Consider the following 87,585-nt stretch of genomic DNA (forward strand, 5'->3'; position numbering starts at 1 on the left):
ACGCTTTCGCATCTGAGCGTCAGTCTTTGTCCAGGGGGCCGCCTTCGCCACCGGTATTCCTTCAGATCTCTACGCATTTCACCGCTACACCTGAAATTCTACCCCCCTCTACAAGACTCTAGCCTGCCAGTTCAAAATGCGGTTCCCAGGTTGAGCCCGGGGCTTTCACATCTTGCTTAACAAACCGCCTGCATGCGCTTTACGCCCAGTAATTCCGATTAACGCTCGCACCCTCCGTATTACCGCGGCTGCTGGCACGGAGTTAGCCGGTGCTTCTTCTGCAGCTAACGTCAAACGAAYACGCTATTAACGTAYCCGCCTTCCTCACTGCTGAAAGTGCTTTACAACCCGAAGGCCTTCTTCACACACGCGGCATGGCTGCATCAGGCTTGCGCCCATTGTGCAATATTCCCCACTGCTGCCTCCCGTAGGAGTCTGGACCGTGTCTCAGTTCCAGTGTGGCTGATCATCCTCTCAAACCAGCTAGGGATCGTCGCCTTGGTGAGCCATTACCTCACCAACTAGCTAATCCCAACTGGGCCCATCCCGACGCGAGAGGTCCGAAGATCCCCCTCTTTGGTCCGTAGACATCATGCGGTATTAGCAGTCGTTTCCAACTGTTATCCCCCACGTCAGGGCAGGTTCCCAGCCATTACTCACCCGTCCGCCGCTCGTCATCTTCAAAAGCAAGCTTTTGAAATGTTACCGCTCGACTTGCATGTGTTAGGCCTGCCGCCAGCGTTCAATCTGAGCCATGATCAAACTCTTCAATTAGAATTTTGTTGTCACYCGAAAGTGACGCTCAATGAATACTGAATTACTTTTTTGCCCGTAGGCAAAACTGCATTGACTGTGTTGATAGCATTACTCCGAAGAGYTCAACCATCTTGGGTCACTCAGTTCATTGATAAATCTTATGTCTATCAAGTACGAGTGCCCACACAGATTGTATAGGTCAAATTGTTAAAGAGCTTGCTCAGACTCGCTGAGCGGAGAGAGATTTAAACTCAACTCCATTTTTGAGTCAAGCACTTTTGCTTTCCTCGTGTTAGACGCGAACTTTGTCGTGCCAACAGGGAGCGCATTATAGGGAGCAAATTGATATTGGCAATACCTTTTTAGTGAAAAAAACGCTTTTTCTCTAAAAAAACGCTCAAGCGTTCAAAAACCAACCATTGCGGTGAAAAAACAGCCCATCCTGGGCTGCATGTGGACAAGAAATTGATTGAAAGAAAAATAAAACTCGCTATTACAGCGCTTTCAAATAGCCAGGAACATCGGCGATGCTATCCAAAACAACACTTGCTAGTGTTTCAGCGTCTTCAGTCACCTGTTTTCCGGTACGAACAAGGATCTTAGTCTTCACACCTGCATCACCTGCAGCTCTCATATCATCAGCTTTATCGCCAATCATTACGGATTGAGTCATATCTATATTCAGATATTCTCTTGCTGACAAAAACATACCAGGCTTAGGCTTTCTGCATTCACAATCAATTTTGTACTTTTCGTCACCATGCTCAGGGTGATGAGGGCAATAATAGATGCCGTCAAACTCAACACCTTTGTCTGCAAAGTTCCAATCCATCCACTCGGTAAGAGATAAAAAGTCATCTTCGCTATAATAGCCACGAGCAATTCCTGACTGATTTGTTACCAACACAAGTAAGTAGCCCATATCTTTGAACGCACGGCACGCATCAAAAACGCCGTCGATATATTCAAAGTCATCGACTTTGCTGATGTAACCATGATCGACGTTAATAACGCCGTCTCTATCAATAAATACCGCTGGTTTGGCCAATGCTCTGCCCTCTATATATGCTTAGTCCGCGATTATGACATGCAATCCCCTCATCATCTATTGTCTAACTGCAGTCTTAATCAACTATGTTAAAATCCGCTCAACAAGAATCACAAGGCAACGCCATGAAATACTCACTAACGCCTGTGGGTCGAATTCAGTCTCCTTTTAAAGAAAAATTCGCTGTACCTCGTCAACCGGGTCTAGCACCTAGCGCAACGGCATCGATACTTCTCTGCGGAGAAGCGAATCAAGAGGATGCCATTAGAGGGATTGAGCAATTTTCACATATATGGGTACTTTTCCTTTTCGACCAAAATCTAGAACAAGGTTGGACGCCAACCGTTAGACCTCCACGTTTAGGTGGCAATGAACGTATAGGGGTTTTTGCTAGCCGCGCGACATTCAGACCCAACGGTATAGGTATGTCAGTGGTTTCTGTTCGAGGAGTAAGAAAGGTGGGCAACCAAGTTATTGTCGATATTGGTAGTTGTGATTTAGTAGATGGCACGCCAGTTATCGATATCAAGCCCTACATTCCCTACTCAGATTCGATTGAAAGTGCAGAAGGTGGCTACGCAGGCGAAGCGCCAAAGACACTCGACGTTATCTTTAGTGCTAACGCGGCACACCAAATCAATCGTCAGAAAGACTGCGAACACAAAGAGCAGGTGATTCGTGAAGTATTGGCTCAAGATCCCCGCCCTGCTTACAAAAAGGGGAAAGTGGACACAAAAGAATATGCCGTCCATCTTTTCGACTTAAATGTAAAATTTATTGTCGATGAACCCTTAATCACGGTGACAGCCATAGAAGCCTTTTGCGATTAGAGTTGTCACTGGTACTATGACTCACTTATTACCTTCCATAATGTAACTTGATAAACGGATAGCATAGATGCGTACCAGTAAATACCTTCTTAGTACTCTGAAGGAAACTCCAAACGACGCAGAAATCATTAGCCACCAGCTAATGTTGCGTGCTGGCATGATCCGCAAACTGGCCTCAGGCCTATACACTTGGATGCCAAGTGGTTTGCGTGTTCTTCAAAAGGTTGAAAAAATCGTTCGCGAAGAAATCAATAACGCTGGCGCTATTGAAATTCTAATGCCCGTGGTTCAGCCCTTTGAACTGTGGGAAGAAACGGGTCGCTCTGAAAAGATGGGTCCTGAGCTTTTGCGCTTTACTGACCGTCACATGCGTCCGTTTGTTCTAAGCCCAACCGCTGAAGAAGTGGTTACCAGCTTGGTTCGCAATGAAATCAACTCATACAAGCAACTTCCTTTGAATTTGTACCAAATTCAAACGAAATTCCGTGACGAAAGACGCCCTCGTTTTGGCGTTATGCGTGCGCGTGAATTCTCAATGATGGATGCGTACAGTTTCGATCTAGACAAAGAAGGCCTTCAAGCATCATACGAAGCAATGCACGTCGCATACTGCGCGGCATTCGATCGCATGGGTCTTGATTACCGTCCAGTGCTTGCTGACACCGGTGCAATTGGTGGTTCTGCTTCTCATGAATTCCACGTTCTTGCTAACAGTGGCGAAGACGTTATCGCGTTCTCAACAGAATCTGATTACGCTGCAAACGTTGAGATGGCTGAAGCGCTCGCCCCTGCAGGCGAACGCGAAGCGGCTACACAAGAAATGACGATGGTTGATACACCAAACGCAAAAACCATCGCTGAGCTTGTTGAGCAATTCAACCTTCCAATTGAAAAGACTGTCAAAACGCTGTTTGTTAAAGCATCAGAAGAGTTTGATGGTGAGTTGGTTGCATTGCTTGTTCGTGGTGACCACGAACTTAACGAAATCAAAGCCGAGAAACTTCCACAAGTTGCTGTTCCTTTTGAATTCGCAACTGAAGAAGAAATTCGCGCTGCTGTCGGTGCAGGTCCAGGTTCTCTTGGTCCGGTAAACCTTTCGCTGACGTTCATTGCGGACCGCAGCGTTGCAGCAATGAGTGATTTCGGTGCCGGTGCAAACATCGACGACAAACACTACTTCGGCATTAACTGGGGTCGTGACGTTGAGCTGGGTGAAGTGGCAGATATCCGTACTGTTATTGACGGCGATCCAAGTCCTTGTGGTAAGGGAACACTTCAACTTAAACGTGGTATCGAAGTTGGCCATATTTTCCAGCTGGGCACTAACTACTCAGAGAAAATGAATGCGAGTGTTCTCGGTCCTGATGGCAAGAACACGATCCTAGAAATGGGTTGTTACGGTATCGGTGTATCGCGTGTTGTTGCAGCTGCCATCGAGCAAAACTACGACGACAACGGTATTATCTGGCCAGAAGCGCTCGCACCTTTCACCGTGGCTATCGTTCCAATGAACATGCACAAATCTGAGCGCGTGAAAGAAGCCGCAGAGAAACTGTATGCTGACCTTACTGCTGCTGGTATTGAAGTGCTATTCGACGACCGTAAAGAACGTCCAGGCGTCATGTTCTCTGATATGGAATTGATGGGCGTTCCGCATACCATCATCATTGGTGATCGCAGCATGGACAACGGTGTATTTGAATACAAACATCGTCGTGATGGTGGTGACAAATTACCAGTTGAAATTGAAAACATGGTTGAGTTCATTAAAGCTAAGCTAGCTTAATCACTTACCATGAAAAACGCCTCCTAACTTGGAGGCGTTTTATTATCTGCTTTAAACAAGATTGTCTGAAAACGTCACACAGTTCCTGCCTAGCTCCTTTGAGCGATAGAGCGCTTCATCGGCTCTTTTGAAATATGACTCAACTCTCGCGATCTGCTCCCCTGCTTCAATAAACGTCGCACCGAAGCTCATAGTGGCGGTAATATGCGTATCTTCATACACAAAATCATGCTTCTCTATCGCTAGTTTAATTCGGTCTAGCACTTTCACTGCACTATCAATTGTCGTTACAGAAAAAAGAAGCAAAAACTCCTCTCCGCCAATTCGTCCTAACCGATCATAAGGACGTAACTGCTGAGTCAACAAATCACCCAACTGACGCAATACAGCATCTCCAGCAGGATGCCCGTATTTATCGTTAATACGTTTAAACCAATCGATATCGCACACAACAAAACAAAGGTTGTCCTTCGCTCTGTGCGCGCGAGAGAAATCTTCATGTATCCGTTCAAACAACGCCCGACGATTTAGTAAGCCCGTCAATTCATCAAAACTTGCCAAATGATCAAGACGAACCATCGCATCAACCAAACGGGATTGTAGCTCAAGGGTACGCATCCCAACCTCAACCCTTGCTTTCAATACTTGGGTATTAAACGGCTTCGACACATAGTCATTCGCACCTTGATTTAAGCCATGAACAATGTACTCAGTCGCATCGCGAGCTGTGCAAATAATAATGTACGGAGGGTTTGTCGTATCAATTTGGCGGATTTTTTCGCACAGTTCTATACCACTGTAACCAGGCATCTCCCAATCAAAAAGCAAAAGAGAAGGTGGCGTTGGCTGCATCATCACTTCTAGCGCTTCCAATCCATCATGTGCGACAACAGTTTGAATGCCCCACTTATTCAGGAGTACCTCAACCAACTTTGCCGTTGCCTTGTCGTCATCGGCAACTAACGCCGTTATAGCAGGAACCATGAAATCGCCAAACTGGGAGAAATGTGAACAAGAATATATCATTTGCCGTTCTACTTCCTTATTGCCTTTGAACGGCCATACCCCAGCTTTTAGCGTTTGATCACAATCAATTTATAAAGTTAATCAAAAACACCATCGAGAAATGGCGCATGACTCAAACACCAATATTCTGAGTCATACTCAATATTGACCAGAAAAACCGAGTGCTTACGCAATGGCATCAAAAAAACAAACCAATCCACAACCCAAAAAGATAGCACTACTCTTGAGTGGGGGAGGTGCTCGTGCGGCATATCAAGTAGGAGTGATGAAAGCGATATCTGAATGGTATCCTCGAGTTCATGCAAGCCCATTCAACATATATTGTGGTACATCTGCAGGTGCGTTAAACGCGACCTCACTTGCCTGCCATACGTCATGTTTCCGACTCGGCGTCAAAAAATTGTCATGGCTATGGTCAAATCTTCACACCAAGCATGTCTTCGAAAGCTCATATCAGGGCATGATTCATCATCTAGGGAAACAAGCCTTTGCTCGCGCACAGGCTCGTTATCATTGTGCGCCACCTTTTGGTCTGCTCGATAATCGTCCGCTTCGTAACCTTCTCAATAAAGTGCTCAATTTCAGTAAAATAGAACACCAAATCATGACAGGAAACTTACATGGCCTCGCAGTCACGGCGTCAAATTACCAAACCAGTAAGTCCGTCACCTTCTATCAAGGGCATAAGGATATCCCGACCTGGACTCGCTCTCGCGCCATTGGTATAAAAAGCCAAATTACCACCGAGCACTTACTGGCATCATCAGCGATCCCAATTGTTTTTCCGGCTTCAAAAATTGGTCATGGCTTCTATGGTGATGGTTCCGTCCACCAAATTGCACCTCTTCGCCCCGCACTAAAAATGGGGGCTGAAAAGGTACTTATCATCGACTTAGCGCCAAAATCTCACCCGACACCAAACCACATCGCCCCCGCCCCAGGCCTTGCGATGCTCGGCGGACACCTCATGGATGCCATCTTTGCCGATACATTATCCGCCGATCTGGAGCATCTCGACAGAATGAATAATCTCGTATCAACCGTCGACAAAACCAAAGCGGATAATTTGGCCCTGCGGCAAGTTGATGCCTTCCACCTCTCACCATCATCACCCTTTGAACCTTTAGTTGAGCGATATTACTGCCATATGCCAATTGCCGTTCGTAGTCTGATGCGATTCCTTGGAATTAGCCCCTCGGAAGATGCAGCTATCACCAGTTATCTGTTATTCGAACCGAAATATATCAACCACTTAATTGACATGGGCTACCAAGATGCCCAAAATCGTCGATCCGATTTACAAAACTTTCTCTCTGACAGAGAGTAAAAAAATCGAGGAGAGCAGTTGCGCACCAATGATCTGGAACGCTTTTTGCTTATATTCATGAAAGCACGACAGTCATAGTTATTGGTTTCTGAGGCAATTTCGATGAGTACGCAACTGGAACAACTAAAAAAAGCGGCGATTCAATCTCGCCGAGTTCCTCTTGGTGCGGATCAGCGTCTAATGGTGCTGCAGAAGCTTCAAGGTCGACTTGAAATCGATCAGTTGTTTGAAGTTTTCACCAGAGAGTTGGAAAAACAAATCGACATCAATCGTCTGATATGGGAGCACAATGATATCTCCCATATCGTTAGACGTGGTGGCACTCCAGGTTTTCGACAAACATTCTCATTAAAATATGCCCAGTCTCCGCTTGGTATGTTGCAATACAGCACACCTTACCAACTCGATGATGATGAAATAAGCCTTATTCATACCTACCATCGCCTTCTTGCTGGCCCTTTAAGCAATGCCATTGAATACAACCGTGTTCGTAACCTTGCCATGTTGGACGGCCTGACTGGCCTAAATAATCGTATCAGCTTCGAACAAGACCTGCGCCAATCTGTCGCGCTCACTGAGCGAAAAAATCATGGCTTGATCTTAATGATTTTCGACATGGACAACTTCAAACAGGTCAATGACACTTATGGCCACCTTGATGGCGACAAAGTGCTACGTCGGTTCTCATTGTTACTCAATGAAGCTATTCGTGCTTCCGATCGCTGCTACCGTTTAGGGGGAGATGAGTTTGCGGTACTGCTAACCCCAGCGACCAAAGAATCAGCACAATTGGTTAATGACCGACTAAAAACACTTCTTTCCCAAGATTCACTCTTAACCGCACACAATATTTCCAGCTCAGTGGGTTGTTCAGCATACCGACAAGGCGATAACATCACTTCTATGTTTGAACGTGCTGACCGCAGCATGTACCGCAACAAAGCTAACCACCGCCGATAACCCCCATAAACATCACATGATAAAACCTCCTTAATAAGGCTATTTTGAGGTATATTTCTCTCAAATTATATCCAAGGAGTAGCAATGAAAGTCTACGGTTGTTGTGATCTGATCCGTCAACGCTATGCGGAAATTGGTAGTGGAGAGCAAGGCTATATTCCCAATGCGATAGCCTGTGCAGTTCAAGCGTTGAATGCCATAGCATCAGATGAATCTCTGCCAAAAGAGAAAAGAGAACAAGCTGCATTTGCCGCAGCCAACTTGCTGATCAGTGATCATGAGGATGCTTAATGGATCTGAAACGATTTGAATCCATGGACACTGTGATGCTATTGAGCATAGTGAACATGAAACTACGCGACGAGTTCCCGTCACTGAGTGAACTCGTAAAGTATTTTGAAATCGATGAATCAGCGCTAATATCAAAACTTGCTAGTGGTGGCTTTGAATACCAAAAAGAGCAAAATCAGTTTCGATAATCACTATTGAGAAACAAACAAAAAACGGAAGCCAAGGCTTCCGTTTTTTAATTCGTTCATTGCTTGCGAAATTGCCTTATTAAGCCATTAAGCCAATGACATCCAAATCACCGTAATGACCAGTGCAGGACAAACAAACTTCACATATACCGGCCAGATCTTCCAGAACAAGCCATCCTCAATCTTGTCATACCCCTGACGAAGCTCTTTTAGTTTCTCACTTCGCGACCAAACCCACCCGCCATAAAGGCTGAAAAGCAGTGCCGCAATTGGCTGAACATATTGCGTGGCAATTGTCGCTACTTGACCAAACATGCTGCCAAAGTTAAACACTATCACAGCACTGAATAGTGCAATAAGACCACCCAGTAACCAACTCGCAATCGGACGCTTCGTGCCTAAGCGCTCACTCATTAAAGACACCGGGCACTCCAACATTGAGATGGAAGAGGTGAGTGCAGCAATCGTCATTAAACCAAAGAAAATGAGTGCGATAAACGGACCAACCACTCCTAACCCGACAAACAACATCGGCAATACATCAAACACCAATGTTGATGAGCTCAACAATGCACCATTCTCATCGTAAATTTCTACGCCTTGTTGCATCGCCGCAAACATGGCAGGCAGAATCACAAGTCCCGCAATAACAGCGACAGCCGTATCGACCAAGGTGACGTTCAACGCCATTTTTGGCAGATTCTCTTTGCGACTTAGGTAAGAGCCATAAATCAACATCGAACAACCGCCGATAGTTAGAGAGAAAAAGCCTTGCCCCATGGCAGCCAAGATCAAGTCGCGATCCATAACTTTAGAAAAATCAGGAATAAGGTAGTGAGCCAATCCTTGCGTAGCGCCAGGTAGGGTCATGACATATACAAACAATACGCCGAACAGAACAAACAAAGCAGGCATTAATCGGGTTGACCACTTTTCAATCCCCTCTTTAACACCAGCCTGAACAATCAAAATGGTAAGAAGGTAAAAAACCGCCGCACCAAACAAATTTCGCTCAACGGAGAATCCTTTTAGCCAGTTAGATACATCGGTCAAACCGACAATGTCAGCCGCTGCAGCCAACATAAACGACACTAACCATCCACCAACAATGCTATAAAACGCTAGCACAAGACAGGGAACGAGTAGGCCAATCAAACCAACGCTACCCCCAAGTCGCTTAGATACAGGAGAGCGTCCAAGCTTTCGCATACTATCAATAGGGTTGGCCTGCCCATGACGACCAATTGCCATTTCTACCACCAGCATTGGGTAAGCCACCACTAGGATCATCAAAAGATATACCAGCAGAAATGCGCCGCCGCCATTGCTCGCAGCTTGCGTAGGAAAACCCCAAATATTACCCAGACCTACAGCTGCACCAGCAGCGGCAAGTACAAATCCAATTCTAGAGCTAAAGTGCTCGCGTCCATCTGCCATTGTATCTACCTCAAACGGCGTATCAGTGAGCTAGTACGTTAGTAAATTCTAGAATTAATAGCAATAGCAGTGAATTTGAATGACCAAAAAACGAGCAGGCGAAATATAAATCTGCGAGTTAGTCCCAAAGCAATAAAAAAGCCACAACAGACGTTGTGGCTTTTAATCAGCTGAACCTGCTGAGCAATTACTTCATTTGTGCATAATAAGCCGCGAGGTTTTCCATGTCTGCATCGCTTAGCATCGTAGCTTGAGGCTTCATGATTGCCGCTTGCGCGCTAGTGCGCTCTCCATTTTTATAGGCTTTCAGCGCAGAAACAATGTACTGCGAATTTTGACCAGCTAGGTTTGGGTACCCCGGAATCACAGCGATACCATTTGCACCATGGCATGCAGCACAGATTGCTGCTTTCGCTTTTCCAGCTTCCGCATCTCCAGCGGCAAATGAGGGAGCGGCCGCCATCATGGCAACCAGCCCCAAAGAGATAATATATTTCATTGCTTCCTCACTTATAGTTATGTCATACCAATCAATTTTTACACGTGAATAACACTTGCGCACTTATTCAATGAATTTTGTGCCAGACAAGTTCACACTCCTGCCCTTCAAATCCTACACACACAAATAAATCGGCAACACCCGCGAGCTGATCATCAAAATAGATCAATGGTGTTCTTCTTCGCATCCAGCTTGGTACACCATATTCCTGAAACAACTTCTTAAGCTTGCGTTTTCCTTGCCGACCCAAAGGATGAGCGTACACGCCTTCAGGATTAAATTTCACCGTTACCCTTTCTTCGCCACGAGGGGATCGAAGGCTGAGACCGTGCACAGTCCGACTTTCTGTCATCAACAAGGTGCCAAGGTTATCAGGTAAATCAGTCACACAATTTAGTGCTAGATCTCGCTGCTCATCCGTCACATCATTCATCTTAATCAAACAATAGAGCGTGCTTTGAAACCGTCTCAACATCCATTCACCAAGCCTCATTTCCGGATTGGCATCGCACGCCGCATCAACAACTGAATGCATTATTTCCTTAAGCTGAACCTTTGAGACGCTTTGTCCCATCACCTTTTTCAACCAACGACGAAGTAGAGCAACCTGCATGCGTGACGAATAAGTTTGTAGCACTGCTATTGATAGGCCACCATCAGGCAGTTGAATACGAGCATCGTGCTCTTCCAACAACTCATCTATCAATGTCTCCTGTTCCGCACACAGCAACGATGTGCGATTAACGGCTTTCACAAACCCAGGCCATCGCTCTCTAACTTTAGGCAACCATTGTTGCCTGATAAAGTTACGATCAAAACGGCAATCCAGATTACTTTCATCTTCTACCCAAGCTAAGCCCTGTTCATTGGCATAAGTTTCGATTTCCTGTCGCGATACCGCTAACAATGGACGTAGCAACTGTGCTTGACCAAGCGCTCTAATTTGGGGCATCGCCGCCAGCCCTGCAGGTCCACTGCCACGCTTTAGTGCCAAAAGGAACGTTTCAGCTTGATCGTCTGAATGTTGTGCCGTCAACACCAATGCATCAGGCTCAACATTCGATGAAATAGCACGATAGCGAGCCTCTCTGGCTTGCTTTTCAATGCTTTCACCCTGCTTCTCAAACTTAACTTTTACACCTTTGAAGTCAAACCCTGCATCTGTAGACCACTCACGGCAACGTTCCATCCACGCGTCAGCATGGCGGCTTAACCCATGATGTACATGAATAATGAGATAACGATGCTGAGGATGGATGTCTCGATAGGTTGATAGTAAATCCAGCATCACGCGAGAATCCACGCCACCACTGAATGCTAAAACAATTTGACGAGGAGTGACTGCGTAAGAACTCAGGACATTTTCAAACACGGAGAACAGCATAAGTGCCTCATAGATAGTGCATTGCCGATATGATAGCACCACAATCAAAAAAAGGGCCACAAGGCCCTTTTAACATCAGTATCAATTCTTAGCTGAGAAACGTAGCAAACGATTTAGCAATAACCGTAACTCAACAGGCGTTGATAACGTCTCTCTCGAAGCGCCTCTTCATCAAGTTGTTCTAGCTCTTCAAGTTGCGCCAGTAACAATGCCTTGATATTGGAAGCAGTAAACACAAAGTTTCTATGCGCACCACCCATAGGCTCTTCAATAATGTTATCGATAAGACCGAGCTCTTTCAAACGCGGAGCAGTCATGCCCATGGCTTCTGCGGCTTGCGGGGCTTTATTCGAATCACGCCACAAAATCGACGCACAGCCTTCAGGTGAGATAACTGAGTAAGTCGAATACTGAAGCATGTTAACGAAATCACCAACACCGATAGCCAAAGCACCACCAGAACCACCTTCACCAACAACATTACAGATAACTGGCACAGTCAAACCTGCCATTTCTTTTAAGTTGCGAGCAATGGCCTCAGATTGACCACGTTCTTCTGCGCCTACACCAGGGTATGCACCGGCGGTGTCAATGAACGTGATAATTGGCATTTTAAAGCGTTCTGCCATTTTCATCAGTCGCAAAGCCTTTCGGTACCCCTCTGGCTTTGGCATACCAAAGTTGCGAATCACTTTTTCACGTGTTTCACGTCCTTTCTGATGGCCAATGATCATCACTGGACGACCATCAATACGCGCCATACCACCGACAATCGCTTTGTCATCTGCGTATGCTCTGTCACCTGCCAGTTCTTCAAACTCGGTGAAAATCAGATCTGCGTAATCCAAGGTATAAGGGCGGCGAGGGTGACGCGCCAGTTGCGCCACTTGCCATGCACCTAAGTCACTGAAGATTTTCTTCGTCAATTCAGCGCTTTTTGTCTCCAATTGCTCGATTTCTTTATCAAGATTGACAGCCTCTGGATCGTCACCGCGTTTGGACACTACACGCAGGGCTTCAATTTTTGCTTCCAATTCAGCAATCGGCTGTTCAAATTCAAGGAAATTAAGACTCATAGAGAAAGAATCCTGTTCAGGTAATTAAGTTGCCCTGTTTTTAAAACAGGGCAAACGTATCAGTCAAATTCCAACTCGACCTGTTTGTCGCCGAGCAACGTTTTTAAATCATCGATGAGCTTATCATCGGGCGTAATACGCCATTCTGTACCTAAGACCAACTTCGCACGAGCGTCGTCACGCTGGTAATAAAGATTAACAGGAACGGTCCCTGCACGATAAGGCTCTAGGATTTCGCTAAATCGTTCAAAAAATTTGTTATCAATTTGCCTGTCAGTCACGGATATAGCAAGACTACGCAGGTACTTTTCACGCGCTTGAGAGAGATCAAGCACTTCTCGTGCCGACATTTTAAGGCCACCATTGAAGTCATCAAAGCTGACCTGTCCGGAAACGACTAAAATTCGGTCTTTTTCAATGAGATCTAGGTACTTTTCTAATGCATCTGAGAACAGCATCACTTCCATACGACCCGATCTGTCATCAAGTGTCAGAATCCCAATGCGCGTTCCACGCTTGGTTGTCATGACACGAGCAGCGATCACTAGGCCTGCGACCGTCGAAACCACATCGCGTTTTGTTGCATGTGCATCTTCCAATCGCCACGTGATGTAGTGCTTGAGCTCTTTCACATAACTATTTATTGGGTGACCCGTTAAGTACAGGCCAAGCGTTTCGCGCTCGCCTTCTAGCCACACTTTTTCCGGCCAATGCGGAACATTAGCATATTTATGCTCAACTTCTTCAGGTGCATCCGTCAACACGCCAAACATATCCGCTTGACCAAACGCTTCAGCTTGGCGATGTTGGCTGGCCGCTTTTATTGCATCGTCCAACGATGCCATCATTGCCGCACGGTGAGGGCCTAAACGATCGAGTGCCCCCGCCTGAATCAATTTTTCAATGACGCGCTTGTTCACTTTTTTAGTATCGACACGCGCACAGAAATCGAAAAGGTCGCGGAAGTAACCGCCTTTTTCTCGCGCCTCGATAATATTCTCAATTGGCGTTTCACCCGCGCCCTTTATCGCACCAATGCCGTAGACAATTTCGCCTTTGTCATTCACGTTAAAGCGATATAGGCCTGCATTCACATCAGGCGGTAGCATCGTCAATTTCATGCGACGACACTCTTCGACAAGGCCAACGATTTTGTCGGTGTTATCCATATCGGCGGTCATTACCGCGGCCATGAATTCGGCTGGATAGTGCGTTTTCAGCCAAAGCGTTTGGTATGACACCAATGCATAAGCGGCAGAGTGGGATTTGTTAAAGCCGTAACCCGCGAACTTTTCAACCAAGTCGAAGATCTTCATCGCCAACTCGCCGTCGACGCCGTTATTCACCGCGCCGCTTTCGAACGTGGCACGCTGCTTAGCCATTTCTTCGGGCTTTTTCTTACCCATTGCACGACGTAGCATGTCTGCACCACCTAGGGTGTAACCAGACAGTACCTGCGCGATCTGCATGACCTGTTCTTGATAGAGAATGATGCCATACGTGGGTTCAAGGATTTCTTTTAGCGAATCGTGCTGCCACTTTTCGTCTGGGTATGACACCACTTCGCGGCCGCGTTTACGGTCAATAAAGTTGTCAACCATGCCTGATTGCAATGGACCTGGGCGGAATAATGCAACCAATGCGATCATATCTTCAAAGCAGTCTGGTTGAAGACGCTTGATAAGATCTTTCATACCGCGTGATTCCAGCTGGAATACGGCGGTGGTTTCTGAATTTTGCAGAAGCTTGAATGAAGCAATGTCATCCATAGGTATAGCTTCAATGCGTATCGCTTCCTGGCCCTCAGCTTGAAGACGAGGGTTAATCATCTTAAGCGCCCAATCAATGATGGTTAACGTACGCAAACCGAGGAAGTCGAACTTAACTAGGCCTGCGGTTTCAACGTCATTCTTATCAAACTGGGTGACGGGAAAATGCCCTTCACTGTCACAATAAAGCGGGGCGAAGTCTGTGATAGTGGTCGGTGAGATAACCACGCCACCCGCGTGTTTACCCGCATTTCGCGTACAGCCTTCGAGGATTCGGCAAGTATCTATCAGCTCACGAACTTCTTCATCCGCTTCATAGACTTCACCTAACTGAGGCTCTGCATCAAAGGCTTTCGCCAATGTCATCCCCGGATCGGGCGGCACCATCTTAGAAATTCTATCGACAAAACCATAAGGGTGACCCAACACTCGGCCGACGTCTCGAATAACCGCCTTCGCAGCCATGGTACCAAACGTTATGATCTGAGATACCGCATCACGACCATACATTTCCGCCACGTGATCAATCACCTTATCGCGTTTATCCATACAGAAGTCGACGTCGAAGTCGGGCATGGAAACACGTTCTGGGTTAAGAAAACGTTCGAACAGGAGATCAAACTCCAAGGGATCGAGATCCGTAATCTTCAATGCATAGGCAACAAGTGAACCCGCACCAGACCCTCGCCCGGGACCAACTGGGATATCGTTATCTTTCGACCACTGGATAAACTCCATCACGATGAGGAAGTAACCTGGGAAGCCCATTTGGTTAATAACTTGCAGCTCAATATCTAGGCGTTCGTCATACTCAGGACGACGATTTGCGCGATCTACAGGATCGGGGAATAAGAATTCAAGGCGCTCTTCGAGACCTTCCTGAGATTTCTTAACTAAGAACTCTCCGATCTCTAAGCCTTCCGTAGGAAAATTCGGTAAGAAGTATTCATTCAAACGCACAGTGACGTTACAGCGCTTTGCAATCTCTACTGAGTTAGCGAGTGCTTCAGGAATATCTTCGAATAGCTCACACATTTCCTCAGCGGTGCGAAGATATTGTTGTGGGCTATAGTTTTTCGGACGACGCGGATCTTCAAGCGTAAATCCATCGTGAATGGCGACGCGAATTTCGTGAGCATCAAACAGATCAGACGACAAGAAACACACTTCATTAGTCGCCACCACGGGCAAATCGTTGTCCGCGGCAAAATCTAGCGCAAAGTGCAGATACGCATCTTCATCAGGACGCCCAGTACGGATCAATTCAATGTAATACGCATCAGGAAAGTGGGTCTGGTAAAACGCCGCACATTGCTTGGCGAGTGTCATATTGCCCTTCAGCAGCGCTTTACCGAGATCACCTCGTCGCCCGCCTGACAGTATGATCAGCCCTTCATTCAGTTCGCCAAGCCACTCGAGGTCAATAACCGGTTGGTGTTGAACATGACCACGAAGATAGGCTTTCGATATCAGCAGCGTCAGGTTCTTATATCCAGCATTATTTGCTGCAAGCACGGTCAGTTGACATAGGTCATCACCAAACGCTTGTGATTGAACTTTAAAATCAGCACCGATGATCGGCTTAACGCCACACGTTTGTGCCGTGTTGTAAAACTTCACCAAACCACACAAGTTGGTAAAATCGGTCAGCGCCATTGCAGGCATGCCAAGTTCGCCAACTTTTTTGACTAAAGGCGGCACTTTACCAAGGCCATCGACCATGGAGTAGTCACTGTGGACACGAAGATGAATAAAGCGTGGGTCTGACATAGTACTCGTACGTTACTGATTCATGATTAGATTTAGATAAAGAAAAAAGGGGAGCTAAACTCCCCTTTCTGCATTATGCAATGCCTAGCGCTTTCTTTACAGGTTTAAAGCTCTTGCGATGCTGCGAGATTGCACCATGGGCCTCAAGCGCTTCAAAATGCGCCTTGGTTGGATAACCTTTGTGCTTTGCAAAGCCATACTGAGGGAACTCAGCATCCAGCACTTCCATTTCTCGGTCACGAACAACTTTAGCGAGAATAGACGCTGCGCTGATCTCCGCCACACGTAAATCGCCTTTCACCACTGCAGCACCAGGCATGGGTAACCCAGCAGGAACGCGATTTCCATCAATGAGCACAAAGTCAGGTTGAATCGATAAGCCTGCCACGGCGCGCTCCATCGCTAACATCGTTGCGGCCAGTATATTAATGTCATCTATTTCTTCGGGCTCTGCACGCCCAAGTGACCACGCCAATGCTTTTTCTTTGATGACTTCAAAGAGCGCTTCGCGTTTTTTTTCAGTCAGTTTTTTTGAATCCGTCAGTCCTTCAATAGGGTTATTGGGATCCAGAATGACAGCAGCAGTGACAACAGCACCGACTAGTGGACCACGGCCTACTTCATCAACACCAGCAATACGCTGAGCGTTTGGATAAACAAAAGGTTCAAAATCCATGGTTCATCGCCCTATTAAATTGAGAACAGCTTTCGCAGATGCTTTGTCGGCGCCACAACGAATAACATCATGCAAGCGCGTGAATTCAGCCATTAAGTCAGCATTATCACTATCAAGAAAACGCGAAACTTCTATCACCAATTTTTCTGGTGTGCATTCTTCTTGTATTCTCTCTGGCACTAGCTCTCTTCCAGCAAGAATATTTGGTAAAGAGACGAACTCTGTTTTCACTAGGCGACGAGCAATCCAAGCCGTAATAGCATTGACCTTGTAACCAACCACCATCGGCCGCTTAACTAACATACACTCAAGTGCGACTGTACCTGACGCTAGAAGTACCATATCTGATGCTGCAATCACGTTACGAGCAGTATCATCCACCAACGTAAATTCCAGCTCAGGTGCGATTTCTTTCCACGCGGCCTCAAATTGTTCTCGGCGCTTTTCGTTTACGACAGCAACGGCAAAAGCAAGGTCAGGATAACGCGCTTTCAGCAACTTACAGGTTTCGATAAATATTGGAGCGAGGATTTTCATCTCACCTCCACGACTGCCCGGAAGCACTGCGAGATAACGCGTGTTTTGCGCTAAACCTAACAATTCACGAGCAGCAGATTTATCGCTTTCTAGCGGAATATCATCAGCCATGGTATGGCCAACAAAGTCACAGGGCACATTAAACTTATCGTAAAACGCTTTTTCAAAAGGCAAGAGCGCCAGAACTAAATCTGTAGCAGCGGCAATTTTGAAGATACGTTTTTGACGCCACGCCCATACACTAGGGCTGACATAATGAACCGTCTTGATACCCGCATCTTTTAGCGACTTTTCCAGCCGTAGATTGAAATCAGGCGCGTCAATGCCAACAAACACATCAGGCGGATTTGCGACAAAGTAATCAACGAGTTCACGCTTAACCGTTAAAAGACGGGACAAGCGACCAAGCACTTCCACTAAGCCCATCACGGAAAGCTCTTCCATGTCGAACAAGGTTTCACACCCTAACGCCTTCATTTTTGGGCCAGCAATCCCAACAAACTCTGCATCGGGGTACTGCGCTTTTATCGCTTTAATAAAGCCCGCACCTAAAATATCGCCGGAGATTTCTCCGGCGACTATTCCAATTCGAAGCGGCTTTGCAACAACAGCCATTATCGAATGATACCTCGACTCGATTTCTCGAAGAATTCAACAAAAAGCTGAAGTGCTTCTTCGTCTTTCGCCATTTCAGCAACAGACTTTTTCGCTTCTTCAAGCGTTTTGCCTGAACGGTATACTTCTTTATAAACCGCACGGATCGCTTTAATGGCGCTCTTTTCGAAGCCTCGACGCTTAAGGCCTTCCACATTGATACCAAACGGTTCGCAGTGGTTGCCTTGTGCCATCACGTATGGCGGCACGTCTTTTACAACGATTGAACCACCACCGAGCATACAATGGCTACCAATCGTACAGAACTGATGGATTGCCGTCATACCGCCAACAATCGCGAAGTCGCCTACCGTCACGTGACCAGCAAGGGTTGCGTTGTTGGCAAAAATACAGCGGTTGCCGATCATGCAGTCATGAGCAACGTGCGCGTTAATCATGAACAGGTTATCGCTGCCAACTTGAGTATGACCACCATCTTGAACCGTGCCACGATGCATGGTGACACTTTCACGAATGGTATTGCGATCGCCAATTTCCAGCGTGGTCGGTTCACCTGCATACTTCAGGTCTTGGCATTCTTCGCCAATTGAAGCAAATTGGAAGATCTTGTTATCTCGTCCAATTTTTGTAGGGCCCTTGATCACGACGTGTGTTTTTACTTCGGTGCCTTCACCGATCTCCACCCCTGTACCGACAAAGCTGAATGCACCAATCTTAACGTTAGCGCCGAGGGTTACCCCCTCTTCAACCACTGCGGTTGGGTGAATTTGGGCAGATTCATGGATCACGATTAAAACTCTCTTCTGGCACACTTCAGGTCGGCAGAACACACAACCTTACCATCAACTTTTGCAATACCTGTGAAGGCTGCAATGCCACGTCTTTCTTTAAGGAACTCTACTTCCAGCACCATTTGATCGCCCGGCGTCACAGGCGCACGGAACTTGGCGTTGTCGATACTCGCAAAGTAGTAAAGCTCATTTTCTTTTGGACTACCAAAAGTTTTGAATGCCAATAAGCCAGTAGCTTGTGCCATGGCTTCAAGGATCAATACACCTGGGAAAATAGGAAGCTGCGGGAAATGCCCCGTAAACTGCGGCTCATTCACCGAAACGTTCTTAATTGCATGAAGATATTTACCTTCTTCAAAATCAATAACGCGGTCGATAAGCAGAAACGGATAACGATGTGGCAGCAATTCTCTAATTTCGTTAATGGTCAATACGTTGTTTTCGCGACTCAAAGTAATATTCCCGTATGAAAGCTTATTATTCGTCGTTGATAACGCAAAATGGCCTACTCTGAAGAAATCGGTTAATTAAGACGTATCTCAATGTTCCGGCATCTACAAGCGCAGGCCATCCAAAGACAGCAGTTATTCGCTGTCTTCTAGCTGTTTTTCAACGGCTTTTAATCGTTTATGCATGTCTTCGATCTTCATAACACGTGCAGCAGTTTTCCGCCATTCGCGATTCGCTTGAAGTGGAATACCCGAAGAATACATACCAGGCTCAGTGATAGGTCTCATCACCATACCCATACCAGTGATCGTGGTGCCATCAGCAATTTCAATGTGCCCATTGACTACACAGGCACCACCAAACACGCAGTGTTTGCCAATCTTAGTACTACCCGCAATCACCGTTGCTCCAGCAATGGCGGTATTTTCGCCGATCTCGACATTATGCGCGATCTGACAAAGATTGTCGATGATCACACCATCACTAATCACAGTGTCATCAAGGGCACCACGGTCAATCGTCGTACACGCGCCAATCTCAACACGATCTCCGATCAGTACGGTTCCCACTTGAGGGATCTTAATCCAACGACCTTTGTCATTCGCATAACCAAACCCATCAGAACCGATTACAGTGCCTGACTGCACTAAGCAAGACGCACCAATTTGAACACCATGATAGACACTCACGTTTGCCCAAAGCTTGGTATTCGCGCCCAGTTTTGCGTTTTTCCCGACAAAACAACCAGCACCTATCTGAACGTTGGCGCCGAGCTCCGCCCCATCTTCAATCACAGCATTGTGACCAATCGACACTCCCTCTCCGAGAGTTGCCAAGGGCGAAACATAAGCACTTGGTGCAATATCTGTCGCGCAACGTGGCGTCGAGTCCAACAGTTGAGCGGTCAGTGCGTAACCTAAATACGGGTCTTTAACCACAAGCGCATTGCCACTGCAGTATGCGAGGTCGGCTTCCTTGACCATCACCGCGCTGGCTTGACATTGTGCAAGGTGCTTACGGTACTTGCTGCTGGACAAAAATGTAATCTGCCCATCAGCGGCCTTATCCATACCCGCTATTGAAGAGATGGCAACAGTTCCGTCACCATGCAATTCAGCACCCAGTTTTTCCGCTAATTCAGCGAGCGTAATTGAAGCCATTTTTTACCTTACTTATTTGACTGCTTTCAGTACTTTCTCTGACAGGTCATCTTTCGGGCTTGCATACAAAACGGCTTGGCGATCTAGCACCATGTCATAGCCTTCTTTTTCCGCAAGACGTGCGATGGCCTTTTGCAGTTTTTCTACCAATTTGCGTTGTTCTTCAGCGCTACGTTTACGCTCATCTTCTTTAAGATTGCCGACTTTAAGTTTGTAGTCTGCATCATAAGATTGTAGTTGGCGTTGAAGCTTAGTGCGTTCGCTATCACTCATCAGCTCGCCATTACGCTTCAGTTTTTCAACACCTTTTTGCAATTTGCTTTCCAAACGCTCCACTTCAGCGATGCGATCTTTAAATTCTTTGCGCAGATTCTCGCTCACGTTACTTTGCTTTGCCATTTGCGCCAGCACAGGACCTGTCGCAACGTAGCCAACTTTTTGAGCCGCCTCAGCTGCAGACGCAAACACGGAAGCACTGAACATGGCTAGGCACAGGCCTGCCGCTTTGATAGTAGGTTTCAATCTATTCTCCTAATATTGAAAATCAGAACGTTTGGCCAATTGTAAAGGTAAAGAACTCCTCATCGTCACCCTCATAGCTCTTGATAGGCTTTGACAATGAGAATACCAATGGCCCCATTGGAGAGCGCCATTGAATCGCTGCGCCATAAGACGCACGATAGTTGCTTGGATCGCTATAATCGTAAATGTATTCTTGCCCACTGATAACACGAGCGTTATCTAAGTCATACTCGGTATCCCATACCGATGCTGCATCAACAAACACACTCGTTCGAATCGAGTTTTTCATTTCAATGGATACAAACGGCGTTGGCACAATTAACTCGACACTTGCCAATGCAATGGCATTACCACCCACAGAGTCGTTACTACCAACCAACGCTGGATTATTGCCAGCACCTTGGTCGTATACCGCTTTAGGACCAGCAGTGTTCGAACGGAAACCACGCAGTGTTGAGTAACCACCTGCATAAAAGTTTTCATAAAACGGTAGCAAGTACTCGTTCTCATCGTTCTTACCATAGCCATTACCGTAACCCAGGCGGCCACGCATGAGCAGCGAGAAGCTGTGTGACTCTGTCAAAGGCACATACTGTCTTACATCGTATTGTGCTTTGAAGTACTGGGCATCAGACCCCGGTACCGTCATGCGGAAAGATGCTCTTTGATAATTACCGGCAGTTGGGAAGAAACCTCGGTTGAGGTTATTGCGACTCCAGCTAACAGACCAATCAAAGTCATCGACTTCGAGTCCGCTGTCATCAGTCACATTATCTCCCATCGAGTCGAGGAATTTCTGGATTTGATAATAACCACCCAGATTTTCAATTTGGCGATGGGTGTAGCCAATCGAGAAGTCGAAGTAGTTCAGCTCATCAAATGGGAAACCCCACGTGAGGCTAGTTCCGTAACTTTTGTCGGTATAATCGACAATGTTTGCGTCTGATGCTTCAAACTCGTTATAGAAGATCTTACCGCCCAAACTGATCCCATCAAGTGTCCAATAAGGGTCGCGATAATCCAGTGTCAGGTTTTTTTGATAATCGTTAATCATGGCATTGATACCAAAACGATTACCGGAACCTGCGAAGTTATCTTGCTGTAAACCCGCTTGGAAGCTAATGCCTGATTCAGTACCGTAACCAATACCAAAGTTAACACTGCCCGAGTTGGTCTCTTTGACGAAATACTCTACATCGACCTGATCATCCGTACCAGGAACACGGGTTGTGCGAACATCAACGGTTTCGAAAAAACCTAGACGGTTAAGACGCTCTTTACTGGTTTCAACCGACTTCGCATTTAGCCACGAGCCTTCCATCTGACGCATTTCTCGGCGTAGCACCTCATCACGAGTGATCTGATTACCAGAAAACTTGATGTTGCGAACATAAACACGCTTGCCCGGATCGACATTCACGTTTAATGCAACGGTATTAGCATCGTCATTAAATTCAGGAATGGTGGCGACTTGAGGGTAGGCATAACCTTGCTCGCCTAGTGCACGCTTAATCTCATCTTCCAAACGCGTCACTTTTTCACCGCTGTAGACTTCTCCGTCTTCAAACGGGACGAGTGATGCAAATGCTGAGCTGTCCTTCCCACCACGGACATTGACGTCAGACACTGTGTAAGGCTGACCTTCGTCGATGTTAAGAGTGATATACACGCCCTTTTTATCAGGCGAAATAGAGACGTTTGTCGCATCAACGCGGAATTTCAAATAGCCACGGTTGAGGTAAAACGAGCGTAGGCTTTCTAAATCTCCAGCTAACACTTGTTTTTGATACTGTTCATTGGCGAGAAAGTTCCACCAAGGCACGTCCGCACGCAACTTAAAATTATTTTTAAGCTCTTCGTCGCTAAACACTGTGTTGCCAATGAAGTTTATCTGCTGAATAGTGGCAGACACCCCTTCAGTGAAGACAAACTTGACGTCAGCACGATTACGCGGAAGTGGAGTGATAACAGCGTTGACCAACGCGTTATACTTACCCACGCTGTAGTAGAAGTCTTCAAGTCCCTTTTCAATATTTGAAAGCGTGGTGCGATCAAGCGCCTCACCAACCCGTAAGCCTGATGCGGAGAGATTCTCCGAAAGCTGTTCATCTTCGATCGCTGAGTTTCCTGAAAACGAAATACTCGCGACAGTTGGTCGCTCAATCACCTTCACTAAAAGGTCATCGCCATCCCTGAAGACTCGAACGTTTTCAAAGTTCCCTGACGAAAATAAGGATTTTATGATCCCTGATACATCGCCTTCATCGATATTGTCGCCAACTCGCACGGGCATCGAAAGCAACGCCGCACCGAGACTGACTCGCTGGAGCCCCTCAAATCGAATGTCTTCTACTACGAACTCATCGGCCGTAACAGAACTAGAAAGAAGAAGAGAGGCCAGTAAAAGTTTTTTCATCGCCATTGCTGCTCTGAGTGTCCTTGCTAAACGCTGATTTATAGTCGGGCAAAATCGTTAAATAACGCCACGGCCATCAGTACTACGATAATGGCTGAACCAACCCGATATCCCATATCCTGCACACGTTCAGAAACGGGGCGGCGTGTTATGGCTTCGACACCAAAAAACAACAGGTGTCCGCCATCAAGAACCGGTAACGGTAACAGATTTATAATGCCTAAATTCACGCTAATCAGCGCGAGAAAACCGAGAAAATATACCAGACCGAAGTCTGCGGTCATCCCTGCACCTTTGGCGATTGAAATAGGGCCACTCAAGTTTTTCACTGCCACATCGCCCGTGAATAACTTTTTGATCATTTGTGCAGTCAGCACCACCACCTGCCACGTTTTATCCATGGCGGCAGGAATGGCTTCCAATGGGCCATACTGCAATGTAAGACGGTACGTTTCAGGCCACTCTCCAACTTGTGGGGCGAAACCTGCGTAACCAACTTGCTTATCCCCTTGCTCGCGACTATTCGGAGTAAGTGAAAGCATCATATCGCGTCCATCTCGGTTAATCGCAATAGGCAGTACTAAATCTGGATGAGCTCGGACAACATTGACGACCACATTCCAATCATCAACAGGCTCACCATCAACAGAGACGAGTTTGTCACCAACTTGTAACCCCGCATGCTCTGCAGCACTTCCTTCTACAACCTGTGCGATCACGTTGGTGATCTCTGGTGAATAAGGCGTTAATCCTAATGTACGCAACGCTGATTGAGACTCTGGGTCATAAGACCAAGTCGCCAAATCCAGCGATTTATCGACAGTGTAACCTGCGCTCGCATTTGGCATCACCGACAACGTCATTTCGTCATCACCAATGTGCGAAATGAGCTGTAAGTTAACAGACTCCCAATCAGGCGTTTGGATACCAGATACGGCAGTAAGTTCCATGCCGCTCTCTAATCCGGCCTGCGCAGCAATAGATTGGGGAGCTACCTCACCAATCACAGGCTTTATTGCAGGTACGCCCATGACCATGACCAGCCAATAGGCCACGATGGCAAATATGAAATTAGCAAAAGGCCCCGCAGCCACGATAGCACTGCGTTGCCACAATGGGCGATTATTAAATGCCATGTCTTTTTGTTCGGGTGGCACATCGTCAACACGCTCATCGAGCATTTTGACATAACCGCCAAGCGGTATCATTGCTATGGTGTATTCAGTGCCATCTTTGCCGACTCGTTGCCAAATCGCCTTACCAAAGCCGATAGAGAAACGTTCCACTTTCACGCCACATCGGCGAGCGACCCAAAAGTGCCCGTACTCATGCACAGCAACCAAGATACCGAGCGCAACGATGAAAAAGAGTAAATTCCAAAGAATACCGCTCATCGAGTGAACCCCGTCATACAGTCTTGTGCCATTTCACGCGCCTTAGTATCAATTTCAAGTAAACATTCCATGCTTGATGGCTCCACCAGCTCAGCACGTTGTAGCACAGCATCATTAATCTCGGCAATCTGCATAAATCCAATCTTGCCACCTAGAAATGCTTCGACTGCTACTTCGTTCGCCGCATTTAGTGAGGTGGTGGCGGCTTGGCCAACGTAACACGCCTCAATGGCAAGTTTCAGGCAAGGGTAACGATCAAAATCGGGTTTCAAAAAGGTAAACTCCCCGACTTCACTAAAGTCGAGCGGCTTCACACCTGCATCAATTCGATTAGGGTAGGCCATAGCATACGCTATCGGCGTACACATATCTGGATGACCCATCTGTGCCAATACAGAACCATCGCGATACTGGACCATAGAATGAATCACCGACTGCGGATGAATAATCACATCAAGCTGTTCTCGTTTAGCATTAAACAGCCAACGCGCTTCAATATACTCCAGCCCTTTATTCATCATAGTGGCGGAATCTACTGAGATTTTGGGTCCCATCGACCAATTAGGATGAGCAATTGCTTGTGCTGGGGTAACCGACGCCAAAACATCAATATCGGTGTAACGGAATGGGCCACCTGAGCCTGTCAGCAAAATCTTACTGACACCTTCAGACGCCAAATCGCAAATACCTGGTTTCGCTTGAATGGAAGAAGGAAGACACTGAAAAATCGCATTGTGTTCACTGTCGACTGGCAGTAGTTCCGCACCATACTGATGCACTGCGTCAATGAAAAACTGACCTGACATGACCAAGGCTTCTTTGTTCGCAAGTAAAATACGCTTACCCGCTTTAACGGCCGCCATGGTAGGCATCAAGCCTGCTGCGCCAACAACGGCAGCCATCACGGTATCGACCTCGTCATGCGCAGCAATCGCACATAAACCTTCGATGCCGCTTAATACTTCTGTTTTCGACCCTTGATTCACTAACGCCAAGCGCAAAGACTTTGCTGCGCTCTCATCTGCCATTGCCGCAAACTTAGGGCTCCACTTCAAACATAGTAGAAGCATTTCGTTGACATTGGCATTCGCGGAAAGCGCAAACACACGGTACGCAGAAGGATTTTTTTCAACTACGGCGAGCGTGCTCGTTCCAATTGAACCAGTTGCACCAAGAATCGTTAAATTACGCATAGAAAACTCTAATCATTGTTTCGTCTGGTAGAAAGGCGATTCACCGGCTGAGAGCCGGTGAATGATTTAAGCCAACCAGAAATACAATACAGTGAAAACAGGAAAGGCAGCGGTTAGGCTGTCGATTCTATCCAGTATTCCACCGTGACCGGGGAGAATACTGCCACTGTCTTTCACGCCAGCCACTCGTTTAAACATGCTTTCAGCAAGATCACCTAGTACGGAGGCAAATGATGTCACCAAGGCGACGACGCCAAGCATAGGAAGTGAAGAAAATGGAATCGAAAAGTAGTTCGCCGCAACAAGAGTGACGGCAACCGAGGCTATCAAACCACCAATAAGACCCTCAACGGTTTTATTCGGGCTAACAGAGGGTGCCATTTTACGTTTTCCAAAGCGCTTACCTGAAAAATATGCCCCCGTATCCGCCGCCCAAACGAGCAGACAAACGGTCAATACCAATTTGGCACCGAGAAAAGGGTCAAGCTCATAGTGATAAGCACGAAGTAACAGTACACTCCACAGAAAGGGGATCAGCGTTAATACGCCAAAAACCTGTTGTAACGGTACACTGTTAGCCCACCACCCTGTTGCTTTGGGGTACTTCAAAACCATACCGGTTGCCACTAACCACCACAGTGCACCGATTAACGCAATCGCGCCTGCATTGAAGGTGGATAAATTCATTCCTAATTCTGACAGTGGCAATAAAAACGCCGAGCTAAGAAGCACCGCTGCGGGCACGAAAAAAGCCCCCAGACGAGAAGACGTTGCGACAAATTTAGTCCATTCCCATTGACCAAGCAGGGTAACACCAGCCACGGCAATGATAAAAAGTTGGAACGGCAAAAAGAAGATACCTGCGATAACTAATGGCGCTAACACAGAAGCCGTTAAGACACGTTGTTTCAGCAAACGAAACCCTCTATTTTTCTACTTGTAACATGGCCTTAATTTGTTCACCGGTGCAGCCAAAACGGCGCTCACGGTTGATAAACCAAGCGATGGCTTCGGTAAGACTAGTCTCATCGAAGTCGGGCCAAAACTGTTCAGTAAAATACAGCTCTGCATAAGCTGCCTGCCACAACATAAAGTTACTGATGCGGCACTCTCCACTGGTTCGAATCATCAAATCAACATCAGGCATAAACGCTGTTGTTAGATGTGCTTGAATATCGGCTTCGGTCAACTGTTGCGGTGGAATCTCTCCCCGCTCAACTTGACCCGCCAATTTTTGAACTGCTTGTAATATATCCCATTGTCCGCCGTAGTTAGCGGCCACGTTCAAAGTGAGTCCGCGGTTGTTCGCAGTCATCGCTTCTGCCGATGCAATCTTATCTTGTAACGACTGACTAAATCGCGACTTATCGCCGATTACCTTGAGCCGTACACCATTTTTGTGAAGGCGTTTTACTTCACGTCCTAAAACCGTGACAAAAAGCTCCATCAATAGGCTGACTTCTTCTTCAGGACGACGCCAGTTTTCACTGCTGAACGCAAACAGGGTTAGTACTTGTATACCTAGGCGATTGGCAGTAGAAACCGTTTTTCGAACTGCATCAACACCGGCCTTATGCCCAAACATTCGGGCTTTACCGCGCGCTTTTGCCCAACGGCCATTTCCGTCCATAATGACGGCAATGTGTTTTGGAAGCAGGCTAGGATCTATCTCTAGACAGGAGGATTGGGAGCTCATCATTATCCTTCGCAAATAAAAAGCGCTGTACTGCTAGCACAGCGCTTTGGCAATGGAATCAGAGTGTAGCCGGAATTAGACTTCCATCAACTCTTTTTCTTTCGCTTCAAGAATCGCGTCAATATCTTTTACTGCTGCGTCTGTCAGCTTTTGAATGTCGTCTTGACCACGACGCTCATCATCTTCAGAAATGTCTTTCTCTTTTAGAAGACCTTTCAAATCACTGTTCGCATCACGACGAATATTACGTACTGCAACGCGACCGCCTTCAGCTTCACCACGAACGATCTTAACGAGGTCGCGACGACGCTCTTCAGTTAATGGTGGTAGTGGAACGCGAATGACTGCACCTGCAGACATTGGGTTCAAGCCCAAACTTGAGCTCATGATTGCTTTTTCAACAGCTTGCGATATTGAACGATCGAAAACAGTGATAGCAAGTGTGCGTGAGTCTTCAGCAACGATAGAAGCTAGTTGCTTCAGAGGGGTCGGTGCACCGTAGTATTCGACAGACAGACCATCGAGAAGTGCAGGGTGTGCACGACCTGTACGGATTTTAGACAGAGTATTCTTCAGCGCTTCAACGCTTTTCTGCATGCGTTCTTTCGCATCTGCGTTAATTTCATTGATCACGAGAGTATCCTTGAAAATTCTTTTTCTAATTCACGGATTATGCCATTAAATTAGATTAACCGTTATTAATTAGTGTGCCTTCTTGCTCACCCATCACAACTCGGCGCAAAGCACCTGGCTTATTCATGTTAAATACACGCATCGGCATCTTGTGATCACGTGCCAAAGTAAAGGCAGCTAAGTCCATCACTTTCAGTTCTTTTTCCAGCACGTCTTGGTAAGTCAGGTGGCTGTAAAGCTCCGCATCAGGGTTTTTCGCTGGGTCATCAGTGAACACACCATCAACCTTTGTAGCTTTAATCACGATGTCTGACTCGATTTCAATACCGCGTAGACACGCAGCTGAGTCAGTGGTGAAGAATGGGTTACCGGTACCTGCAGAGAAAATCACCACGCGACCATTGCGAAGCTGGCTAATGGCTTCAGCCCAGTTGTAGCTGTCACACACGCCCTGCAAAGGGATTGCAGACATTACCCTCGCGTTCACATAGGCACGGTGCAACGCATCACGCATTGCCAGACCGTTCATCACGGTTGCTAGCATACCCATGTGGTCGCCCACAACCCTGTTCATACCCGCTTCTGCAAGACCTGCACCACGGAATAGGTTACCACCGCCGATAACCAAGCCAACTTGTACGCCAAGCTCAACAAGTTCTTTAATTTCTTGCGCCATGCGGTCCAGAACGGCTGGGTCAATACCGAAGCCTTCTTTTCCTTGCAGCGCTTCGCCGCTCAATTTAAGCAAAATTCGTTGATAAGCTGGTTTTGGGTTTGTAGTCATGCTCACGACCTTTAGGCACTTACTTATACGGATGGGATTGTAAAAAGACCGCAGGATTCTGCGGTCTTTTGGGTTCTCTAGAAAGGATTAACCTTTCTGAGCAGCAGCAACTTCTTCAGCGAAGCTCATGCCAGAAGCTTTTTCGATACCTTCACCTACTTCTAGGCGAACAAAGCTAGAAACTGACGCGCCTTTCTCTTTCAAGAATTCGCCAACAGATTTCTTAGGTTCCATGATGAATGGTTGACCAGTTAGAGAAACTTCGCCGGTGAATTTCTTCATGCGGCCAACAACCATTTTCTCAGCGATTTCTTGAGGCTTGCCTTCGTTCATCGCGATTTCAACTTGGATTTGTTGCTCTTTAGCAACAACGTCAGCTGGTACGTCTTCTGGAGTAACGAATTCTGGCTTAGAAGCAGCAACGTGCATAGCTACGTGCTTAAGAACTTCTGCGTCGCCTTCACCAGCAACAACAACACCAATGCGCTCGCCGTGACGGTAAGAAGCAATAGATGCGCCTTGAACGTATTGAACACGACGGATAGAGATGTTCTCACCGATCTTAGTCACTAGAGCGATACGTGCTTCTTCGAATTGCGCTTGCAGTTCTTCAACAGTCGCTTTAGACGCTAGGGCTGCTTCAGCAACTTCGTTAGCGAATGCAGAGAAGTTACCATCTTTAGCAACGAAGTCAGTTTGGCAGTTAACTTCAACCAATACTGCAACACCATCAGCATCTTTGATGATGATAGCGCCTTCGGCTGCGATGTTACCTGCTTTCTTAGCAGCTTTCGCAGCGCCACTTTTGCGCATGTTTTCGATTGCTAGTTCGATGTCAGCGTTTGCTTCTACAAGCGCCTTTTTACATTCCATCATACCTGCGCCAGTACGCTCACGCAGTTCTTTAACCAGGGCAGCGGTAACAGTTGCCATTGTTCATTCCTCGATTCGAAACTTTTGGGTAAAAATCAGGGGCCTAATATGGGCCCCTGCTAACCTACTTAGCTTACAGTGCCGTTCATGACAGCCTGATGGCTAAGAACGCTCACAAGGAGCAATTGTATTACTCAGCGACTTCAACTAGCTCGTCTTCAGCTTGAGCTACGATGTCCTGGCTACGGCCTTCAGTGTAAGACTGTGCAGCAGCGTTCAGGTACAGTTGAACTGCGCGGATTGCATCGTCGTTACCTGGGATAACGAAATCAACGCCATCTGGGTCAGAGTTGGTATCAACTACCGCGTACACTGGAATACCCAGGTTGTTTGCTTCTTTAATAGCAATGTGCTCGTGATCAGCATCGATTACGAACAGAGCGTCTGGAAGACCAGCCATGTTCTTGATACCGCCCAGAGATTTTTCAAGTTTTTCCATCTCACGGGTGCGCATCAGAGCTTCTTTCTTAGTCAGCTTCTCGAAAGTACCATCAGTAGATTGTACTTCTAGCTCTTTAAGACGTTTGATTGACTGGCGAACAGTTTTCCAGTTAGTCAGCATACCGCCCAACCAACGGTTGTTCACGTAGTACTGATCACAGCTTTCAGCTGCTGCTTTAACAGATTCGCTAGCGGCACGCTTAGTACCAACGAAAAGTACTTTACCTTTACGCTCACCAACTTTAGTCAGTTCGCCAAGTACTTTGTTGAACATTGGTACAGTTTTTTCTAGGTTAATGATATGAACCTTGTTACGTGCACCAAAGATGAATGGCTTCATCTTAGGGTTCCAGTAACGGGTTTGGTGACCAAAGTGAACACCAGCTTTAAGCATGTCGCGCATTGAAACAGTAGCCATTATAATTCCTCTCGGGGTTAGGCCTCCACATATCCCATACATCCGACCCGTAAAGGGCACCCCGGAGCATGTGTCGATATGTGTGTGAGTTAGTTAAATTGTATTTAGTGAAACCACCAGCATAGAACCTGAAATTCAGATTAACCAAGATGGCGTATTTCGGCGCGCTTTATACCATGAAAAGCACCCTATAATCCAGCATAAAAAAGCACCTCTGCTTGAGAGTAAGGTTTCCACAAGGCGATGCGATTGATAATATGTAGCGATAGCATTCCATTCCTCCCTCGTGTTTTAGAAGGGAGCCAACTGAGAGAAAGCAATGAGCGCCACGATAAAATCAGCTGAAGAAATCGAAAAAATGCGCGAGGCTGGTCGCCTTGCTGCTGACGTGCTAGAGATGATCGAGCCGCATGTACAAGTCGGCGTTTCAACGAAAGAGTTGGATGACATTTGCCACAAATACATCACTGAAACGCAAAGCGCGATCCCTGCGCCGCTCAATTATCACGGCTTTCCTAAGTCAATTTGTACGTCAATCAATCACGTTGTTTGTCACGGCATTCCAAGCGAAGGCGATGTACTGAAAGATGGCGACATCATCAATATTGATATCACAGTGATCAAAGATGGTTACCATGGTGACACGTCAAAAATGTTCCTTGTTGGTGACGTTTCTGCCGAAGACAAAGCACTTTGTCATGTCGCTCAGGAAAGCCTTTACCAAGCGCTTAAAAAAGTAAAACCAGGTGCTCGTATTGGTGATCTGGGTACAGAGATCCAAAAATTCATCAAAAATCGCCCGAAGCGATACTCAATCGTGAAAGATTACTGTGGCCATGGCATTGGCGCAGAGTTTCATGAAGAGCCGCAAGTGGTGCACTACAAAAACAGTGACCGCACACAAATCAAAGCAGGTATGTGTTTCACCATCGAGCCTATGATTAACGCCGGAAAATTCAACACTGAATTGGACGACAATGATGGCTGGACGGTTTACACCGCTGATAAGAAAAAATCGGCACAATGGGAGCACACCATTTTAGTGACAGAGACTGGATGTGAAATCTTGACTCTGCGCAGCGATGAAAAGCTGCCTCGAATACTAAATAATGCGTAAATTTTAAAAAAGTCGGCCTTCGTGCCGACTTTTTATTTTGGCAAGATTCAAGGAAGAAAATGAACGACGTTTTGTGCGCCCCAACCGAGCTTACTGATGAGCAACTCAACCTAGTTGAACTTAAAAACCAGCTGGTGCTTTTTGGTGAAAGCCAAAAAACCGCGTTTTTGAACAACGTATCGGTGAATGATCTGGTCTATCAACGCTCAGATTATTTTGACGACCTCCTCGCTCGGCTGTGGCAACACTTCAACTTTCATCGACATCCTAACCTTGCGCTTGTCGCCGTAGGTGGATACGGTCGCAGAGAACTGCACCCGCTATCAGACATTGATTTATTGATACTCAGTGAAGGGGGTATTGATAAAGATTATCAGAGGCGCATCAGTGAATTTGTCACTTTACTTTGGGATCTCAAGCTCGAAGTGGGGCATGCTGTGCGAACACTGAAAGAATGCATCGACGTAGGTTTAGACGACCTGACAGTTGCCACTAACTTACAAGAAGCGCGACTGTTGTGCGGTGGCGAACGTATTTATCATGAGCTAAAAACGCAAATACATTCTGAGCAATTTTGGCCAAGCGCCAAGTTTTTTGATGCAAAAGTTAAAGAGCAGAAAGAGCGTCACGCTCGTTATCACGATACCGCTTACAACTTAGAACCCGATATTAAATCAAGTCCTGGTGGACTTCGCGACATCCATACACTCAGTTGGATAGCTCGCCGTCACTTTGGCGCGACAAGCCTGCGCGAGATGAGCAAATATGGTTTCTTAACGGACGCTGAATTTCGCGAACTGGATGAATGCCAAACCATGCTGTGGCGCATTCGATTTGCCCTGCACCTTGAGCTTCGCCGTTACGACAATCGCCTAACGTTTTCACACCAACCCTCTGTTGCGGAAACCCTCAGTTATAAAGGTGATGGTAATCGTGGCATTGAGCTAATGATGAAAGATTTCTACCGAACGCTGGGGCGCGTCTCGGAACTAAACAAAATGCTCATCCGTTTGTTCGAAATCGCCATACAGGATGAACCTAACAGCAAAAAAATAGAAGTACTCAGTGATGACTTTCAGCGACGAGGCAGACAGATTGAAGCGCGTAAGCCAGCCCTCTTCCAAGCAAGGCCTGAAACCATCATTGATATGTTTTTGCACATTGCCAACGACAAATCGATAGAGTCCATCTCAGCCCCCACGCTTCGTCAATTACGTACAGCGCGTCGTCGCCTTAATCGCTTTTTGTGTGATGTTCCCGAAGCCAAAGAAAAGTTCATTGACCTGACGCGCCACCCCAATGCACTGCACAAAGCCTTTTCGCTCATGCACAAGCACGGTGTGTTATCAGCCTATTTGCCGCAATGGAGTCAAATTGTTGGTCAAATGCAGTTTGATCTTTTCCACGCATATACGGTTGATGAGCACACCATACGCCTCTTAAAACACATCAACAGCTACTCTCAAGAAGAGAATCGCGATAAGCACCCGATTTGTTGTGATGTTTACCCTCGCCTCGCCAAGCCAGAACTCCTTCTGCTCGCCGCAATGTTCCACGATATTGGTAAGGGACGCGGTGGTGATCATTCTGTCATTGGGGCCGAAGAGGCCTACGCATTTTGTATTGAGCATGATTTTTCGCGTCCAGAGGCCAACTTGGTCAGCTGGTTAGTCGGCAATCACCTGCTTATGTCAGTCACCGCACAACGTCGCGACATCTACGATCCAGAAGTTATTACTGAATTTGCACAGAAGGTACGAGACGAAGAGCGACTCGATTACCTCATCTGCTTAACCGTCGCCGACATCAACGCCACCAACCCAGAATTGTGGAACAGTTGGAAACGCACACTGCTTGCAGAGCTATACTACTCAACGCAAAAAGCGCTTCGTCGTGGACTTGAAAACCCACCGGACATGCGTGAACGTATCCGCCACAATCAACACCTTGCTTCAGCGTTGCTACGTAAACATGGTCATACTCCACGTGATATTGAACTGCTTTGGCAGCGATTCAAAGCGGATTATTTCTTGCGCCACACACACAAACAAATCGCATGGCATAGCGAGCACATATTGAATCACGGTACCGATGAACCTTTAGTACTAGTTAGCAAGAATGCGACCCGTGGTGGAACAGAAATATTTGTCTACAGCCAAGACAAGGCAAGCCTGTTTGCCCGCGTTGTTGCTTCCTTGGACAAGAAAAACCTCAGTGTTCAAGACGCACAAATCATGACCAGTAAAGATGGTTTTGCGCTAGATACCTTTATGGTACTTGATGCCAACAACGATGCAATTTCCTTGGATCGGCATGAAAAAATCCGTGAGGGCGTCACAAACGCATTAATGCAAGACGGTGCCATTACGATCCCAGTGCGTCGCGCACCACGAAAGCTCATGGCTTTCAATGTAAAAACCCAAGTCACGTTTTTACCAACGCGAACTGGCAGGCGCACCTTACTAGAACTCGTTGCCCTTGATACACCGGGGCTTCTGGCGCGTGTTGGCGCTGTACTTGCTCGTCAAAACGTCTCGTTACAGGCGGCAAAAATCACAACCATTGGTGAACGAGCAGAAGACTTTTTTATTGTCACAGATGGTGAGAGACAATCACTGACTGAAGACGCGCAGCAAGCATTGCGAGAAGCATTGTTTGATGCGATTAATGACGCGAGTTAGCGGTGAAAGAAACTGGATTTACTCTCACATTCAGCATTTTAGGCGATCTCAACCACAAGTCTCAGACATTGATCAGTCGTGCTATTGGGTGTGCTTTAAAGGTGCTGCTAAAGTGAACCTAGTGAAAAGATAAACTCATATTCAGTGTGTATGCAAAGAGGCAGTTATGTATCAGAATCTACAGAATATCGGTATTGAACATCCAGAAAACATAGAGCGCTATACCCTTCGTCAAGAGGCAAACTCTGACACACTGAAGATTTACTTTCACAAAGCAAAAGGCGAACTGTTCGCCAAAAGTGTGAAATTCAAATACCCACGTCAACGTAAAAACGTCGTGGTCGACAGTGGAAGTGGCCGCTTCCGCGAAGTCACAGAAATTAACCGTAGCCTTTCTCTCGTTGTTGATGAACTCGATAAGATCGTAAGAAAAGAGCAAGGCGAACAGGATACCAAGAAAAAAATCCTGCGAGATCTTCGTCACTTAGAGAAAGTCGTTGCCAGCAAGATCGCTGAGATCGAATCAGATCTAGAAAAGTTATAAAAATAAAGGACCTAGGATCCTAGGTCCTGCTTTATGCCCTTAGAGCTCTCTGTCCCAACCCAGCCCTTCCAATACTCGTCGCCAAACCGCATCGACCTGTGCTTCTATCAAGATCGCCTCTCCCGTGACAGGATGAGAAAACTGCGTGCGTGATGCATGAAGAAGGAGTTGATGACACTCAAATTCGTCGCGAAATAATCGGTTATGTCTACCATCACCATGATTCACATCCCCAACAATATGGTGGCTCAGATGGTGCATATGCCGACGTAATTGGTGCTTTCTACCCGTATGCGGTTTCATCTCCACCAACGTGTATCGACAACTTTGATAACGTCCCATCGGGATCGGTAGCTCCGCATACGCGAGCGGTTCATATTCCGTAATGGCTTCTTTGGCTTCTGGCTCTTTGGTGGCTTTCTTGTCAGCAATTTTATCCAGTTCTTCCTTTAAGGGATAATCGAGCGTCGCACCTTCCTTGATCCACCCTCTTACAATCGCATGATAGGTTTTGTGAATGTCTCGCCCTGCAAATTTAGGCATCATTTGTGATGCCATCTCAGAAGACAAAGCAAACAGCAAAACACCGGACGTTGGACGATCCAAACGATGCAATGGATACACATGCTGCCCAATTTGGTCACGCAGCGTTTGCATCACAAAACGGGTTTCTCCCTTGTCTAACCAAGAGCGATGTACCAGCATGCCAGACGGCTTATTAACGGCAATCAGCCATTCATCGCGATATAGTATTTCTAATTCGGTTTGCATCTTACTTAGGTATCACTGAGAAGGAGTTTGAAAAAGGGTATCAATGTCTTGAGATACTCGCGTAATGTCAGCGTGCCCTTTAACACCTTGAAGCGCCTCTTCCACATAAGGCGAAATGGAAAACGAAACCGGAAGCGGGTGCATATGCGCCGTTAGGAACCACATTTTTGGGATGAAGATCCATTGCAACCATTCCGTACATGTCAGGGTATCAATAGCAAAAGGTTCTTTGCTCCCTAAAGCTTCAGGTGAAGGCGACGTTTCTTGCCAATGCCCATGGTGCTCAAGCGCTTGCTGCAACTGTGCGAGTAGCTCCCCAACTTCTTGGTGTTTGCTCATAGAATTGTTCTCTTCTTTAGCTGCATGGGTTGAAATTTCAATATGGCGCTAGCATATCATTATTCATAACACGCAGTGAAAATGCCTGTTACCTTTCCAGCCCCGTTTCATTGGGATGGTTGGTATACTGTTCGCCTTTCGCTCTCCGCCAACGACGGCAAGCAAATTTAGAAGTTATCATGGAAAATACGCTTTCTCTCCACACCATTTTTACTCAGGCGAATTGTGAATTTGTCGCTTTCGATCTAAGCCGACGTGTCGCTGAAATTAGCAAAAAGGATTTTATCGCCATCGAAGAAAACCGAGTGGCTTATCCCTACCCCGCCCAACAACACGCGCAAATGGGCATCGCCTTCTGGCAACCTAATCAAGCCCCTTGGGTTTGGTTTTTGAAGATGCCACTCGATGAGCGAGGGCTGCTTAAGCAAGCGGCACTTGGTGATTTCATCCAATACGTTGCTTCAGCGATGGGATCGCGTCTCGACAAAAATCCTACAGAAGAAGAGCAAGAAAAACTGGCGGCTAATCCATACACGTTTAAGCCACAAGATGACAAAAAAGCCATGTTCCATGCATTTCTGACTGATCGGTTGCAACAACCTGCCAGTCAATATTACGACCATGCGCAGCATTACACGTCCGGCGAGCTAGGTTGGGATAAATGGCAAGGTGTTGGCCTACAAGGTCTAGCCGATCTTTGTGCAAGAATGGATCGCCATAACAATGCAACGAGAATTCGCAAAGCCATTAGCAGCATGCCGACCACGCCCAAATACGCATTGCTGGGGTGTTTAGAACACTGTGAGATCCCGAACGCACTAGCGTCGCGAATCGAAGAGTGCATCAATGAAATGTTGGGCGCAGAAGAAGCCGATCTGTTTTTACTGGCGGCTCACGTTCGAGCCTTAGCTGGCGCACCCGCTGAAACAAGAAGTGCACTGCTTGAGAAGTTATTAGCGATTCCGGCTCTTAGACACCGCGAAATGTTGATTGCGATAGCGGGTCGCTGCTGGCAATCACTCACTGATGAACTTCTTTTAGACGTTTTTCTTATCGCCGTTGCCGAGCAAGACGACCACGCTTTCTTCCAACAAATGGTCGCTGATCTGGTGATGATCCCAACGCTTCGTCCGCACGTGTTGTCTTTGCTTCATGGCAGCGCATCAGAGGCACTAATGAGCGCAGTTCAGCAGTTACAGCAACGTGTTAAGGCTTCTTCATGATCGCAGATTTAATCTGGATAATTGTGATTGCTATTGCTGCCAGTTTATTCTGGCAGCAGCGCCGTCAAAGTGAGTTGGCAAAACAATTTATTCAGCGTCGGTGCCAGCAAATAGAGGTGCAGCTGATCTCCATTGCCCGAGGAAGCCATCGTTTTGGCTGGCCAAAGGGCCCGCTTAACATACAAACTCGCTATTATTTTGAGTTTTCTGTGAATGGCATCGATTGCTATCAGGGCTATGCCACAATGCGGGGAATGCGCTTACAAGACGTGTACATGCCAGCATATCCCATTCAAGAAGAGTAAGCGCTTACTGGAAGTGCCTGTTAGTGACACAAGATGTTGTCTCTCACTAACCCCCTTGTTTTTTGGGACTATTTTTTAAACACAAAAAAGTAAATGCAAAAATCTATTTGGCGCGGAAAAAAGAACGGGCGCGACTTTCGTCGCGCCCTGAGGTCTTACTTGCAGCTATCCTGCTACGAATGTGCTCCCTGCATCATTCCATGATCAGTGGCTGAATCCTTCAGCTGTATCCTTATCTCTCCGTCCTGGAGGTGTCCTTTGGTCTTACCTTGACCCGTCGAGTCATCTTGTCTCGATTCTCGTCCTCGTCCTGAGGGTGTCCTTTACTTCATCCTGAAGTGATTCCTTAAGCCCCCATCCTGGGTTGTCCTAAGTGTCATCCTGACCAGCAAATATCCTATTTACTGCTACGTTCCATCCTTGTCCCTAATGCCGCATTCCTTGCTAGTAACACAATCCGTGCGCTACCTGCTCATCCTGAGCTAACCAAGTCCGTGGTGTTAGTTCCTGTTCCGTATGTCAGTATCCTTCCGACACCGCAAAGATTACGCGAACCAAGTTTCAAAACAACCAACCTCAAAGTGATTGAACTCACACTTTGAGATCGACATTAAACAAAAATTCATAACCAATTGTTTTTAAATGTTTTTATATTTTTTAATTTCCAGTATTCCACACTGAAAACAGTAGAATCCCACACCCGTGTAAGAGATATCTCACAAGCCAGTGAGCGTTTGCCACAAACATTACATTCTGTATTTTCAAGTCTCTATCACCATATGCAGTGCTTTACGCTAAAACGTTGCTCTTATGTAGCCATATTTCAGGTTTTTTAACATATATATTAGAGATATACCGTTGAGGTTATCGTATGCGTATTCAAGAAGAGAAGAAAAGAAAAGAAAAGAAAAGAAAAGAAAAGAAAAGAAAAGAAAAAGACTGGCTTGAATGGCAAAACCGAGGAAATAAAAAACGCAGAAAAAAGAACGGGCACGACTTTCGTCGTGCCCTTGAGGTCTTACTTGCAGCTATCCTGCTACGAATGTGCTCCCTGCATCATTCCATGATCAGTGGCTGAATCCTTCAGCTCTATCCTTATCTCTCCGTCCTGGAGGTGTCCTTCAGTCTTACCTTGACCCGTCGAGTCATCCTGTCTCGATTCTCATCCTCTTCCTGAGGGTGTCCTTTACTTCATCCTGAAGTGATTCCTTAAGCCCCCATCCTGGGTTGTCCTAAGTGTCTTCCTGACCAGTAAATATCCTATTTACTGCTACGTTCCATCCTTGTCCCTAATGCCGCATTCCTTGCTAGTAACACAATCCTTGCGCTACCTGCTCATCCTGAGCTAACCAAGTCCGTGGTGTTAGTTCCTGTTCCGTATGTCAGTATCCTTCCGACACCGCAAAGATTACGCGAACCACATTTATGCACAAGCCATGAATGAATGATCGATCTCTCACTTTAAATCAAACACTCAAGGCAATTGCTTAACTGCATGAAAAATAATGATTAAAAATAAACACCAGAGAGAATTACTTGGAATAAAACAGGATAATCCTACTCGCTTGTAAGAGATCTCTCACAAGAGGTAAGGACAGCTTGCTCATCCAGCTTCTATACTTTCTAAAAACATCAGAAAGAGCATTGCCAATGGAAGTATTCGAACACGATTTAGAACACCTATTTCAGCAATTAGGTCTGTCATCAGACGCTGCTGATATTCGCAAATTTATCGAAGAGCACGGTTTGTCAGACGATGACAATTTGCTAACGGCAACATTTTGGACAACGAGCCAACGCCAATTCTTAGACGAAGCCAAGTCACAAGATGCAGATTGGGCCGAGCAAATCGATATACTCGATACCCTGTTGCGCAAGGGATAAACTTCCTGTATTCATCTGTACCGTGTAGCGAAGAACATTTTGACAAGCCACAACGGTATGATGAAAAGGGATAGCACCATGAGCACTGACTTCACTCCAATTTTAGAGCAAGCCATTCAATCACTTCTGCGTGAAGGCAAAAATCCCAGCGTTGCACTCGTCAAAAGTCGACTCACTCAGCCCGTTCCTATGCCATTGATCATTAGTGCGCTTCAGCATTGGAAGAAAAATGGAAAAGTACCAAAGGTTGAATTGGTCGAGAGTAAAAAAAGCTCCGATGAGAGAATCGAAGCTTTAGAAGAGCAAGTAAAGGCGCTGACTACAAAGCTTGAAGCCCTAGAGCAACACCTTATGGCGAACAGCTAGTTACTGAAAGTCCCACGACAGGTTAGACACGATACGACAACTATCGCACTTGAAGTGGAATACATCATGAAGTGGGGCTTCTAATAACCAATCCCCCCCACATTTGGGGCACTTTCTGGCCAGTTCAGATTCTGCATCCTTACCCCCGACTCGATATTGATAATAATACGTCGGAACCTTAGTGATGTACTCAATGCGACCACGAATATCCCAGCCTTTTCGGAACAAAAGGCTGTCAGCATCCTGAATTTCAGCCAATGCCGCATGCTCTGCTTTGAACGAGCCAGCCATTTGGATCTCGTCACACGCCTGCCACTCTGTTTGCCACTTAATTTCCGCCTTATGATCCCCATTAAAGGTGGCGGGAAAGCGATACAGCGGAATTGGCAATAGTGTTTCGCCGCAGCGAAGAGGTGAGCATGTGTGCACATAAGTGGTATACATCACCTGCCATGAACGATCTTCTACTTGAGCACTTTCTTCCGAGTTAATGTCACGCCCAAGCACTTTTAACTTCGGCGATAATAAACACGCCTCTGACAACTGACGTATTTTCAACGCGACCTGAGGGCTATGATATTTAGGGTTTAGGCTATCTTTCTCTGGGCACACTGCGCGCACGTGAAACACTCCATCGCCCATTACCATTGGAAACTCACGCCCTAACACTTGTCCGTTATAGCGCAAAGCATCCATCAACCCATTTACAGAGCGATCCACAGCAGAGATCGTTGTGTCATCAAAACACTCAAAGGTCAGTTCAACCACGTACATATCTACTATGCCTCCGGCTTCAACATACCGAGAAACGTCTCTACGTTTGGCGCCAATACATTGCGCTCTTTCGTCCCGATACGTTCTTTAATCACTTCGCCTGTCACACTGCAAATAGACACAACATCAAATTCGTCATCGGTTGACGCAATGAAAACTGTCGGGTTTTGCTTTAATCGCTTTTGCATGAGTAAATGGCCAAGCATATTTTCTTGTAGGCGCGGTAAGTCCTCATCGCTCCATACTTGAATAAGCTCTAGAGGGTGACCATTAAACGATGCTGTCATATCACCGCAGTAGAGGCCGGCATAAAAAGCCTTAATGTCTTCATGCAAACTAATGCCTATACCGTCTTCAACATTACTGAAATCCGCAGGTTCATTTCTCATTACTGGCTGCCAAATCACCGTGTCATCCGTTTCTTGCAACACGCATGGAGAGGCAAGACCCAAATAGGCATCGCTCTGTGGTTTTGAACCATGTTGTATATTCCAAGCATCGACAAAACGCTCGCTGAACGACCAAAGCGCATGAGTAACAGAGTGATTCATTAGCAAGATTCCTCAAGATTCAGTAAACTTTGCGCATTCTAATCGATCCGTGGCAAAACCGTATGAGCAAATATCAAGATGCAAAAGAACTTGCTGGCCTGTCGCTAGGTCAGAAAACGGACTATCAAGAGCTATACGCTCCTGAGCTGCTGCAACCTGTACCGCGTAGTCTTAATCGTGATGACCTAGACCTTGGGGATTCACTGCCTTTTACCGGTTACGACATTTGGACACTCTACGAACTGTCATGGCTCAATGGCAAAGGGTTACCGCAAGTCGCGATTGGTGAAGTGCGTCTGCCAGCAACCAGTCCAAACTTGATCGAATCTAAATCGTTCAAACTGTACCTCAACAGCTTCAACCAGACGCGTTTTGATAGCTGGCAGGAAGTGGTCGATACCTTGGCGAAAGACCTGTCAGCCTGTGCTGGCGAAGATGTCGATGTCACTATCTTGCCCCTTGAAGAATTCAGCAACACACCCGTGATTGCATTTGGTGGCGAAAATATTGACGACCAAGACATCGAAATCACCGACTATGCCTTTGATCCAAGCCTCTTAGAAGGAGCGGCAGAAGGCCCAGTGGTTAGTGAAACACTGAACAGTGACCTCTTGAAGTCCAACTGTCTTATCACTAACCAACCTGATTGGGGTTCAGTACGTATCGCGTACAAAGGTCCGAAAATCAATCGTGAAAAGCTACTGCGTTATGTCGTGTCGTTCCGCCGTCACAATGAATTCCACGAACAATGTGTTGAGCGAATTTTTACGGATCTGATGAAGTACTGTCAGCCTGAGTTGTTAACGGTTTACGCGCGCTACACTCGCCGCGGTGGTTTGGATATCAACCCATATCGTACTAACATGGGTAAAACACCAAGCGAAAATAACCGACTCGCTCGTCAATAATTTCGAAACAGGCTCAGAGTTCTGAGCCTTTTTTCTTCACAATCATAGACTCTGCTAATCATGCGATTTTTGACAACCGCACTGCTTTTTCTTTCTTTGCTGATAAGCAATCATGTCAGCGCAACAATTAATTCAACACCTGTGCTCACAGAGGCTGAAGCCTTGTTACACACAGATCCAAGGCAAGCATTGCAGGTCACTGAGCGCTATCTCATGCAGCGTCGACTCGCTGAAACAAGTAACCGACCTCATAGTAATAACGAAGCGGATCGCTCTATTCGCACTCCCCTCAATACTGTGCATGCCTATTTAATTTCCGCCAAAGCGCATGGTATTTTGCTTCATCGAGAAAAAGCATGGAAGTTTTTGGCCTTAGCCAAAGAGATTGCAACCACCCATCATCTCAAACGAGCACTTTTGGAAGTCACTCTGGCGGAAACGTCGCTATTGCTGACACTGAACAATGACCCAACAGCAGCAGAAAAGCTGCTTCAGACGCTGATTGCAGAGATCCCAAAACTCACTGATATGCATTCAAGCCGCGTTCAACGCCTAACGTTTGAAACAACGCTACTGAACGCTATCATTGTCACTGAACAGGAAAATGAACAAGAAACCCTTGCCCAATTCGATATCGCGAAAAATGCGCTCGGGACAGATGCGAATTTAAAACTCAAGGTGCGATACCAAATTGCGCTAGGCAATTATTTCCTCCGCATTAACGCTCATGAACGCGCCCTATCCGAGTTACTCAGTGCTTACTGGCAAGCAAGCGAAAATGATTTATCACCACAGATTGCCCAAGCCAACATTGCATTGACCAAGCTTTATCAGCAAAAAGGGGCATTTAATAAAGCGCTTCAACACGCGAATCAAGCGGCTGAATTCTATGAACAGTATGATTTGAAGTGCGGCCTCTCCGAAACACAAACACTACTTGCAGGCTTGTACCACCAGCAAGGGCGCTACAATTTCGCACTCGTTCACTATTTTAACGCCTTAGAACTAGAAAAAACTCTGGCTCGCGACGTTCAAATCGCCGACATCAATGTTGCGATTGCAAACACTTACCTCAAATTGCTCCGATACCCGCAAGCGAAGGAATATGTCAACGACGCTATTAAGCTTGCTAAGAATGCTAACGCCATGGAGGTGCTCGCCCAAGCATTGATTGTCAAAGGGGAACAGGCGTTATTGACTCAACAAACGGATGTCGCCATTGATGCATTAAAGCAAGCCTTAAGCCATGCAACCGCTATCAACAACTATAAACTCAAACGTGACAGCCTCGCTCAGCTGTCACAGGCTTATGAACAAAAACCTGATTTCCCAAGCGCCTTGTATTTTCAGCGTCGCTATGACGAAATCAGTCAACGTGATGAGACACAACGTCGAAATCAGGAAACTGAGTCATTTAAACAAAGCCAACGCGTCATAGAGCGACAGCTTCAATTCGACGACATGCAAAAGCAGCATGCAGAGAACACTCAAACCATTGTTGAACAGAAGAAAATAAACCTATTTCTATTAGGAAGCCTAAGCGTTCTGTTGCTGGTATTGGTGCTGAGAAATCGTGCAGCATCGATGCGACTCAATCAATTGCAAGATCTTCAAAAAGAGCTGTATACCCACCCTCGAAGTGGTCTGCGCAACTTGCGAATGCTCAATGATAGATTGTCGAATTCACTCGCGAAAACCAGTGCGAATTTTGAACAGTGGTATTTGGGTGAAATGATCCATGAGCCCCTCAGTGACAAACTGAGCTTTGCCATGTTTGAAGTGCCATTTTTGAAGGTTGTCTATCTTCAGCATGGCTACCATCAAGGATTAGAATTAGAACGTCAGATGGGTGATTTCTTAAAATCACACATCATCAAGCCCGCACGTCTTTACCATTTCTCCGATGCCATGTTCATTTACATTGAGCCCAATGCTGAAACCCTGAATGCACCAGAACGTCTGGCATCGAAAATCCAGCAATTGGTTGACGATTTTGTCCAAGAAACTGGACTTGAAGATGTAGATAACCGACTTCGTATAGGCATGGCAGACTACCCTTTCCTGCCTCGCGCATTTACCTCTATCAACGACAAAGAGCTTATCGACATCCTGCTGATGGCAACCAGTGCCGCCCGCCAGGCCTGTAAAAATGAGCTATCCAGCCAATGGGTCCAAATCAGTGCCATAGACTCCACCCCAGCAGCTTGTTTCGCCGATAACAATGTCCGTCAAGCGTGCCTTGATGGCATAAGTACTGGATTGCTTAAGGTCAAAACTTCGGCAAACGGTGAGATTAACTGGCAGACGGTTCACGAATCTGATAAAAACTGACTTCAATTTATTGATAAGACAAGCAATAAACCGTTATAGCTAGTGGTCGCGCGCATGCGTTTTTCATTTATCAGCCCCAAAGTCGATGCAAAAGCGCATGTGGCGGGGGTTTGGAGATATAGTCGTAGTTTATGTCCAACTTCTCGTCAGATGAAGACGTCATTACACTGAAAGAAAAGTTGCAGCACTCACAGCTGGTATTCCGTGATTTAGCTCTTAAATCGCGGCGTGAAGCGACGATCTTAAAAAGGCTAATTTCACGCCTTATTGCAGCATCTCAAGCGCATGAAGACCCACTGCTCAATGAGCGGTTGTCACAGATACGACGAGAGCTAGACAGTCAAGACGATGTCAGCAGATTGATCCCTCAACTGGCATTGGTAGAGCGCATGGTCAACAGACATAATCAAGCAATGGAGAAAGCCAAAGGCACCTTGGAATGTCAGTACGAACAAAGTGCTGAAACACTAAAGTGCTTACCTGGGCTTCCTGCGCAACTCAAACGAGATCTGCGAAATCTGCTGATAAGTCCAAATGCCCATGAACAAGGCAATAACAATAAAATCGTCGCGCTACTTCAGCTTTATGAACGCGCGCTCAAGCTATTGGCATTGCCCTCGAATGGATTAACGGCAAAAGAATTACTCAATATCGATCGTATTAATCAACTGTGTAGCGAACTGCAACACTTGATCACAGAGCTCGATTTTGATGGTGAAGCTGGCGATCGTTTATTAAGCATTCGAAGTAAACTACTGCTAGCGCCAGAAGCGCAAACTCTGCTGGAACTCACCTTAGAGTCCGTTCAGCTCATCCTGGATGGTACGCGCAATGAGCGAAAAGCCTCACAGGCTTTTTTGTCACAGCTCAATGAAGATCTCTCCATTGTTCAGCGCCATAACGGGCGATCCATTGACAACTCTCAATCCATATCAACGCAACGAAGCACAATCAACGATGAACTTGAGCATTCTGTTGAAACGATTCAAACTCAACTCCGAGATGCAGAATCACTGGATGCCTTGCGACCTAAACTTTCTCAAGTTTCCGTAAATCTTGCCTCGTTAGTGGCTCGTAACAAAGAGCTTGAAGAGCGCGAGCAACAGCTTCTAGAACAGCTACAGCACAATGAACAAAAACTTGAGGCGCTTTACAGCCAAACGATGGACTACCGCCGTCGTCTCGGTGATCAAGAGCGTAAACTGCTGCTCGACCCACTCACCAAAGTCTATAACCGTGCGGCGCTGGATGATCGCTTAGAACACGAATATCGCTGCTGGATTCGTTACGAAACACCGTTCTGCCTTGCCATGATTGACATTGACCACTTCAAAAGCGTCAACGACCAATACGGTCACCTCGTCGGAGACAAAGTACTGAAAGTTGTCGCAAGAACCATTCATCAATGTTTACGTGATACCGATTTTATTGCACGATTTGGTGGTGAGGAGTTTGTGATCTTGTTACCTGACGCCGACGAAGAAACACGAAAGTCATTGCTAAACAATGTACGTGAAACCATCGCAAAACTTCCTTTCAAGTTCAAAGATATGCGTCTAACCGTTACGGTTTCCATCGGCGCAAGCATGTTCAAAGACAACGACAATACAGTTCAAGTCCTCGAGCGCGCAGATAATGCGCTATACAACGCCAAACATAATGGTCGTAACAAATTGGTATGGGCTTAGTCTTCCTCTAATTGACTCACTCGTTATCTGCTTGATTCAATAGTATTGTCTTTACCTCATCAGCAGCTTCGAACGCTCTCTCTTACATCGCTATCGCTCCACCCTTTACTTTTTCACGCCACGTTCCTCCTCGTACTGCATCCTTTTATCTCGTCAAACTGGCTAAACTAAATATCTGCGTGTATGGTTAATTAACACACTGATTTTTATAGCATTGAAAACAATAATTCATTGAATGAAATGATGTTTATAAAAAGCCTTTCTCTTTAGGCAGTGTGTTTTCTTCGCACAGGAGGTGACTATGATCACTCATATCAGCCCAGTCGGGGCAATGGATCTACTTTCTCAGCTTGAGGTCGACAGACTCAAAGACACCGCGCAGAGCGATTTATACCGCCTGTATCGTAACTGTTCGCTAGCCGTACTTAACTCCGGCAGCCATACAGACAGCTCCAAAGAACTGCTTGAACAATACAAAGCATTCAACATCCGCGTCATGCGACGTGAGCGCGGGGTGAAGCTAGAGTTGGTCAACCCACCCGATCACGCGTTTGTAGATGGAAAAATCATTCGAGGCATTCAAGAGCACATGTTTTCGGTACTACGTGACATCATTCACGTCAATGTACAGCTCGAGCATGCCAAAATCTTCAATCTTACAAATTCAAATCACATCACCAATTTGATTTTCGATATTTTGCGTAACGCGAAAGCGTTAGTACCAGGCAAAGACCCTAACCTGGTGGTTTGTTGGGGTGGACACTCTATCAATCCTATTGAATACCAATACACCCGTGAGGTCGGCCATGAACTAGGGCTGCGCGAACTTAATATCTGTACTGGTTGCGGACCGGGGGCAATGGAAGGGCCAATGAAAGGGGCAGCTATTGGTCACGCTAAACAGCGCGTAACAGGTAGCCGTTTCTTAGGGTTAACCGAGCCGTCAATTATTGCTGCAGAGCCCCCCAATCCCATTGTTAACGAACTGGTGATCATGCCGGATATCGAAAAACGGCTGGAAGCATTTGTGCGTGTCGGCCATGCCATCGTGATCTTCCCTGGCGGCGCAGGGACGGCAGAAGAATTGCTCTATTTACTTGGTATTTTAATGCATCCAGACAATGCAGGTCAGCCGATGCCCGTTGTACTCACTGGCCCTAAAGAAAGTGCCGATTATTTCCGTGTCATCGATGAATTCATTCGCGATGTCATTGGAGAAGAGGCCACCAAGTACTATCAAATCGTGGTGGGCGATCCGGCAAAAGCGGCACGTATTATCAAGCAAGGTATGCCCGCAGTGAAAGAACATCGACAATCAACGGGAGACGCATACTCGTTTAACTGGTCACTAAAAATTGCACCCGAGTTCCAACTGCCGTTTGAGCCCAACCATGAAAACATGGCGAACCTCGACTTACACATGAATCAACGACCTGAACTTCTCGCGTCTGCACTGCGACAAGCCTTCTCTGGCATTGTTGCTGGCAACGTGAAAGAGGAAGGGATCCGTGAGATTGAACGTCATGGTCCATTCAAAATTAACGGTGATGCCGTCTTAATGAAAAAGATGGATAAATTGCTGCGAGGCTTTGTGGAGCAGCAACGCATGAAACTGCCTGGAACGGCTTATGTCCCCTGCTACGAAATCGTTCAAGGTAATGGCGGTCGCTAACAGTTAGCCTTTCATTTATCTCTCAAGTAATTAGAATGGCCCTATCGGGCCATTTTTTATTTAGCGGACACCTCATGTCTATTCATCTTGTCATCATTGATGCCATGAACCTCATTCGTCGGGTTCACGCTGCCCAGCCAAACCCTGATGATATTGCCTCAACGGCACAAGTGTGTTGTCGAGCTCTGAACAAAATCATTCGCTCTTCAGATCCAACCCACATGGTGGCGGTGTTTGACCACACAGAACAAGACAGAGGTTGGCGTGCGGAGTTAATCCCTGAATATAAGCAAGGCCGCAAACCCATGCCCGAGCCGCTTCACGACGGGCTAAGCATCATTCAAGATGCGTTCTGGGACATGGGCATCGACTCACTGCTGTCTTCCGGCGATGAAGCTGATGACATGATCGCAACTTTGGCAGTGAAAGTTGCTAGCAAAAACGGGCAAGTGACCGTTGTTTCTACAGATAAAGGCTATTGTCAGCTCCTTCAGCCGACGCTACGTATTCGCGATTACTTCCAACAACGCTGGCTAGATAGCCCCTTTATTGAAAAAGAATTCGCAGTCTTGCCGACACAATTAGTCGACTATTGGGGCTTGGTCGGGATCAGTTCAAGTGGTGTATCCGGCGTGCCAGGTATTGGTCCAAAAACGGCTGCTACCTTGTTGCAGCGTTACACCACCTTAGCGCACATTTTTGCCGCCGATGACATTGAGCCAAAATGGCAGAAAAAGCTAGAGGGCAATCAAGAACTCGCACAACGTTGCAAACAAGTCGCCACGCTAAAAACTGATATTGCGCTGGGTTTCAACCTTCAAGATATTCGCTACATGCCAAACGCAAAAACCGAGCAATAACGAAGTGGTCAATCGTCAATAGCCCGACTGATTTACGCCAGACAATAAAAAACGGCAGCCCAAGGGCTGCCGTTTTTTATTGTTCACTTTCGCCAGAAACCTTAGTTCAGGCGACGAAGGTGTACCGTCACTTCTTCACGGTCGTGATACAAATGTTTAGCTTGGATTTCAAACTTCACACCGTTCTCAATCAAAAACTTTTTCAAGTTATCGATGTCTTCTTTCACCTGTTCGTATCGACGGTTCATTGGCAACTTCAGATTGAACATCGCCTCAACCGCCCATCGCTCAATGATCCATTCACCCATCAGTTGTGCAACACGGTATGGCTTTTCAATCATATCGCACACTAACCAAGTGATGTTCTTACGCGGCGGTTCGAACTTAAAGCCATCAGCTGCGTGGTACTTCACTTGACCCGTTTCCATCAAGCTTTCAGCCATTGCACCGTTATCGACTGCGTGAACAAACATGGATCGCTTCACCAGCTGATAAGTCCAGCCTCCCGGACATGCCCCAAGATCGACTGCACGCATTCCGGGTGCAATCCGTTCATCCCACTCATCACGAGGAATAAACGCATGAAAAGCTTCTTCCAACTTCAGTGTCGAACGACTTGGCGCTTCCGCTGGGAATTTCAGACGGTGAATACCCATATAATGTGGCGAGTTGTTGTTACTTAGCGAATAGCCCACATAGCAGCAACCTGGCGCAGTGAAGTACACATGCAAAACAGGTTGTTTCGGGTTTTCTTTGGCTAGCAACACGCCGCGTTTACGCAATGCTTGGCGAAGCGGCACAGTAAACTTACGACAGAATTTAAGAAGATCTTTACCTTCATTCGTGTCCGGCGTCTCAACACGCAGATCACCACACTTCGGTAATTCACCACCGAGAGCAAGAATCGGTGAAATACGATCACCAGGGTCAAGATCGGAGAGCTGTTCAACAACGGCAACCATCTGACGCGCAAAAATAAGCGATTTAAGAGGAAGCGTTTGAAGCAGTTTCTCTGCATCGCCTTGCTGGTAGCATTCAAACAACACATACCCGGCGTTTTTTACGACGCGAGGGAAACCGTAGACTTCTACAGAAGTTGCTTTATCTTGAATCTCACCCGCACATTCTTTTTCAAAGCCTTGACGGCAATACAATAAAATCTGATTCACACGATGCCTTTAGATGCCGTGGTAAAAATAACGCGCAATTATACCTCAGAAAACGTGATTCAGCGCACCTAACTCACTCTTCGCCACAATGACCAAGCTGCCATCCCCCAGCCCAGCAAAAAACTCAACCCGCCAATCGGTGTAACAGGCCAGAGCCAACGCCAATCCGTCAGTGCTAGACCATACAAACTGCCACTGAAACAAAGGATCCCAAATGCGATAAATCCACCCGCCAGTTTCAATAAGCGCTGAGGTGAAACATACAACCAAAGCCCAATAGCAATAAGCGCCAGTGAGTGCCAAAACTGATATTGCACGCCTTTTTCAATAATGGAGAGCGCATACGGTGTGACATGTGATTTTAACCCATGGGCGGCAAAGGCCCCCAATGCCACCGCTACACCTGCCAACACACAGCCTAACGCCGCTAGCTGATTCCCCTTCATTGGCATACCTCTCGCACAAAGCTAACAATATGCTCTGCAGCAAGTTGACGATTACCCGTCTCTGTGTGGCCTGATGCTTTTCGTGGCTTAAAGCTGTGATCGCCATCGGGCACGAACGTGAGCCTAATAGCATCTGAAAATGGGTAGCATGCTAGTTCGTCACGGTTACCAAACGTATCACGCTCTCCTTGCAAAATTAGCGTCGGTTTGACCATGTCCGCTAAGTGCTCACCTTTGTCTTTCTCTGGCTTACCAGGCGGGTGAAACGGAAAGCCTAGACAAACAATGCCTTGAATATTGAGAGTTTCTAGGTGGCTTGCCATACGCCCCCCCATAGACTTTCCACCAATGATTGTTTTACCACGCCCAAAACGCTCAACCACTTCAGTGAATGCTTCAAGCAATTTCGGGGCGCGATCTGGTGGTCTTCGTTTTCCGTCTTCAGCCCGTTTGATCATATAGGGGAAATTAAACCTCACGACACGAATTCCGTGATTGGCGACTTGCTTTGCCACTACCTCCATAAACTCATGATGCATATCAGCACCCGCACCATGCGCAAAGATGAACGTGACGTCAGCCTTCTCCGGGCCATCAACAATGATATTATTCATGCCGAAATTTGCTCCTGTTCAGCGGCGGCTTTGGCGAGCACCCAATCACGAAACGCGGTTATGCGCCCCGAATCAGCATCCTTTTGCTGACTCACCAAATAAAAGGCGTTTTTACTCATTAGAAAATGTTCAAACGGACACACCAACCGTCCTGACTCAAGTTCAGGCTGAGCCAGCACGTTATTACTTAACGCAATCCCCTGACCAAGCGCCGCTGCCTGAAGCACCATGGCCGAGTGACTAAAAATAGGCCCATAGTTAAGGTTAATATCCGCAATCTGATAGTGTTTAGCGTATGTCGTCCAATCTCGTCGTGAACGGTCGTGAAGCAAGGTGTGATGTTTAAGATCGGCAAGTGTATTTAGTGGTTTGTCACTATGAAAGACGGTTGGGCTGCACACCGGCAGAAGAAACTCAGGATACAGTTCATCACAACGTAATCCAGGCCAATTTCCTCGTCCATAATAGATGGCGACATCTACATCATCAGTGAGCGAGCCGTCCTCCATATCGACAGCTTTGATCCGAACATCAATTTCAGGGTGTGCTTGATTAAAATCCGATAGACGCGGCACCAACCATTGAATAGCAAAGCTCGGTGGTAAGCTGATGGTCAAGGCTCCTTTGGCTCCTCGCTCCAACACTCGGTCAGTCGCATCGGCCAGAGACACAAAAATATCTTTTATGTCGAGAAAATAGCTCTGCCCTTCCTCCGTTAACAATAAAGAGCGGTTACGTCGTCGGAAAAGTTTGAGTCCAAGAAACTCTTCTAATGATTTTATCTGATGACTAACAGCAGCTTGCGTAACAAACAACTCTTCCGCTGCACGAGTGAAGCTTAAGTGCCTCGCTGCTGCTTCAAACACACGCAATGCATTTAAAGGGGGTAAACGTCTGGCCATTTTTCGCCCTAAATTGATAAGTTTTTCTAATGCACTACATTACAAAATGTCCGTTGTTCTGTCACCCCATAAAACCTATAGTGCAGCCGCGCCTAGGATTAACGCTCCCTACGTTCGTTCAATACTATGGTTGCGATGTTGTGTTTGCATATTTCGGCCTCAGCCGAGTCTCGGCAATAACATCTTGCCGTATTTTCACCTTGATCTATCAACTAGATTATCGTCGCACTGAGTATTTAACTCGGTGCTTTTTTTTGCCCATTGTTTATCAAATACTCGCTATCCGCCTTTCAATGGCAAGTCTCAGCGCTAAAGACCTGCGTCGAGTCCAGATTAATCCAGATTGTTAGCGTACGCACTTTCACTTGAGTTCATGTGACAGAAAAGCGATCATTCCTACCCGACAACAAACTCGACAATATGACGCCCAAATAATGATGACCCAACCTTTTGATGTTGATGCCATTCGCCGCGACTTCCCATCGCTAGAGCAGCGCATCCATGGACAACCATTGGTATATCTCGACAGTGCAGCCACTTCACAGAAACCCTTGTCCGTCATCCAATGCATCAATGATTATTATTCAGGCGCAAACGCAAATGTTCATCGTGGATCGCATTCGTTAACAGCGTCAGCAACACAACGTTTTGAAACGGCGAGACAAACTGTTGCTGATTTTATTGGTGCGTCAGTGAAGGGCATTGTTTGGACGCGCGGAGCAACAGAAGCGCTCAATCTCATTGCCCAAAGCTATGCCAGACAAACGCTCCAAGCAGGCGACGAGATTCTTGTCAGCGAAATGGAACACCACGCAAATATTGTTCCTTGGCAAATGGTCGCGGAGCAGACGGGCGCAAAGGTGGTAAAATGGCCAGTCGACCCCGAGACCTGCCAACTCGACCTATCAGCGTTTGACACACTGCTTAATCATAAGACAAAGATCATTGCCGTTGCACATGTCAGCAACGTCACCGGCACACGCAACCCTATCGAAAACATCATTGACAAAGCTCATGCCAACGGTGCCGTTGTGGTCGTTGATGGTGCACAGGCAGTGGTGCATGAACAAGTTTGCGTCAATACGCTGAATGCAGATTTCTATGTCTTTTCAGGCCACAAACTCTTTGCGCCAGCGGGCATTGGCGCAATGTATGGCAAACCCGCCCTACTCGAAGCCATGCCTCCATGGCACGGGGGCGGAAAAATGGTCGAAAATGTGTCGTTCGATGGAACCACTTATGTGACGTCACCTGCCAAGTTTGAAGCTGGTACGCCCAATGTCGCAGGTGCGCTCGCGCTGGCAGAAGCGATAAACTGGTTCAACAATCTTGATCGTAAGGGCGCAGAACAGCACATAGCCTCACTTCAGTCACAGTTGATTGATGGCATCAAAGACATCGAGGATCTGTCGCTCATTGGATTGCAACAAGGCGCTAGTGTGGTGGCATTTCACGTTGACGGCGTACACAACTCAGATATCGCGACCTTACTCGATCAACAAGGCATTGCAGTGCGTTCAGGGCAACACTGTGCGCATCCGCTGATGAATGCACTCCGCCTAAATGGCTGTGTGCGCATCTCAATCGCTTTGTATAATACTGCCGATGAAATCGAGCGCTGCATTGCAGCCATAAAAATAGCCTGTGACTTACTTTGAGAAAGAACAAAGATTATGACTAATTTTCCAGCACACCCTTTTGGTACTGAAATTACCACAGCAAACATTATTGATAGCATGAAAAATTGCCGTGGCTGGGAGGATAAGTATCGTCTCATTATTCAGCTTGGCAAGCGGCTTCCAAGCCTGGAAGACCACTTAAAATCTAAAAGTGTTTCAATCTCTGGTTGCGAAAGTAATGTGTGGCTAATTTGGAAAAATAACAACAACTCTTACCAGTTTGCAGCAGATTCAGATGCACGCATTGTTAAAGGATTGTTAGCGTTAATATTGGCTGCTTCAGAGGGAAAAACACATGAAGAGTTAATGGCATTTAATTTCGAAAAATACTTTGAAGAAATGTATTTACTTGATCATCTCAGCCCCTCTCGAAATAATGGAATTCGAGCAATTATTGACCAAATAAAGCACATTTAGCACCATTTTGATGCCTTAATTTTTCATTCATTTCACCATGTTACGTGACCATCTTACCGTACAATACCCTTTTTAAAGCTGAGACTTCAGTCGATAATCCCGATATTAAACTTGCGCATTAGTGACTTTCTTTCTTAACTTGAACTGCTTTTGTTTTAAACAGTCTCGGCGATTAATTGAACAGCCGAATACTAATGCGCTCCAACCAAAAAAAAGTGTATTTTTCAAATTTAATTTAAACACGATCAACCAATAAACCGAAAATTAACACCACGTTAACTTTTGGCGCTTTATTGTGGATCTAGATCTTGTTTCTGCAATTCTCCCTCTATTCGTTTTGCCTTACTCAAAAGATTGTATATCTTTGAACCCAGTGGTCATAAAACCATCATAATAATAAATTAATGTTCTACCGAGACTAGTTGAGTTTCCCTAGCCTCAACCCTTACGCGCTAATACTAAAAAATTAACGGTGCCTGTATTTTTGGACTTCCAAATGCAGTTACAGGGGTCATATTTAAATTGCTTGTTGTTAAGAATGGAGTCACCAATGAAGAAACTCGCGCTAATCACCGGTTCAAAAGGTGGTATCGGCTCAGCGATCACAGAGAAACTAGTAGGTGAGGGCTATCGTGTAATTGCCACTTACTTCACGGGAAATCTACAATGTGCCGAGCAATGGTTTGATGAGAAAAAATTCACATCAGATCAAGTGCGCCTTTTCGAATTAGACGTTACCAACACTGCTGAATGTGCAGAACGTCTTCCTACCCTTTTGTCAGAAGAAGGGACCATCGATGTTGTCGTTAACAACGCGGGTATTACTCGAGATGGTCTTTTCAAGAAAATGGCTGCGGAAAACTGGCAGTCAGTCATCGACACTAACCTGAACAGTCTGTTCAATGTTACTCAACCTCTTTTTGCTGCCATGTGCGAGAAAGGCGGTTGTCGCGTCGTCAACATCTCCTCAGTTAACGGACTGAAAGGTCAATTTGGTCAAACTAACTACTCTGCTGCCAAAGCAGGCATGATTGGTTTCACCAAAGCGTTAGCAATGGAAGGTGCGCGTTATGGCGTAACGGCAAACGTTGTCGCTCCTGGTTACACAGCAACCCCAATGGTAGAAGCCATGCGCGAAGAAGTGCTGGAGTCTATCAAAAGTGAGATTCCGATGAAGCGTCTGGCTCGCCCAGAAGAGATTGCGGAAGCAGTCGCATATCTTGCAAGTGATGCAGGTGCTTACATCACCGGGGAAACACTGTCCGTCAACGGCGGCTTGTACATGCACTAAGTCTTGTTCATCAAGACGAGTTACGTGTAAAAAAAAGGAAAGAGTTAACATGGAAAAAGTGTATATCGTTGCCGCCAAACGCACGGCGATTGGCGCATTCACAGGTTCACTAAAAGATACTGCAGCAGGCCAACTTGCAGCCGTCGCTATCAAAGGCGCGCTAGAAGCAGGCAATGTTGCACCTGAAGCTGTCAATGAAGTCATCCTTGGTAATGTTGTTAGTGCAGGCCAAGGCATGGGCATCGGTCGTCAAGCCGCTATTTTTGCAGGCTTGCCAGAAACTGTGCCAGCGTATGCCATCAACATGGTTTGCGGAAGCGGCATGAAGGCAGTTATGGACGCAGTTGCTCACATCCGTTGTGGTGATGCCGACGTCGTTGTGGCTGCAGGCGTTGAAAACATGTCTCAAATCCCATTCGCTGCGTCAGGCTCTCTGCGCGGCGGCCAAAAAATGGGTGATATCGGTTTGAAAGACCTTTTAATCAACGATGGTCTTACCGATGTTTACAACCAATTCCACATGGGCGTAACCGCTGAAAATGTTGCTGAACTCGTCGGTTTAAGCCGCGAACAACAAGACGCTTACGCTCAACAAAGCCAACAGAAAGCCGTTGCTGCAATCGAAGCGGGTCGATTCAAAGATGAAATCGTTCCTGTTGAAGTGAAGCAACGTCGCCAAACTGTTTCTTTTGATACTGATGAATACCCTAAAGCAGACTGCACGCAAGAAGGTCTGGGCAAATTGCGCCCAGCATTTAACCGCGAAGGTTCTGTTACTGCAGGTAATGCATCAGGCCTGAACGATGGTGCTAGTGCCGTTATCGTCGCTTCTGAAGCAGCGGTCAAACGTCATGGTCTAACGCCATTGGCAGAAATTACCAGCTACGCGCAAGTTGGGTTAGATCCGAAAATTATGGGCTTAGGCCCAGTGGGTGCTGTAACCGAAGCTCTGAAAAAAGCCGAGCTATCGATTTCCGATATGGATCTGTTTGAACTCAACGAAGCCTTCGCGGCTCAGGCTCTAGGTGTTGTTCACCAACTGGCTGATACACATAGCGTCAGCCCAGAAGCCATTTTAGAGAAAGCGAATGTAAATGGTGGCGCAATTGCGTTGGGTCACCCTCTCGGTGCATCAGGTAACCGCATTTTGGTATCACTGATCCACGAGTTAGAAAAACGCGAAGGCACATACGGTGTGGCTTCACTCTGTATCGGTGGCGGCATGGGAACGGCTGTTGTCGTGAAACGTGCCAATAGCTAAGTCGATTAAGTTACCCCCTTGGATCTAATTAATATACTCAGGAGAAACACCATGTACACAGATATGTTTAAAGCATTCTCAGAGCAAACTGAAAAAACAATGGCACCTTACGTTAAGTTCAACAAACTGGTTGCTAAAAACGTTGAAACAATCACTGAGCTTCAACTTAGCGCAGTAAAAACTTACAGCGAAATGGGTCTAGCTCAAGTTAAAGCAGCAAGCGGCGTTACTGATGTAACTTCTCTAACTGCATTTGGCGGCCAACAAGTTGCTGCATTGACGAAACTGTCTCAGCAAATGATGGATGACAGCAACAAACTGCAATCTCTTGCTAAAGAGTTTAAAGACGACCTTGAGCAACTAACTGCTGAAAATGTAAAAGCCGTTACTCCAGCTTAAATAAGGTCACCAACCCGCCTTCACTTATGAGGGCGGGTTGTTTCCGATCAAGAGGGTTTAAACATGTATCAGAACTTCTTCTCGGACTACCTTGAAAAACTCCAAGATAGCAACCAGCAATGGTGGAAGGATCTCGAGCAAGGCAAGGCAGCCACAAACACCCCCTTAAATAAAGCGATGCAAGAGCAGAGTATGGAAGATACCGCTAAGCTTCTTGAGGGCGCTTCAAGCCAACCTGCCGCAATGCTGCAAATTCAAATGCAGTGGTGGGAAAAACAAATGGAAATCTGGCAAAACGTAGCGCTTGCCGCTAACAAAGCCAATGTTGTCGCTCCAGAAAAAGACGACAAACGATTCCAAGATGAAAGCTGGCAAGATGAGATGTTTTACAATTTCATCAAACAATCTTACCTACTTTTTGGCCGCACATATTTAGAAACCATCAACGCCGTTGAAGGCTTAGACGAAAAAGCTAAAGAACGCTTAACGTTCTTTTCTCGTCAAGCAATCAATGCCATGTCACCAAGTAACTTTGTAGGAACAAACCCAGAGCTGCTAAAACTCACATTAGAACAAAATGGTGAGAATCTGGTGAAAGGTCTTCAGCAATTACAAGAAGATCTGGAATCTAGCTCTGACATTCTCAAAGTTAGAATGACCAACAACAATGCGTTCCGCATTGGTGAAGATGTGGCAAATACACCTGGCGATGTTGTTTACAAAAACGAACTGTTTGAGTTGATCCAGTACCGTCCAACCACGGAAAAAGTCAATGCAACGCCATTGTTGATCGTTCCGCCGTTTATCAACAAATACTACATTTTGGATCTTCGTGAGAAGAACTCAATGATGCGCTGGCTTGTCGAGCAAGGCCACACAGTATTTATGATGTCATGGCGCAACCCTGGCATTGAGCAGCGTGATGTAGAGTTTGGTGATTATGTCACTGAAGGCGTGGTGAAAGCCGTTAGCGCCATCGAAGACATTACAGGCCAATCACAAATTAATGCTGCTGGTTATTGTATTGGCGGTACAGTGCTGGCTTCAACCATTGCCTACTATGCTGCTAAGCGAATGAAAGCACGTATTAAGTCTGCGTCTTTCTTTACCACCCTGCTTGATTTCGCACAGCCGGGAGAAGTTGGCGCTTACGTTAATGACAACCTTGTTAGTGCGATTGAGCTTCAAAACAATGCTCGCGGATACATGGACGGACGCTCATTAAGCGTGACGTTCAGCTTACTTCGCGAAAACAGCCTGTACTGGAACTACTACGTCGACAATTACCTCAAGGGCAATAGCCCTGTCGACTTCGATCTCCTGTACTGGAACAGTGATAGCACGAATGTTGCTGCTGCAACGCACAACTTCATGCTACGCGAGCTTTATCTTAATAACCGTTTGGTTGAAGACAAAGGCGTTAAAGTTGGTGGAGTGTGGATTGATTTGAACAAAATCAAAATCCCTACCTACTTCATATCCGCTAAAGAAGACCATATTGCTCTTTGGCAAGGCACCTACCGTGGTGCGCTCAACGTCAGTGGCAATAAAACCTTCGTGCTTGGTGAATCAGGCCACATCGCTGGTATTGTGAACCATCCTGCGAAAGGTAAGTATGGTTACTGGGTAAATGATGAACTAAGCGAATCTGCGGATGAGTGGTTTGACTCAGCCGAGCACAATACAGGTTCTTGGTGGACGCATTGGGATAAGTGGCTGGAAGCATACAGTCCGAAAGAGAAAGTTGAGCCTTACAAAGCTGGATCTGACAACTTCCCTGTTTTGACGATAGCGCCTGGCGACTACGTTAAACAAGTGCTACCTATTGCTGTTAAGCGTGACGCTGAAGAAACATCAGAAACCCCTTCTAAAGCTGAAGCATAATTCTGCATTGCCATTCAGATCAAAAAAGGCCACGTAGTGGCCTTTTTTTCTATGTGGTTTTCGTAGCTTAAAGTTCGCTACACAGAACAATATTACTTGGCTGAAGCCTTCGCCGTTAACTTCGCAACAATGCGTGATACCGCGACAAACCCGAACGTAGCTGTGACCATGGTGGCAGCGCCAAAGCCGCTCGCACAATCCATTCGTTTAGGCCCTTCTGCGGTCGCTTTGGTTTCGCAGACACTGCCATCAGGCTGAGGGTATTTGAGTTGTTCGGTAGAAAACACACAATCAATGCCAAACTTACGACCTTGTGTCTTGGTGAAATTATGAAAACGACGCAGGTTATTACGTAATTTCGCGGCCAAAGGGTCTTGAATGGTTTTCGTTAGGTCGGCAACTTGAATTTGTGTTGGGTCGATTTGACCACCAGCCCCACCCACGGTGATGATTTTTATCTTGTTGCGCTTACAGTATGCAATCAACGCTGTTTTGGGTTTGATGCTGTCAATCGCATCTAACACATAGTCAAAATCTTTGGTGATGTACTCGGGAATATTGTCTTCCGAGATGAAATCATCAATTAAATTGATCTGACAATCTGGGTTAATTGCACGAACACGATCTGCCATGACTTCTATTTTGCTTTGGCCTATCGTCCCTGACATTGCGTGAATTTGGCGATTCACATTCGTCACGCAAATGTCGTCCATATCAATCAATGTCAATGCACCCACACCACTACGCGCCAGCGCTTCTACCGCCCAAGAGCCCACACCACCAATACCAATCACACAGACGTGAGCTTGCCTTAATATCTCAAGCTCTGTCGCGCCATATAAACGACGTGTGCCGCCAAAGCGTTGTTGATAGTTTTCTGATGCTGGGGATGTTGTGGTCATACTAAATCGCTCAGTCTTTTGAGTGGTCATCATGGAGTGCGGTTTATACGCGTTTGACGCGAAAATGTCCATTCTCTCAACGTTTATAGGCGCTGAGAAGGCTGGCATCTTGGTCTTATTACTTCACGCTTCAACCAATCAATAACTTGTTTGACGGGCCCTAATCTGCGCTTAAAACCATGGCTAAACAAAAAGTAGCCGTATGCGCTGTCAAAACGCAATGCTAATGGGTTACTGACTACGTCGTTATCTAAATAATCATGAAGTAAAAAATCTGGAATTAACGCCATCCCTTGTTGGTGTCTAACCGCTTCAATCGCCATATAGAAATGTTCGAACCCTGTACCATACGTCGGGCCGCTTGGAGCCACGGAGTAATGGTGCCAAAACTGATTCCAAATCTGAGGGCGAGTGATGTGACTAATGGACGGCAATGAGAGCAATTCGTCGATATGCGAAATTTCAGAAGGCACTTGGCTTTGGTTAACCACCAAACGCAGCCTTTCTCGAATCAGTAACTCTGCCTCTTCTTCTTGAATTGAAAGTGGCAAGCAGTGAATCGCAATATCACTTTGATAATAGTTCTGTGTATCTGCCGTGACGCTCGCCTTCACACCCAGTTCGATATTGGGATGCTGAGCTCGAAACGCATTCAACCGAGGCACCAACCACATACTTGCTACTGAGGGCGGAACCGAAATTTCCACGCGGCTTTTGGTTTCAGAAGATTGCATAATGGTTGACGTGGCGTGCTGAAGGTTTTCTAACGCTTCAACCACTGAAGGCAAGTATCGGCGCCCCGCCTCCGTTAACTCGACCTTGCCACCACTTCGCTCAAACAACGCGCACCCCATCATATCTTCCAATTGCAGGATCTGTTTACTGATAGCACTTTGTGTCAGGTTTAATCGCTTTCCAGCCATTGAAAAGCTCAAGGTTTGCGCGACAACGGTAAAGGTACGCAACGTTTTCATTGGTGGGATCGGCATGGACATCGTTGTCACCTTTCGCTTCTATTATGAATTTTTGGAATACCCTCTGAATTTATATCGTTTGCTGTTCAATTTCCAACCCGCTAATACTTAGTGCAGAAATTTACATTACATCACCTACGCAGCGGATTGAATAAACAATGACACACATACTGCAACGCCATTGCCACTCAAAGCTCCCATCAGTATCAGGGGGTGATGGCGTGTTTCTTATTGATAGCAACGGAAAGCAATATCTCGATGGATGCGGCGGCGCGGCAGTGTCATGCTTAGGGCATAGCCACCAAGGTGTCTTGGGCGCCATTCAAAAGCAACTCATTGCCATTCCATATGCGCATACGGGATTTTTCACCTCCCCTGTCGCAGAAGAACTCGCCGAACGGCTAGCCGATAAAGCGCCCGGCGATCTCAATCATGTTTATCTTGTCAGTGGTGGCTCCGAAGCGGTTGAAGCTGCGCTGAAAATGGCTCGCCAATATTTCATTGAAAAAGGTGAAACATCGCGCACGCGTTTTATTGCACGACGACAGAGTTATCATGGCAATACGTTAGGTGCACTGGGCGTTGGCGGAAACATGTGGCGTAAAGAGCCCTTCGCGCCCTTGCTTCAGAATGGTGAGCTTATTGCACCTTGCTATGCCTATCGTGATAAACGAGCAGAAGAAAGTGATTTTCAATACGGTCAGCGTGTTGCTAATGAATTGGAAGAGCGGTTACTCGCCGTTGGGCCAGAAACCGTAATTGCCTTTGTTGCCGAGCCTGTTGTCGGTGCAACTGCTGGCGCACTGGTTGCCGAAAAAGGCTACTTTAAGCGTATACGAGAGATATGCGATAAATACGGTGTACTACTCATTCTTGATGAGGTGATGTGCGGTTGTGGCCGAACTGGAACCTACTTTGCTTATGAGCAGGAAGATATCGTGCCCGACCTGGTGACATTAGCTAAAGGGTTAGCCGCGGGTTATCAACCCATTGGTGCTGTTATGATCCGCGACAAAATCTACGAAGCGATCTCACAAGGAACGGGGTACTTTCAGCATGGACATACCTTTATGGCGCATCCATTGGCGTGCGCTGCCGCTTGTGCGACGTTAGACGCGTTAGAAGCTGGCGCAATGGCAGAAGTGACAGAGAAAGGACAATACTTAGTCAAACAGTTAAACGAGTCATTCGGCTCGCATCCATTTGTTGGAGACATTCGCGGTCGTGGTTTGTTTATTGGGCTTGAATTAGTACAAGACAAAACCAGTAAACAACCTTTTTCGCCTGACCGTCTGCTCCACCAGCAAATGAAGAAAACAGCCATGGACAACGGGCTGATGTGTTACCCCATGGGCGGAACATTGGATGGCGTAAATGGGCATCACATACTCTTGGCACCACCATTCATTATTACCGACAGTGAAATTGATGAACTCGTGCGACGACTCAGCATCACCATGGACCACGTATTTGCGTGATGCATTTGAATTAAGGACTAATTGTGCACTCAGGAAGAACCATTATTGTCGCGCCTAATGGCGCGAGACGAGGCAAGGATGAACATGGGCAGCTCCCTCTTTCGATTGATGAAATGGGCGTGTGTTTAACACAATGTGCTGATGCTGGCGTCGCCATGGCGCATGTGCATGTTCGAGACGCACAAGGAAAACACTCTCTAGACGTGGGTCTAAACCGAGAGTGGCTCACCGAAATTCGAGCACGTTTTGATTCGCGCTTGGTCATTCAGCAAACCACCGAAGCCGTGGGTTTGTATCAACCAGACGAACAAATAGCACTGGTAAGAGGCACCGAGCCCGAGGCAGTGTCGCTCGCACTTCGAGAACTTCGCCCTAATGCTAGCTTCGAAAAAGATGCCAGCCGCTTCTTTTTTGAACTCGCAGAGCGCAAAATCTATGTGCAATATATTTTGTATGATGCGGCAGATTTATCTTTGTACTTTCAAATGCTTAATGACAACATTTTGCCAAACGTCGGTCATCACCTACTATTGGTACTAGGAAAGTACAAAAAAGGCATGTTGTCTTCGCCAAGAGATTTACTCGACTTCGACATTAAGCGTCTCTCTAATATGGGGATTTCATGGGCTATATGTGCTTTTGGTCGTCATGAACATCAGTGCTTAACGGCAGCCATGTCATTAGGTGGGGATGTTCGGGTTGGATTCGAAAATAATCTAATAAATTTAAGAGGACATCATGCGGAAAACAATGCAGAACTTGTACAGCAAATTTCTGTTTTGTCTCAAAATATGGGTTTATATATCAACTCTGTGGAAGACTTAAGAAAAAATATCTTTCGTAGCTTTGAATCGTGAAGTACATCTCTTGCGATCGAAAAAGCAACTGTCAGATAATTCATTCTCACATAGGAATTACAGTTTTATAACAAGCGGACTCGCACCGCGTTAGTAATCACATCGTAGACAAGGAAAATAAAGCATGAAAGCGTTAAAACCAACACTGGCCGCAATGAGCTTTGCAGCTGCTTTAACCGCCGTGCCTGCACAGGCTAATCAGTTTGTGACTATCGGTACTGGTGGTGTCACTGGTGTGTACTACCCAACTGGTGGTGCAATTTGTCGTTTGGTCAACAAATCAAAGAAAGAGCACGGTATTCGCTGTTCAGTTGAATCAACGGGTGGCTCTATCTACAACATCAACACAATTCGCGCTGGCGAGCTAGACATGGGTATCGCCCAGTCAGACTGGCAGTTCCATGCATACAATGGTTCAAGCAAATTTAAAGACCAAGGCGCATACAAAGACCTGCGTGCTGTCTTCTCTGTTCACCCTGAACCGTTCACTGTTGTTGCTCGTGCAGACGCTGGCATCAAAACCTTTGATGATCTTAAAGGTAAACGTGTAAACATTGGTAACCCAGGTTCAGGTCAGCGCGGTACGATTGAAGTGCTGATGGATGAAATGGGTTGGACAATGGACGACTTTAAGCAAGTCTCTGAGCTAAAAGCAGCAGAACAGTCTAAAGCTCTGTGTGATAACAAAATCGACGCCATGGTCTACACCGTTGGTCACCCAAGTGGTGCGATTCAAGAAGCAACCACAGCATGTGATAGCGTCGTGGTAGAAGTGAACAACACCGCGTCTCAGAAACTGGTTTCTGATAACGATTACTACCGCTCTGCAACTATCCCAGGTGGCATGTACCGTGGTAACGACGGTGATGTAAACACCTTCGGTGTGGGTGCAACGTTTGTTTCTTCATCAGAAGTACCAGACGAAGTGATCTACAACGTGGTTAAAGCTGTGTTTGAAAACTTTGATGACTTCCGTCGTCTTCACCCAGCTTTCGCAAACCTGAAAAAAGAAGAAATGGTTTCTGACGGCCTGTCTGCACCACTTCACCCCGGTGCGGCGAAATACTACAAAGAAGCTGGCCTAATCAAATAATTTGATAGCATTGCTCTGAAAACGAAAAGGCGGGTTTAAAAACCCGCCTTTTTCTTGTCTGTCGAAAAGTAACTCACCGATGTGAATAGGCTTCAAAGCTATTTAGCACCCACATCAGATGCGCCTTCTTCAACGGGCTTTGTGAGCTTCCAAACTCGTCCAAAATGCTTATGATGCCCGGCTTTAATGCCTGCTTCTTCACCCATACCGTGGTACAGGTCAAGGTGGTTTTTCTTCACCGCACCGCCGGTATCAAGCGCCATCAACAGTTTGAGCACATGTTGCCCATTCCAATTGCCTTCCTCATTAAGCTGTGGGATTTCAGCGAGAAGCACACTACCCATTGGTAGGTACTCACGATCAGCAGCAACCGATGCGCCCGACAACAATGGAATGCCAGCAGTTCCCGAGACAGGTGCCGCTGCTTTCGGCGCAAAGAAAACATAAGATGGATTTTGATTCAGCAGTTCAATGACTGTCGCTTCATCTTGCTGAGCAGCAACCCAATCTTTGATTGCTTTCAACGACATCTTTTCTCTAGGGACTTCATCTCGTTCAATCAGCACTTTACCGATACTCACGTACGGGTGACCATTTTTCCCACCGTAGGCAAAATACTCAAGCTGGTCGTCATCACCAAAGTGGATAAAACCACTGCCTTGAACTTCCATAATAAAATTATCGATAAGTGACGCGCTATAGCCTAACTCAAGCCCAAGCCCTTCAAGCGCTCCATTATAGACTTCCTCGCGGGTTGGGCAGCGGTCACCACACACCGGCATGGCATAAACCGGATACTTAAAAACAGCATCAGGTTCATGGCGCATCTCTATCACAGGGGAGAAATACCCGGTAAACAGCACATTACCAAAACCATCGCCCCCTCCCATTTGCTCCAAGCGAATACCATAGTCGGTCAATGCCGTTGGCTCGCCACTTTCTTTCAGCCATGCCTTCACGCTGTCATATAACGGCTGATTCGGAGTCGATAAAGATGGAGACAAGGTTTCTACTTTTTCTAATTGAGCAGGAAACAAGGTGTAATCTTTTGACTTGTCTGATGTGACCAACTCAGTCGGATTGAGTACATCGTTAAAACGTCCATCAACATACTGCTGCCCACGATCGGTAGGGCGAGCACATGCCGCCAAAAGTATAGAAATGCCAACAACACAAAGTGCGCGATTCACGGTTAATCCTGATAGATAAAACAATAAAAAGAGGGTGACAGAAGCCGGTATATTCTGCAAATAAAACCCAGTAAACCCTTACTTTTGGTCGCGCTCAGAATGCGATCGAGCTCGAATGCCATTCACTTTGAAACATTCTGTCACATTAATGTCATCAAAATTGGTTCTAATCATTCGTAATGAAAGTGTCTTAAAAATTAAACATTCATTTCAAAAAGGAGTTCGAAGTGGAACTAAAGATTGGTCGCAAAACACTATTAGATATAGATTCGATTGAGTATCAGTGGATTCGAACGCTTGCCAGTGATGGAAGCAGTACTGAAATGATCAATACCAGTATTCGTCGTTGCCTTGGGGGAAATGATGATGTTGCGGATCGTATTCGACAAGTGGCATTGGGGCAGTCGTCAGTGACAGAGTTACTCCGCGTACTCCCAAGCAATTTCTAAGTTCTGATGTGAATGCGTTGAAACGAATGCTTCAACCGAGCTTAACTCATAAAAGTTAACGCACCTTGGTAAAAGGCGTACTGTAGTGATAAGGCTTCTCCCGTTGAATGGTCTCTGCGTCTTCAACAACATAGAGGTAAGTGTTATTGCCAACGGTATAAATTAACTTTTTGCCTGTAAATTCATAATGACTTGTCGTGCGTGCCCCTTTGATATAAATACCGTCTCGACGCACCTCAAAACGATCGGCGGCATACGGCGCAACGCCCTGCTCTATCCATTCACCGTAAATGACAGTGGGATCTGCATCCTCAAAAATGGGAATATCATTAGCGACCAAAAAACCTAAGGTTCCGGCGATCAACAAAACAAAGAGCGCGACAGCCTGTCCAACAATGCCCACAAATACCATCTCACCAATGAGAAAAAACACCTAATTATTAACTATCATATTATAAAAACTCTGTAACTGCTGATAAAGGTAGACATCAATAGTTTGAAGGCGTATCACTCCACTTGCCAAGACAAGAATAGTTAGTCACAATTGAAGCATATAAAATCATAATAATGGAGTAAGGTGTTGAAACTTCGTAGTACAGCACTTGTAAATGGATTTAGGCAGTCAGCGCCTTATGTGAACGCACACCAAAATAAAACCATTGTCATCATGTTGGGTGGTGAAGCGATCGCGGACAGCAACTTTGGCAACATCGTCAATGATATTGCACTTCTCAACAGCCTTGGTCTCCGCCTTGTATTGGTATATGGTGCGCGCCCTCAAATTAGCCAACAATTAGAAAAACAAGGGCTAGAAACGCCGTATCATAATAGTGTACGAGTCACAGATTCTGCATCGCTTGAGGTCGTAAAACAGGCGGCAGGACAATTACAACTCGATATCACTGCCCGCCTTTCCATGAGCTTAAACAACACGCCCATGGCAGGAGCACAAATCAACGTCGTGAGTGGAAACTTTGTCATCGCTCAGCCCCTGGGGATTGATGACGGTATCGATTTTTGTCACAGCGGCCGGATCCGCAGGATCGACATCGAAGGGATCCATCGCCAACTCGATCAACGTGCCATCGTATTATTAGGGCCCGTTGCCAGCTCTGTCACTGGCGAATGCTTTAACCTCACCTCTGAAGAAATTGCCACTCAACTCGCCATTCGGCTCAATGCGGACAAACTGATTGGTTTCTGTTCGTTGCAAGGTGTGATAGGTCCTAATGGCAATGTCTTGTCTGAGCTATTTCCCCATCAAGTGGAAGAAATACTGCAACAACGTGAATTAGCAGGAGATACACAATCAGGCACGGTTCGATTCTTACGCGGCGCGACAGCTGCATGCCGTTCAGGCGTGCCAAGAAGTCACTTACTGAGTTACAAAGTGGACGGTTCGTTGATCCAAGAACTGTTCTCGATTGAAGGGATAGGGACCCAAATTGTTACTGAAAGCGCAGAGCGCATTCGCCAAGCCACCATCGATGACATTGGAGGGATATTAGATCTCATCCGCCCGCTGGAAGAACAAGGTATATTGGTGCGCCGTTCTCGTGAACAGCTTGAACAAGAAATTCCCCGCTTTACTGTCATTGAGCGAGATGACCGAATCATAGGTTGCGCAGCCATTTACGCCTACCCAGAGTCCCAGAGTGCGGAAATGGCCTGTGTGGCTGTTCATCCCGAATATCGCGATAGCGAGCGAGGAACGCGTTTGCTGCAATACATAAAACACCAAGCATTGCAGGACGGATTAGAAACCATTTTTGTGCTCACGACACGCAGTATCCACTGGTTCCGTGAGCACGGTTTTGAGGAAGCCGACGTTAGCGCGTTACCTGATGCGAAGCAGCAACTCTATAACCTGCAACGCCGCTCAAAGGTGCTTACGCTTGACCTTAACGATCACGTAATGCGTCTGCCAGCCCACTAAACCTCTGCGTTTTACGTCGTATTGCCCGCGTCAAACTGGCGCGGGTGGTATAAACGTCTAACCGAGATTTAGCGCGCGTAACACCGGTATACACTAACTCTCTCGTCATCACTGGCGTCGGTGTCGGCGGCAAAACCAAAAGCGTGTGATTGAATTCAGACCCCTGTGATTTGTGAATCGTCATCGCGTAAGCGGTTTGATGCTCAGGCAAGCGGCTGGGCAAGAACGCCTTCACCGTCCCGTCGGACATTTCAAATACCACCCGCAATCCATCTTCGTGTTTCACCACAATGCCGATATCACCATTGTATAGCCCAAGTCCGTGATCGTTTTGCGTCACCATAACAGGCCTTCCGGAATAGAACGCTTCCTCACCCGGCGCAATTAAGCGCTTGGCTGACAGTGCCTTTTCAATGGCGGTATTCAGCCCTTTTACGCCAAACGGCCCATCTGACAGCGCGCACAGCAACCTCACATTAGAGAAGTGGCGCAGTATCTGTCTGTGTTCTTCTCCGGCTAGTAACGCATTGAGATAATCACTGTAACCTTCGACAGCCTGCGCGATAGCATGACCATAAACGTCGCCATCTAAGTCGTGCAACGCAATATCTGAAAAACCTTGTTTCAGTACGTTTTCCACTTGATGAGGGTTACCCGCATTAATGGCGTAAGCCAACTGGCCAACACCGGATCGCGCGTGGAATCGATAGCTCTTTTTCAGCAAACACACACCGTCAGATACCGCCGGTACGTTCTCGTGCCCCTGCAATGCAAATCCGGTGAGTGAAGACAACTGTGCCGCACGCTCAGGGCTATACCCAATCTCTGCGCCATCACAAATATCACCCAATACGGCACCTGCCTCAACAGAGGCCAACTGATCGCGATCGCCCAGCAAAATAACCCGAGCATGATTGGGTAACGCTGACAACAATCGCGCCATTAAAGGCAAATCGACCATCGACGCTTCATCGACCACCAGCACATCAAGGTGAAGGCGATTTCCTTCATGATGTCGAAATTCGACGCGATGAGGAATGGCACCAAGCAAACGGTGAATCGTTGAGGCTTGTGCTGGAATTTTCTCGCGAATACTCGCCTCGACAGGCAGAGCCGCCACAGCCTGACCAATGGACTCAGTGAGACGGTTTGCCGCTTTTCCGGTGGGTGCCACCAGCTTAATGTCCAGCCCCGTCGCTTTTTCACTACTGCTGACCAGTGCCGCCAGCAATTTGGCTACCGTGGTGGTTTTCCCTGTACCTGGGCCACCTGATATCACGGTAAATCCGTAGCTCAAAGCAACGGCTGCCGCGACTTTCTGCCAATTCAAACGAGCATGATCAGGAACAAGAGACAAAATGGCATCGTGGTTTGCGCCCGATGCAACCAAGGCGCTAATGGCATCAATATCAACGAGATTAGCATCTATAATATCGAAGAAATCCACCAACTTTTGCGCACGTTCTTCCTGAGGCCATAATGGAAACTGAGCTTTCAAGAAGCTAATGTCAGGGGTAAATAACGTGTCCAACAATTGGCGAGTTTGAACAGGGAGCACAAGCGCATCAACGCGCTTGCTAATTTCAGCAACAACCCGTTGTTCAGCAGCCCAATAGCGGTGCAAATAAAGCCTAGAACCATTCAGAACCAGTGGTGTTGCTTTCGCCCCAGTTCCCACGACAAGGCTCTGCGTCATTGCGGATAGTGCTTGTTCAGGTTGAAGCAAGGCTGCGACTCGCGCAGATTCTGCCGCAGGCAAATCGAACAATCTTGTAGGGTCTATGGTCGCGAGATCCACACACACATTGCCTTTGCCTAATTCAAAGCTCACCAATGCCGCCCAGCCTGAAATCGAGGCATCGTGATCTGCTAGCTGATCAGCAATAAAGCACGCGAACTGGCGATCTATCGCTCGAATAATGCCTCGCTTATACAAGGCTTGTAGCATTTCACTCATCGCCATTTGAGCTATCTCCGTTGGTAAACAGCACATCTAACCCGTCGATCAGTGAGTAAGAAGGTTTGGTATAGAAAATGCCATGGCGCGTATCGGCTTCAATACCTCGCACAAACAAGTAGTACACACCGCCAAAGTGGCGTTCAAAATCGTAATTAGCAATCCGTTGACGAAGAAATCGATGCAGAGCCAGCGAATATATCTGGTACTGAAAATCGTATCGATGATCGATCATGGCTTGATTCAACGCTGCTTCGGTGTAATCCGCTGGCGAATCCCCCAAGTAATTGGATTTCCAATCGAGCACGTAGTATCGCCCTTGCCAACAAAACACGAGGTCAATAAAGCCTTTAAGCATGCCGCTTGCGGTATCAAACCCTAAGTCAGAGGCTTGAGCCGATAAAGGATCATGAGTTTGTATCAAACGATTGACTCGACCACACTGCAATCGCTCAACGGGCATGACGAACTCCATCTCGGTTAAGCGAGCTGGCGCATCAATCTGAGACAGGGTTAATTCTTGTTCTCCTAGCGACTGTGCCACCACGTCTGTGAGTAGACGCTGCAATACGGGAACCCATGCCTCGTCATAGTTTTCGAGTGCTAGCGCATGGCGGATCATGTCTGCTACCTCGTCGCTGTACATGTCCTCGCCAAAATCGACATTTTCAAACAAGGTGTGCAAAAACGTACCGGGACGCGCACCCCGGGGAAATTGGAAAATAGAACCATATTGGTCGATCGGCTCTTCATCTTCATGACGCTCATCTGCGGCATCAATGTCAAAAGCTGGCAAGTCAGGCAATGCCGAACTGTGGCCCTGTTTCACCAGCCCTGAGTAGCTGGTCAAACGCCAATCTCTTCGAATGGTACCTTTGAAATGCTTGGCTGCAATGATGTCATCTTTGTGCTCTAGCACGGCAAGCTTGCCGGTGTCCGCAGGCGGTTCTACCACCGAAAACTGTGGCAGTTCTTCAACCAGCGCCGCCACAGAGGAATGCAGCGTATCTGCATCTCCCGCTTCGCCTTGTTGGATCAAATAACCCAATGCCGACTTATGCAGCCCTGTATCACCCGTGGATTTACGGCCATCTTTTAGCGGCGCTAATCCAATGAAGCAACCGTAAACGGCTCGAGTCAATGCCACGTAAATTAAACGCAGATCTTCAGCTAGACGCTCTTTGTCGGCCAACTCAATGGCAGGTTCAGGATTCGACAGCGCCAAAGTGGGCGTATTCTCATCATCGTGGAAGAATGGTCGATCTGACGGTCTAAAGTTGCACGCAAAAGGCAGATACACCAAATCGTATTCCAAACCTTTTGATTTGTGAATGGTGACTATCTGCACCAAGTCACGTTCAGATTCCAAGCGCACTTGCTGCTCTTCACTGTTGCCGTTTGGCGTGTCGATGTGATCAGCAAGCCAGCGGATCACTGCGTGATGACTATCAAGGGTTTGACTGGCCTGTTGTAACAATTCACCAAGGTGAAGCAAATCAGTCAGTGAGCGCTCACCCTCTTCTTCCAGTAACAATCGCTCTGCAATGCCGCGTCGCTGCATCATCTGACGTAACATGGGCAATATGCCACGAGAAAACCACACTGACTGATAGGTAGAAAACTCAATCACCGCTCTCTCCCATGCTTTTTCATCATGGTTAAGTGAATCAAGTTCTGTCGCTGTCAGCGCAAACAATCCACTCGCCAGCGCTGCTCGAAGTGCTCGTTCATTATCAGGCGACAGCACCGCCGCCAATAGCCGTTGTAAATCGGCAGCTAGGGCGCTTGAAAACACGCTACTGCGATTGGACAAATAGACCGACGCAATACCTTGTCTTGCCAAGGCTTGTTTGACTTTCGCCGCTTCACTACCCGTTCTCACCAACACGGCGATGTCACTGGCCTGAACCGCTTTTCTGTTTTCACCTTTGCAAAAATGCGCACGATCTTCATCACCCGCACTCAGAATTTCGCGAATGCTGGTTGCCGTGGCCAAAGCCATCGTGGCTTCGTAATCATTCTTACTCACTAAGTCACGAGCTTCTGGTAACCAAAACGTCAGCGCTGCTTGTGGCGAATCATCCAAGTGCCAATGTTTCTGGTCCGCACCCGGAGCATGGTCAACCGCGATAAACGGAATGTCATTGTCATAAATGAATGGGGCATTCGCATGAGCAAAAACACGATTCACAGCTGCGACCATGTTGGCAGTTGAACGCCAGTTAGTGCCCAGATTGTAGTGATCAGCGATTTGTCGACGCGCATGAATGTAGGTAAATATATCTGCACCGCGAAACGCGTAAATTGCCTGCTTTGGGTCGCCGATCATAAACAGGCCACATTGAGGCGCATCAGCATAAATATCACTGAAAATTTGATATTGCTGAGGGTCGGTATCTTGAAATTCATCAATCATAGCAACAGGAAACAAAGTACGAATCCGTTCCGCCAAGACCCCTTCGCTGTCTTGAACTAACGCCTCTGACAATTGTGATAACAAGTCGTCAAACGATAGCCAACCAAAACGTCTTTTCTCTTTCGCCAGCAATAAACGCACTTCACGAATCGCATGCGCCGTTAAGGCATCTTTCAGTGTTGGAGGAGACGCTAGCAATACATCAATCGCCTCAAACACCGTGTGGGTCGGTACTGTCCCTTTTTTGGTTTTTTCACTCAGCATGGATGCAGAGAAGCGAGACAAATTATCCGGAAGATCATAGTCCTGCGTTTTCACCTGAGCCCATGCGCCAACTTCACCGAGCCAATTCGGTAAGGAGCGCTTGCTATAGCTGCGTTTGTCCACGCCTGAGCCTGAAATTAGCGCTTCCAGATCTGCGCTGGCTTCTCGCCATTCCGCTTTAACGTTCTCGATACGGGCAAGGTTGTCTTTGTGCAATTCAGCGAGATCGTCCGGCATATCTGGGGCTTGAATACTGACCAGAGGCCCAGACAAGTACACACTAATATCGTGTAACAACGCGAGCGGTGCTCCCCAATAACTGCGCACAACACCTGCTAATGACTTAGGTAACGGATAGAACTGACGTCGCCAGAAATCTGAAACAGCGCGCTCTCGCAGCGTTGATTCATCGGTAATAAATTCATTGCTAAACAAACTGCCGGACTCAAACGCATTCTGCGTCAACATACGCTGACAAAAACCATGAATGGTATATATCGCGGCTTCATCCATTTGACGCTCTGCCTGCAACAGTAATTGCTCGGCATGTTTATGATCCGGAACCTCTTCAAGTAATGGCGCTATCACTGGGTCATGACTCTCACCACGGCTAAATGCAAGGCGTGCATCATGGATACGTGCTCGGATACGGTCGCGCAACTCTTGCGTAGCCGCTTCCGTAAAGGTAACCACCAGAATTTTATCAACCGTTAAGGGGGTTTCATGTGCCGACGTATCCGTGCCATGCCCTAGCAACAAACGAAGGTATAAGCCAGCAATGGTGAACGTTTTCCCTGTACCCGCAGAGGCTTCGATTAATCGATGACCAAAAAGCGGAAATGACATGGGATGAAGAGGTTGGGTTGGCATGAAATGTCGACTCAAGTGAGAGGAATAATCAGATTTTATCAAGTATGAGCGTGATTGTAAGTGAAATGACAATGCAGACTTTACTGACATCAAGGTTTTAAAATTTAGGCATACTACGCGCAGAAAAAAATGTATGCGATACAACTCACAATATAACCACTCTCATCCCAAGCGCATCTATTGATACACCACTCAAATTAGGCCACCCTTAATGTTTCATATTTGTTATATCACACACATAAACTGAGCCTTTTTTAGTATGAAGTTTGTTACAAACCTTACATTTAGAAATAAGTTGCTGCTTATTGTCGGAATTTCAGTGATTAGCATTATTCTACTTACCGCTTTTCAAGTGCGAAATTTGCACCATGACCTTCTCCAAGAGAGAAAAGGAAACTTGATGCAGACCATTGATATTGCTTGGCAAATCGTCGACAAGCACTATCAAGAAGATGCGTCGAAAGAAGGGCTAAAAAGTGCGATGGCAGCATTGCAGCCCTTACGTTTTGGATCCGATGGCTACTACTTTGTCGTCGACGAAAAAGGCTCAATGCTTGCTGGTTCAAAAAGCTGGATTGGGCGCGATTTCAACACATTCCGCGACAGTAACGGCAGCGCAGTACTTCGTAACATGCGACAGGCTGCACAGCCGTCAGATGGCGGATTTAGTAGTTACTGGTTTGCAAAACCAGGCGGCAATACAGCGATTGAAAAAGTCAGTGCCATAAAACGCCACGCACCTTGGGGGCTTCTGATCGGTACTGGCATTTATATCGACGATCTTGAAGCTTTGGTTTGGCAAGAAGCAGGAAAATCGGCACTGGTGGCGGCTTCGTTCACTTTAATACTCATCATATTGGCGACTGCGCTATCACGCATGCTGGTGACATCCATTCGTGAAATCCAGCGAGCCTTAAGCGCCGTAGCGGAAGGTGATCTCACCGCGAGAGCCGACGTCAACAGCGAAGACGAACTCGGCGAAATGGCACGTAACCTCAACGATGCTTGCCAGCAACTGCAGACCTTATTGGCTAACGTGGACACCACACTCCACCAGCTCGATAGCGATAGCAATACCATGGCAAATTTGGCTAACCGTTCAACGGACGGCATTCGAACTCAAAGCCAAGAATTAGACTTGGTTGCAAGTGCGATGGAAGAGATGTCATCGGCTATCAAAGAAGTCGAGGCCAGCACGCTGACGGCGCAAAATAGCACGCGTCACTCACGCGTTCTGGTAGGCGAAGCCGAGAATGCACTGTCTGTCTCTCTTAACAAGTTTGAAGAAGTTAACCGCGATGTGATTGATGCAGAGCGAAACATTCGCGAACTTGCTGCATCTAGCGACCAAATCAGTGATGTTGTTACTGTGATCAATGACATTTCAGAGCAAACCAATTTACTGGCATTGAATGCCGCCATTGAAGCTGCCCGCGCGGGCAGTGCAGGTCGTGGATTTGCTGTAGTGGCGGATGAAGTCAGAAAGCTCGCACACTCAACCAAAGAGTCCACCACTCAAATCAATGCCATCATTGAGAAGCTACAAGAGCGCGCTCAGATAGCAGCGAAAATCATGAGTAGCGGCACAGACAAAACAGCCCAAAGCCTTGATCATGCTCGCCAAGCAAAAACACAACTGACCTCATTGGCAGACTTAATTAATGATTTGGAGCAGCTAAACACGGCCGTCGCGACATCAACATCTCAACAAGCAAGTGCATCTTCGGAAGTCGCTCGTAGCGTTGTGAACGTTAGCGACATTTCACACAACAACCGCGATGCCAGTGAAGAAACCCTCGCACTCAGCGACAAAGTAAAATCACTAAGTGATACAGGCCGCAGCCAACTATCTAAGTTCAATATTACTGCTTAAAAAGCCTTGCGCAGTTAACCGCACAAGGCAAAAGAGAAGACTGATGAGAAATTATCAGTCTTCTTTCTTTTCGGCTCTTATAGCGGGAAGGAGTACTTGTTGCCCCCATGAGAGAACATCGCTCAGCAACTGCTCATCCGCTTGTGGCCACACTCGCATCACGTAGGTATTCTCGCCTTCACCTGTTGTCATGTAACCACTATCAAACGCTGCACACATCTTGATTTTGGCTTTTTCCCACGTCACCTCATCATCAGACCAATTGCCAGCTTTATCCATACTCGCCAATAGTCCTGCAAGTGCGGTATTCGGCAAATAAGGAAGAGGCCGCTCAGTGCCTAAGTAATACTGTTCAAGGTAAAAGCTCAAATAGCTCAAAGCTTCATTGGCATCAATGGGCGTTAATACGACGTCTTCATCAACCCCTATAAAATGCGTTTCGCTTTTATCACCCGCAGCACATTGGCACAGATGATCGATCCACGCAGCCAGTCTGTCTCGCGCACGGATTTTCCCGCTTCGAAACAGCACTCGTCCAGCGCGATAACGCTCATCAAGCCAACCTTGTAATAATACCGTACCGCGAGAAGTTGGAATCGACAGGTTTATTTCGAGTGGTTGACGACGTTCTGAAAAATGCGGTTTTAATCTGTCGTATAACCCAAGGATGCTGGCTTGTTCACTTTCTAACGTCAGCTCACCAAAGTGACTCAATGGAAGCGTCCCGCTGGCTTTTTGATGTTGATAGAAGTCTGTTAGTGATTGCTCACTGTTGCCGTATTCAATGATGTGAGACAGCAGAGCATCGCGCAATTTATAACGCTCGAGGTTATCCAATGAAAACGGCTCGGCATCTTCCATTGCACCGTCAGGCGCTTCGAAAAAGACTTTCAATCGACGATTGAAGAAGTACTGCACGGGCAAACGCCAAAAACGCTGGAGTTCGGCTAATTCAACAATGCGGGCATCATCTTCACTCTCAGCAACCAACTCTTCGGTCCCCAAGAAAGGGGCAGCAAGCTCACCTTCACCTTTTGCAGCGGGGAGCCACTCTGACGCATAGCTTTGTCTGTCCCCTTCAAACGCGAGGCGACTGAACGGAACCAAAGGGTTGTGATGAACCAAATGCTCAATGAGGTTTTCGCCCGACGCATGTTCAGGCAACGCATTGTCACTCTGTAAACAATAACCCTGTCGACAGTAATCAAGTAGTTCAGTGATCAACACCGACGGTACTTTTACGGAGTTATCTTGCACTGAACGTCCAACATAGCTGATGTATAAACGCTGCTGCGCCGACTGAAGTGCTTCAAGGAACAGGTAGCGGTCATCATCACGTCGAGATCGGTCGCCAGGTCGCGTTCGCCCCGCCATTAAATCAAACCCGACAGGCGCAATCGTCCTTGGGTAATCGCCATCATTCATGCCTAGAAGGCAAACCACATTAAATGGGATAGAACGCATTGGCATCAAGGTACAGAAGTTCACCTGACCGGCAAGAAAACGCTGACTAACACGCTCTCCACCCAATTTTTCTTTCAAATAATCACGAACAATGGCCAAAGAAAGCGGTTGAATAAAACTCGCATCATCGAGTTGAGTTAGCCAATTATCGAGCTGATCACGTATCAGCTTTCCTGCAAGCTCTTCGTCGGTGTCCAGTGCAAACATATCATCAAACAATGCGGTCAATGTAGCGACCCAGTCTTGCCCAATTTGAGCCTGACTCAGCGCAGCTTGTGCACCATTAAGAACACGGAAGAATTCGCCCAACTTACCCGCGACATCGGCTTCTAATCCCTGAACCTCATCATAGGCAAGCACATCATTATACAAGCCGCGATCACTTGGCATGGCATAGCCAAGCAGCATCCGATTCAAACCAAATTGCCACGTATTTTGATGCTGGTGGGGAAGCGAAAAATGAGTGGCAGTATCGTCATCAAGCCCCCAGCGAATGCCCGCTTCTTCTACCCAAAACTTCACTTTTTCAAATTGACGGTTATCAAAACCAAAGCGGCGAAGGACAGAAGGCACTTCAAGGATTTCCAACAAGTCTGCAGCGCTGCACCGACTATCAGGCAAACTCAGCAATCGCAAAAATGTGGTAAGAATTGGGCTTTCCTGATCGGCACTGCGGTCAGAGATAGAGAAAGGAATGTAGCGCTCACCCGGCGCATTACCAAACACTGCTTGAATCGCTGGGCTATAAGCATTGATATCGGCCACCATCACCACGATATCACGAGGGGTTAGCGAGGGTTCAGACTCCAACATATCCAGCAGTCGATCGTGAAGGACTTCGACTTCTCGCATCGGGCTATGACAGACTTCAATGGTGAGCGAACGGTCATCCGGCGAAATTGACTGCTTACTCTCACTGGTCGAGGTTTCTTGAATATCACCCGGCTCTATCAAATCCAGAATGTCTGCTTGAATATTCTGAAGCAAGCTTTCACGTTGAATATCAACAAAGCCCTGATCGACCTCTTGGCATTGAAGCTCAGAAATCAACAGCAGATTGTCTCGTCCTAGTTTGCCCATTGATGCCAACAAACTGTTGCCCACTTCCGCTGCAGCATCTCCACCGCCAAACGCCAAAGAAAACTGCGCAGGCTCATCACCTGTATTGATCCGGCTAACTCGACTCTCCATTGCCGCATCACGTTTAGCTAAGTAGCGCTTGTCTCGAATGTCTCCCCAGTAATAACGACAGGGGTTGGTAAACATGTAATGCACATCGATGTGCTGCCCCAGGGCTTTCAGTGCATCCAAGTAGCGCGGCGGCAACGCCGAAATTCCAAACACAAAAACGCGTTCAATACCGGCCAATCCATCAGGTTTAGTCACATGGGATGACAATGTATCGATGAACTCTTCATACAGATTTGCACGGTGGAACGGTGACTGGCCCTGCTGTAGTGTGTAATCGTAAAGCGCCTGCCAAAGTTGAGGCTGCCAACTTTTCTCATCGGCAAGCTCAGGCACGGGTTGTTCATTCTCCCACGCTTTTATCCACTCAGGGCGATACACCAAATATTGGTCATAGATATCCGCAATTTTCCCCGCAAGTTGGTATAGCTTCTGTTCGTCGGTATCATCCTCAAGATAACGCTTAAGTTCATCGAAATCAGGCGTATCGAGCATGGACGGCAACACTTCCATGAGCTTCCATGTCATTGCTTCTTTATTGAAAAAGCTACGTTGAGGAACCCCTTCCAATAGATGCGTAAACATCTGCCAAATAAACGTAGCAGGCAGCGGAAATTCGATGTTAGCAACAATACCTTGCTCTTTAGCCATCTCTAGCTTTAGCCATTGGGCCATGCCAGGGCTTTGCACCAAAATGATTTCTTTTTGGAACGGATTTTCGAGCGGCTTCTGCTGAACGATGGCGACCAGCAGACTTTTCAGTAAGTCTACTTGGTTAGAGTGATAGACAGTGAACACGAGGCAAGACTCTTGAGAACATGATTGAACAGATTGTGGCGGAATGCTCTCAAGAGTGCAATTTTAGGGCATGGCACATGGGCGCAGAGTAAGAAAAAAGCCTGCGAAATGCAGGCTTTAAGATTATGCGGCGACCGGTTGCTTCCATTGCAGCGAAATAAATCGTCGATAGTGCAGTGATACATAGAAAACAACAATCGTAGCCACAACCAATTCAACCAACGCAATCACTGAAATCTGATTGACGTATTGCGAAGCAACACCGATAGAGTCCATCCACGTCGCCGTCTTGTAAAGCGCAGTCGCACCAATCACCATAGGGAAGGTAAATGCTGCAAAACCCGGAGAGAATGGTAATCGCATCAACGAAACAAACGAGAGATAAATCACTGCGGTCATCAACAGCGCAATACCCAGCAAGACAGAAACAATCACCGGGGATGGGGATTGGCTAACCGTTAAGTAACCCGCCAATGAAAGGCTGGCAGGTGCTGCCATGATCGCGATCGTCGGCTTCGCCCCATCAGGGACTTCACCACAAAAAATGAGGCGATAAATCATTAACGGTAGTAATAGCGCGTAGGAACATAATCCAAACAACAAAATGGCATCGGCGATTGGTCGCAATGCGGGGTTACCGGAAAACGCCACATCGGCAACAACAAGACCCACAGGAGGAACAAACCAGCTAGGAACCATATGGCTCAAGGAGAATTTCTTAGCACGGTGATAGACAAATGAAGACAAAAAAATCACATGAGTGGCAACCGCTAACAACCATAGCGAATCTCCGGCTACAGGAGACCATTTCCCCAAGGCATTGGAAACAATCATGACGCCCATGGCAAAGGTAGGAACAACGCTTCCCACTACAGGGTGTTGGAGATCAGCCCAAAGATTTTTAGGGTTAGACATAAACTTGAACGCAATAAGCAGCAGCATAACGCCACCAATAATGGCGCCAATAATTTGTGCCATTCCATCAAAATGACCCGCATTTTCCCAACTCCAGCCAAGGCTTGCTATTGCCAGAGCTAAACCAGCCATAGGAGTAGGAAGAAGATTTAAACGTCTACGCATCGTTCTGTCACATCGTTAGAAAAAAAGTGTATGACTTATGATAGAACGGTACTGTATTTTAATATATCTGAATATATTGAAACCTACATTCAGATATACTTAACCTTATGTCTGTATCTCTACGTCAATTACAAGTATTCGTTGCTGTTGCGCAGGAAAAAACCATTACTGCGGCTTCTGCGTTGCTATATCTGTCTAAACCCGCGGTAAGCATGGCGATCAGCGAGCTTGAAAAGCAAATCGGACACAACCTGTTTGAACGGATTAATAATCGTCTATTGATTAATGATCACGGCAGGCGCTTACTGCCGTTGGCAGATGAACTGCTCACCCGTAGCGACGAAATTCTAAAAGTCTTGGATACAACGGGAGAGTTAAGTGGTCACTTACGCATTGGCGCGAGTGATACGATAGGTAATCAGTTAGTCCCCTTCCTTCTGCGAGATTTTCGGAACCAAAGTAATCATATTGACCAAGAGCTTGTTATTTCCAATAGCCAAGTGGTCATCGATAAACTGATGGCGTTTGAATTAGATATCGGTTTGATTGAAGGGCAAGGAGAGAATAAACATTTACTCGGCAGTGACGATCTGGTGATGACACCTTGGCTATCAGACGAGATGTGTATCGCTTGTGCTATTGATCATCCTTTATCAGAAAGAAAAGCATACTCTCTGTTTGACTTAGAAGGTCACCCTTGGGTGTTACGTGAAATTGGCTCAGGAACACGGGAACACTTTCTTTCACGCATGGCACCTAGACTTGAGAACTGGACGATCGCTTTTGAACTTCGAACCACCGAAGCCATCATCAATTGCGCAGCAGCAGGACTCGGGCTCGCATATCTTTCCAAGCTTGCTGCAAGGCACGCAGTTGCGAATAACCGATTAAAGTTGATCGAAGTTCCACTCGATTTAAGGCGTCAATATTGGTTGGTTCGCCACAAAGACAAACATCTTTCGCCATTACTCAATCGCTTTATCTCTTTCAGTGAGCAATGGCAGATATCAGACTAATCGAACGTTCGAAAGTGAACTCATTGCAGAGAACTACAAACGCCGAAAGCTAGTGGCTATTATCACCCATGCTGTATGCAATGATCTGACTGATCTGACAAAGCGGACGCCCACTTTCTTGCTGCCAACGATTAAATGCTTCTTGAGCAGCTAGAAGAGATTTACGTGTATCACGTCCACCATCAATGATCTGATGTGCACGCAAATACGCCTCTACATCACCTGAGAGGATAAATGTGTCCTTACCCATCAACCTCAACGAGTAAGGCCCCGTATTACCGCCTAAACGGCTTCCGTGCTTTTTCAAGTAAGCCCACAAGCCTATGATGTCTGAGCTTGGCCACTGGGCTACAAACGCCGAAAAACTCCCGTGCTTGCGACAAGCATCTTGGATCATCTGTGCGTTATGGGGAATCGTCATCACTTTTCCAAGATGCCGAATAATGGCAGGATCTGTCGCCTTCTTTTCCCACATTTCTGGCGGGATCAAACACATTTTTTCGATATCAAATCCCCAGAAAACCTCTTCAAAATTAGGCCATTTATTTCTCACCACTTGCCAATTCATCCCTGATTGGAAGATCTTTTGGCTAAAGGTCGCTAACCAGCGATCATCAGGGATCTCTGACAATTCATCCAATGGTTTAGGATGAGACAAACGCTGTTCAAGGGCACTATTGCTGCCTTTTCTGGTAGCAGCGCGATAATAGATATCTGAGAATTTTTCCAATGTCATCACACTAATTACGGTTACACTAGACACGTATATTTACTCTACTGTATAAACAGACAGTAGACAATTAATGAGGGGTTAACCGTGGCCGTTATCGTCAAATATGTGGTTGAGCGCAATGGAGAAGAGAAGATGACTTTTACCTCTAAGGCGGAAGCTGATGCGTATGACAAAATGCTCGACATGGCTGATGAGCTGTTCGAACTGTTAGGTAAGAGCGACGTTGTTGCCGATGAAGGGCAACGCGAAGAGCTCTCTATGTTCTTAGCGCAAAATCGTGAAGATGTACTTTGCGCATTAGGTGCGAAACGCAAACCAGCACCTAAGCCAGCGAAAAAGAAAGCAGAAGCATCAAAAGAAGACGACGCCGAAGCAGCATAGTTGTTAAAAACGCTCCGAATAACGGGGCGTTTTTTATTTTGTCGTGATACTTATTTCGATCTATTTGTCGCGAAATCTACCCTGAGTGCATTTATCTGACGGATTCTAATTCTTCGCCCTTCAATCTTGCCGCCCTTCACTTTAATATGTCCCCAAGCAATCATTATTATTGACCGATCACTGCTCCTTCGCAGCGATCAGTAAAGAGACAAGGAGATATTCTCATCATGGCAAGTTTTGCTCTAGCGCTTGGCACCGCGACCAAAAATAAAGATGGCAAAATCATCGAAGCGTTTTTTCCAACCCCAATCCTCAATCCTTCTGACGCATTAGTTGCCGCGCTGGCGAACATCGTCTCTTACAAAGAAGGCAATGGCGCTTTCGATGTACAAGCAAGTGACTGTGAAGCAATCGCAGCCGCATTTACTGTCGCTGACCAACAAGCTTCAGCTGCATTCGCAAACAAAGCGGCGTCATCAAGCCAACCTTTGGTTTTGGTGATCCTAGCTTCAGATGAGAAGCCAAGCAGCGTATCAGAAGGCTTCCTGAAGCTTCAGCTGATCTCTCAACGTCTCGCTAAGCCGCACACCATTGTGCTAGATGGAATTTTTGGTTTGCTGCATAACATTGCTTGGACCAACAAAGGTCCTATCGACTTGCCTGAGCTTGCTGATCGTCAAATCGAAGCTCGTTTGGCAGGTGAGAGCTTAACGGTCGATTGCGTCGACAAGTTCCCTAAAATGGTGGATTACATTGTCCCTGCAGGCGTTCGTATCGCCGATACCTCTCGTGTTCGCTTGGGTGCGCACGTGGGTGAAGGCACAACGGTGATGCATGAAGGTTTCATTAACTTCAATGCTGGCACCGAAGGTGTGAGCATGGTTGAAGGTCGCATTTCTGCAGGTGTTATGGTCGGCAATGGCAGCGATATCGGTGGCGGCGCATCCATCATGGGTACACTCAGCGGCGGTGGTCAACTAGTTATCTCAATTGGTGAAAACAGCCTATTGGGTGCAAACGCAGGCCTAGGTTTCCCACTAGGTGATCGTTGTACTATTGAATCAGGTTTGTATGTTACTGCTGGTACTAAAGTATCGATGCTGGATGCAGGCGGTGCTGAAGTGGAAACCGTGAAAGCACGTGACTTAGCAGGTAAATCAGATTTGTTATTCCGTCGAAACTCGCTGACTGGCAAGATCGAATGTCTGACGAATAAGTCGGCTGTAGAATTGAATGCAGAGTTGCATGCTAACAACTAAGTATTAAATTCATCTAAAAAGACCAGCATTAGCTGGTCTTTTATCAATAACTAGAGTCGCTCTGATGTTCTTCCGGACAGCCAACTTTGCTCATACATCCACCCATTAGGTGTAGTAAAGCACACATCATTTCTAGGCTTCCCAATACGACCAGCGAGATAACCCTTTCTTGGCTCACAATAAAAATTCACATGTGCGAGATATGCGTCTTCATACTCTTCTTTTGCCTCAGAACTAATAGCGCCAAGCTCCTCCAAGTTATCATCGGTTCTCTGCTTTTTACCAAACTCAACATCATGTTGAGCTACTGCAACCCAATCTTGTTGTTCCGTCATTTCAAGAATAACGTTTGAGCAGCCAGAGATAGGCAGTAGCAATACGATTATTGATAGTGTTTTATTCATTTGAGCCCCCTGTATCTGTTAACTCCCTCAATTTTACATGTCAGACATTAACACCACCTGAAGTAATAAACGTTACATTCATGTCTACGAGCAAAATCTCAAAGATACGAAGGGATATCATTCCCTTCGAGGGGAAAAATTAAAAACGCAAAAAGGCCACCCTATCGGGTGGCCTTTTGTTTTTCTTTTTGCTTTCATCTTTGTATTAAAGATGAAAACGAATTTGAAGCCTGGCGATGTCCTACTCTCACATGGGGAGACCCCACACTACCATCGGCGCTGTTACGTTTCACTACTGAGTTCGGCATGGAGTCAGGTGGGTCCATAACGCTGTGGTCGCCAAGCAAATTTGGTGGTTTTATCCCGCTGGYTATACTGTCCGCTTGCTGCGTTTGTTTGCTTTCTCGCTCAGTCATGTACTTCATACACTTCTTCACTCGACTCACAAACCGCCTTGCTATCGAACACTATCCCTGCGCTATCATGGCGCTAGCTGGATAAATCCTAAATCTTGAAAGCTAACGTCGTTCTTCACACATTCAATGTTCTACTTTGAGTCCGCTAAAACCCCTTGGGTGTTGTATGGTTAAGCCTCACGGGCAATTAGTATCAGTTAGCTCAACGCCTCGCAGCGCTTACACACCTGACCTATCTACGTCGTAGTCTTCAACAACCCTTTAGAGACCTTAAAGGTCTAGGGATGACTCATCTTGAGGCTCGCTTCGCGCTTAGATGCTTTCAGCGCTTATCGATTCCGAACTTAGCTACCGGGCAATGCCACTGGCGTGACAACCCGAACACCAGAGGTTCGTCCACTCCGGTCCTCTCGTACTAGGAGCAGCCCCTCTCAATCATCCAACGCCCACGGCAGATAGGGACCGAACTGTCTCACGACGTTCTAAACCCAGCTCGCGTACCACTTTAAATGGCGAACAGCCATACCCTTGGGACCGACTTCAGCCCCAGGATGTGATGAGCCGACATCGAGGTGCCAAACACCGCCGTCGATATGAACTCTTGGGCGGTATCAGCCTGTTATCCCCGGAGTACCTTTTATCCGTTGAGCGATGGCCCTTCCATTCAGAACCACCGGATCACTATGACCTGCTTTCGCACCTGCTCGAATTGTCATTCTCGCAGTCAAGCGGGCTTATGCCATTGCACTAACCTCACGATGTCCGACCGTGATTAGCCCACCTTCGTGCTCCTCCGTTACTCTTTGGGAGGAGACCGCCCCAGTCAAACTACCCACCAGGCACTGTCCGCAAYCCCGATAAGGGRCCAACGTTAGAACATCAAGCATACAAGGGTGGTATTTCAAGATTGCCTCCACACCATCTAGCGACGATGCTTCAAAGGCTCCCACCTATCCTACACATGTAGGGTCAATGTTCAGTGCCAAGCTGTAGTAAAGGTTCACGGGGTCTTTCCGTCTAGCCGCGGGTACACAGCATCTTCACTGCGATTTCAATTTCACTGAGTCTCGGGTGGAGACAGCGTGGCCATCATTACGCCATTCGTGCAGGTCGGAACTTACCCGACAAGGAATTTCGCTACCTTAGGACCGTTATAGTTACGGCCGCCGTTTACCGGGGCTTCGATCAAGAGCTTCTCCGAAGATAACCCCATCAATTAACCTTCCGGCACCGGGCAGGCGTCACACCGTATACGTCATCTTTCGATTTTGCACAGTGCTATGTTTTTAATAAACAGTTGCAGCCACCTGGTATCTGCGACTGCCTCTAGCTCCATCCGCAAGGGACTTCACCGGAGGCAGCGTACCTTCTCCCGAAGTTACGGTACCATTTTGCCTAGTTCCTTCACCCGAGTTCTCTCAAGCGCCTTGGTATTCTCTACCCGACCACCTGTGTCGGTTTGGGGTACGATTCCTTACAATCTGAAGCTTAGAGGCTTTTCCCGGAAGCATGGCATCAATGACTTCACTACCGTAGTAGCTCGACATCGTGTCTCAGCATATAGGGAACCGGATTTGCCTAATCCCCCTGCCTACGCACTTGAACCTCGACAACCGTCGCGAGGCCCACCTAGCCTTCTCCGTCCCCCCATCGCAATTGTAAGAAGTACGGGAATATTAACCCGTTTCCCATCGACTACGCCTTTCGGCCTCGCCTTAGGGGTCGACTTACCCTGCCCCGATTAACGTTGGACAGGAACCCTTGGTCTTCCGGCGAGGAGGTTTTTCACCCCCTTTATCGTTACTCATGTCAGCATTCGCACTTCTGATACCTCCAGCAAACCTTACAGTTCACCTTCAACGGCTTACAGAACGCTCCCCTACCCAACAACTCCGAAGAGTTGATGCCGCAGCTTCGGTGTATCGCTTAGCCCCGTTACATCTTCCGCGCAGGCCGACTCGACCAGTGAGCTATTACGCTTTCTTTAAATGATGGCTGCTTCTAAGCCAACATCCTGGCTGTCTGAGCCTTCCCACATCGTTTCCCACTTAGCGATAACTTTGGGACCTTAGCTGGCGGTCTGGGTTGTTTCCCTCTTCACGACGGACGTTAGCACCCGCCGTGTGTCTCCCGGATAGTACTTACTGGTATTCGGAGTTTGCAAAGGGTTGGTAAGTCGGGATGACCCCCTAGCCTTAACAGTGCTCTACCCCCAGTAGTATTCGTCCGAGGCTCTACCTAAATAGATTTCGGGGAGAACCAGCTATCTCCGAGTTTGATTGGCCTTTCACCCCTAGCCACAAGTCATCCGCTAATTTTTCAACATTAGTCGGTTCGGTCCTCCAATTGATGTTACTCAATCTTCAACCTGCCCATGGCTAGATCACTCGGTTTCGGGTCTACTCCTAGCAACTTATTCGCCCAGTTAAGACTCGGTTTCCCTACGGCTCCCCTATTCGGTTAACCTTGCTACTAAAAGTAAGTCGCTGACCCATTATACAAAAGGTACGCAGTCACCCCACGAAGAGGCTCCCACTGCTTGTACGTACACGGTTTCAGGTTCTATTTCACTCCCCTCACAGGGGTTCTTTTCGCCTTTCCCTCACGGTACTGGTTCACTATCGGTCAGTCAGGAGTATTTAGCCTTGGAGGATGGTCCCCCCATGTTCAGACAAGATAACACGTGTCCCGTCCTACTCGTTTTCACGATAAAAGCATTGTCGTGTACGGGGCTATCACCCTGTATCGCTACCCTTTCCAGAGTATTCCACTAACACTTAAACCGCTTAAGGGCTAATCCGGGGTCGCTCGCCGCTACTGCCGGAATCTCAATTGATTTCTTTTCCTTCGGGTACTTAGATGTTTCAGTTCCCCGAGTTCGCCTCATACAGCTATGTATTCACTGYATGATACGTGCTTATGCACGTGGGTTTCCCCATTCGGAAATCGTAGACTCAAGTGGCTGTTACTGCCTTATCTACGCTTATCGCAAGTTACTACGTCCTTCATCGCCTCTGACTGCCAAGGCATCCACCGTGTACGCTTAGTCACTTAACCATACAACCCCAAGAGGTCTTGCGTATGGACAAACAACCAAGGTGTTCTCGTTAAAGAACATGTTCAAATTAATGAACGGTTTTTCGCCGGACTCAAATATGTTCATCCCTCTCTAAGAGAAGAATGAAACCAAGAACACTTGAATGTGTTTGGTGTTAATTCCGAAGAATTAACGTTTTGAGAACTTTTGTTTCGTTACCTCTCGGGTAGAGAGATAAGAAACAGATTTCAATTTATTCCTAAGAATAAATCTACTAGTCAGCTTTCCAGATTTTTAAAGAGCATTTCTCTTTCGAGAACAGCGCAAAAAGCGCTAATCAATGATGCAATCATTCATTAGGGCTTTTCCCGTCTTTATTCTTTAACCTATACAATTTGTGTGGACACTGGCATCGATAGTATCGTTAAGGAGGTGATCCAGCCCCAGGTTCCCCTAGGGCTACCTTGTTACGACTTCACCCCAGTCATGAACCACACCGTGGTAAACGCCCTCCCGAAGGTTAAGCTATCTACTTCTGGTGCAGCCCACTCCCATGGTGTGACGGGCGGTGTGTACAAGGCCCGGGAACGTATTCACCGTAGCATTCTGATCTACGATTACTAGCGATTCCGACTTCACGGAGTCGAGTTGCAGACTCCGATCCGGAC

The 87,585-nt window shown here is 46.8% G+C and carries 74 protein-coding genes and 4 rRNA genes; 34 read left to right on the plus strand and 44 right to left on the minus strand.

The window, feature by feature from the left end:
- Together L4D06_RS20700 and gmhB are read right to left on the minus strand one after the other, a co-directional pair.
- Positions 1–774: ribosomal RNA gene (locus L4D06_RS20700) — 16S ribosomal RNA — on the minus strand; the annotation flags it as partial.
- Positions 775–1,249: 475 nt separating this feature from the next.
- Positions 1,250–1,804 carry a D-glycero-beta-D-manno-heptose 1,7-bisphosphate 7-phosphatase gene (gene gmhB / locus L4D06_RS20705; RefSeq protein ID WP_274166070.1) on the minus strand — a complete coding sequence of 185 codons (555 nt, stop codon included), beginning with the start codon at positions 1,802–1,804 and terminating at the stop codon, positions 1,250–1,252.
- A gap of 125 nt (positions 1,805–1,929) precedes the next feature.
- Here gmhB and tsaA point away from each other — a divergent pair, with 125 nt between their 5' ends.
- Positions 1,930–2,634: a tRNA (N6-threonylcarbamoyladenosine(37)-N6)-methyltransferase TrmO gene (gene tsaA / locus L4D06_RS20710; protein WP_429741099.1), complete on the plus strand. Its 705-nt coding sequence runs from the start codon at positions 1,930–1,932 to the stop codon at positions 2,632–2,634.
- Between the two features lie 67 nt (positions 2,635–2,701).
- On the plus strand, positions 2,702–4,420 hold the full coding sequence (locus tag L4D06_RS20715) for a proline--tRNA ligase (protein WP_429741101.1): 1,719 nt from the start codon (positions 2,702–2,704) through the stop codon (positions 4,418–4,420).
- 51 nt (positions 4,421–4,471) lie between these two features.
- On the opposite strand, the gene L4D06_RS20720 is transcribed toward L4D06_RS20715, so the two are convergent.
- Entirely contained in the window at positions 4,472–5,404 is a 933-nt protein-coding gene (locus L4D06_RS20720; RefSeq protein WP_429741103.1) for a GGDEF domain-containing response regulator, read from the minus strand.
- Between the two features lie 214 nt (positions 5,405–5,618).
- Between L4D06_RS20720 and L4D06_RS20725 the strand changes: the two genes are divergently transcribed.
- The 4 genes from L4D06_RS20725 (at position 5,619) to L4D06_RS20740 (ending at position 8,212) form a co-directional block, all read left to right on the plus strand.
- Complete coding sequence (locus L4D06_RS20725) at positions 5,619–6,773, plus strand: patatin-like phospholipase family protein (protein WP_274166066.1); 1,155 nt, start codon at positions 5,619–5,621, stop codon at positions 6,771–6,773.
- 102 nt (positions 6,774–6,875) lie between these two features.
- On the plus strand, positions 6,876–7,733 hold the full coding sequence (locus L4D06_RS20730) for a GGDEF domain-containing protein (protein WP_274166065.1): 858 nt from the start codon (positions 6,876–6,878) through the stop codon (positions 7,731–7,733).
- Between the two features lie 84 nt (positions 7,734–7,817).
- Positions 7,818–8,024, plus strand: a complete 207-nt coding sequence (locus L4D06_RS20735) for a YaeP family protein (RefSeq protein ID WP_274166064.1) — start codon at positions 7,818–7,820, stop codon at positions 8,022–8,024.
- A complete protein-coding gene (locus L4D06_RS20740) occupies positions 8,024–8,212 on the plus strand; it encodes a DUF4250 domain-containing protein (RefSeq protein ID WP_274166063.1) in 189 nt (62 codons plus the stop codon). Before L4D06_RS20735 ends, L4D06_RS20740 begins: the two co-directional genes overlap by 1 nt.
- An 87-nt stretch (positions 8,213–8,299) precedes the next feature.
- Here the strand turns inward: L4D06_RS20740 and L4D06_RS20745 are convergent, their stop codons facing one another.
- The 20 genes from L4D06_RS20745 to rpsB form a co-directional block, all read right to left on the minus strand.
- The gene (locus L4D06_RS20745) at positions 8,300–9,649 is read right to left on the minus strand and encodes a sodium-dependent transporter (protein ID WP_274166062.1); all 1,350 of its coding nucleotides are present in this window, start codon (positions 9,647–9,649) and stop codon (positions 8,300–8,302) included.
- A 187-nt stretch (positions 9,650–9,836) separates the two neighbouring features.
- Positions 9,837–10,148, minus strand: coding sequence for a c-type cytochrome (locus L4D06_RS20750; RefSeq protein ID WP_274166061.1), 312 nt, complete (start codon positions 10,146–10,148; stop codon positions 9,837–9,839).
- 67 nt (positions 10,149–10,215) lie between these two features.
- The gene (tilS, locus tag L4D06_RS20755; protein ID WP_274166060.1) at positions 10,216–11,532 is read right to left on the minus strand and encodes a tRNA lysidine(34) synthetase TilS; all 1,317 of its coding nucleotides are present in this window, start codon (positions 11,530–11,532) and stop codon (positions 10,216–10,218) included.
- 113 nt (positions 11,533–11,645) lie between these two features.
- On the minus strand, positions 11,646–12,608 hold the full coding sequence (gene accA / locus L4D06_RS20760) for an acetyl-CoA carboxylase carboxyl transferase subunit alpha (protein WP_274166059.1): 963 nt from the start codon (positions 12,606–12,608) through the stop codon (positions 11,646–11,648).
- A gap of 59 nt (positions 12,609–12,667) precedes the next feature.
- Positions 12,668–16,147 (minus strand): DNA polymerase III subunit alpha, encoded by a 3,480-nt coding sequence (gene dnaE, locus L4D06_RS20765; RefSeq protein ID WP_274166058.1) that lies wholly within the window; start codon positions 16,145–16,147, stop codon positions 12,668–12,670.
- A 73-nt stretch (positions 16,148–16,220) separates the two neighbouring features.
- Complete coding sequence (gene rnhB / locus L4D06_RS20770) at positions 16,221–16,823, minus strand: ribonuclease HII (RefSeq protein WP_274166057.1); 603 nt, start codon at positions 16,821–16,823, stop codon at positions 16,221–16,223.
- A gap of 3 nt (positions 16,824–16,826) precedes the next feature.
- A complete protein-coding gene (gene lpxB / locus L4D06_RS20775; protein WP_274166056.1) occupies positions 16,827–17,975 on the minus strand; it encodes a lipid-A-disaccharide synthase in 1,149 nt (382 codons plus the stop codon).
- Positions 17,975–18,763 carry an acyl-ACP--UDP-N-acetylglucosamine O-acyltransferase gene (gene lpxA / locus L4D06_RS20780; RefSeq protein WP_274166055.1) on the minus strand — a complete coding sequence of 263 codons (789 nt, stop codon included), beginning with the start codon at positions 18,761–18,763 and terminating at the stop codon, positions 17,975–17,977. Before lpxA ends, lpxB begins: the two co-directional genes overlap by 1 nt.
- A 2-nt stretch (positions 18,764–18,765) precedes the next feature.
- The gene (fabZ, locus tag L4D06_RS20785; protein WP_274166054.1) at positions 18,766–19,218 is read right to left on the minus strand and encodes a 3-hydroxyacyl-ACP dehydratase FabZ; all 453 of its coding nucleotides are present in this window, start codon (positions 19,216–19,218) and stop codon (positions 18,766–18,768) included.
- Positions 19,219–19,350: 132 nt separating this feature from the next.
- Entirely contained in the window at positions 19,351–20,376 is a 1,026-nt protein-coding gene (lpxD, locus tag L4D06_RS20790) for a UDP-3-O-(3-hydroxymyristoyl)glucosamine N-acyltransferase (RefSeq protein WP_274166053.1), read from the minus strand.
- A 12-nt stretch (positions 20,377–20,388) separates the two neighbouring features.
- Positions 20,389–20,898, minus strand: coding sequence for an OmpH/Skp family outer membrane protein (locus tag L4D06_RS20795; RefSeq protein ID WP_274166052.1), 510 nt, complete (start codon positions 20,896–20,898; stop codon positions 20,389–20,391).
- 22 nt (positions 20,899–20,920) lie between these two features.
- Positions 20,921–23,320 carry an outer membrane protein assembly factor BamA gene (bamA, locus tag L4D06_RS20800; protein ID WP_274166051.1) on the minus strand — a complete coding sequence of 800 codons (2,400 nt, stop codon included), beginning with the start codon at positions 23,318–23,320 and terminating at the stop codon, positions 20,921–20,923.
- A 32-nt stretch (positions 23,321–23,352) separates the two neighbouring features.
- Positions 23,353–24,708: a sigma E protease regulator RseP gene (rseP, locus tag L4D06_RS20805; RefSeq protein ID WP_429741109.1), complete on the minus strand. Its 1,356-nt coding sequence runs from the start codon at positions 24,706–24,708 to the stop codon at positions 23,353–23,355.
- Positions 24,705–25,901 carry a 1-deoxy-D-xylulose-5-phosphate reductoisomerase gene (gene ispC, locus L4D06_RS20810; protein ID WP_274166049.1) on the minus strand — a complete coding sequence of 399 codons (1,197 nt, stop codon included), beginning with the start codon at positions 25,899–25,901 and terminating at the stop codon, positions 24,705–24,707. The genes rseP and ispC overlap by 4 nt, the downstream gene beginning before the upstream one ends.
- 66 nt (positions 25,902–25,967) lie before the next feature.
- The gene (locus tag L4D06_RS20815; protein WP_274166048.1) at positions 25,968–26,816 is read right to left on the minus strand and encodes a phosphatidate cytidylyltransferase; all 849 of its coding nucleotides are present in this window, start codon (positions 26,814–26,816) and stop codon (positions 25,968–25,970) included.
- A gap of 10 nt (positions 26,817–26,826) precedes the next feature.
- Positions 26,827–27,597, minus strand: a complete 771-nt coding sequence (gene uppS, locus L4D06_RS20820; protein WP_274166047.1) for an undecaprenyl pyrophosphate synthase — start codon at positions 27,595–27,597, stop codon at positions 26,827–26,829.
- A gap of 75 nt (positions 27,598–27,672) precedes the next feature.
- Positions 27,673–28,230, minus strand: coding sequence for a ribosome recycling factor (frr, locus tag L4D06_RS20825; RefSeq protein WP_028024345.1), 558 nt, complete (start codon positions 28,228–28,230; stop codon positions 27,673–27,675).
- Positions 28,231–28,285: 55 nt separating this feature from the next.
- On the minus strand, positions 28,286–29,014 hold the full coding sequence (gene pyrH / locus L4D06_RS20830; RefSeq protein ID WP_016958018.1) for a UMP kinase: 729 nt from the start codon (positions 29,012–29,014) through the stop codon (positions 28,286–28,288).
- A gap of 87 nt (positions 29,015–29,101) precedes the next feature.
- Positions 29,102–29,947, minus strand: coding sequence for a translation elongation factor Ts (tsf, locus tag L4D06_RS20835; RefSeq protein WP_274166046.1), 846 nt, complete (start codon positions 29,945–29,947; stop codon positions 29,102–29,104).
- Between the two features lie 130 nt (positions 29,948–30,077).
- Complete coding sequence (gene rpsB / locus L4D06_RS20840; RefSeq protein ID WP_028024348.1) at positions 30,078–30,806, minus strand: 30S ribosomal protein S2; 729 nt, start codon at positions 30,804–30,806, stop codon at positions 30,078–30,080.
- A gap of 319 nt (positions 30,807–31,125) precedes the next feature.
- Between rpsB and map the strand changes: the two genes are divergently transcribed.
- The 3 genes from map (at position 31,126) to L4D06_RS20855 (ending at position 35,148) form a co-directional block, all read left to right on the plus strand.
- Positions 31,126–31,923: a type I methionyl aminopeptidase gene (map, locus tag L4D06_RS20845; protein WP_274166045.1), complete on the plus strand. Its 798-nt coding sequence runs from the start codon at positions 31,126–31,128 to the stop codon at positions 31,921–31,923.
- Between the two features lie 59 nt (positions 31,924–31,982).
- A complete protein-coding gene (glnD, locus tag L4D06_RS20850) occupies positions 31,983–34,604 on the plus strand; it encodes a bifunctional uridylyltransferase/uridylyl-removing protein GlnD (RefSeq protein WP_429741113.1) in 2,622 nt (873 codons plus the stop codon).
- Positions 34,605–34,770: 166 nt separating this feature from the next.
- Positions 34,771–35,148, plus strand: a complete 378-nt coding sequence (locus tag L4D06_RS20855; protein WP_274166043.1) for a DUF3461 family protein — start codon at positions 34,771–34,773, stop codon at positions 35,146–35,148.
- 39 nt (positions 35,149–35,187) lie between these two features.
- Here the strand turns inward: L4D06_RS20855 and truC are convergent, their stop codons facing one another.
- Together truC and L4D06_RS20865 are read right to left on the minus strand one after the other, a co-directional pair.
- Positions 35,188–35,919, minus strand: a complete 732-nt coding sequence (gene truC / locus L4D06_RS20860; protein WP_274166042.1) for a tRNA pseudouridine(65) synthase TruC — start codon at positions 35,917–35,919, stop codon at positions 35,188–35,190.
- A gap of 12 nt (positions 35,920–35,931) precedes the next feature.
- Positions 35,932–36,258, minus strand: a complete 327-nt coding sequence (locus L4D06_RS20865) for a YqcC family protein (protein WP_274166041.1) — start codon at positions 36,256–36,258, stop codon at positions 35,932–35,934.
- Positions 36,259–36,437: 179 nt separating this feature from the next.
- Between L4D06_RS20865 and L4D06_RS20870 the strand changes: the two genes are divergently transcribed.
- The 5 genes from L4D06_RS20870 to L4D06_RS20890 all read left to right on the plus strand — a co-directional run bounded on the left by L4D06_RS20870 (position 36,438) and on the right by L4D06_RS20890 (position 40,036).
- A complete protein-coding gene (locus L4D06_RS20870; RefSeq protein ID WP_429741116.1) occupies positions 36,438–37,481 on the plus strand; it encodes a DUF3549 family protein in 1,044 nt (347 codons plus the stop codon).
- A complete protein-coding gene (locus tag L4D06_RS20875) occupies positions 37,478–37,786 on the plus strand; it encodes a DUF3301 domain-containing protein (protein WP_274166039.1) in 309 nt (102 codons plus the stop codon). The genes L4D06_RS20870 and L4D06_RS20875 overlap by 4 nt, the downstream gene beginning before the upstream one ends.
- An 871-nt stretch (positions 37,787–38,657) precedes the next feature.
- Positions 38,658–38,864, plus strand: coding sequence for a hypothetical protein (locus L4D06_RS20880; RefSeq protein ID WP_429741118.1), 207 nt, complete (start codon positions 38,658–38,660; stop codon positions 38,862–38,864).
- A gap of 572 nt (positions 38,865–39,436) precedes the next feature.
- Entirely contained in the window at positions 39,437–39,670 is a 234-nt protein-coding gene (locus L4D06_RS20885) for a DUF2789 family protein (protein ID WP_274166038.1), read from the plus strand.
- Positions 39,671–39,748: 78 nt separating this feature from the next.
- Positions 39,749–40,036 (plus strand): hypothetical protein, encoded by a 288-nt coding sequence (locus tag L4D06_RS20890; protein ID WP_274166037.1) that lies wholly within the window; start codon positions 39,749–39,751, stop codon positions 40,034–40,036.
- Here the strand turns inward: L4D06_RS20890 and L4D06_RS20895 are convergent, their stop codons facing one another.
- Entirely contained in the window at positions 40,037–40,810 is a 774-nt protein-coding gene (locus L4D06_RS20895; protein WP_274166036.1) for a Zn-ribbon-containing protein, read from the minus strand.
- 5 nt (positions 40,811–40,815) lie between these two features.
- Positions 40,816–41,361 (minus strand): SecY-interacting protein, encoded by a 546-nt coding sequence (gene syd / locus L4D06_RS20900; protein ID WP_274166035.1) that lies wholly within the window; start codon positions 41,359–41,361, stop codon positions 40,816–40,818.
- Positions 41,362–41,423: 62 nt separating this feature from the next.
- Here syd and queF point away from each other — a divergent pair, with 62 nt between their 5' ends.
- From queF to xni, 5 genes are all read left to right on the plus strand, one after another.
- Positions 41,424–42,269 (plus strand): NADPH-dependent 7-cyano-7-deazaguanine reductase QueF, encoded by an 846-nt coding sequence (queF, locus tag L4D06_RS20905; RefSeq protein ID WP_274166034.1) that lies wholly within the window; start codon positions 41,424–41,426, stop codon positions 42,267–42,269.
- Positions 42,270–42,329: 60 nt separating this feature from the next.
- Positions 42,330–44,600, plus strand: coding sequence for a tetratricopeptide repeat protein (locus L4D06_RS20910; RefSeq protein ID WP_429741121.1), 2,271 nt, complete (start codon positions 42,330–42,332; stop codon positions 44,598–44,600).
- Positions 44,601–44,731: 131 nt separating this feature from the next.
- Positions 44,732–46,288 carry a GGDEF domain-containing protein gene (locus L4D06_RS20915; protein ID WP_429741123.1) on the plus strand — a complete coding sequence of 519 codons (1,557 nt, stop codon included), beginning with the start codon at positions 44,732–44,734 and terminating at the stop codon, positions 46,286–46,288.
- A 301-nt stretch (positions 46,289–46,589) separates the two neighbouring features.
- On the plus strand, positions 46,590–47,960 hold the full coding sequence (gene ppnN / locus L4D06_RS20920; RefSeq protein ID WP_274166031.1) for a nucleotide 5'-monophosphate nucleosidase PpnN: 1,371 nt from the start codon (positions 46,590–46,592) through the stop codon (positions 47,958–47,960).
- A gap of 74 nt (positions 47,961–48,034) precedes the next feature.
- A complete protein-coding gene (gene xni, locus L4D06_RS20925) occupies positions 48,035–48,820 on the plus strand; it encodes a flap endonuclease Xni (RefSeq protein ID WP_274166030.1) in 786 nt (261 codons plus the stop codon).
- A 101-nt stretch (positions 48,821–48,921) separates the two neighbouring features.
- On the opposite strand, the gene rlmM is transcribed toward xni, so the two are convergent.
- The 4 genes from rlmM to L4D06_RS20945 all read right to left on the minus strand — a co-directional run bounded on the left by rlmM (position 48,922) and on the right by L4D06_RS20945 (position 51,951).
- The gene (gene rlmM / locus L4D06_RS20930; RefSeq protein WP_429741126.1) at positions 48,922–49,989 is read right to left on the minus strand and encodes a 23S rRNA (cytidine(2498)-2'-O)-methyltransferase RlmM; all 1,068 of its coding nucleotides are present in this window, start codon (positions 49,987–49,989) and stop codon (positions 48,922–48,924) included.
- A 68-nt stretch (positions 49,990–50,057) separates the two neighbouring features.
- A complete protein-coding gene (locus L4D06_RS20935; RefSeq protein ID WP_274166028.1) occupies positions 50,058–50,435 on the minus strand; it encodes a DUF423 domain-containing protein in 378 nt (125 codons plus the stop codon).
- The gene (locus L4D06_RS20940) at positions 50,432–51,049 is read right to left on the minus strand and encodes an alpha/beta family hydrolase (RefSeq protein WP_429741128.1); all 618 of its coding nucleotides are present in this window, start codon (positions 51,047–51,049) and stop codon (positions 50,432–50,434) included. The genes L4D06_RS20935 and L4D06_RS20940 overlap by 4 nt, the downstream gene beginning before the upstream one ends.
- Positions 51,046–51,951 carry a transcriptional regulator GcvA gene (locus tag L4D06_RS20945; RefSeq protein ID WP_274166026.1) on the minus strand — a complete coding sequence of 302 codons (906 nt, stop codon included), beginning with the start codon at positions 51,949–51,951 and terminating at the stop codon, positions 51,046–51,048. Before L4D06_RS20945 ends, L4D06_RS20940 begins: the two co-directional genes overlap by 4 nt.
- Before the next feature lie 434 nt (positions 51,952–52,385).
- Here L4D06_RS20945 and L4D06_RS20950 point away from each other — a divergent pair, with 434 nt between their 5' ends.
- The 6 genes from L4D06_RS20950 (at position 52,386) to phaC (ending at position 58,882) form a co-directional block, all read left to right on the plus strand.
- The gene (locus L4D06_RS20950) at positions 52,386–53,609 is read left to right on the plus strand and encodes an aminotransferase class V-fold PLP-dependent enzyme (RefSeq protein ID WP_429741130.1); all 1,224 of its coding nucleotides are present in this window, start codon (positions 52,386–52,388) and stop codon (positions 53,607–53,609) included.
- Between the two features lie 15 nt (positions 53,610–53,624).
- A complete protein-coding gene (csdE, locus tag L4D06_RS20955) occupies positions 53,625–54,047 on the plus strand; it encodes a cysteine desulfurase sulfur acceptor subunit CsdE (protein WP_274166024.1) in 423 nt (140 codons plus the stop codon).
- A 550-nt stretch (positions 54,048–54,597) separates the two neighbouring features.
- Positions 54,598–55,338 carry an SDR family oxidoreductase gene (locus L4D06_RS20960; RefSeq protein WP_274166023.1) on the plus strand — a complete coding sequence of 247 codons (741 nt, stop codon included), beginning with the start codon at positions 54,598–54,600 and terminating at the stop codon, positions 55,336–55,338.
- Positions 55,339–55,387: 49 nt separating this feature from the next.
- The gene (locus L4D06_RS20965) at positions 55,388–56,599 is read left to right on the plus strand and encodes an acetyl-CoA C-acetyltransferase (RefSeq protein WP_274166022.1); all 1,212 of its coding nucleotides are present in this window, start codon (positions 55,388–55,390) and stop codon (positions 56,597–56,599) included.
- A gap of 51 nt (positions 56,600–56,650) precedes the next feature.
- Positions 56,651–56,998, plus strand: coding sequence for a phasin family protein (locus tag L4D06_RS20970; RefSeq protein ID WP_274166021.1), 348 nt, complete (start codon positions 56,651–56,653; stop codon positions 56,996–56,998).
- A gap of 63 nt (positions 56,999–57,061) precedes the next feature.
- Entirely contained in the window at positions 57,062–58,882 is a 1,821-nt protein-coding gene (gene phaC / locus L4D06_RS20975; protein ID WP_274166020.1) for a class I poly(R)-hydroxyalkanoic acid synthase, read from the plus strand.
- 92 nt (positions 58,883–58,974) lie between these two features.
- Here phaC and tcdA read toward each other — a convergent pair whose 3' ends face one another.
- Both tcdA and L4D06_RS20985 read right to left on the minus strand, forming a co-directional pair.
- Complete coding sequence (gene tcdA, locus L4D06_RS20980) at positions 58,975–59,784, minus strand: tRNA cyclic N6-threonylcarbamoyladenosine(37) synthase TcdA (RefSeq protein ID WP_429741133.1); 810 nt, start codon at positions 59,782–59,784, stop codon at positions 58,975–58,977.
- An 83-nt stretch (positions 59,785–59,867) separates the two neighbouring features.
- On the minus strand, positions 59,868–60,779 hold the full coding sequence (locus L4D06_RS20985) for a LysR family transcriptional regulator (RefSeq protein ID WP_274166018.1): 912 nt from the start codon (positions 60,777–60,779) through the stop codon (positions 59,868–59,870).
- A 137-nt stretch (positions 60,780–60,916) separates the two neighbouring features.
- Here L4D06_RS20985 and L4D06_RS20990 point away from each other — a divergent pair, with 137 nt between their 5' ends.
- The 3 genes from L4D06_RS20990 (at position 60,917) to L4D06_RS21000 (ending at position 64,186) form a co-directional block, all read left to right on the plus strand.
- Positions 60,917–62,236: an aspartate aminotransferase family protein gene (locus L4D06_RS20990; protein ID WP_429741135.1), complete on the plus strand. Its 1,320-nt coding sequence runs from the start codon at positions 60,917–60,919 to the stop codon at positions 62,234–62,236.
- 23 nt (positions 62,237–62,259) lie between these two features.
- On the plus strand, positions 62,260–63,093 hold the full coding sequence (locus tag L4D06_RS20995) for a beta-keto acid cleavage family enzyme (protein WP_429741137.1): 834 nt from the start codon (positions 62,260–62,262) through the stop codon (positions 63,091–63,093).
- A gap of 124 nt (positions 63,094–63,217) precedes the next feature.
- On the plus strand, positions 63,218–64,186 hold the full coding sequence (locus L4D06_RS21000; RefSeq protein ID WP_420791240.1) for a TAXI family TRAP transporter solute-binding subunit: 969 nt from the start codon (positions 63,218–63,220) through the stop codon (positions 64,184–64,186).
- Between the two features lie 98 nt (positions 64,187–64,284).
- On the opposite strand, the gene mltA is transcribed toward L4D06_RS21000, so the two are convergent.
- The gene (gene mltA / locus L4D06_RS21005; protein WP_429741139.1) at positions 64,285–65,376 is read right to left on the minus strand and encodes a murein transglycosylase A; all 1,092 of its coding nucleotides are present in this window, start codon (positions 65,374–65,376) and stop codon (positions 64,285–64,287) included.
- Positions 65,377–65,603: 227 nt separating this feature from the next.
- On the opposite strand from mltA, the gene L4D06_RS21010 reads away from it, so the two are divergent.
- The gene (locus tag L4D06_RS21010; protein WP_274166014.1) at positions 65,604–65,825 is read left to right on the plus strand and encodes a hypothetical protein; all 222 of its coding nucleotides are present in this window, start codon (positions 65,604–65,606) and stop codon (positions 65,823–65,825) included.
- A 55-nt stretch (positions 65,826–65,880) separates the two neighbouring features.
- On the opposite strand, the gene L4D06_RS21015 is transcribed toward L4D06_RS21010, so the two are convergent.
- A complete protein-coding gene (locus L4D06_RS21015; RefSeq protein WP_274166013.1) occupies positions 65,881–66,258 on the minus strand; it encodes a DUF2850 domain-containing protein in 378 nt (125 codons plus the stop codon).
- A 147-nt stretch (positions 66,259–66,405) separates the two neighbouring features.
- On the opposite strand from L4D06_RS21015, the gene argA reads away from it, so the two are divergent.
- Positions 66,406–67,761: an amino-acid N-acetyltransferase gene (gene argA, locus L4D06_RS21020; RefSeq protein ID WP_274166012.1), complete on the plus strand. Its 1,356-nt coding sequence runs from the start codon at positions 66,406–66,408 to the stop codon at positions 67,759–67,761.
- Here the strand turns inward: argA and recD are convergent.
- Together recD and recB are read right to left on the minus strand one after the other, a co-directional pair.
- Positions 67,727–69,724 (minus strand): exodeoxyribonuclease V subunit alpha, encoded by a 1,998-nt coding sequence (recD, locus tag L4D06_RS21025; protein WP_429741142.1) that lies wholly within the window; start codon positions 69,722–69,724, stop codon positions 67,727–67,729. The genes argA and recD overlap by 35 nt on opposite strands.
- Complete coding sequence (recB, locus tag L4D06_RS21030) at positions 69,711–73,268, minus strand: exodeoxyribonuclease V subunit beta (protein WP_429741144.1); 3,558 nt, start codon at positions 73,266–73,268, stop codon at positions 69,711–69,713. Before recB ends, recD begins: the two co-directional genes overlap by 14 nt.
- Positions 73,269–73,527: 259 nt before the next feature.
- Here recB and L4D06_RS21035 point away from each other — a divergent pair, with 259 nt between their 5' ends.
- Complete coding sequence (locus L4D06_RS21035) at positions 73,528–75,141, plus strand: methyl-accepting chemotaxis protein (RefSeq protein ID WP_274166009.1); 1,614 nt, start codon at positions 73,528–73,530, stop codon at positions 75,139–75,141.
- Positions 75,142–75,195: 54 nt separating this feature from the next.
- Here L4D06_RS21035 and recC read toward each other — a convergent pair whose 3' ends face one another.
- Entirely contained in the window at positions 75,196–78,591 is a 3,396-nt protein-coding gene (recC, locus tag L4D06_RS21040; protein WP_429741146.1) for an exodeoxyribonuclease V subunit gamma, read from the minus strand.
- A gap of 123 nt (positions 78,592–78,714) precedes the next feature.
- Positions 78,715–79,671, minus strand: a complete 957-nt coding sequence (locus tag L4D06_RS21045) for a TDT family transporter (RefSeq protein ID WP_489685849.1) — start codon at positions 79,669–79,671, stop codon at positions 78,715–78,717.
- Between the two features lie 107 nt (positions 79,672–79,778).
- On the opposite strand from L4D06_RS21045, the gene L4D06_RS21050 reads away from it, so the two are divergent.
- Positions 79,779–80,687 (plus strand): LysR substrate-binding domain-containing protein, encoded by a 909-nt coding sequence (locus L4D06_RS21050; RefSeq protein WP_429741148.1) that lies wholly within the window; start codon positions 79,779–79,781, stop codon positions 80,685–80,687.
- A gap of 49 nt (positions 80,688–80,736) precedes the next feature.
- On the opposite strand, the gene L4D06_RS21055 is transcribed toward L4D06_RS21050, so the two are convergent.
- A complete protein-coding gene (locus L4D06_RS21055) occupies positions 80,737–81,423 on the minus strand; it encodes a DNA-3-methyladenine glycosylase I (protein ID WP_429741156.1) in 687 nt (228 codons plus the stop codon).
- A gap of 81 nt (positions 81,424–81,504) precedes the next feature.
- Between L4D06_RS21055 and L4D06_RS21060 the strand changes: the two genes are divergently transcribed.
- Together L4D06_RS21060 and dapD are read left to right on the plus strand one after the other, a co-directional pair.
- The gene (locus tag L4D06_RS21060) at positions 81,505–81,801 is read left to right on the plus strand and encodes a YebG family protein (protein ID WP_274166006.1); all 297 of its coding nucleotides are present in this window, start codon (positions 81,505–81,507) and stop codon (positions 81,799–81,801) included.
- Between the two features lie 227 nt (positions 81,802–82,028).
- Positions 82,029–83,060: a 2,3,4,5-tetrahydropyridine-2,6-dicarboxylate N-succinyltransferase gene (gene dapD, locus L4D06_RS21065; protein ID WP_429741150.1), complete on the plus strand. Its 1,032-nt coding sequence runs from the start codon at positions 82,029–82,031 to the stop codon at positions 83,058–83,060.
- 50 nt (positions 83,061–83,110) lie between these two features.
- On the opposite strand, the gene L4D06_RS21070 is transcribed toward dapD, so the two are convergent.
- The 4 genes from L4D06_RS21070 to L4D06_RS21085 all read right to left on the minus strand — a co-directional run.
- Positions 83,111–83,464 carry a DUF2799 domain-containing protein gene (locus L4D06_RS21070; RefSeq protein WP_429741152.1) on the minus strand — a complete coding sequence of 118 codons (354 nt, stop codon included), beginning with the start codon at positions 83,462–83,464 and terminating at the stop codon, positions 83,111–83,113.
- A gap of 228 nt (positions 83,465–83,692) precedes the next feature.
- Positions 83,693–83,808 (minus strand): 5S ribosomal RNA (gene rrf / locus L4D06_RS21075).
- A gap of 238 nt (positions 83,809–84,046) precedes the next feature.
- A 23S ribosomal RNA gene (locus L4D06_RS21080) occupies positions 84,047–86,937 on the minus strand.
- Positions 86,938–87,342: 405 nt separating this feature from the next.
- Positions 87,343–87,585 (minus strand): 16S ribosomal RNA (locus tag L4D06_RS21085); the annotation flags it as partial.

This window comes from Enterovibrio makurazakiensis (genome assembly GCF_050336585.1).
GTDB lineage: Bacteria > Pseudomonadota > Gammaproteobacteria > Enterobacterales > Vibrionaceae > Enterovibrio > Enterovibrio gelatinilyticus.

What these genes read in the sequence shown, in the direction of transcription:
- uppS (WP_274166047.1), bottom strand. Translation starts at nt 27,597, where the DNA reads ATGAGCTCCCAATCCTCCTGTCTAGAGATAGATCCTAGCCTGCTTCCA.
- syd (WP_274166035.1), bottom strand. Translation starts at nt 41,361, where the DNA reads ATGAATCACTCTGTTACTCATGCGCTTTGGTCGTTCAGCGAGCGTTTT.
- L4D06_RS21000 (WP_420791240.1), top strand. Translation starts at nt 63,218, where the DNA reads ATGAAAGCGTTAAAACCAACACTGGCCGCAATGAGCTTTGCAGCTGCT.
- L4D06_RS20865 (WP_274166041.1), bottom strand. Translation starts at nt 36,258, where the DNA reads ATGAGCAAACACCAAGAAGTTGGGGAGCTACTCGCACAGTTGCAGCAA.
- tsaA (WP_429741099.1), top strand. Translation starts at nt 1,930, where the DNA reads ATGAAATACTCACTAACGCCTGTGGGTCGAATTCAGTCTCCTTTTAAA.
- dnaE (WP_274166058.1), bottom strand. Translation starts at nt 16,147, where the DNA reads ATGTCAGACCCACGCTTTATTCATCTTCGTGTCCACAGTGACTACTCC.
- L4D06_RS20985 (WP_274166018.1), bottom strand. Translation starts at nt 60,779, where the DNA reads ATGTCCATGCCGATCCCACCAATGAAAACGTTGCGTACCTTTACCGTT.
- ppnN (WP_274166031.1), top strand. Translation starts at nt 46,590, where the DNA reads ATGATCACTCATATCAGCCCAGTCGGGGCAATGGATCTACTTTCTCAG.
- L4D06_RS21035 (WP_274166009.1), top strand. Translation starts at nt 73,528, where the DNA reads ATGAAGTTTGTTACAAACCTTACATTTAGAAATAAGTTGCTGCTTATT.
- L4D06_RS20960 (WP_274166023.1), top strand. Translation starts at nt 54,598, where the DNA reads ATGAAGAAACTCGCGCTAATCACCGGTTCAAAAGGTGGTATCGGCTCA.
- L4D06_RS20720 (WP_429741103.1), bottom strand. Translation starts at nt 5,404, where the DNA reads ATGGTTCCTGCTATAACGGCGTTAGTTGCCGATGACGACAAGGCAACG.
- L4D06_RS20895 (WP_274166036.1), bottom strand. Translation starts at nt 40,810, where the DNA reads ATGTACGTGGTTGAACTGACCTTTGAGTGTTTTGATGACACAACGATC.
- ispC (WP_274166049.1), bottom strand. Translation starts at nt 25,901, where the DNA reads ATGCGTAATTTAACGATTCTTGGTGCAACTGGTTCAATTGGAACGAGC.
- L4D06_RS20910 (WP_429741121.1), top strand. Translation starts at nt 42,330, where the DNA reads ATGCGATTTTTGACAACCGCACTGCTTTTTCTTTCTTTGCTGATAAGC.
- L4D06_RS20745 (WP_274166062.1), bottom strand. Translation starts at nt 9,649, where the DNA reads ATGGCAGATGGACGCGAGCACTTTAGCTCTAGAATTGGATTTGTACTT.
- L4D06_RS20950 (WP_429741130.1), top strand. Translation starts at nt 52,386, where the DNA reads ATGATGACCCAACCTTTTGATGTTGATGCCATTCGCCGCGACTTCCCA.
- L4D06_RS20945 (WP_274166026.1), bottom strand. Translation starts at nt 51,951, where the DNA reads ATGGCCAGACGTTTACCCCCTTTAAATGCATTGCGTGTGTTTGAAGCA.
- rnhB (WP_274166057.1), bottom strand. Translation starts at nt 16,823, where the DNA reads ATGGATTTTGAACCTTTTGTTTATCCAAACGCTCAGCGTATTGCTGGT.
- L4D06_RS21045 (WP_489685849.1), bottom strand. Translation starts at nt 79,671, where the DNA reads ATGCGTAGACGTTTAAATCTTCTTCCTACTCCTATGGCTGGTTTAGCT.
- queF (WP_274166034.1), top strand. Translation starts at nt 41,424, where the DNA reads ATGAGCAAATATCAAGATGCAAAAGAACTTGCTGGCCTGTCGCTAGGT.
- L4D06_RS20880 (WP_429741118.1), top strand. Translation starts at nt 38,658, where the DNA reads ATGCGTATTCAAGAAGAGAAGAAAAGAAAAGAAAAGAAAAGAAAAGAA.
- accA (WP_274166059.1), bottom strand. Translation starts at nt 12,608, where the DNA reads ATGAGTCTTAATTTCCTTGAATTTGAACAGCCGATTGCTGAATTGGAA.
- rpsB (WP_028024348.1), bottom strand. Translation starts at nt 30,806, where the DNA reads ATGGCTACTGTTTCAATGCGCGACATGCTTAAAGCTGGTGTTCACTTT.
- L4D06_RS20935 (WP_274166028.1), bottom strand. Translation starts at nt 50,435, where the DNA reads ATGAAGGGGAATCAGCTAGCGGCGTTAGGCTGTGTGTTGGCAGGTGTA.
- rseP (WP_429741109.1), bottom strand. Translation starts at nt 24,708, where the DNA reads ATGAGCGGTATTCTTTGGAATTTACTCTTTTTCATCGTTGCGCTCGGT.
- recB (WP_429741144.1), bottom strand. Translation starts at nt 73,268, where the DNA reads ATGCCAACCCAACCTCTTCATCCCATGTCATTTCCGCTTTTTGGTCAT.
- L4D06_RS20740 (WP_274166063.1), top strand. Translation starts at nt 8,024, where the DNA reads ATGGATCTGAAACGATTTGAATCCATGGACACTGTGATGCTATTGAGC.
- L4D06_RS20915 (WP_429741123.1), top strand. Translation starts at nt 44,732, where the DNA reads ATGTCCAACTTCTCGTCAGATGAAGACGTCATTACACTGAAAGAAAAG.
- L4D06_RS20875 (WP_274166039.1), top strand. Translation starts at nt 37,478, where the DNA reads ATGATCGCAGATTTAATCTGGATAATTGTGATTGCTATTGCTGCCAGT.
- xni (WP_274166030.1), top strand. Translation starts at nt 48,035, where the DNA reads ATGTCTATTCATCTTGTCATCATTGATGCCATGAACCTCATTCGTCGG.
- phaC (WP_274166020.1), top strand. Translation starts at nt 57,062, where the DNA reads ATGTATCAGAACTTCTTCTCGGACTACCTTGAAAAACTCCAAGATAGC.
- L4D06_RS20870 (WP_429741116.1), top strand. Translation starts at nt 36,438, where the DNA reads ATGGAAAATACGCTTTCTCTCCACACCATTTTTACTCAGGCGAATTGT.
- L4D06_RS20725 (WP_274166066.1), top strand. Translation starts at nt 5,619, where the DNA reads ATGGCATCAAAAAAACAAACCAATCCACAACCCAAAAAGATAGCACTA.
- tilS (WP_274166060.1), bottom strand. Translation starts at nt 11,532, where the DNA reads ATGCTGTTCTCCGTGTTTGAAAATGTCCTGAGTTCTTACGCAGTCACT.
- csdE (WP_274166024.1), top strand. Translation starts at nt 53,625, where the DNA reads ATGACTAATTTTCCAGCACACCCTTTTGGTACTGAAATTACCACAGCA.
- glnD (WP_429741113.1), top strand. Translation starts at nt 31,983, where the DNA reads ATGAACGACGTTTTGTGCGCCCCAACCGAGCTTACTGATGAGCAACTC.
- L4D06_RS21055 (WP_429741156.1), bottom strand. Translation starts at nt 81,423, where the DNA reads ATGACATTGGAAAAATTCTCAGATATCTATTATCGCGCTGCTACCAGA.
- map (WP_274166045.1), top strand. Translation starts at nt 31,126, where the DNA reads ATGAGCGCCACGATAAAATCAGCTGAAGAAATCGAAAAAATGCGCGAG.
- lpxD (WP_274166053.1), bottom strand. Translation starts at nt 20,376, where the DNA reads ATGGCTTCAATTACGCTCGCTGAATTAGCGGAAAAACTGGGTGCTGAA.
- lpxB (WP_274166056.1), bottom strand. Translation starts at nt 17,975, where the DNA reads ATGGCTGTTGTTGCAAAGCCGCTTCGAATTGGAATAGTCGCCGGAGAA.
- tcdA (WP_429741133.1), bottom strand. Translation starts at nt 59,784, where the DNA reads ATGACCACAACATCCCCAGCATCAGAAAACTATCAACAACGCTTTGGC.
- L4D06_RS20890 (WP_274166037.1), top strand. Translation starts at nt 39,749, where the DNA reads ATGAGCACTGACTTCACTCCAATTTTAGAGCAAGCCATTCAATCACTT.
- L4D06_RS20750 (WP_274166061.1), bottom strand. Translation starts at nt 10,148, where the DNA reads ATGAAATATATTATCTCTTTGGGGCTGGTTGCCATGATGGCGGCCGCT.
- tsf (WP_274166046.1), bottom strand. Translation starts at nt 29,947, where the DNA reads ATGGCAACTGTTACCGCTGCCCTGGTTAAAGAACTGCGTGAGCGTACT.
- recD (WP_429741142.1), bottom strand. Translation starts at nt 69,724, where the DNA reads ATGGCGATGAGTGAAATGCTACAAGCCTTGTATAAGCGAGGCATTATT.
- L4D06_RS20855 (WP_274166043.1), top strand. Translation starts at nt 34,771, where the DNA reads ATGTATCAGAATCTACAGAATATCGGTATTGAACATCCAGAAAACATA.
- bamA (WP_274166051.1), bottom strand. Translation starts at nt 23,320, where the DNA reads ATGGCGATGAAAAAACTTTTACTGGCCTCTCTTCTTCTTTCTAGTTCT.
- truC (WP_274166042.1), bottom strand. Translation starts at nt 35,919, where the DNA reads ATGCAAACCGAATTAGAAATACTATATCGCGATGAATGGCTGATTGCC.
- L4D06_RS20990 (WP_429741135.1), top strand. Translation starts at nt 60,917, where the DNA reads ATGACACACATACTGCAACGCCATTGCCACTCAAAGCTCCCATCAGTA.
- L4D06_RS20735 (WP_274166064.1), top strand. Translation starts at nt 7,818, where the DNA reads ATGAAAGTCTACGGTTGTTGTGATCTGATCCGTCAACGCTATGCGGAA.
- L4D06_RS20965 (WP_274166022.1), top strand. Translation starts at nt 55,388, where the DNA reads ATGGAAAAAGTGTATATCGTTGCCGCCAAACGCACGGCGATTGGCGCA.
- L4D06_RS20715 (WP_429741101.1), top strand. Translation starts at nt 2,702, where the DNA reads ATGCGTACCAGTAAATACCTTCTTAGTACTCTGAAGGAAACTCCAAAC.
- dapD (WP_429741150.1), top strand. Translation starts at nt 82,029, where the DNA reads ATGGCAAGTTTTGCTCTAGCGCTTGGCACCGCGACCAAAAATAAAGAT.
- L4D06_RS21070 (WP_429741152.1), bottom strand. Translation starts at nt 83,464, where the DNA reads ATGAATAAAACACTATCAATAATCGTATTGCTACTGCCTATCTCTGGC.
- L4D06_RS20730 (WP_274166065.1), top strand. Translation starts at nt 6,876, where the DNA reads ATGAGTACGCAACTGGAACAACTAAAAAAAGCGGCGATTCAATCTCGC.
- L4D06_RS21050 (WP_429741148.1), top strand. Translation starts at nt 79,779, where the DNA reads ATGTCTGTATCTCTACGTCAATTACAAGTATTCGTTGCTGTTGCGCAG.
- L4D06_RS20885 (WP_274166038.1), top strand. Translation starts at nt 39,437, where the DNA reads ATGGAAGTATTCGAACACGATTTAGAACACCTATTTCAGCAATTAGGT.
- L4D06_RS20940 (WP_429741128.1), bottom strand. Translation starts at nt 51,049, where the DNA reads ATGAATAATATCATTGTTGATGGCCCGGAGAAGGCTGACGTCACGTTC.
- pyrH (WP_016958018.1), bottom strand. Translation starts at nt 29,014, where the DNA reads ATGACTACAAACCCAAAACCAGCTTATCAACGAATTTTGCTTAAATTG.
- L4D06_RS20970 (WP_274166021.1), top strand. Translation starts at nt 56,651, where the DNA reads ATGTACACAGATATGTTTAAAGCATTCTCAGAGCAAACTGAAAAAACA.